This is a genomic window from Bradyrhizobium sp. SBR1B (assembly GCF_014198205.1).
Classification (GTDB): Bacteria; Pseudomonadota; Alphaproteobacteria; order Rhizobiales; family Xanthobacteraceae; genus Bradyrhizobium.
The window spans coordinates 1-115,343 of record NZ_JACIHC010000010.1 but is presented as its reverse complement, the minus strand read 5'-3'; the positions used below and the strand labels follow the sequence as shown (position 1 = coordinate 115,343).

Sequence of the window (115,343 nt, the reverse complement as noted above, 5' to 3'; positions counted from 1 at the left end):
CAATACTAAGGCTGCTAATGGGATTCGTGAGGAGCCAAATTCTGGTTAGGGCAGAGGCGGACCGAGCGCTAAGAGACAAGCAGAGGCCCCCCGCCAGGGGTCGTCTGCAATCAATAGCTCGGTTCTACCTGGGGACGAGTCTGGCCGACCTCCTCGATCATGTGATGTGCACGACGACCGCAGAGCTTCTATCCCCTGAGTTAAACAAGCCATATCCCGGGCCGCATCGAACCATACACACGATCGATTACGTCAAGACGGTCCTAAATTGACATTCGCGATCTGGTCGAAGTACATCACAATTCGCGAACAAAAAGCGTTTGGCCTTCCCACCGATAGTGACTTGCGTAGGCTCGATTGCTTGTCGTGGGGCGCTTACTGCCCTCGTTGCTCCTAGATGCAATGTTGCTGGGGCGACTATTCAGTTTTCGGCTCCTGTGCGCTCTCTCGACCAACCTGAGGCCGCGTGACAGTCCGATCTAAGCGTTCGAGCGTCTCAAGATATTTCCTTCCCTCCTCGGTAATGATCCAGCACCCAGCCTCCCGCTCGATCAGCCTTTGGCCGAAGATATCGAGTTGAGGTGCACGGCTGGCGATGCGTTTCATACGAGCTGGCCACTCCGAGCCGCTGCTATAATAGATCGCCAAATGCTGCTTAACGACTTCGATGCTCGCTCGACCATCCGGCTGGCCGGCGAGTATTTTCAGTATTGACAGCTGAAAACTCACGCGCCCGCCATTGACCCAAATAAACTCTCCATATTAATGATCTTGAGGTAAGCTCCCGAGCCGTGCGCAGCTTTTCAAAAGAAGGCCTTCTCCTTCGTTCGTGCGCCATATCCCTCTGCCTCGCCGAGGGTAAGCAACGTGTCGACGTCCTTGGCGACACCCTCCGCACAGTGTTCTGAAGACAAATTCAGCAACGGTAACAAAGTCGACTAAGAGTGCGCGGAGGTCGAAAGTGCCGCCTTCGCCCGACTTGAGATCAAGCGACGTCGGTAGTAGCCTCGTTGTTGCACATCATGACGAATGACGTCGCTCACGGAACGAACCGCTTGCTTCTTACGCTTCCAATTCCCGCCCAATCCCGCAGGGATCCCAAAGCCCCTCGGGACGACCAAAAGATGTCTTCCGTTCAAATAGATATCGAACATGTCGCTACTCTTCTCACACGAGGGTAGATCGGTCGCAACTCCATTTGGTGACATCGAAGCAACAGTCTATCTTAAAGTCACTGGACGACCGACGATACTCGAGCGCGCACTTTGATGCGCGTGAAGACGTCAAGCGTACGTCGGTGAGGCAAAATGTGAGCATTTCTTGTCGCATCTTGCGGTGTTCAAGTGCGCATCAAGATTGTCGACCTGCCCCTCTCAGAATACATCGGAATGGCTCACCCGATCCGCGGCGGTGCCGAGTAAGCATAATTGGCACTCCAGCAGCTCATTAATGTATCATCCGCCTGACAGGGCTGGCTACCACGTCTTCGCTATTTAGCCCCGTCCCCAAACAACGGAATTGCGATCGTCGCGCCAGAAGCAGACGATTGCGTTAGGTCGGCACTAGCTGAGGTAATCCTCAGGGCCACCTTCACGAACTGTGTCGAGAGTAAAGCAATGGAATCCGCCACCAAAGATCCGCCTATGGCGGTGCCGAACCGGAATGACTTGAAAGCGATTCTGTTCCAGGATCCGAGCTAACTCGGGGCAGGCGTCGTTGACCAAAACGACGTCAGAGGCGACCGAAAGGACATTGACGTCTATGTAGAGGCTAGACAAGAGCAGATCGTCATCGTCATAAATTGGGAAATTATTCTTGGCCGGCTCGGGCGCGACTATCATGTCCCAGTTACGCATTTCTTTTGGCAGATAATCTGCCACCGCGCGAGACCGTACGAGCAGCCGCCCTGGTGCAAGTGCTATGACCATGCTATCGATATGACTGTCGCTGAGCTTGGAAGCGCGGTGGATTCGAAATCGTCCCTCCAAATGACGCTCTAGCCAATCACATGCCATCGCATGATTTTCGTTGGCAATATTGACGACCAGGTCGCGCCCCAAACGCAAACACTGCGCACCGTCCCACATCATCTCCAACCCAACGTCGTAGCAGTGCGTTTTGGGATGAGGGATCGGCTCCGTCGGGCCACCGGTCGTTGAGAGGACGTAGGAACGGTCGAATGACCCATCCGTCATTAATGGGCGAGGCATCGCTGACCATCGTGCGCCTTCTTTAAAATACGACGCGAAGATTGGCTTGAGAAACTGCGTCTCGAAGTATCGTGATCGGAGCATGGGAGGCGTTTCGATCACTTCGTCTCCGGCAACCAGCGCGATATCGCGGACATTGAGCGGGGGCACGACCGCGGCTGACCAAGCAAGGGTGCGAACCTCAGCGGTGGAGGGGTCAAGGGTCATTGGTCGATGCACCGTCACATTAAGCGTGCGCAATGTGTCGACTATTCCTTCGACGTCTTCATTCAATTCATCGAGGTAGCGCTGCTTGATCCGGTGGCGGACTCGTTCGCCATCTTGCGCACTTACTGCGGCCGTCGAGAGACGCGGATAATACCACTCCGAGCGCACCTTGAGATTGTCATGGAAGAAAAGATCGAAAGATAGTTCGCGGTCGTGAGCGGCATAATTGATGGCCGTCCCCACGACGACTTCTTTCAACTTCGACCACTCGTCGTAAGAATTCAATTGCACGGTTGCCTCCTTCCAGCGCGACCTCGCCCTCTGTTTGGCTGGCCGCAGGACGGATCATATCGCTCGGTTGACAGGTCAGATGCTGGCTACCCCGTCGCCACATACGTGCTCTATGCTGCGTGTCCAACCTACCTGATTAGGGAGGTGCGCGACACCGCGATGCCCTATTGGCCGCGCCTTCAAGATTCCTTCCACGTCTTCTAAGCAAGTGCTCATTGTATAAGTGGAGCATCTAGCAGTTAGGCTGCTACCCCGAACCGCAACAGCCTTGACTAAGTTTGATGCGGCGCACCGCCGTCGATGCTCGAATAGGGCTGGCAACCATTGCCAAAGCGTGGTGTCGGCGTATCGCGGCGCGGTACCGCGCAATTGTCTTTGCATCTAGCGCCATAACACAGCTGCTCGGTAACGTGTCGTCGCGCTCTGCGCCAGAGCTGCCGCTGATAGCGACGCTGAGGCCTCCAGCCCGCCGAAGACTGCGGCCGTAGACAACGAGCCTTTTTGGGTTGTTGAAGATGTGCCGATTCCGCACAGCAGTTGACAACTACAGGGCCGCTCCTTTTCGAGCCTGGAAAGCTCGTGCTTTGCGGATGCACAAAGGGATGCCGAGCGGATTAAACTCGTGCAGGTGGGGTTCGGAGCTCCAGTACATCGGCGAAGATTGTCCAATCACGGACACTCTTTTGCTTACAAAAGTCGATCTCCGCCTGCTGAGCGGCAGCCGCCAGCGAGGCGGCATCGACCTGGAATGCTGCCTCGCACGCACGATGCTCGCCGCCGGTATCGTCACAAACCGTCTTAATGAATCGAACGTTAAATGAAGGCATGGCCCTCTCTTTCCGCAGATTTGCTTATCTACTATTCTGCCACGCGCGGAGCGTTCTTGATCTGCCTCAAGCAGCATTAAAGGGTTTGTCCGCCCAAGATAGAAAGGCGCATCACCAGACGCCTGGGGCCGCGAAGAAGAGGCGCGATCACCTCTTGGATTGCAGGCACCGCTTGAATCACGTGGCCAACGACTCGTAGTCTACTCATGCAAGCTCGAGGTCTTGAAACATTGACTGGCTACGGCGCTCACCGGGCACACTTCTGACGTGCGCCCGCTCGCGGCGATATCGCAGACGAAATCAACAAGGCTGTTGGTAATGAAAGGCGAGACATTAACCGGCTATCTGCTTCACGGCTTTCGCAGAGAGAAACCACTGCGCTGACAGCCTATTCCCTTGCGTACCTTAAATGTATACAGCGGAGTGCTGTAAACCAACTCGAGTCCCTAGCAGCACCGGGGTCCGGACATGTCGATTGCCAAGACAGGCGTCTTTCGGCGCGTGGCGGTCGGTCGAGCTCCACCATTCCCGGTACCCGTGCCAGCTTTTGACACGTATCAATGACGCGGCGGCTGCCTCCTCGTAGAGTCTACTCTTCCTAGCAAGGTCAGACGCATGGCAGACAGCACTACTCCGCGCCGCATCAAGGCTTCATGCCCGCCTACCAGCGATCGATCATCAAGACTGCTGAGAGTGCACCGAAGCTGCAGGCCATTGACGGAACACAACGAGCTGCGCCGCTTATCGATGGCGCCTACTTCATCAACCTGCGGGCCAGCTCGATATCAGCTCCGGGCGCGGCTATGCGCGTCGTACCCGTGGTCACTGGCTCCTGCCCTTCCCGCTCTCGTTGAGCATGCTGGCGCTCGCGAGAGCGCGGTCGGCCCATTTAAGAACCCTAGATGCGGATGGGCAAGCAGGGAGATTTCTCACCAACAAGGGATGTACATGACGGAATATTGGTTCATTTACCCCTATGTGGGCCGGATTGCTGAAGCCGCGGTGCAGTTTAACTTTTGCGGAACCGCGATAAATGCAGACAGCGAACTCAGGCTGCGGCGCAGACGATCGCCCTCTGTCGCGGCCTGCGCCGTTGAGCCGCACGTTGTCTCGCCGGTTTCGAGCTGAGCATGTCTGTACGGAAGACAAGGGATGTTGGGAGTGTTCACGAGACCATCGAATTCATCACCACGCCACGACGAACTTCGTCCAGGGTCTAATGCCGATTTGACCTGGGAGCGGCTCGAAATAGCGCCACCGTTGGATCGGGATCTGGAGATTGCAGTAGTCGAAGGTAATTTGATTCACCGTGTCGCCTTTCCTTGCCGCCGGATGTTCGGAGGATGGATCAACGCGAATACCGGAGCGCACGTTGCCGTGCAGCCGACGCATTGGCGTATCTGGCCCGGATAGTCGCTTACACAGCAATTGGCCTACAGTGAGACAGAAGTGCCCTTTGGGGCTCCTGATAGAACGTCAGCTATCTGCGACGCGCGGGGACACCTGGCGGGAGGGGGTCAACGTTGCTCATCTGAGACTGTATCTTCCCCGACCCATCGAGGGCCGGGTACTTATTGTCGCAGGCCTACTTCCACATTGTGGAGAAACGCAAATGAGCACGAACGACACTACTTTGTCGAGAATAGCTCGAGCTCGGGATCAATGGTTTTGGGTATCAGACGCAGCGCGCAGTTCCCGGGCGGCAGCGACCATATTGGCTAGCGCTGGCCGCACTTCCTCCCACTTGCGAGTTTTTAGGCCGCAGTCCGGATTGACCCAGAGCTGCGATTTCTGCAGACGCGCTTGAGCCAACACCATCAGCTCCTTTATTTCGCTGGTCTCGGGAACGCGTGGAGAGTGGATGTCGTACACACCCGGTCCGATTTGATTTGGATATCGGTATTTCTTGAATGCCTCCAGTAGTTCCATTTTCGAGCGCGACGTCTCGATCGAAATCACGTCCGCGTCCATTGCAGCGATTGCCCCGATGATGTCGTTGAACTCCGAGTAGCACATGTGCGTATGAATTTGCGTTTGATCGCTAACGCCGGACGAGCAGATGCGGAAACACTCTCCTGCCCAATCGAGATAGGCGTTCCACTCCGATCGGCGCAATGGCAATCCTTCCCGGAGCGCGGCCTCGTCGATCTGGATTATGGCCGCGCCGGCCTCCTCGAGATCGCGAACTTCGTCGCGCATCGCGAGCGCAAGCTGACGACAGACCTCGCTTCTGGGAAGATCATCGCGAACAAACGACCAGTTTAGGATCGTCACTGGTCCGGTCAACATCGCCTTCATTGGTTTGGTAGTTAGTGACTGAGCGTATCGCCACCATTCCACGGTGATTGGATTCGGCCGCCGTACATCGCCAAACAGGATCGGAGGCCTGACGCAACGCGAGCCATAGGACTGTACCCATCCATTCTTGGTCGATGCGAAGCCGGCGAGTTGCTCGCTAAAGTACTGAACCATGTCATTGCGCTCAAATTCCCCATGCACGAGCACATCAAGTCCGATGTCTTCCTGCCAACGTACGGTGCGGGATATCTCCTCCTTAAGAAATCTGTCGTATTGTTCGTCGCTCATCGTGCCTCGCGCATGCGACGCACGAGCATTTCGGACTTCCGTGGTCTGCGGAAACGATCCGATCGTGGTAGTAGGGAACGCTGGTAGTCCGAAGCGTCCCCTTTGTATCTCGGAACGACGGGAAAATGAGCTCGCGCGTTGGCGCATGGTCTGGTCTATCGCCCTCATCCGAACAGCGACATTGGCATTTTGAGTCTTCGGCGAACTCCGGCGGGCAGTTGCAGCGCGTTCTGAATCGGCAAGAGCTTGCCCGACATCCTGGCTACCCGCGAGTATGCGCGCCAGGATCGCAAGCTCACGCATCTTCTGAACCGAGAAAGAAAGCCAGCTCTTGACGTCAGAAGCGAGCCCGGTCTCTAGTTCAACATCGATCGGGACGTGAAGCAACGAGCAGGATGGGGCGAGCTGTACGCGGTCTTTGCCCAGCTTCTCAATGGCTGGCTCCAGCCTCTGGTGGAGCGAGGACAACTTCGACCTCCATACATTTCGGCCGTCGATGACACCAAGAGACAAGACGAGATCAGCTCGGCTACTAGCAATGATCTGATCCAATAACTCTGGCGCTCGAACCAGATCGACGTGCAGACCTGAGGCTGGCAGGCTCAAGGCTGTATCCAGATTGTCGCCCAGGGCACCAAAATAGCTGGCGACCATGATCTTGATAGCCGGTACCTCCTTTATGATCCGGCTATAAGCATGTAGCAAAGATTTTCGGGCCGTCTCATCCAGATCAAGCGCCAGGCAGGGCTCGTCAAATTGAACCCAACTCGCCCCTCGTTGGGCCAATTGATGAAGAACGTCGATATAGACGGGTATCAGATCATCCAATAAAGACAGCGGCTGGAAGGCGCTATCGGCGCTTTTGCCGAGCTTTAGGAATGTGAACGGCCCGATAAGGACCGGGCGAGTCTGAAAGCCGAGAGCCTTTGCTTCCGTATACTCTTCAATCGGTTTGCGAGAGCACAGTCTGAACGTCTGTCCCTTGTAAAACTCGGGAACCATGTAGTGGTAGTTGGTATCGAACCATTTGGTCATCTCCTGCGCGGGGACGCCCGCGCCCCGCGAGTCTTGGTCGACGCTCCCACCCCGGTCGTCGCATTTCGATCCGCGGGCCATGGCGAAGTACGTCTTAAGGGAAGCGATTTCTCCCTTCGAGGCGTAGATCTCAGGGATCGCGCCCACCATGACACTCGTATCGAGCACTTGATCGTACAACGAGAAGTCATTCGACGGAATGATTGTGACGCCGAGGGACCTCTGGCGAGCCCAGTTTGCTGCGCGCAGCCCCGATGCGTCCTCTTGCAACTGATGTTCGGTGATCTTTCCGGCCCAATACCTTTCGAGAGCGAATTTTAGCTCACGCCGTGGACCGATGCGTGGCGTTCCGAGCGTAGCAACCGGAAGCGAGAGAAGAGACATAGCGTTAACCCCTGTTGGGGACAAGGCCATGGCGGACGCAGGCAGGGAAGTCGCGCGAGCGACAGCTGCTTGACGCACCACCGAGACACCCCGCCCGTGGACCGATCTTGTCGGGGCAGGTCTCCTGGCTTGCTGGTCATCGCTACTGTCCTGCCTTCCCAAAGCCGCGCAGGCTTCAGTGACATCGTTGGACAGTGGCTCGCAGCTCACAGTTGCGGGGGCAGCGCCGGCATTTGCACCGGCTTCCCTCTTAGCTCCGGTTCAAACAGGAACCGGAGAACCTCGACGACACGGATTATTCGCTGGCGAACTTTCCCGTCAACCTCCCAGATCATATGGCAAGCAAATCTGCGACGTCTGACAAGCGATTGATCATAAGCGAATCGCCGTTCTCAATGACTAGCCGCCACGTAGAGACGGTCTCTAATCCGCGACGTCGTTACCAGGGATGTCGAAATGAGCATCGGGAACTGCCTTCGGGTGGCTCTGCGCGCGAGACCATGAAAGGACAAATCCAGCCTTCGTGGCAAGACCCACCGCCGCTTCGAGCAGAATGCATTCGACGCGGCATCGGCTCCAGCGGCTCGCCCAGCACGCTCGCCCGGGGCTGCTTCTGGGCTAAGGATCCGCATCGAATAGAGGCGCTTCGGCGGAAATCGATCTCCATACACCACGAGCAGGCTAGTTGCCTGCCAGCGAACCTTTTTTCGACGGCGACTGACCTCCGCTTCGTGTCGTTGGTCAACATTCAGGTCGAGCGAAGAAGTCTATAGCCAAGCACACGCTTCAACGACGAACGCACGCCAAAACTCGTCAGGTACTCCGGCCGAGCCATTTGCCCCTTCGGGTGTGGGACAGGGGTGAACATGCTGCCCCGGATAACCCGATTGTATGCATCGACACGTTCGCACGTAGGAAAGGAGACAAGAAGATAAAAACGGGAGCGTGTTTCCGGCTATCGCCTGGCACGAAGAATGCAATCCGTCAACATGCCCACACTGCTCCTGCTGGGCACGTCTAGCTCAGCCAATTGAATGCTGTCTCGGACGGAGAAGTTAGCGGCGCGTGACACAGGCCAGCGCGCGCTTGCGCCGAACAGCCTCATCTTCGTCGCTAACTTCTTGCTCTCGTCAGAGCAGGTTCAAGGTCACCTGCTAACGCCGAGTCTGGATGAAATGGGATGGGCCGATCTAATGAAGAGGATGTTTGCAAGACCCCTGCTACGGTTTTGTTTGGGTGCATCTCTGATCTGCCTGACCTGGCCGGCCGCCATGAGCAACAGTATTCGCTCTATCCACAGCCCCGTGATCGAGAGATTCAAGTCAACTTGGCGAGCGCAGGATGGTGAGACGCTAGAACAAATAATCTCCAATGGTCGAAGGTGGCACAGTTCGTCCCTCAAATGCGGGGCGCCCTTGAACTTGGCGAAAACGACTTTGTTTTCGTTTCGTGGACCAGGCACCAGAACAACAAATCAGACGAACAGTACGTTATCACCTGGAAGATCACGCCCGATGGTACGACTGAACTTGCGTCAACTTATGCGAAGCCGATGGAATTAGGCTGGCGGGCGCTGGCGCTCTCGTTGATAGCCAGTGAAGTCGCAGCTGGCGATAGACACGCAAACCTTCGCTTTCTACATGACCCGATCAACTTCAACTTTGTAACTACCCCAAAAGGCCAGCTCGGCGATCTTCTTCGGCAAGGCCGATGTACTATCGGTCAACCTGTTGGAGTGGACTACATCCCGAAGGGCAGTGACAAGCCGAACGAGAAACGTGATCTATGGCGTGTTCTTCTAATAGCGGACTGTAATATCTCTGGGCCACGTTATCTTACTTCACCATCTATCTACCGGAGTCTGGGGCGCTGCGCAGCTTTCGAGATGCGGTTCGCCTGCGCCTGCACGGGACGTGGCTAGAGGCCGATTTCTCCCCAAATCAGCTCTAGAAGTTCTGGCGTTTTCCGAGTCCCACGATGGCGCCTTCGCGCCATGCAAAAAGAGTCGAGAGGACACTCCCCCGCTCTAGATTTCCTCGCACGAATTCGTCTGCACGCCATAGATCCGAATTTGCAGCATAGAAAAACGCCTCTTCAATTCTGTTCCACCTGCCCGGGCACCGTCTCTGGTTGAGAACTCGGCTCTGAGTCGCCCATCCACTTCAAGCGCGTAAGAGCAGACTGGTCGTTCACGAATGGCAGCGCCCATATCATTCCCATTTGTGCGGCGAGGTGCTTGGAAATGCTATGTAACTTGAGTCGGCCAAGCCACACCAGAGCGACAATCCCTAGGTGGCAAAGGGCAAGCGCATGTTGCGATGAAAAGCTCGAAGCTGAATTGCATAGGGACAACGATGAGTCGTCCAAACAGATGCGCACTTTACGTCTCTCAACGCGCTCTACGGCCTCAGCTCAAATTACGGCCTTCCACTCCCGGAGGAATCAGGCCGATGCAGCACCCCTGGTAAGCCGCTAGAGATCGTCACAGGAGTTCGTCTTAGTCATAGGCTATGCAGTCTTTACACGAAAACCCTTAGCGCGAGCCAATATCCCGAAAGGGAGGACCGACGCTACACTATTCGATTGGCATCAACGACCATCTGAGTCAGACAAACGAAGGCTTCGCATTGGTGCGGCCGTCCATTAGCCTAGCGAGCGTTTAGGCCGTACTCCATCGCGACTTAAGTGGGTCAGAGCCAAACCAGGTCTCTTTTGTAACCCCTGCCATTTTATAACTTTCATCGCCGTCGTCGGAACCGACGACTAGGCATTTTCCCAATGCACTTCTTTACCACCTATCGCCCCGTTACTCTTCCACCTCACTCGACCACGCCAAGACGCTCAGCATTCCGAGCGGTAGGTTTGTCGGGCATCGTGAGCTCAACGCCAAGCGACGAAGATCGCCTCCTCCAGTCTCGACAGGGTACGCTGCGCTTTCAGTGAGGAAGCTGCCGATGTCCGCACTTGCCACACGCACCGCGAAAGAATTCGCTTGATCCTTACGCGGCGTCAGGTCGTAGCTTCGAAAACCACGCTAGGCTGCCTAAATGCACATGTCTGAATACGCCGGCGAAATAGCGTTAATCGTGCGATTGAGCAACCGAATGCGTCCGCACCGTATCGCGCCAGAGATGGGCCAGGAGCGAAAGGTTATTGCCGGGATGAAACGCCGAGGAATTATGTTCGCACTTCTCGCTCTCATCACATCTCCGGTCTGGGCCGCGACACTCAGAGGTGCTCCACGCATTCTCGACGGCAATACGATCGAGATCGAGCAAACCAACGTTCGGCTCTCTGGGATCGACGCTCCTGAGACAGATCAGATTTGCCTCGACGCTCAGGGTCGCAAATGGGCCTGCGGCGTAGCTGCTCGCGACGAGCTTATCAAGAATTCGAATGGGCGGACGTGGGATTGTCACACCCAAAAAGTTGACGAGTATAGGCGGGCCCTCGGCAGCTGCTTCATCGAAGGCGAGGATGTGAACGCCTGGATGATACGCTCGGGCTGGGCACTATCGGCTGGTGCATCTCGCCACACCTACGTCGTCCATGAGTTAGTGGCAAGCACAGCCTCTGCGGGGCTGTGGTCCGGGGCTTTCATCACTCCCGGCGACTGGCGCGGCCGCAACACCAGCACGATTATCGTTGGTGCGAAGACGGTTCCGATCAACGCACAGGAAATCCTGCTAGGAGCCCTCGTCCTATCGGAACCACCATCACCCGAGTGCCGAATAAAAGGCATTCTCGCCCGCGGCGAGCGCATTTATCACCTCCCCGGAGACTCCGGTTACGAGCAGATTGGTATGACGAACACACGCAGCGAGCGCTGGCTGTGTAGCGAAGCTGAAGCCGAAGCCACCGGGTGGCGGAAGGCAGCGCGATGAGGCGACACATGCACGCAGGCCAATCTCCGAACATGTACCGTTCATCTAAGTTCGCGCTTTCGCGCCGGTCCCTGTTGCTGGTTGCGGGTTCGACAGTTTTCATGCGGTTAGGCAATACCCCTGCCGATGCGAAGGAAGCAAACTGCCAGCCAAAGCCAGAAAACCTGCTCGCGCCGGATGCTGCCCTGAAGCGGCTGCTGAAGGGAAACGATCGTTATGTCCAGGGCGCACCACGATCCGACGATTTCAGGCGCGAGCGCCCGGTCTTGGTCGAAGGCCAAAATCCGTACGCGGCGGTTCTGACCTGCGCTGACTCTCGGGTGGCGCCCGAACTTATCTTTGACAGCGGACTAGGTGATCTGTTTGTCTGCCGCGTCGCCGGCAACTTCGCAAACGATGATACGCTCGCCAGTATGGAATATGCGGTTTCCGTCCTTAGCACGCCGCTTATACTTGTACTCGGCCACGATCATTGCGGTGCGATAGACGCCACGATCAGGTCGCTCCATCAAGATAAGCCGCCGCCGGGCCACATTTCATCCCTGGTCACTGCACTTGCTCCCGCCGTAAAAGCATCCCTCGGGAAAGCCGGCAACATAGTCGCCGAAGCAACCCGGCAGAATGTGATCGATAACGTCAATAAGCTCAAATCGACGGGCCCGCTTCTGAACGCTGCTGTCGAGCAGAACCGACTAAAGGTCGTGGGGGGCGTTTATCAAATCGACACAGGCAAGGTCGACATTGTGTGCTGATGCTAGCACCTTCACATCCGCGGCAAGTCATCCGCCGTGTGATACAGCACCTTGTTTCCGCGCCGCTTTGTTGGTCGGTCGTTTACAACGACTGCCCAGATACCATCCGCTCTACAATTGTCTCCGCTTAGGGATGCCTTTCGGTATGCGTGGCCTCTTAGTTCTACTGCTCTTCTACCTCCTGATGTTGGCAACGCGTGGCCAGCACCAAGAAGCGCACACCGCGCGTCCGACAGCCTCCATGGTAAAGATTGAACACCAAACCCAATAAAATTGTTTCTGCAGCAGGCCGCAATGAACGGCGTTGCGACTTTGAACTCGAGAGCCCGGGATAACTTCAAGAGTTTCAAAAGTTTCAACCGCCAGATTTATCGCCGGTCATGCTCTATCACCGCGCTCTATGGCGACTGAAGCTCAGACAGAGCTATCAGGGCGGCTGCCCCCGCGCGGGCGGTAAAGACACGTCTACCCGCATCAGCACCGGACCGGCGGCAGCGACGGCCCAGGGTCAACGAAGCTCCTGAATGTGCGCGACCTTCTTGTTCGGTACAGCAGCAAGTCGGGCGCATCTGCTGCTGGCGAGCCGCGAAAGCTCCGAAACCTGACACGCCTCCTTTTCGCTTGGAAGAGTGGGGCACTTCTTTGCGATCGGCTTGAATCAGACTCAACGGTGCGATTGCCGCTTCCAGAGCGCCCTGGACGCTTGTTGGATGCCTGCGCGCCGCCGGCCACTTTTACTACAGCGCTTAGCCGCCGCTACACCAACTCACATTGGCTGTTGGTCGTGTCGAGAGTGCGTAACGGGCCTCAAGTTTTATAATGAACTTTGAATACGGCCCGTCGCCGTCGAGATCCGTCTCCCTGGTCCTGCGGGGCGGCTTGTTGAGCAAATGACATCTTCGCCTGAAAGCGGACAGACAGACACGAGCATTTTGCGGCTGGGCGGAGTGTTCTCACGCGGTTCAGACACGGCAGCAAGACACCATTAATGGCACGTCGATTGCTGGGCAGATGTAATAGAAGCCGTAGGGCTGGGCGCCGTCCCGAGCGCAATAGCGGAGTTCTGGGCTTGGTTCGGCTCGGCTTGTCTCAAATGTGACAACACGTCCATTGGAGAAAATAAATGACACCGCTCGTTGATCGCGGACACCGGAGATCTAGTAGGGCAGAGACGCCCCTAGATCGCAGCCGCCTTCCATTGCTTGGCAACGCGCCTCAATACAAACAACAGCAGTATCTCAGCGAAGCTTCCGGGCCTCCCTCAAGGCGGGGAAGCCAACGAGTGCAATCCTATACTTCCAGATCAACTGCGAGAGCTTCGAGAATGCCGTCTAACCGCTATCAGCCACCTAGCTCCGTCACGCGCTCAATCCACATGAGTGACGCCAGGCGGTGATCGGCTCAACACAAGGAGGACGAATTGTGAACGCTCCACCCGAAGCGATTCCTGCCGAAACCCATGCCACGGCTGCGACCTGGGCTAATCTGTCCCCACTACTTGTTGAGATCCGTGAGCGTCGCAACGAGTTTGGCCGGGCACAGAAGATTCCGAAAGAGATCATCGACGGCTTTAGACGCGTCGGGGTTTATCGCGCCATGGTCGCCAAGCGTTTTGGGGGCGAGGAGCGGACTCCAGCGGATTTTGTCGCTTGATCGAGCAGATTTCCCAAGCCGACGGGTCCGCCGGTTGGGTCGCTAGCTTTGGGGATGGAGCTCGCTATCTCGCTGCTCTTCCGGAAGAGACGCTTCGAAAAGTGTACGCCAATGGACCTGACGTCGCATTGGCCGGCGCGATTTTCCCGCTCCAGTCCGCCAAGCGATGCGCCAGCGGATTTGTCGTGAACGGCGTGTGGCCGTTCGCGAGCGGCTCGCCGGGAGCGGATCTGATAGGAGTTGGCATCACGGCCGAAGACGATCCGACGAGCGACCTCCCGCATGTAGCGGTGATGCCGGCCCAGAAGGTGACGATCCGGCCTAATTGGGACGTCATTGGCCTTCAAGGCACCGGAAGCCACGACATTGTCGTCAGCAACGTCATGGTGCCGGAGGAATGGACTTTGATCCGCGGCGGTCCATCGACACTTGATGGCCCAATTTATCGTTATCCGGCGGCAGCTTTCGCGGCCCAGGCGCATGCGATTGTCGGACTCGGGATTGCGCGCTCCGCGATAGACGAGGTGACTACCATGGCCGGAAGTCGCGCCTCGATCACTGGAGCGCCCGTGATGGCTGAGCGTGGTTATGTCCAGCTTGAAATCGCGAAAGCCGAAGCCATGCTACGGTCCGCTCGCTCCTTTTTTTACGAGGCCACGGAGGAACTGTGGACGCAAGCACTTGCGGGGGAGGTAACTCTGAGCGCCACAATGGTCATGCGGCTAGCTTCAACGAACGCCGCACGCCAGGGCGCCGAGATCTGCAGGCTTGCAAGCGGTCTTGCCGGAACTGAGGCGCTCTATACCGGAGGAACTTTGGCGCGCGCCATGTGCGACAGCTTTGTCGTTGCCCAGCACGCAGCTTTAAACGAGGGATCGCTCCAGAGCGCAGGCCGCGCCCTACTCGGAAATCTGATACAGCCGGGCTACCCATGAAGCGAGTCACGTACGGCGAGGCACGCGACGAGAGCGGTGGGCCAAGCCTATATCATGATAAGGTCGACTGCGAGACTTGGCTCCCTTGAGTTCCGCCCTTGGTTGCTGCTGGCGAATCCGCATAGGGGGCGTTTAAACGCCGCAGGAGATCGCATCGGGGAAGACAGCCGCCGCGGTCGCCAAAGACAGCCAGCCCTCAGCCTTTGTGACGGAGCGGCTCTTGGCAAGCCGCGTCCAAGTTTTGCCGGCCTGGGGGAGTCGCACGCTCAGGCTCGGCGAGATCTGCCTGAAATCGTAGCGACTGTCGGTAAATCGGAACTGACGTGTGTGAGCGCCAACGCCTTGCCGTTGGATCAGCCATTCGGTTTTTGGCCCGGTCGCCCCAGGTCCACTCTCTCTGGGTCGCGTGGAGCTGAAGATCGCCATAGCGCTCCCGATGGACCGGCTGGCTACGTACAGGCTCAAGGCTGCCTGACGCTGCACTCTTCATATCCCACCACGACATCTGCTTGCCTCGACGATCGTGTGGTGCAGCCCCACGTAATTCTGCTAGTCAGGTCCCCAATGAATGCGGCTCTCGCTGGAGAAGGCGCTAGCCACGCATATTTTTGAGCAATACATCGCCTTCCACCGCGCGCGGATAGTGTGACGCCACTTCAAATGATGGCAACAAGTCGAGAATTGCTTGCAGGGTCAACTGTCCTTCGTAGAGCTCGCGGTCACTATATTCGGTGTAGATGAATCGCGTGTTGCTCAAGGTCCGCATGCCGCCGGCGATGACGTCGGCTTCGGCACCTTGAACGTCCATCCAGATAAGGTCGACATCGTCCAAGTTGGCTTCGCTGCACCAGTCATCCAGCCGCCGTGTTTCAACCGAGACCGGATTATCAAACCGGACCCATTCATACTCGGTAAGATGGTTCTTTGGACGGCGGATTGAGCCTGATAGGTCCCAATCTCTTGCATCCCCGTCAGCGTTGCATGGGTGAAAGTCGATCGTCCCGTTTCGATCACTGATAGCGATTTCAAGCAACGTCACCCTATCGAGGGATGGGCCCAGATTCTTCTTGAATCGAGCAATCGCTCGGGGATCCGGTTCAAAGCAATAGAGCTCGGGTTGCGGGCATAGCTCGAGAAACTTTTGCGTATCAGTCCCGTCATTGCATCCGATATCAAGGATGACGGGGTTCGGTTTCTGAAGAAGGGAGACAATGTGCTCATGTACTTCTACGGACGACACAGCTGCTTTTCCATGGTGCGCGGAGATCAGATCAAGTTCAACTTCGAAGCCCATTCACACGCCAAAAGCTTCTGAACAACGTATATTAAGGTATAAACTTTCATTTAGCTGCCGGTTTCCATTGTCTACAATAGGTATTTGAGGTGCCCTCAAGCAACCTAGCGGCGCAGTTCTCGAACGCAGTCGAAGATGCGTCCTCAGTGAGGCAGATCAGCCTTACCTCTTTCAAGTTGCCGACAGCCGGCCTTCGGTTGAAAGTAACCGGTCGGTTTATTCCGGCGTACCGAACGGCCGTCATCGACAGATTCAACCGATCATCTCAATGACCATTGCGGGAAATGCGCTCTGCCGAGTGTTGCTCACCACCTCAAATCAGCAGACGGGATTTGCAAGTAGCTCCTGCCGCCCCTTTTCTCGTAGCCACCTGTGCGGAATGAACTCGTGAAAGCCCGGTGCACTCATTGCGGCACGCAAGCAAACTGTGCCTTTTTCTGTGCCGTCGATGTGCGCAAGCGCCCATCCATTCAACAAGCTTTGGGCGACCGCGACAGGACATCGACAAGTACAATTCGATCGCAATCTGATTGAAAACCAACTTCTTACAGGAACCCGAGTTGCATTCTCTCGAGATCGCTGCATCTGCACGCACTGAGCTGGGGCAGATTCGACGAGCCGCTCTTCGACAAGGCTTCTCGACCCACAATGCGCCGATCACTGCTGCAAGACGGCGGCGCCGCGGCGTCAAGCGCATTCTTGAGACAGATATTAAACGCCGCTGCATTTTAGTCGCCTAACGCTCGCGGCGGGATATTGACGTATCCGCGGGATCGATACAGGTGTTTTGAGGACGCAATGTCACTTTCACAACGGCCGAGCGGACTATGCGCGCCAGCATGTTTGTTTCCGGACAAAGTCGCGCCTACGCCGGGCGAGGCTTCAGCAGAACTGCATTGCTAAACCGCCAAGCTCGTTTGTGGTCTGACTCTTGCTGTAATCGGGTCGGTCACATTGTGTCCATCTTCAAATCGTCCAAACGCTCAGGAGACCTCTATGAATTTCCGACCACTTCACGACCGCATCGTGGTTAAGCGCATCGACGCCGACGAGAAGACGGCTGGTGGTATCATTATTCCGGACACAGCCAAAGAAAAGCCCTCGCAAGGCGAAGTTATTGCAGTCGGCCCGGGCGGACGAAATGAGAACGGAAAGCTAATTCCGATCGATATCGAAGTCGGTGACCGGGTGCTGTTTGGCAAATGGTCCGGCACCGAAGTCAAGATCGACGGCCATGATCTGCTGATCATGAAGGAGAGCGACGTGTTGGGCGTTCTCACCGATGTGTTCTCCAAGAAGAAGGTCGCCTAATACTGGGCTCGCCCTCGGAGGAGAGCCCTCCGAACGCGCTATAGGATGAACTAGTAGGAACTCAGGGAATTCTCTATGACAGCCAAAGAAGTCAAGTTCGGAGTAGATGCGCGGGATCGTATGCTGCGCGGCGTCGACATTCTCGCCAGCGCCGTCCAAGTCACGCTTGGTCCAAAGGGCCGCAATGTCGTGCTCGACAAGTCGTTCGGCGCACCGCGTATTACCAAGGACGGCGTTGCGGTTGCAAAAGACATCGAACTCGACGACAAATTTGAGAACATGGGCGCGCAGATGGTGCGCGAGGTGGCTTCGAAGGCCGCGGACGCTGCCGGCGACGGCACCACGACGGCGACCGTCCTTGCGGCCGCAATCGTGCGTGAAGGTGCCAAATCGGTTGCCGCTGGCATGAACCCGATGGACCTTAAGCGCGGTATCGACCTCGCAGTCGAAGCCGTGGTTGCGGACCTGCAGAAGAACTCCAAGAAGGTAACCTCCAACGACGAGATCGCCCAGGTCGGCACAATTTCTGCCAACGGTGATGCCGAGATCGGCAAGTTTCTCGCCGACGCTGTGAAGAAAGTCGGCAACGAGGGTGTCATCACCGTCGAGGAAGCCAAGTCGCTCGAGACCGAGCTCGACGTCGTCGAGGGCATGCAGTTCGACCGCGGCTACATCTCGCCCTACTTCGTCACCAACGCCGACAAAATGCGCGTTGAGATGGACGACGCCTACATCCTCATCAACGAGAAGAAGCTCTCCTCGCTGAACGAGCTGCTGCCGCTGCTCGAGGCCGTCGTGCAGACCGGCAAGCCGCTGGTTATCGTCGCCGAAGACGTCGAAGGTGAAGCGCTCGCGACCCTGGTCGTGAACCGTCTGCGCGGTGGTCTGAAGGTCGCGGCCGTCAAGGCTCCGGGCTTCGGCGATCGCCGCAAGGCCATGCTGCAGGACATCGCAGTCCTGACCGACGGCCAGGCGATCTCGGAAGATCTCGGCATTAAGCTCGAGAACGTCACGCTCAACATGCTCGGTCGCGCCAAAAAGGTGATGATCGACAAGGAGAACACCACGATCGTCAACGGCGCCGGCAAGAAGGCCGACATCGAGGCGCGCGTGGCCCAGATCAAGGCGCAGATCGAGGAAAGCACCTCGGACTACGACCGTGAGAAGCTCCAGGAGCGTCTGGCCAAGCTCGCTGGGGGCGTCGCGGTGATCCGCGTCGGCGGCGCGACCGAGGTCGAGGTGAAGGAGCGCAAGGACCGCGTTGATGACGCGATGCATGCGACCCGCGCGGCGATTGAGGAAGGCATTGTCCCGGGCGGCGGCGTCGCCCTGCTCCGTGCAGCCGAGCAGCTCAAGGGCCTGCGGACCAAGAACGACGACCAGAAGACAGGCGTAGAAATTGTACGGAAAGCACTGTCCTGGCCGTCACGTCAAATCGCGATCAACGCCGGCGAAGACGGTTCGATCGTGGTGGGCAAGGTGCTCGATAACGAGCAGTACTCTTTTGGCTTCGATGCGCAGGCGGGCGAGTATAGCAATCTCCTCTCCAAAGGTATCATTGACCCCACCAAGGTCGTGCGCATTGCTGTCCAGAACGCATCCTCCGTGGCCGGGCTGCTGATCACAACGGAAGCGATGGTTGCCGAGTTGCCGAAGAGAGCCACGCCTGGTCCAGCGCTTCCTGCGGGCCCAGGCATGGGCGGCATGGATTTTTGATCCACATTCCTAAACTTTCCACGACAACCAAAGCCCTGGCAGACGCCAGGGCTTTTTGCATGGAGCCGCCTCCGGGGCCCTTGCCATCCGGGAAGATAAGGTCATTGGCTTTTCCTTCGCGGCGGCCGGACCCGACGAAATTCTCCTGTACCAATCAGTCGGCGATGGTGGGAGCGGCGGTACGATGATGAAGTGATCAATACCCATTTTGACTCTTTAAGCTGCCTTGCTTGACGCGCAAAAGCTCGGCTCAGCCTGTTGACTTTCGACCCACTTAACCAAGCCTATACTAGCTTTCATTCACAGTATACCAATGTGTAGCGAAGCCAGCCCCTCGGATGAATTGGCAGGAAACGTGATCGGGATGATTATGGCGTTATGCCGATGTACACCCAAGTTCACGCTCAATTTCAGGAGACCGAGGAACGTTCAGCTGAAGGTCGTGCAACCGCACTATACTCCAGTTTGACTTCTGACCTCAGTCAGTTGAATTTCGCAGATGCGGATGATCGCCGCGCATTCCCTCCAACCCTACATAGCATGTTGGCAAGGCATGGACTGTTCGGGCTCACCGCATCAAGAGAGCACGGTGGATTGGCTCTCCCTTTGCACGAGGCCATCGACCTCATCTCCGCCACGGCATCGTTTGATGTCTCAGCGGCATCGACCCTCGTTATCCATAATTTCCTCGCCTTACCCTGCATCGAAGCGGCACCGCACATACCCGAACAAGGCCCTATCATTCTGGGTGCAACACGTGGCGATCTCTGCGCTTTCGCCTTGACCGAACCTGGCGCTGGCTCTGCCCCGAGACATATAAAGGCTTCCGCTTTCATCCAGGAAAATACTGTTCGTATCTCCGGTCGCAAAATCTGGATCGGGCTCGCTGATTGGGCTCGCTGGATTGTTTGCTTTGCGCGCGCGTCAGGACCGAACGATGCCAAAGGTCGGCTTGTCGGTGTACTCGTTGACAGGCAGGCTCCAGGCCTAAAGGTGACGCACGAGCATCGCACGCTCGGTCTACGTGGCATTATTCAGAATACACTGGAGTTCGAGGACGTCGAACTGCCGCGTTCCTACGTGCTCTCTCGCGATCAAGACGGCTGGGGTGCCGCGACATCGAGCATGAACCGTGGTCGTATCGGGGTAGCTGCTATGGGTCTTGGAGCCCTTGAGCGCGCAATTCAGGTCGCGGCCTCTTATGCAAATCAGCGCCGGCTAGGTAAGGCGCGCATGATCGAGAACAGTTACATCGAGCAGCTATTTGGACAGATGGTGCTGCGGCGGGAAGTAGTGAAGGCGATGCTGGCTGCGTCCTGCCGGCCTATTTCAACTCACAGCGGGCCAAACATCCACCTTGCGTCGGCGACGAAGGTTTTGTCCTCAGAGTGGTGCGGCCTTGTGGCCGATCAATGCGTTCAGTTGCTGGGCGGCCGCGGCTACGACGAGGGAACGCCCCTGGCGAAAATTTACCGAGACGCTCGCATCCTCCGCATCTTCGAAGGTCCGACTGAGGCGCTCCTATCCCATCTCGGCCGCTGCCTCCTCTCAAAGGCCACGCGCCACGAGATAGCCGATCTGTTTCAGTCGATTGGAGCGCCATCAATCCATGCTGCTGTAATCGATGAGCTCTCCGGACTCAACGAGGCTGACGGCGCCGTACTGATCTATGCGGGTTGGCTCACCACATTGGGACTGGCAAAGGCTATCATGTCTGCTCATTGCTTCTCGGCCTCAGATTGCGCCACGGCCGCCGCCGACCTAGTCAGTTCTGAAATAGCATCTCTCCGCACTCGGGCGCCGGCACGACAGTCCGTCGAAACCTGCAGCCGGGCCAATCGGAGACTAGCCACCTTTCTTGACGAAGCGGCTTGCTCTATTCGCTCACCCGTTCTGACAGACGATTACCTTAAGTTGGTGCAGTACGTCTGACGTCGCGCATGTCGGACGTCATTCATAATGGTGGTCCTGTGCGTGCGGCGAAACTTCGCTACTGGCTTGGCCGCTCGCTCCAAGATCGATAGCCTGGCGCTTTTGCACCCTGCTGGCCCTTCTCGCGGGCATGCGGGCACATCCGGCTAACAAGACCTCTTGAAAGCGGGTCTGTGGTCCTCGAACCTGTGAGTCGTCCGCTAGGTCAGACAGGGGGAGCCTGCAGGCCGCCTTTCCTGAATGGACCGCGTTGGCCCGTCAGCTTTTCGAAAGCTAGTCGGTATAAATTGATATTGAAGTTAGCGGCACGTGGTAGGGACAGCGCTAGCCCCGAGTATGCGTGGGGATTTCGGCGCCGAGTCACGTTTCCGCTAACTTCAACCAATAGGGTCGGCGCGGCAGAAACAGATCCATCCAGTCCGACCGCCGCCGAGACGCGCCCGCGCTCCTTCCGGCGCGAGAGCGGGATCAGATGCCCAAGGCCAGGCGATGGTCTTAAAATTATGTCATTTGGTTAGCTCTCAGGAAGTGAGCTCGGCGTGTAAGCCGTTCGCATTGAGCGATGAGCCTCTGCGAGCGGGGCATCCGGTAAGATCCGTTGCAAGCTGCCCCCTCACGTCACCCTCTGTGTGACCACATTGGATATATTAAGTCCATTTAAGCTGCTGTAACGCTCGGCTAGGCTTTCAAGCAACCTACCCATCTGCTCTGATCGCACAGTAAATTCCCCATGGTTAGGATCAAAGAGGGTCGTCATTCCATCCGAAGTGGACGTCGCAATTGTATGTGCGCCACGTCCAGAAAAACGCAGGCCGACCAGATAGACTGACGGATCGTTGGTGAGCTTGTTTGCGATTCGGGCGGTGCGCCCCGATGTACCGAACCTATATCGCGTCTGACCGGTGGAGGGCTCCAGACCGGCTTCCCGCAACATAGAGCTTTTCGCTTGCAAATTGAGAGACCCTTCCGCACGCTCGTTTTGTAAAAGTCTCTTGAGCTCTTCATAACGCTGCTGTCGCGTTGCCGCCGATCGATGATTTTCAGTGCCCGGATGCAAGGCCCTCATGCGGGTTGAAGGGCTGCTTGGGAGATTAAGGAGCCATTCCGCTGCCAACCCAACGCAGATTCCGCTGACATTGGCCCCGGGCAATTCAGCAGTCCTGTAATCGAACAGAGGCCGGACAGGGCTGGTTGCAGAGGATGTGCCTGAACTTGAGGACAGAGAATAGGTGCTAGAGGGCGAAGTACCTGAACTGTGAACATTTCCATCTGAGGTATGTGGCTTGCTACAGCAGAGACCCATTCTGTCTGACGATTCCTCAGACACCAGACCCTTCCGCCAAGCCAAACCATTAAGGGTTTGCACGAATTCGCTACTGTTTGCGTGCCAGCTTGGCTCCTCGGCTTGATTAGGCTGTGTAAATTGGCCACTCACTCGATTGTGCATGCCGGTTCGCCTGCTTCTTTCAGGGTAAGTTTTTTAGAGAGGCGCGCACTGAGCTACACCACGCCACAGAATGATATCGCGGCTAGCTGACGGCGAGCTGACCACTGGGTAAGCAGAAGAACGCTGACGTATCCAACAGGGATTGCTTGTTCCAACACCCGTGGCCAGAAGCTCGGATGCGGCCGCGGGCTAGCGACCCAGTCACGAAGCGCAAGATTGTGACATTGCGGACCCTTAGGTTTGCAACCTGGATACAGTTCTTGGTCAAACTTGCGCCCGTTATTCTGCTCGACATCATTCTACTTCAGGCCCCGCCCGTACCCCTGCAACAGGCGCTCGAACACACAACGTGGACGTCGCGGTAGGTGAGCACCGCACCAGTGCTTCCTCTCCCGGCTGGGCTCACCTGCGCTTTTATCATGCTGTCGCTCTCATCCGCGCGAATAGCGATGCCGCGTCTGCAGGACTTAGTCCGACGACTCCTACATAGCTCGGGGACGGCATCGGAATGTCTCGGTAGGTGGGTCTCCACATGTGAAGGCAATATCGGCTGTTATTCACGTACTGCGAATGTGGCGGATGCAGCTGCATGACGCACTCTTCTTCATCCCAGAACAAGTCTTTGACAAAGCACATCTCATCCCAGTTCGGACAACGCCGCGGGGTTGAAACAGCCACGTGCTCCCAGCCAGGACGGGCAAATGCACTTATCTTGAGTTCACACCCGCAAGGCCCCTGCACAAAGAACAGACCGCCAGGGCCGGACCCTGGAGCAGTAGCGAAGCGACCTTCTATAACGCGGCCGGCTTCCAGCTTGCCAATTATCTGCGCTCGCACGCCTGCTCCTTTGCCTCTCGGATCGCCCTGAAGTCTACGTAGATGACGTTGTCTCGCCATAAGTCAAGCTGCTCGGTTCTCGGCGCAGCCTTCCAAAACCAATCTATAGTGTACCATCGCCAAAAGCCGCAGATGTCCATCATCTCACTTTCCTCTACTAATCCCCTAATGCTCGAAACCGGCCCCTTGGACACTGGTTGCCCGTGCATGGGCGGTGCATGATCTACTCGACGGGTCCTCTGGCCATTTGCATCTCTCGCCACTGTTGTAATCCACCATTCAGCCCAAGGTACAGAAGGTCGTACCAATCCAGGTCGCGTTGATCGCTCACCAAGCGACCCTACCCGACACGAAATGAGCGGCTCTGGGCGTCACCTCGTCTTCAGTTAATTAGCCTTCGTCGTGGCATGCCCTCTTTTTTCCCCTCGGTCATCTACATCTAATGATTCATCGATGGTGACTGCAGTCTGCTCGGCGCGATACTGCCGCTTCCCGAGAAATCGGCTGACCAATCATGACCGCCTCGGCAGGGCTGAACAGGCCTAATGCGCCATTTATGTGAAACTGATTCAGTTTTATGCCGAAATCGGGTTGCAGTTAAACGCAGCCTCTTGGCGTGAGCTTTCTCCGAACTAATAGGTCTGTGGGCTCGCCTACTATCTCGGTCGTAAGCTAGCGGTCAGGTACAATGATTAGTTGATTTCATCGATCGCAAGGGGAGTATCAGCCGATTTTTCGCGAGCAAGATGCTGCCCCCAGCGTCTTGTCTACGGTATGTCGTTTGCGAGCCGCTCACCCGTTGCCGCCAATGCCCGTCATGTTGACGACAGGCGTGTCGCGAGCCCTACATCGCGCAGCAGCTCCGTGTGGCAACCCACCTCATAAGCGCGCTGACGACCGTTCGAGCTGGTGGCACGTCGCTTGCTGTTCTCAGATCCGACCTCGCCGTACCGAAGACATCCGGCCAATCAACCGGCCGAATGCTCGCCGCGCAACGAATATCGGTTCCAACACTCTCTTATGAAAAGAGGACTGCAAACCTATGGGTGATAGGAGGCACGCAAAGCTTGGCATTTATGGTTTGGCCGGCGCCCAGCGAGATGAAATGCCACAATGGCGCGCAACAAAGCCCTCGACGATCACGCATTTAGACGCCTATCGTCGCTCCCGGCACGTGCAGAGGAAGTGGAACTGGGGCCTTTTAGCCGCACTGCTCATAAACGCGCTGCTCTGGGCCGGTCTCTGTTGGCTCATCGCAGCCTACTTCTGAGAAACCCTCCCGCATAGCAGCGAGCGGCTACAAGGACACCCCATGTCAAAGCCGAACGGCCGCTAACAAGCCGATGCCGGCGCGGACTCCGCACTGCACCTTGATAGTCATTGTTGCTCCGGTGGCGCGCGGCAATGTTGACGCATGCTTGAATTATCGACACGGAGAGCCATGCAGCGCTAACGTGCTACTTGGCAGCTTAGCGTCCGGGATGGCATTCCCGCTTCAAAGGGTTTGAGTGCACGTGTGAACCAGCGCTCGAACTTTTGAATTTGGAAAATCTGGCTTTCGAGAAGCTGCGGAATCAAGGTGGCCTGAAGGGCCAAATCGGGAGGCTGGTGGCCTCTGCTTTCACCCGCGGGATACGACAGTCGCGCCACCTCACCTCATGGCTCCGTGTACGCCTCGTGCAGCTATTGGCTTGCTTGCTGACGAATATGTGACCCGCGCTCGCACCGAGCATAGGGCAACTGGCTTAGGCCCCTCTGAGCAACGCTCTAAAGCTCTCGCTCGGGCCATGCCTCGTCCTCGCTCCTGCGCATCTGCCACACCTGGGCGCGCCACGCCAACTTTTCGTATTCCAAGGCAATCTTGAGAAGCCTGTCCTTGGCTTTTCCCTCAACGAGCGCAGCCGCCTTCTTTCGCGTTGCTTCCGCGCGGCTTCGCCAATGTTCGGTTTGGTAGAGTTTACTCTTCGTATTCATGCCAAGAGCATGCACTCTGTAGATCAACGAATTGCGACACCGAGGCTCCGTATCATCACGTAGCGGCGACGCGTGTGGGGCCCGGCGACCGAAGTAGTCAGTCCGAGGCTACAGTCAGTAGTAAGAACTGGCTGAGTACGCACCGCAGGCGGCGCTCGCAATCCACAGACCGCACGATAGCTTCAGACCGTCGACACACTATGTGACTTGAATCGAACGTAGCGTCAGATTGTACGGTCCTGGACAAGTCGGGGATCACTCCAATATTCGAGATATGTCTAAGATGCCCGGAGGATCACAAACGGCTCAAGCATCTTCGCTCGCCTGGGCCGCCTTATAGAGTGCCAAACATCATCATACACAGTTCACCCAGGGCTGTTGCTGGCCATATGGTTGCTGGACCGGCCACGGAAGGTGCCGCGTCTGTCACGCCGGACAAATGTCGAGCTCTATGAACTGACAACCGCAAGCCTGAAGCAACGAGCTTCGCCGGTCCCGCTTCGTTAAGCAGATCGACCTCTCCGTTTTGCGGCTAATGGCGCTCAGCGCGAAAACGAAAATGCTCGACCAATTCGAAAGTACGTTATGATCCGAATACAACCACCTTCCTTGGCCTCTCGCCTCAGAGCGTATTGCCGCACCATCGCTGTCGGCGCCGCAATGATAGCTGCAATGCTCGCACCGGTTGGTGCGGGTGATCGACCTCCAACCTCAGAAGAGACGCACGCTTGCATGGATGACGTGTTCCGGCTGTGTAGTCGTCTGATACCCAATCGCACCGCCATCTCGGCCTGCCTGATATCCAACCAAGACGGTCTCAGTCCGAAATGTCGCTACGTGATCTCCGGGCGGGACGTCGGCAGAAAAAGCAACGGAACGAAGTGAAAATGCCATAGCCCCGTCCGAGTCCAAAAGTCCTCCAGCACGGCGCACAGAACGTTGCCCGAGTTCGGCGAACAGCTCACCGATCAGGCGAGTAGGCCACGGGGACGCGTCTATTGCTCCGAGAGGGCCGTACCGCAGGATGTTTAGAGCTGGTCTCTTGATTTCGCAGAGCTCCGAGCTCAGCATCGAATCCAGTCAGGATCGACGGGGTACGTGAGGAACAAGCGCTCAGCTTGCAGCGATGGCAGGCCCGAAAGCCAGACGCCCTGCGGTACCGTTCAAGCATCTCCACCACACGGCCGTGACAAAGCAGTTGTTGGGCATCGGGTAACAGCGGAGCTCTGACTAACTGCGGTGTCCTCTCGACGGCGCCGTCGATGGAGAGAACTTGACCCTCACGTGGCGTCAGGTTGTAGCGTCGCCCGCAATGACCACGTCCATCCTACGGGCCATCGAGATCGGTGCGGTTTCGCGAGTGCGAATATCAGAGCACTCGGCTGCGCCTTCGCTTGGCTGGCGGACGGGGCTGGATTGAACATAGGAACTTATAACATTCCATGGAACCGCTGAAGTCGATCATCGCCAAAGTTGCCACCGGCGCTACTCTGACGCGTGAAGAGGCTGCGTCGGCGTTCGACAGCATGATGTCGGGCGACGCAACTCCCTCGCAAATCGGCGGCTTGTTGGTCGGGATGAGGGTTCGTGGCGAGACTATCGAAGAAGTTACCGGTGCTGCATCCGCAATACGGAATGTAATGCCAAAGGTGGACACGCCATGCGGCGCTATCGATATTGCTGGCACGAGCGACACCGCCATGCGTTCGCTCAACGTATTAACCTGCGCTTCCTTCATCGTCGCTGGGCTCGGTGTTCCCGTTGCTAAGAATGTCAACCGCGCCATTTCTTTGAGATCCAGCACTGCCGACGTGCTCGCACGCCTGGGCGTAAAGGTCGATCTTAGTCCTGACGCTATTGCGCGATGTGTGCGTGAAGCCGACATTGGTTTTATGTTCGCCTCGGCTGACTATCCCGCGATGCAGCGCATCAGCCAGATCCGAGGCGTACTTGGAACCCAGACCATGTTCAATCTGATCGAGGCTCTCTCCAATCCCGCCGGGGTTAAACGGCAGGTCCTTGGAGTGTTTACTCCTGAATGGGTGCAGCCTCTGGCGTACGTTTTGAAGAACCTTGGCGCCGATTCAGTATGGGTTGTTCATGGCTCGAACGGGCTCGATGAAATATCCCTCAGCAACACAAGTTTTGTTGCCGCAGTTGAGGCCGGTACAGTCCGCACTTTCGACGTAACGCCGGAAGCAGCCGGGCTCCCGCGGTACCGTGCCGGCGCACTGGAAAGCTGCGATGCCGAGAGCCACGCCATTTCGTTGCAGAACGTGCTTGATGGCATGCCCGGTCCTTTTCGTGATGCTGCGCTTCTGAACGCTGCGGCGGCATTGGTGGTGGCCGGGCGAGCCTCGAACCTGCGGGAAGGCGTGGCGCTTGGACGAGAATCGATTGATCGCGGCGCTGCAGCCGCTCGCCTGAATCGCTTGAGAGCGGTTTCTAACGCCTAACAGCCGGGCTGATGCTGCATCATTGCGATCAACTGTGCCACTTACGCGCGCAAGATATCGCAGCCGCAAATGGGGTCACTTCCGAACTCGCGGCAGCCTGGCCTTCGTAAGCCCTGGTCAAAATAATCACACCGAGGGCGCGGCCTAATAGCCCAGCCTGGTTCGACTGGAGGGCGCGGAGCCCCGATTGCTGAGGTGAGGTCCCGCGACGGAGCGCCCAAAGCGCAAGGAGACAACCGAGAATGCCCTGGCAGAAGATGGAAGCACTTGGAACCATCGCAACAATAGAACACATCATTCGGAAATTTCGGGAATTGATCGATACAGATAGCTCGATCCCGCCAGAGTTGCGGCGAGCGCTGCACGAGACGCTGGATGGGCATCTTCTGGAAGCAAAACAGCGTGTCCTCCTGAGAGCCAATTAGTTCCGTGATGCCGGCTCTACACGCCCAGAATTTGTTAGACCGGTGTCTCGCTTTACCCACATCCCCCGTGACATGCTTGCGGTCAAGCCGGGTTTTGAGCTGCTTTCTGATTCAGCGAAGGCTGCGATTGCCATCGCGCCGTGCCGCATGTCCCCGGCTCTGTCAGAGTAATCTTCGAACGCAAGCCGGCATACGCCTGTTGAGCAACGGTACACTTTGCCGGAAGTCGGCGACCGCCTTGCTCTGGGCGTCGCCGGCGCATTTGCCGCGTCGCTGAACAAGGGCTTCCACAGCGAAGCCGCAATCGCTCAGGCGGCGCTGAATACTTGCGATCCCCATGGGCTGCCCTTTGCGGCGAGCATGAGCTTGGCCAGGTTCCTCGCCAAAAGGGGGGTTGAATCTGACGTAGCGTTAGTTCGTACCCTCTTGAGAGTAGCATCTATCAGGGTGTGAAGGACTTCGAATGCCTCAGCTGGTCAGATCGGCAGACCCATCGCCGCACTTGCTCGTCAACTCCAATATCAGACCGTTCGAGAGGGCTGGACGAGGAGTTGCAATTTGCATCGTTGGAGTTCGCACTTCGTTTTGGAGCGCTCTTCACTTCGGATGCGAACGATATGGCTGCCAGGGACTGCTCTGCTAAACAGACGAGGAGGTCAATACGTGTCCGGAGGGACCATGTGGCGCTGCATTCCTGAGGATGACCACACCTCTCGCGCAGCGGCGACAGACCACGCCGGGAAGAAGTCCTGGGCGCCTAAGTGATCAAGTCCTGGCAGCGAGGAGTGAGCGGGAAGCGTTGATTGCATATGTTTGGCAACGGCGCGCGCGGCGCTGGATCATGTCACCCAGACCATTCTGAACACCGTGCCAGGTAACAATCAGCGCTTTTGCGAGCGGCCCGCCAGGCGACCCAGCTATCAATTGACATCGGCAGATCGCACATGCGCCGTTCTCTCCCGCTAAACTTTGGTGGCAACGCGGCGCCACGGACTCCCTCTTTCTCAGAGCTTCACAACGCCACGGCAAGGCTATCATGGTTACCCTGGCGGTCCCATCTTGAACACGTCCAGATGCCCGGAGGTCGCGAATGCCGCGGATTTTGATCATGAATGCCGGTACGCCTCAGATGTCGGGGGCCCATCTAACAAAAGCCCAACTCTCGCTCGCTGCCAACTCGGCATATCGCTCAGCGTGGTTTGCTCAGGAGGGTGACTTGCTAGTCTCACCGGTAGAGATCCCGGCAACTCTACTATCCTTCATTGGAGCGACGCTCAATTTCGATGCATCGAGCCTTCACTTGATTGTACCCACGACCCGTCAACCAGCCATTCTCGACGATTGTACGTTGCTGTCCAAGACTATTGTGGAGCGGATTGAAAGGCATACTCCTCAAAACTCGGCCTGGCGGCTATATCCCTGTTACTCTACGGAAGGCGTCGCGCGCCTGGCAGCCAGGCTAGGCATACCTAAGACCGGCGACGACTTCGCTTTGCAGCGCGGGCCTGATCTGTTGAATCGGAAGAGCCACTTCCGTCAACTAGCAACAAGCGCCGCACTTCCGCTCCCTCAAGGATCAGTCGCCACTGACCCACATGGTCTATCAAATGCAATCACCTCCCTCAGGTTCGAGACCGGCATGGTCATTGTCAAGTTGGATAACGGCGCTGGTGGCGTAGGAAATGTGATCTTGACCAGCAATAAGAGCGATCCGTTACCTGGAGCCAGAGATACTCGCTGGACGTCGTGGCCATCGTTTGATCCCAAAGCACTTTGGTCCGAGATGACAACAGCATCGTGTAAGACGCTGGTTGTGGAATCGTACCATTTAGCCCGATCGTTGTTCTATCTCGAGTATGCAATCCAGGATGATGCTTCAATCGTCTTCATCAATAGTGGAAGCATACGCCTACGCAAGAGTACAGATCGATCCGAGAGAGCTCTGATTTGGACTGGGCTTGAGCTTCCAAGCGACCTGAAGAACGAGCAGTGGTTGACCGCCCAGGCGCATGCTTACCGATTTGTGGCAGTAGCGCGAGACCTCGGATATCGCGGAATGATCAACATTGACGCGATCTTTGCAAAAGACGGCCGATTGCTGTTCAATGAAGCAAACGGTCGTTGGGGCGGCGGCTCGGTGTTGCACAACATTGCCACCCGGCTGCTAGGCTTCGATTATTCCGGTCGCAACGTTATCCTGTCTGTGAGAGATGTGCGATCAGCATCCTTCCAAGCGGCGCTTGATCGCTTCGTCAAAGAAGGACTACTATTCGACCGCACCCGTAAAGAAGGCGTGATCCCGCTTGCCGCCGACGAAGACGCCGGCACTGTCGAGTGCGTGGTGATTGCGTCCGACAGATCTGCCGCGCGCGATCACCAGCACAAGCTGTTGACGTCTTAGCAATCAGATCGTCGCCCGCTCAATTCTTTCGCCGCGCGAACATTTCTCGCGCAGCCGCTGGCGCGTCGCTGTTTCACACCGCAACAGAGATTGCTACAATCACGGAGCTCACTTGTCGCATGGGTGCGTGGTGCCTGCCTATGGGTCGATCATAGTATAGCATCCGTGCGGAGGTGTCTCCGACTTGCAGGAGGACATCTGACGACAAGGTGAGCCATTAGATTCCTGAGAGCTCGCCCCCACCACTCGGAGAAGCATATCAGGCGTGCCACTTCATGGCTGAGCGGTGGACCTTTCGATAATCCGGCGGTTCGGGCCACTGCGTTTTGAACAGAAGTACACGAGGGAGCGGCGCTCCCCGCTTGAGACCGGCTTTACTTCATGCCGGACCTTGCAGGTTGTGACGAGCACGGCGCCAAACGGAGGACGAAATACGTGCTGCTCGTACCCCGTTGGATACACCACAAATTCGCCGCCCTCGAAATCTCTCGCAAGTTGCACAATGACCGCGTATTCAAAATCTGGATCACTCTCCGCATCCAAATGGATGCCGACAAAGGACCCTGGCGGCAGGCGGTGTATTTGGCATCGACGAATCACGTAATCTGAGGCTGCTCCGATTATCTTTTTGAGCGCGAAGCTACGGTCTTTCCTTTCAAGTAGCTCCATAATCTGCCCTGAAGCTGTAGCACTCACGTTCCGGGGCGTTTGGCCAGGCGGATCCAAGCGAACGCGCTTGACAAAGACGCTGTGAAAGTCGCCGGCATCTCCCTCGCGTACTTCTTCTTCTTGGAGTTCAGCCTGAAGCCGGTCGATCTTGATCAACTCCTCCTGGGTGAACAATATCTGCGGGGCGATCACGACCGTCCCCTTTACCAACAGCTCTATGCGATACTTTGTCAGAACCTCTTCTGAAAGCAGACGGGATTTATCGGTCATTGCGCGTGCCATCCGAACTCACTCCTTGATCTTCAAAGCATGTTTGGGGGTCCTGGTGCATCGACGCGAATGCTTGCTCCCAATGCTCACCGTCGAACTCAGTAATTCTTATGCGCTCCATCGTCTTTCTATCCAGGCATCGAATATTTATGCTGAACCCGGAGGGGTTCGACCTCGGCCTGTAGAACGGCTTTACACCACAAAGTCGGCAAAACGTGTGCCGAGCAATGTTCTTGTTAAACTGGTAAGTAGTGAGGAATTCCTCACCGCACTCGATGTGGAGCTTATCGGCAGATACGAGCAAGTGGACAAATCCAGACATCTGGCAAATTGAGCAATTGCATCGCACTGCCGAGATTTCTCGCGGCGCACTTACGTGGAACTTGATAGACCCGCAATGGCAACGGCCATGATGCAGGATTTCGGGGTGATCATCACCCCTGCGCGGGGCAGGTACAAGAAGATCGCGGCACCACTGGACGCTGAGCCCGTAGGCTCGTTGGAATTCGTGCAAAAAGCGATCACGACGGTTAGGCTGCACGAGTTCACCAGTCAGCCGGCCAGTCATTTCCCCGTGGTACTTCTCCGCGGGATCTTCTCCGCCGACATGGCCGCTGAAATATTCAAGATCGTCTGGCCGCGCCTTAAAGGTACAGGCCAGGCTGATCCAAAGCGACTGGATCATCTCCGCAGCATGGAGCTCAAACGCCACCATGTGGGCGCAGCGCACCAGGGCATCGTTCGAGGACAATCCGGCATAGAGGGAATGCAAGTACCGCGCGGTCCTGGCGCTATAGTTGGGCAGTATAGCTTTGCCGAGTAGCTGCGAGGCATCCTTTCTCAAGAGGTTCGAGTGAAAGCTTTCTGTCGACAAAATATCCGGTAGCGCGGCTTTGCCGCCCTTCAGAATTCTTCCATGACCGCCGGTCTCATCCCAACAGATGAAATTCGCGACCACGCTGGTCAGTTCAATATCTCTCGCAATATCCCGATTGAGACGAATTGCATCGAATATGAGCTCCCTTTGCGACCCCGCGAGCAGGTAGGGGAACGCCTGTGACATCGCCAGGTATTCGGGTAGCAGGCTGGCTACCTGATCCTCCGACATCGACACGGCGAACGGATGTGGGCCGAAGACAAATCGCACGTGCTCGGTCAAGTACTCGCAGGATAGCTTCGACGTCTGATCCGGTGGCAAACGAGATGCTTGAGTTGTCATTGGGCCTCTTCAGTTAGAATCGAACGGTCTTTGACGAAGCGACTTCGTCCGGACCAACTTTTAACCGGCCTGAGTTCATTGGCTTGAGGGGCCTATGAATGCGGTTACTTTGGAGGCCGGTCCTTTTCGCGGGCTCCTCCGCGATGGCAGACGACGGCATTCTGAATTCTGATCGTGCGCGGCGAAGCCAACGCGTTGAACAATGAACCGGTGGGATCCGCTCGGATTCCAATTCGCCAGTCGTCGGGTCCCACTAACGCTCGCCGGTCATGATGGACACTTCGCTGCGCACTCAGTCTGGCCTGACGTCGCCTGCGCCAGTGCCGCGCCTGGTCTCACGACGTGATTGCTTCGCTAGTGGCAAGAAGCAAGGGCTTTCCACGATCTCGAGCGCGGCCGAACGGCCGTGCTAGCTCGTGTCACGACAATCTGAGAGCAACGCCGGGTCTCGACTGTGCCCGTAGCGTGATCGGTCGAACACAGGTCGACATGCGTCGCTGCATGTCGTGCGCTCCCCTCGAGACATATGCGGCGTGAATACATCCTTTGCATGTTCTTCACCTACCTCACCGAGGGTCTCCAGACCGAGCTTCGCGAGCAAGTGTCGCAAGATCGGCTTCGAGTTTGGGTTGATGCGTGAAGATTGCATCTATCAGCGCCTGCGCCGGTTGCTCAGCAGCCTCAACCACTACAGCCCTTTCACCCCGCGCGGAGGGAGCGAAGACACGCTTGACGACAGTCGGCGAGCCCTTGAGCCCGCATTTGGAGATCTCTTCGATACCGGCGTCTTGCGCCGTCCATTTTACGATTTGGGCACGCGCGGCACGCAAGGCATCCGTCATCGCGCCCCGCCGAATCTGATTTGTGGCCTCAAGCATTGTGATGAGGCAGGGCAATTTCGTATGCAATATCTGCACACCACCCTCGGAGCGTCGTTCGGCTTCAATTACCTGAGCGGCGAGGTCTAAGGATTTGATCTTGGCAACATAAGTCAGCTGCACCACGCCCAGTCGCTTTGCTATGCCTGGCCCCACCTGCGCAGTATCGCCGTCGATGGTCTGCTTTCCCGTGAAAATGAGGTTTGTCGGGCCATATTGCTTGCCGATTTTCCGGATCGCGGTTGCAAGTGCATACGTTGTGGCCAGCGTGTCGGAGCCGGCAAAGCAGCGATCGGTGAGTAGGACGGCGCGATCGGCTCCAAACGTCAGCGCTTTTCGCAACGAGTCTTCTGCCGATGGGGGTCCCATAGTAAGCACGGTTAATTCGCCGCCGAACCGGTCGCGGAGCTCCAGCGCTGCCTCGAGCGCGAAGAGGTCATAAGGGTTGATGATGGTCGGCACGCCCTGACGCATGATTGTATTCGTCACCGGATGGACACGGATCTGTGCCGAGTCCGGAACCTGTTTGATACAGACGACATTGTGCACGGTATTGCTCCCAAAGCGGCATAGCTGCGAGGAGAGTAGCAAGTGTTGTACCATTGCGCCCTGCCTTTGTACTCGGCCGGCGATTAACGGCTCATACCCGAGTGTGCGCCGCTCTATGCTCCTCATGACGAACGAATGCTGACAGAGGTCGGGGCTCCGACAGCGATGTATCGTACGGCTCGTCGGCCGAGCGACGCAAAAAACGGACCGCCCGCTTGATGACCGCCGCTATCACCTTCGGGCCCGGTTCGCAGCTCACGCGGGGTCGTCGCCGCAACCCGGCCACTACCCTCATGGTCGGTGGCAGTAATCGTAGGTCAATGTGATCGTTCAGAACCGCTTTATCTCGATCCCGTATTTCCGCAGGGCGTAGCCAATTTGGCGCGGGGTTAGTCCGAGTAGCCGCGCTGCCTTGGCCTGAACCCAGCCAGATCTTTCCATCGCCGCAATGACCCGCTCGCGATCGGCCATCCTCGCGCCACCAACGAGAGCTGTGCCGGCCGGAGCTAGCGAGGTCAGCTCACTAACGGATTGCGTCGGAAAGGCCGTTTGGTCCAGCGGAATGACGGACCTTGCAGGCATCGGTTGAATGGATGCCGGTTGGTCTGTCTTGTCATCCGATGTACCTTTCCAGAGTGTCGAGGAAAGACACTCCCCTTGGCGGCATGCAAAGTCACTTGCCACAATCGATGATCCGGCACAGAGTGTGGCGGTTCGCTCGATACAGTTCTCGAGTTCACGGACATTTCCGGGAAAGCCGCAATTCATCAGTACATCAATCGCACTTGCCTCAAGGGAGAGCGTACGGCCGTTCTCGCTGTTGAACTTTCTGAGGAACTCCCTGGCAAGCAGCGGAATATCACTGCGTCTTTCGCGCAGCGGCGGCAACAACAAAGGAACTACGCTGACCCGATAGTAGAGGTCCGCGCGAAACTCGCTCCTTGCCACGGCCTCCTCCAGGTTTTTGTTGGTCGCAGCTATAATCCGAACGTCGACCTTAATCGTATGATTGCTGCCAACGCGCTCGAACTCTTGTTCTTGCAGAACGCGCAGTAGTTTCGCCTGGAAAGGCGCCGAAATCTCGCCGATTTCGTCAAGAAACAGTGTCCCTTTGTCGGCCAGCTCGAAGCGCCCCTTGCGCGAACTGACCGCACCGGTAAACGCACCCTTCTCATGCCCAAACAATTCCGATTCCAGGACCGTCTCAGGAAGCGCCGCGCAATTCAGCTTAACGAATGGTCGCTTAGCGCGGGACGAGGATTCGTGAATGGCCTTGGCGACGAGCTCCTTGCCGGTACCAGATTCGCCGCGCAGCAGAACCGTGCTGTTCGATTTGGCTACGACCTCGATCTTCTCAAGCAGCCCGATCAGGGCAGCACTGTCGCCAATGATACCGTGTGTGTGAGGCTTCTTGCGCTCGCGACTTGGCAGCCCGAAGTTAACCCTCTGATTGTCTCGCAGCTCGTTCTCAGCTAGGGGCGCTTGGCGACCGCGCTCGAACAAGCGATGTGAGTCGACGGCTTGTCCCATCAGGTTGGCGACCATAGCGAGCAGCCGGGCATCGTACTCGAGCCGGACACTTGAGCTATCGTTCTGGGCACGATCTATCGTCAACACGCCAACGACCCTGGGACCAATGTGGATCGGAACTCCGATGAACGATACGTTCATGATATCTGAGACGCCGAGAAGCTCCCGGTCGGCGGCGCTGAAGGCCGGCGCGGCAGCTACGTTCTCAACAATGAGAGGCCTATCTGTCGCTACGATCTGGTCTACTGCATTCCGCGGCAAGCAAGGCCGGTAGCATTCGTCGCCCTCACTCCAACCGGTACCTACCTGAATTTCCGGCCCTTCATGGCCAAACAGCCAGACGATACCGTGCCGCATCTGGATGAACGATTGTAGCGAGTTAACGACGTCGGCAAACGTAACGTCAAGTCTACCAGTACCGTTGAGTATCTTCGATATTTCAAAGAGGCCGGTCAACGCGCCCTCGTGCGGCAGCTCCCCTGAAGCCCTATCCTCTGGCTCTGGTTGCGAGGGGGTTCTTTCGCTTGATGAAGGGATATGCAGCATGAGCCGTTCTCCGTTATCTTGATTATCCTCCATGGAGTCATGTTCGGATTGGCGAGCGAAGTTTTTCATGTCTCTCTCGAGCTAGCGCCAAGTGTCGACGAGATGACATAGAAACGTGACATCTTTTCATGGCACGACGGTAACTTTCCGGTGTGCCTTCGCTTCACTTTTTGCAGATAGGCGGGCGCATCGTCAGCGGAAAACAAAGGTGACGATACAGCCACTTCAGCTACATCGTCAAAGCGTCCGCTTCACAGATGCTGCCCGCCATTGATCGGCACCTCGGCCCCTGTGACATAACTCGCCGCATCCGAGCACAGGAAGAAGACGACCTTTGCAACTTCCTCCGGTGTCCCCACTCTACGCAGCGGGATACTTGGCACGAGATGAGCTTCCGTGTCTGGGGACAGCATGTCGGTCTTGATTTCGCCGGGAGCGATCGCATTCACGCGGATACCAAACGGCGCATAATCATGAGCAAGCTCGCGCGTGAGGCTCGCAAGCGCTGCTTTTGAGGTTGCATAAGCGCTGCCGGCGAAGGGGTGCACACGCGAGCCCGCGATTGACGTCACGTTCACGACTGATCCTGACCCGGCTCTTAGCTCGTCAAATAACCCCCGCGCCAGCAGGATTGGAGCCACCAGATTAAGATGAAACACCCTCATCCAGGTCTCGGTTGACGTGGTCAACGACGACATCCGATCACCACTCGGCGTTTTCGGCGAGACACCGGCATTGTTCACAAGCGCGTGCAGGGGCGCACCGGCCAAGCGTTCCTTGATCTCGGAGATCGCGCGCGGCAGAACTCGATGATCGCTAAGATCGATCTGGAGATGATCCTCGGTTCCCGCTTCCCAGGGGCATCGCTCACCATCAAACGGTTGACGCGCGCAAGAAATGATGCGCCATCCCGCATCCGCGAATAGCTTTGCGGTGGCGTGCCCAATTCCGCGCGACGCCCCGGTGAGCAACATCGTCTTCCGTGCTCTACCATCAGCATGCGTTTGATCGGCCAGAACGCGGCGACCCAAATGTGCTTCGGGCGGCAGGTCTCGGATCAGATTGTCATTTGGCAGATCGAGACCCACAGCCGCCTCCTCTACTGTTCCGTCGGCGAACGCGTAGCAGGATTTACGCCACTGCGGTGCACGTAATTCATCTCAGTTTTGCGTCCTAATGTCGCGCGCGCGGAATACTTGGCGGATTTAGGACAGCGGAGGGTGCGCTTTGTGACAGCAATGGTGCATCCGCCATGTAAGCTCGCGGGCGCACTCGCCTGCTTCATGACAAAGCGGCGAGCCGCATTCACTTTCGTGATCGTGTAATCGAGTTAGGTAGGGGCTCGGCGATCCTCTCGTCGACGTGAGGATCGCGTGTGATAGCGGGCCAGATCAGTTTTTGAAGTTCCTCTAAAGCTGACGTGCCGGCCCCGCACGTTAGATTCATCAGCGATCAATTCCCACTTGTCGCGCCCAGCTCTGAGCCACTGTGAAATCCCGGGCCGCGCTGGTTCCCCCGAACTAGCATACGAATATCTCATCCGCGCACGCGCATAGGATGGATCTATGGCGCGCCGGAAGCGACGAAGCCGCGTTCCATCTGTTTTTGCGCTTCGCAGGGCTTCAGGACAGTTATTGTCGACCTTGCCTCTCAGCGAACGGGGTTTGTCCACCAGTTCGTTCCGTCTTCAGCTGGCCCTCCATGGCAACATCACGTTGGGCAGACGATTGTCGCACGGACAAGAATTGGCAGAACTCCTGGATACAAAGAGTGGCAATCAGGTCAAATAAGCGAGTTACGACCTTCATGACGCCACGAGTTCTTGCTAGTTGCCTTCAATTAGGATCAACTCGCTCGGGTCATTTAAATCGAATTCTATAATGCGCGGAGCAAAAAGACGGGCATAGCGCGTGAAGGCGCTGGTTGGGGGGAACCGGATCACTGTGTCGCAGCGTGCCAAGAGATACATTTCAATCAGGGCAGAAACGCCTCCCTCGGCTCCGAAGGCGCCGTTATGCAATGGGCCAGCCTGGGCCGTCTGGAACTGCTTTGGGATCGCAAAAACATCAGGAATTCTCTTCGAAATCCATTGGAGGACGAGCGCGCTGTCCGTGCACAGAAAGGCCCTCACAGGTTTTTCGTGCCGTAAAGCCTTGGCCCTTTGGATAGCATTACAGACCTGCCGCAAGGCGCGCTCCGTGTCCGCCCAGTAAGGAGCATGCCCCATAATATCCTCGCCGTTGCCGTGACGGACATGAACACCGATGACGCTATAAGGCTCGAACTGCTCGCGGTAGATTGCATCAATCCGAGCCCGAATCTCAGGTCGCGGCTTGATACTCCGAAAGATCTCACGCTCCGCGTCTTGATCGCAACGCCACATCAGACAGGCATCACACACAACCGTGGCAGCGTCACTATCTCTATCGCTCCGGAACAGTTGATCGAGCTCGTCGCGCTCCCGAAAGATCTGCTCGTCCGGGCGATAGACGCAATCGATAGGCGGCTTGTTCCACCATGCCGGAAAGAACGGCCCCGGAAAGGAACGTCGATTGAGGTCGTCGTCGCAAATGACCCGCACGCCGTCAATGTTTTCAACCGGTTCGAAGAATACTGGAAAGGCATTGGTGAATGGTTCATCGAGATAGCAAGAGCCTCGCCAATCGATCGCCAGCGTACGTCCGGTCTGCTTTGCAAATCGCCAGGCTGCTGCCAATGACCATAGACAATCACCGAAGCCAGTACGTCGCCGGGACACTACGAACCGTTCACTCATCGAACCCCTACCCATCCGGATTGCCTCTTCCCGCGCTCCTGGTTGGACAACAGACGTCAAGACAGGCATGTCGACCATCTTCTCACTCGAGGTCAGCATATGTGATCGCAGTACCGGCGAGCTGCGTCGGTAGAACTTCATAGCGGCGCTGTCCCTGATGCCCTACGTTCTCTAAATGACTTGCCTGTCTTCTTTACCCGTCGCGGCGCAAATCCGAGTTCGGTCGAATGCCGGGCTCACGCGTACACTCGACGACTTTGGCCGCTACATTCACGAAAAGGCACGGCCATGCCCACAGCACCTGGATTGTTGCAGAAACTGCTCCGCCAGGCGTCATTGAGTTCGGTTTTTCCCCGCCGTTTCCATATCAACGCAGCAGGCGCCGCCGAAACAATAGTGTTGACACGAAGAAGGGCAATACCGCGTAGCAGCAAAGCGCCGTGACATGCAGCAAAACATCACCGACGCCGTGCTCTAGCATCACTGGGCGGATGAGATCGACCGAATGCGAGAGCGGCAAGATTCCGGCAAAGCTACGAAATGACTCGGGCAGTTGGCTCGTCGGAAAGACCGCGCCACACAGAAACACCATAGGCGTGAGGAGGAGCGAGTGATAAAACACGAAGTAGTCGTAAGTCGGCGCGACAGATATGACGACCATTGCCAGGCTACCGAAGACAAGGCCGGTAAGGGCGATCGTTGGTATTGCGAAAAGAATCGACGCCCAGGATGCATAACCAAGCGTAGCAGCGACAATCCCGATTGCTGTCCCCGCCAGTACGGACTTACTGGCCGCCCACACCAACTCGCCTAGAACGATGTCGCCAATTGTGAGCTGAGTGAACAGGATTGCCTCCCACGTGCGCTTGGCATCCATGCGAGCAAAGGCGGCATAAAGGGTTTCAAAAGTCGCGGCTGTCATCGCGCTGATTGCGACCATACCGGCCGCCAAGAACGCGATGTACGAAGTCCCTTCAACTCGTCCCACGATAAGGCCGAGACCAAAGCCAAGGCCGAACAGATTGGTTATAGGGTCGGCAAGATTGCCGAGAAGCGATGCAAACGCTACTTTCTTCCATGCAAGGAAGTTTCGACGCCATACCGCGATCCAGTTGTGCGCGTTAGCCGGCATTACCGACGCATAAGCACTATCCATCGCCTATTTCTCCATCTCGCGCCCGGTCAATCGCAAAAACACGTCTTCCATGTTCGGAGGGCGCTGCAGAACGCGAAGGTCCGCTCGTCCGCGCAGATGCAGGCGGACTTGTTCAGGATAGCGCGCGTAACAAAATAATGTCTCCCCGCTGACTTCGATGTCCTTCGCATAAGGCCTGATCAGTTCTCGGAGTTGATGTACATCACCGCCATAGATCTCCATCACGTTGCAGCCGATATGCTCGTTGATCAAAGCGTCTGGCTTACCTTCGGCTATTTTGCAACCGCTCTCAAGCACGCACAGCCGGTCGCATAGCCGCTCGGCTTCTTCCATGAAGTGGGTCGTCAGGAGGATCGTCTTTCCGCGCGCGAGCAAGACCCGCAGCCGCTCCCAAATCAGGTGACGTGCATGCGGATCCAGACCAGTCGTCGGCTCGTCCATGACGAGTAGATGCGGATCATTAATCAGGGCACGCGCCAGCGTCAGCCGCCGCTTCATACCGCCAGACAACTCGGAGACGCGCACGTCTGCTTTGGCTTCAAGCCGCGCAAATTCGAGCAGAGAGGGCACAACGGCCGCGATCTTGCGAGCGCTCATGCCAAAATAGCGGCCAAACACCAGCAAATTTTCCCGGACTGTGAATTCAGAGTCTAGGTTGTCGAACTGCGGCACTACGCCGACGCGCATACGCGCCGCGCGAGCGCGAGAAGGCACAGGCTCATCGAGGACTGCGATAGTGCCAGCGTCGGGCGCAATCATGCCGAGCAGCATGCGCACGATCGTACTCTTGCCGGCGCCATTTGGCCCAAGCAGGCCGAAGCACTCTCCGCGCGCAACCGACAACGACAGGTCATTGATGACGCGTTTGTCGCCAAATGACTTATTCACACCGGCCAGATCGATCGCCACAGTGGACATGCTCACCTTAAGCTGACAAAAGTCGTTCCGTGGATGATGGTTTCTTGGTGCCCTTTTTGCGCCAGAGCATGCCCTCGCACCAAACATGCTCGACACGCCCCCATTCGCACGCTGCCGCTGCGTCCGGAAAGAAGCCCCGTCCGTGGAGGTTGGCGCTCGTGTTGCAGAGCAGCGGAATGCCTGTGAGTTGCTCAAATTCCACGAGCAGCGCGGCAATTTTGTGAGGAGAGTTGCGCGATATCGTCTGCAGCCGCGCCGAACCGTCAAGATGGACCACGGCAGGGACTTTGTCGCGCCAATTCGCCCGGGTCTGGTGATCAAACAGCATATAAGGATCTGGCGTACCCGGGCTAAAGATCTCTACCGCGCGATCTTCCAGACAAATCGGGGCTACCGGTCGGAAGTGCTCGCGTCGTTTGATGTCGTTGAAATGATCCTTCATTTCCAGGCAAGTCGGGGCCGCAACAATGCTTCTGCCACCCAGCGCCCGTGGCCCAAGCTCAGCACGCCCGGAAAGAAAGATGACGGGCTTGTTGGCAACAAGAATCGATGCAAGTTCGCGCAGGCTGCAGGGCGCCGCGTCCCAGCCCGGTGGAATCTCGCTCTCCTGCAGAGCCGGGCCACTGTACACCGACCATTCCAACGGCCCGAAGCCATCCTGCGCAGCCATAGCGCCGCACGCAGCGCCGATTGCCGAGCCGCTGTCATTCGGAAATGGCGGCACCCAGACGTCATCGAATAGCCCCGTCGCGCGAAGTGCGCTGTTCCATTTGATATTGAGACCGCACCCCCCGGCGACACACAGATTCCGCGCTCCCGGGAGCGAGGAATATCTCAGCAGAAGCAGCGACATTTCCTTAACAAGAAGGCGCTCCAGGAACACATGAAACGACGCAAGGATATCCTCCGCTCTCTTAGACGTCAGACGCGATGCGCATGCCTCGAAGAACTCGTGCATCACGGCAAGAGACGATTCCGCATTACTGATGTCTTCACGATAGCGGCGAGCCTGCTCCGTGTCCCCGGCCAAGCATGTTTCGTAAAGCTCCTGAAATACGTCGACGATGCTCTCGTCGACGGAGCCAAGTGCAATGTAAGCCATCAGCTTGCCAGCAATGCCCAGGTCCCAATTGGAGCGGTTCGGCTGCCGATATGGCCCGAAGTGAAGGCCCGCGGCGGCATAGGCGTGGCCAATCACCGGAAATAATGCTCCGATGAGCCGAGCCCCGCCTCGTTCCACATAGTAGAGACGCGGAAAGATACAGCCATCCCAAACCAGACATAACGCGGGCTTTCCCGCGACTGCAAAGGGGCTGGTGCTATATGCTGACGCGACATGGCCCGTGACATGCGGGAAGCTCTTATATGGAAACTCCTCGCCAGCGAGCATGAGTTCAAAGCCGTCGACAGAATCAAGGAGCCCCCCAGCGTGGCGCTCGACATATGGCGCCCCTTTCAGCGTGACTGGCGCCACTCCGCTCAGGACCTGGAACTGCGATTCGTTCTCGCCGTCCCAGCCGTCAATGACGAACTGATCAATATCGCGCGGATCCAAGCCGTGCTCGGCCAACGCGACCACGACGGCATCGAGATTATCGACGGACTGATATCGTGGACTGCTGCCCCGCTTTTCTTGCTCCGTGCAAAAAAGAAGCCGACCATCCTCGATGACAGCAATTGCTCCGTCATGTGTCAATTTGATCCCGCAGATGCGCATACGCTCTCCTGACCTACCGACCAACGTCTGCTTGTTTCGACGAACCGTCCAACTTCCGAAACCGCACGATCAAGCAGTCTTCGTTAGCCGACCCGCTGCGGCAGTGCCGACGCTCGCCCTCTGACAGGCTCTCATTGAAGAGAGCAATCACCGTTTCAGCGCCAGCGGCATGCCCCCAGCGTTGACATAATTCATCACGCGCGGATCCAAAAATCAGAGTGCCACCTGGCGCAAGCATTCTCACCATGTTGCGGATCGCGGCCTGCATCTCGAACGCGTCTTTGAGATAGTAAAGTACCTCGGCCACCACGATTAGATCGAACCGCTCAGCGGTCGAGAACCGCTGAACGTCGCAGGTCACCCAAGTAATATGTGACCACTGACCGGTCCGCAGCCGCGCTCGCTCGATTGCCTGCGGCATGACGTCCAACACGGTAAGTCGCTCGCATAGCGGCGCGAGCATCTCCGTGAATGCGCCGGCAGCACATCCTACTTCGAGAGCAGACGACGCACCTCCGTCAAGACGCGCCATCCGGAGCATTTCCGCGTATCGAGCTTGCTCGAACGCGTTACTGTCGAGGCTCCATGGGTCGTCGGCAGCTAACTCTCGCTCTAATAGCTGATGGTTCGCGTTCAGATTCATGAGCTAACCACTTATTTCAAGACCGTCGAATGATCGTGGCCAGGGGCACTCTTCATCGTGACCAGGCTCGATGGACGATGGGCCACTCCGGCCTTTTGAAGGGGAGCACGGCTCACCCTCGCACTGGCCGCACCTCGTCCGGTATTCAGGTGCGAGAGGACACGCTGTGCCTCGTCTGCCTCCGGCACATCGGTCACTTTTCGCGACAGCCAATCGCTATTGCTCAAAGTACAGAGCGCATAGGCCTTCAAGGGCAATAAGAGAAAGATGTTGATCGGTGTGTGGAACGCGAAACCGACAAACCGCAATTCGCGAGCACGCACTGCTGCCACGCTGCACCTGACCATGGTCATTGCGGCAATCGTCAATCCCGTCCACCAAGGTATGGAGCCGCCGATCAGGAGCTGTGCGAGCGCAGCAAGCGACGAGATGGCGAGGAGAATTGGACCGAGATTTTGCCCGATAACGTCCAGCGTCAAATAGCCATCGAGCTCTGGCAGCAGACGCAACGCAAGAAACGTATCCCGAAAGGTACTGCGCGCCCAGCGGAGCTGCTGTCGCAGATAAGGCCGAAGACTGTGCGGCACGACCGTGGCTGCTATCGCGTCCGGGACGTATTCGGTTCGAAACCCAGCCTTCAGCATGAGTATTGTTAGATGCCGGTCCTCGCCGAAGTCGCTCGGCTTCCCACGGAAGAATTGCGCTTCGTACTGATCAAGAAGCAAGTTGAGGGCGGAACGCCTATACATGGCACATGGCCCGCAGCAGCACATGACGGCACCGAAGCGCGCCTGCGCCGCTCGCTCTTCGTTACATGCGAGCCAATATTCCATATCGATTAGCCTGGTCAGCCAGGTCTGGTCGCGATTGCTTGCTATCAGCTGACCCATCGCCGCACCGACGGCCTGGTCATGCATCTTCAATACAAGCTTTGTGACGACGTCAGCGGCAAGTATCGTATCGGAGTCGACATTGAGAACAAGATCACCGGATGAGCTGCGTATTGCCGCAATCTGCGCTTTGCGCTTTCCAACATTTCTTGCGAGCAAGATGATATTGAATCTCGGATCACTAGCAAATAGCTGGTGGACGGGTGCGACAACGTCGCAGTTTGCAGACCCGTCATCGACCACATAAACCTGAAGCTTACCGGCGTAATCCTGCCTTGCAATCGACTCCAGACATTCGACGAGAGTATTTGGATCCTCGTTGAAGCACGGCACGATGACATCGACGGTGGGAAGGAGCATATCGGCTGATCCCCGGATGTCCCGGGGAGCGGGGCTCATCGCCGGCTGAGAATAAAGCGCTTGAAGGCTCTTATAGATAGTCGAGAGTAGCGCATAGGATGAAACGGCGGCAGCACTGATTGTCGCAAAAAGATCCATTGGGTGTCGTTTTTTCAGTGGAGTTGGGGGAGTGGGCGGATTGCAAACCCGCGCCGTTGTAGTGCCGGAATTAGAACCGCCAGTGCCATCGTGGTTTGATCGCGTAGCGTAGTATCCGTGCCCAGACCCTCTTCAGCGGGAGGATATCCGTCATGTAAGAGCACAATTGCGCCTGGGCGCACGCTCGCCAGAACTGAATTTACAATTGTATCGACCCCGGGGCGGGACCAGTCTCTCGGGTCAACCGACCAGTGCAAAGCCGTCAGGCCAGCGCTTGCTGTCGTTGCGAGCACCTCTTGCGTCCATTTTCCATAAGGCGCCCGCATATGCCTGGGCAAGGCCTGCGGGCAGACCAGACGGATTGCCTCGTTCGCGCTCAACACTTCGTCGTTTAGTTCCGCAAGCCCGCATCTGGAGAGGTCAGGATGCGTCATCGTATGGTTCGCAACCTCATGCCCTTCCCCAACCGCTCGTCGGATCAGTTCAGGATGCTCGATCGCATACGTGCCAATGACGAAGAATGTCGCCTGGACCCGATGTTGCGCCAGAACGTCGAGAACTGCAGGCGTACAAATTGGATTTGGCCCGTCGTCAAAGGTCAAATGGACTGCACGACTTCCGCTCACGTCAGCGTAATCGCAGCGCACGACGGACAGGGAGGAACGCTCTGTCACAACTCAGGCCCGTTCCGATCAATGACCGTCCCGGCCGGCCACTCGCCTATCGGGCGTCCAACTGGAAACACCACCACGATCACGTCTTCAATGCGGGTCGGCGACAAATTGGGATAGACGCCCGGCTGTGTGGAACGGACCTGGATGCCATTCATCAGAGTGGCGAGCCCATGCCGTTGGACAAGTCTCGTCATATGTTTCTCAAGTGCCGAGCGGACCGTGCCAAAGCCAAATGGGACGCCCAGCTCGTGCAGTATCGGATACATCACGCGCATTGCGTGGCTTATTCCAAGTCCCTCGAGATCAGGACGAACTGCATACAGTCCCAGTTCGGCCACCAGAAGATCAACCCCACCAACTTTGATGAAGCGCCGCAGCAGGCCGACGTGGGCTGCCAACCCGCGCTCGTCGTAACCAATGACACGAACTTCGGGTCTTGCGCCTGCCCAACTTCGGCTGCCCTGAAAAGGCTCCGCATTGAACGCACCGGTCGGGCCGTAACTCTTGCGAAAGAACTCGGCGAGCTCGGCGTGATCGCTAAGTCCAAGTTCGCTTTCCCAACGACGACGCCAGCGCACCTGAGCGCGCGCAGAAGCACCTTCCACAGTCGGAGACACGGCAATATTCATCGCGAGCTCCCTTACGCCAGTGAAATGGAAAGCGGAGATGGTCGCAGGATCTCGTTACTGGCCGAAGCGCCATAAGTGCTGCAATGCGCCGCTGTGCTCGGTCGCAGTTCAGCGCCGATCGTTGGTAGGCGCACAACCTTTCCTGGTCGGAACGGAGCTGCCCAACGGCCCCTGCTCACGATCCGACCAACGTGCTGTGAGCGCGTTACGCCTTCAGATGCCTTCTCGTCGATTGAACTCAACAGAACTTGTCTGCAACAGCTAGCTCTTGCGGCTCCTATCGTAGCAAATGGATAAGCAGCGCCGGCCCGCTTATGAACGGCTGGAGCCAAACCAGGAAGGCGCGGGGCGGTCCCACCGGTGGCGCAACTGAGCGGCGTCAGATCAAACTGCTTATTAAACATCTGCAAGACGCCCCGAATACGCTGGACAACCAGGCCACATGGATTGGGCCCGACTTTCTTGGCATTCGCACCCTGCGCCTGCCGCTGTTTGGCGACACTAGAATGAAGCTCCGCGCGCTCTCAATTGTACGCGAGTAAACCTTCAATATGGGAACGGATGAGATCCGCATACCAAGGTTTATCGGAAGTTGCTTGGCGGACGAATGAGCTGCTCTAGCGGCGAGGGGAAGTAACAGTGAATACCCATAGGCACACTCAAAACGGATGGAGTGGCCCGCTTTGAGTCTCTCTCTGAGCGCACGTGAACGAGCAATCATCTCTTCGTGCCTAATGATCTTTCCAAACTTCAGTTTGCTATCCAATCTCCCGTAGTTTGGTAAAATCGATTGTTTCGATAGAACGCATCCACAGAATGGATAGACTTACGACATGCGGTTCAAGGGACTTGATCTAAATCTTCTCGTTGCGCTCGACGCACTGATGACAGAGCGCAACCTCACAGCGGCGGCTCGGAACATTAACCTGAGCCAACCCGCTATGAGCGCTGCTATTGCAAGGCTGCGGACCTATTTCCGCGATGACCTATTTACTATGAAGGGTCGAGAACTCGTCCCAACACCTGGGGCGGAAGCGCTTGCAGGCCCGGTTCGCGAGGCCCTGCTGCACATCCAACTCTCGATCATCTCACGAGACGCGTTCGACCCAACTCAGACCACTCGACGCTTCAGGGTCATCCTCTCAGATTTCATGACCATCGTGTTTTTTCGCAGAATCGTCGACCGCATGGCGCAAGAAGCCCCTGCCGTGCGATTCGAACTGTTGCCATTTTCCGATGAACCAGATGAGTTGCTGCGGCGGGGCGAGGTCGACTTTCTCATTCTGCCGGAACTGTTCATGTCGAGCGCGCATCCGAAGGCGACGCTGTTCGACGAGACGCTAGTATGCGTCGGATGTCGCACGAACAAGCAGCTAACCCGGCAGCTTACGTTCGAGAAATACATCTCGATGGGGCACGTTACAGCCAAATTTGGGCGGGCACTGAGACCGAACCTTGAAGAATGGTTTTTGCTCGAGCACGGTCTGAGAAGACGAATTGAGGTTGTTGTGCAGGGCTTTAGTCTCATTCCGCCTATAGTGTTAGACACGCGCCGTATCGGCACAATGCCCTTACGACTGGCCAGACACTTCGAAAAGCGGATGCCACTACGGATCATTGAGCCGCCTCTGCCCCTACCCACATTCACAGAGGCGCTGCAGTGGCCCTCTTTCCATAACACAGATCCCGCAAGCATCTGGATGCGGCGGATATTTCTCGAAGAGGCGTCCAACATGGCATCTGAGGAGCAGAAGCCTCCAATTCGCAGGCATTGCTAGCTTAAGGTCAGCGGCGATCTGAACGACCCAAACACGCCATCGTTCTTTAACGCGCGCTATGCCTTTCTTCGCCTCAAGTTCTTTTATCCGCCGCGGACCCGGCAGTGCGGCGATTGGCCGCGAAGGCGTCCCCAGATGCGCGCGCGGTGAACTCGCAGATGTGGCCTGGATGTGCTTACGCTGCTTTCAGGTTTCTTCCGGCACTATCGCGGCAGACAATGCCTCCAGGACAAATGTTTTTCCCGTTGAATAAAATAGCTTGAATCGCACATGGCGTCAGGTTGTACGCTAATAATCCTGACTAGTGCTGCACGACGCAGTCGTCGACGTGACGTTTGGCGAGCTCACCGCGCTTACAGAGGCCGGGTTGATCTGCAGTCAGTGAACCCAGCTGCGTGGTCCGCCGGAACGGCGAGGCTGGCCAGCTTAGAGGCTCCTGACCATCGCCCCGCCGCTGCTGATCGGCTTACTACTGCTGCTCTCTGTCCTAGCGGTCACTCCGCGAGCCTTCTTTCGCGATGCCAGGATGGACCGACGTTCATTCGGGCGAGCTAAGACGACCACTCCTGACGCAGCTTGCTTGCGCACGTTTTTGCACGGCAAGGACGTTCGTGCCGGATAGGAAGAGATGCGTTTCAAAGGTCTAGATCTAAATCTTCTCGTCGCGCTGGATGCTCTAATAAGCGAGCGCAACCTCACCTCAGCGGCGCGCAAGATTCATCTCAGTCAACCAGCCATGAGCGCAGCCGTTGCGCGGCTGCGCTCGTATTTTGGTGATGACCTGTTTGGAATGAGGGGGCGCGAGCTTGTCTTGACCTCCCGTACGGAAGCGCTTGCGGTTCCTGTGCGTGAGGCCCTGATGCACATTGAACTTTCAATTCTGGCCCGAGACGCGTTCGATCCAGCTCGACTGAACCGCCGGTTTAGGATCGTGCTTTCCGATTTTATGACAATTGTATTCTTCCGGAGTATCGTTAAGCGCATCACGCGAGAAGCCCCCCTGGTCAACTTCGAACTGTTGGCGCCGACGAATCAGCACGAGGGGCTCCTGCGCCGCGGCGAAGTCGATTTTGCCATTCTGCCAGAATTCTTCATGTCCCACGCGCACCCCAGAGTGGCCCTATTCGAAGAGAGGCTCGTCTGCGTCGGCTGCGGCACGAATAAGGGCTTACAAAGCCGGCTTACATCCGATCAATACATGTCGATGGGCCACGTCGCAGTTAGGCAGGAAGGACTGGCCCAGACGTCAATTGAGCAATCACTCTCAATCGAGCTTGGCCGCTTTCGGCGCATCGACATACTCGTGCAGAGCTTCAGCATGATGCCGCCCCTCCTGCTTGGGACTAACCGCATAGGCACGATGCCACTAGGGCTGGCTAGGCATTTCCAAAAGACGATGCCCCTTCAGATCGTCGAGCTTCCGCATCGATTCCCTACCTTCACTGAGGCGGTGCAATGGCCCTCCCTTCACAACAGCGCGCCGGAAAGCGTCTGGATGAGGGAAATCTTCTTGCAGGAAGCCTCCCACATGGCAAACGCACAAGCCCCCCAATGATTAGCTCGTGGCGAGCTGCGGATGCGGCGGGATGATCGTGCGGTCAATCTCGCTGTCGTTGGAAGGACGTTACGTGTCCGTGAAGCTTCCATTCCGATTCATGTCCTAACACAAACGCCCCGCATGGTTGCCCCCACTGCCACAAATTGAGATGCAAGCGGGTCACAGCCCTTATGACGTTCTTTAGCCATCCCCACGCTGGGTTGGGCTCTCCGAACGGCACAGTGTTCAAAGACGGCGGCGGAGCTACGCATTTACGCTAAGGCGCTACGTTACACATCCGACCGCGCGAGGCACCTACCTCAAGAAGTAGGGCATGAACGGAGCTCACCTCGTCAACTCTAAGGTTAGCAGTTGATCCTCTTGAACGTACCCGATCCGCTTCCTCGGAGTCCCACCAACTTCCAATTCGGGTCTGGTGGCCCTCGCGTACGCGTGTGGCCCTGTCGCATCACCCAGCATAACATCGAAGCGTTCAACGCCGCGTGCCGCAGGTATGACTTCTTTTGGCCCTACCGCAGTCAAACGTCTTGACGACGTGCGCTACGCTTGACGCTTTCAAACAAGGAGCTGAACGTTGATGCTTTGCGGCGGGGTCTTTGACCCGGAAGAGCTTTCGACCCTCGGACGAGTTTATGACGACGCCGTCGGCGCGCTTCCCCCATCGATGCAGAGTCAGGAAAATCGCACAGCTATCGCCAAACTCATCTTGGAGCGTACGGCGGCTGGCGAGATTCAATTGTCTCGCCTGGTGAACTTGTTCACTACCCTTTCGTCCGAGGGTTGATCGGCCGCTCTCTTAAGGATAGTCACCACTCGCGGGCTGGAATGGGAGATGATTTGGCTGGCCTTAGAATGCCGCTTGAATCACACGTGACGTCAGGTTGTAGGCTTTTAAATTGAACAACATGAGCAGAGCTACACCAAGACGGCGTCGATGGCGCATTGGCGAACTTGCAGATGCGACCGGAGTAACGGTTCGCACGCTGCACCACTATGAGCACACGGGGCTCCTGGCAGTCACGGAGCGCACTGACGGTGGTCACCGCATGTATGACCGCGAAACCGTGCAACGGGTTCATCAGATTCGCGCGCTGCGTGAGCTTGGCTTCTCATTGGTCGAGATCCGTAAAGCTATGGAGGGCACGACCTCGCTCACGGACCTTCTGCGCAAGCACCTAGAGCGCATAGAGATCCAAGTTGCGCGAGCCACTCTGTTGCGCGACCGCTTGCGTAACATGACCATCGATGGCGGGGCGCAGGTAAGTGTGGATGAGCTACCTGCCACCCTGAATGCGATGTCGCGGGTCGAAACGCGTGGAGAGACGCCGCAATGCAACTGCAAACTTGCAGCAGAGCGCGAGGACCGTTGGCGAAGAATCCGTGATGATCTCCGCGCATGCATGGATGGAGGCGAAGACCCTTGCGGCGAGCGCGCAAAAGCTGTCGCGGTTGCTGCGCGCCTGCTGATTAGCGAGATCGCCGGCGCAGATTCACGCGTTTCAATGATCCTGAAAGTGCTCGCGCGATTAAGCGCCCCCCGCAGCCTGGCTGGCTGGGATCCCTGCCTGATGCAATATCTCGATCTCGCCCTTGGCGGGTTGGAGGATCAGCCGTACTGATACCCATTGCCGCTTCCAGCCATCAGCTAAGGCCAGCTGAAACGCGCCCTGTTTGATCCAGCTGAGAGCGTTAGAGCATCGAGCCGACAACTTGCGATTCGGCCATCGATCCGCATCCTGCGCATCTATGACCCTTCCCAAACCGGCTTGATCCGCCCGTAACGTCAAATTGTAGACGCTAGCGCCAATGGAAGCTCGTCGAACCCACGTTTAGCTCGGCGAGCGGCTACACCAACGGACGTCTGATCACAACTACATGCGATTTACTTCAGGTGACCATTGAAATGGCAAATATGCGGGCGGCCTCTGTTGCGGGTGCAGCTCTTCTCTTCTGCGCTCTTGCCTCTCCCTCTACGTGCGGTTCTGAAATATGGATCGCCGTTGCTGGCCCTATGACCGGAAGCAGCGCTACGTTTGACATGCAAATGCGCGATGGTGCAGCCGCGGCAGTCGAGGTCATAAACGCTTCCGGCCTGCTTCCCGATCACGCCAAGGTTGTCCTGAGCGTCGCTGATGAGGCCTGCACCCGAGGCAAGCTGTCGCAGTCGCGAATAAGCTCGCGACAGAGCGGGTTCTGTTGGTGATTGGCCATTTTTGCTCCGCTTCGTCGATCCCGGCCTCCGGCATCTACGCCGAAGCAGGCATCGTTCAGGTGTCACCAGGCTCGACAAGCCCTCGGCTGACAGAGCGTGGGCTCAACACTCTCTTTCGGATCTGCGGCCGCGATGACCACAGGGGCTCGTTGCGGCAGAGTACATTCATGCGAACCACCCCAACGAGAGCATCGCGGTGCTCGACGACAAGAGCACTGCTGGCCAGGGTATTGCCGGCGTGGTTGAAGCCCAGCTTCATCGATTCGGGCAACAAGTCACTCGGCAAAGCTATGTCGCCGTTGAAAAGGACTTCAGAGCGTTGGTCTCACGAATGAGGAAGGATCAGGTGCGGGTCGCTTATATCGGCGGCTATCATACCGAAATCGGATTGTTTGTACGCCAGGCGTCGGAAGCAAAAGCCAACTTCATAGTAATGGCCAACGATCCGCTGATGACCTCAGAATTCTGGGCCATTACCGGCAGAGCCGGGAATGATACATTGTTCACTTTCAGGGCTGACCCCGCCGCGAATGCCTCGGCGGCCGGCGCAGCAACCGCATTCAAAGCTTCCGACCTGTCCGCCGAAGGCTACACACTATACGCTTACGCAGCTGTGCAAGCCTGGGCAGAGGCGGTGAACCGGAGTGCCTCCTTTGATGCTACGCAGGTCGCGACCGCACTTCGTTTACGGCCAATCGATACGGTGATTGGCCCGGTCCGGTTCGACAAAAAAGGCCGACAACTTAGCATCTGGATTTTTGGTTTACCGCTGGCACAACGACCGCGTTAAACCTGTGAAGGAGTACTGATTCGTATGCAACGCCGCGTCCGCGAACGCAACGTATCACGAATGAAGAGACGCCCTCACACCGTTTTCGCAGCGATACTCGCCAGCTGTTTTATACTTGCTGCTTTCGGCGCTTTCTTCGCGTTCGTTGCTGCCCTTGCAGAGCTACCCAGCCCTGACCTGACGGAGGTGCTCCGTCCGATGATCGACAAATAGCAACTCCGCTTTCTGGTCTAAGGTGCTGATAGCGGGAGCTAGCGGATCGTCCAGCGCCCGAGATTCCACGTCGCTCTCTTTGGTCTGCGACGCCCTCGGGAATGAGGCGGAAGTGAATGCTGTTCGCGCTGCACCTTCGCGCCTCTCAATCGTGGCCGGTCATCAGCTGGTCAGCTCCCTGCCCGATATCCTTTATGCTCGCCGAAGCTAGGCCGCAGAAGCCACCAATCATCCGAATTCCGACCGAGCCAGCGAGACTGCTCCGGTTGCGCTATCAACGAACTGGATGCATTCCATCAACACTTTCGATTTTACTAATTCCGGCCATACACCGCATAAGTCTGGCCGGGTTACGAAAGGCAGTTCACAAATGCGCGTCTTTATGGATCCTTTTCAGCTCGGACGCCTTGCAGATCACATCTGTCATGGCTACGTCGAACATTGTTTGGCAGCGAGTCACCCGGGGGACGAATGCAGTGCGAAGGCTAAATGGCGGTCTGCCGCGCAACCGGTCACATCTCATCGCCTCTCCCTTTGGCATGATACTTGATGTCTCCAAGAAGTCAGCTCTCACGTAAACTGTGCGGCAATGGTAAATGCTCTGCAGCATAGAGCCCGGGAAGATGAATCGCCCTCTGCACCGGTGCGAACCGGACTTTTCGCTCCGACCAGGGCGGTAGCATCAAGAATGCGGCGCTGTAATCGCGCCCCGCGACAAAAACGGTACAATCCGCTGCGTGGCCCTGAACGGAGTCACTGCTCTCGTCCGGTGCTTTGGTCGGCTCGACCAGCCATTAAAATCCTCAACCGTCGACAACACTGTTGCTTTTTCCCTGAGCGCTTGTTCTGCTTTTGCAGATATTTCGCCGCACTTGTTTGCCAGTTTCTGAGGGACCAGCGCGCCTCACGCGCAGTAGTCATTCGCCCAGCGAAGCGCCCAGTATTGGCGAACGCGAACCGATACCTTTGCTCAGCCTATGTTGCTTTCACTACTTTGGAGAAATACCGTGGAACTTGATCCTTCCAATTCACGCATCCAACACCTCGAGGATCGCATCGACCTTCAACTCGACATCGTGGCAGCACTCATGCGCGAAGAAGGCAACGATCTGGGAGCGATCCGACTGCTCAATGCGCTCATAAGCCAAATGATTACGGCGGAGCTAGAGATCGTCCAGCTTGGCGATACGAGAACCGGCAGCGGACGAATGCGACTGTCGCAAGACCGAGGCGTTTACTATCCCGAGGATCTTCTGGTTTTGGGGCGCCTTTATGATCAGACTGTGGCCGCTTTGCCGGAAGCGCTGCGAACTTCAGCCAATCGAACGACCATTGCCAAGCTCATTTTTTCACGTGCGGCAGCGGACTGAGACTTCATTTGCGTTTGCTCATCGCTGGTCTTCCGTCTTAAGCCCGGAACGAACGGCCACACCTTGGCAGGTACAAAGAGCACGTTGCGCTAACATGCATTTGGCGCTGCGTCCTGCTCACCGCGCAAGGTCATTGACCTGGAATAAGCGCCTACCACCGGCCACTAAGCCATACGCCGGGTGAATAGCACCACGATTGCCTAGTCGAGATATGTCAGAAAGCCGACTGGTCGCATCCGCAACACGCTACATGATCCCGACGCGGATATCTCAAGCGGCGTTGCGTTTTAACCTCTTCTTGGCTTGAGAGCGAGAAAGGGCCAGGGCTGTCCTCCTCACAATCCGCATTAGCCGCCACTGTTTGTTGCCGATCCTCCTAGGCGTGCAAGAGCAGCACATCTTGTAACTTGTGGCCGATGCAGAACAACAGGACCACTTCGGCCAAAAAATCAGCGACAACCCGGATTCGTTCCACTCTTTTTCCGAATTATCAATTGCGCCTAGCAATGCCCCGCTCGGTCATCGGAATTTCAACAAGCATGTATATGCTGTCCCGAAGCACCGAGAGCAGCTCGATAGAAGGTCTGCAGGGCTGATGTCCTGCTTGCTGAGGCCGCATCAACTCGGTTTGCTTAGTTTCCGCAGGTCGAGGAGTTTTTGAGATGGATCAGTTCGTTTCCCAGAACGTACAGGTGTCAGACTCCGTCGTGAGCGCCGCATTTGACAAGGCTTGGAGCTTTGTCGAAACGGATCCGTTGCTGGCACATAATCTCAAGGCCGTCCTTCATAGCCGGTTGCGCACTTACCTCGAGTTTTCGATAAAAAACGGCGAACGGAATACTCTAAACCTGGCAAACGAGGCGATACGCAATTTGCGGGCGGAACTAGCGCCGTCGACCCGGCAATGAGGCACTCGCGCTGTACCGCCGAGAGCGCTGGCGTGGTCAAGGCGTTTAGGGTTGCTAGACGGCAGAACAACCGGGGCAGCTCGGCATCGAGTATCTGCCGACCCGAGACCCCTTGAGCGGAACACCCAGGCCGAGTCGGCGGCGGGACCCGGCGCCCGCTAATATTCACTCGAGTCAGGACACCGATCACCATTCTTCCCCTGACCCCGAGCTCGGCACGGCCTTGCCCAAGTAGAAGCAGGAGCATGATCTAGCCGCCCAGCCGGCCCGATCAATCGACGCGAGCGATCAGCCGGCAACGCGCCGCAACTGATTAGAAGCGATAGCACGACCGGGGTGCCGCAATCACCTTGAGCGTCAGAGGCGCAATCGAGCCAGCATTTTAGGTGCGGCCTGTTGCGTCCCTTGGCGACAGATGGGGCCAGACATCTGTGCTCTACGTCGCTGACCATCGTGACCGACCATTTTCAGCGAAGGGTTCGGAAGCGACCAATGCTGAGCCGCAGCAGTCAAGGCAGGAGCCAAGCGGCCGAGAATCGCGCGCCGCACAATCTGACGTCGCGTACGATTGGGCGCATTTCTTTCCACGCCATGTTGTGCGGCGGTTACAGCAATTCGCGTTCATGTTGTTAAACGCACGGCGCCGGGGGCACCGAAAGGAAACGACACTCGAATGAAAACGATTCTAATCCTGACTGCCAGCATCGGCGCACTCGGTGCGGCCGCCCCCTCATTCGGCGCGGACTTGGCCGAGCAGCCAGTCAAGGCCAGGGCGGCACCGCTGCCCGTCGCAGCCCCGATCATCGATTGGTCCGGCTACTATCTCGGCGTCAATGGTGGCTGGGGAACGAGCCGCAATTGCTGGGATTTCAATCGCCTCACTTCCGAGGGCTGCCATGATTCGGCTGGCGGTACCGTTGGCGGTCAGATCGGCTATCGTTGGCACATCTTCAACATGGTCTACGGCATCGAAGGCCAGGGCAATTGGGCGAACTTCAACGGTTCCAATGTCAGCACCGCCTTCCCGGCAGACACCATTGGCACCAAGACAGATGCATTCGGCTTACTTACCGGCCACATTGGGTACGCGTTCAACTCCGTGCTCCTTTACGGCAAGGGCGGTGCCGCGTTGACCAGCAACACCTATCGCGTCAACTCAGTGGCAACTGGGACGGAGATTGGGACCAACAATGATGTGCGTTGGGGAGGCGTGCTGGGCGCCGGAGCCGAAATCAGCCTCACGCCGAACTGGTCAGCTGGCGTCGAGTATAACCACTTGTTTATGCAGCGCAGCAATATCAGCTTCCCAGGGGCCCTTGGCGCTGATCGCGTGCATCAGGACGTCGACCTTATCACGGCCCGGCTCAACTACAAGTTTGGCTCGCCGTTTGCGAAATAGCGATCCCCACGCGCCTTCATGACTCCGAGCCCCGACCCGCGGTCGGGGTTCTTTCCTTAAGTGAACTCGTTTGCGCAAAGGATCACCCATTAGATATGCTGGGAGCCGCCACGCCAAATCGTTCGGCAATAGATCGGTCAATTCACACCTCCTCGCTTTACGGAGTTGCAGAACCCGGCCAGCGTGAGGCGGAGGTCTCGTCCAAGGAGCGTCGTATCTGCGAGTTCGCCATCATGCTCAACTTGCCCAAACCACCTGCCACAGAACGGACGGTCGGCGCTCGACCGAGTTCAAAGAACATCGAGGCGAATAGCCATGGCGACTGCTTGAATCCGGCTGGTCGCGCCGAGCTTTCGCATCGTGTTCTTAACATGAAAATTGACCGTGTTTTCGCTGATTCCTAGGATCATCCCAATTTCCCAAGACGATTTTCCCTCTGCGACCCACCGCATGCAACTGAGCTCTCGCTTTGATAGGGTAACTTTAGTTTCGCAATTGGTACTGCAAGGACGAGCGATCTCGCTGTAAGCAGTGTGAAACAGACAAGCCAGCGTATTCAGATGGCCGATGCGCTCCTGGGGATCAGCATCATCGAATGCGGATGCAAAAGACATCACAGATATCCGACCCAACGGGCCAAACAGCGGCACGCTCATGCCATGCTTCAGGCCGGCCTCCCTCGCCTCTTCCAGTACGCGCTTCTCGTCCGGTTGAAGTTGATAATGTTCGGCGAGTTGATCCCATAAGAACGGCCGCGAAAGCTTCGGCGTCCGCCGGACCACTGGATCAATAATATGATATTTGCGCTTAAAGTATCGCTCGCACCAGTCTGGCGGCCACTTCACAGCTACGGTCGGAGGTGGATACTCCTCAAGCCGAATTGGCTGGACGAAATTGAGAGCGCCGTAGGCGACTTCGCCGAACCCTTCCTTTGCGGCATAGCCCACAAGTAGCTCGAACAGCGCTTTGAGTGAATGGGTCTGGTTCGCGCATTCGGTGAAGCTGAAGAGGTCTGCAATAGATGCTTCATCAGCATGGCCGAGCTCCTCGTCATCTAGTTCCAGCGCGCTTTGTTCAGGCGAAGCCACATTCCAGTCCATGAGCTACACTCTACGATTTGATATTCGCTAAGTGCGATTGATCGCCTGTGTCAGACGCCATTCGCCGACGCGTTGGTCTGCCGCCGATTGCGCTAGCATGATCGCATGGTCGAGGAGCCCAGCTGGCGCGATCATCTCTGCTCCAGCGCGATTAACGACCCGATAGCCCTCGGTCCCCGATAACGAGCTGACGAAAATCTGAGATAATCGTCCCTCGCCTTTATTGATGTAGTTTGCCATCGATGAGAGCCCAAAGATGCGCCATCAGTGATAGAAGGTTCGAGCGCCAAGGCACACCTGGCGATAAGGACCACACAGTGCTCACGGCTAAATGTTTTGCTCTGTTTGGCTTATCGCGATAAATGCAGGGCGTCCGAAATACTCTTCGGGTTGCCTCACCTGCGAGCACGAGAAACTCCAGTGCTCTGAACTGCACGATGCAGCTAGGACAGAGCGTGCGCTTGGCGGTGCGGGTCTCGATCTGCCCCTCGTCGAAATCAAATCCTGCTTTCAGGCGACGGCAACAAGATCGTCATTTCTTCTAGCCGTATTGCGAATCGCTATCGCTCACCGTCCGCTCATCCTTCGCCTTGGAGCGGCGTCGGGGACGCACTCGACGAGCAACACGGAACAGCCGAGGCAGATGACATAGTTTTCGCTCCATTGCCTGGCGTTTCAGCGGGTTTGCCCGGCAGGAACGGCGCAAAAGCGCCGAGCGTTCGAAAACAGGCCATGTTGCAGCCGCAACGATAGCTACCCGTGCTCGCGAAATCTGTTTGCTGCGGACGACACTTTGCATGCGCTTCTCCAGCAGGGAGACGATCCGGGCCATACCAGCAAATGCCATACCAACCATTGGTCGCGTCAAAATCGCGCGTTGCAGAACCGGCTCCGGACGCGGATGGTTGGTTGCAGGGTAAGTACCTCGAAGCATTCACGACATTGGGGGGAAGTCGACAGCCCCATCCGAGCCAGAATAGGATGAGAGCTTTAGCAACAGGTCCACCTCACCTCGGCAGCTCAGTTCGGCCGTCCGCCTTAAGCGCTGGCTTTTCAGGGCCTCAAACCCAATCATATCTCTGCCTGGTCAAGTACCAACGTCGGTAATTGATGCGGCCATCACCCCATGTCACTCCTTAAGGCCCGTGAACCAATGGCAGTTTGGCTTGCCTTTCAGAGAAGCGCTTAGACCGGCTCGAGCAGAAGACAACTAAGCCCACTTCTGAGGAACGGATCATGACGAGCTTGGTGAAAAAACGCGAAGATCGCCGCCAACATCGGTGAAGCATGGCTTCTCTTCTCATCGCGGCCATTTCGCTGCTCTATACGAGCGTTGGCCAGGCTGGGGGCACAGCGTTCCTCTCGCTAATGGCATTTTTTGATATGTCATCGACAGAGATGCGCGCGACGGCACTCGGTCTCAATATTGTTGTCGCGGCTTATTCTACGTGGATCTTCAACCGCAATAAAGTCGTTGAATGGTTAATCCTGCGCCCGCTTCTCCTTTCGTCCATGCCAGCCTCGCTTGCCGCTGGCTTGATTGTCCTCGCGGAGCACACCTACAAAATACTGACCGGGCTCGTTCTTCTTCTTGCAAGCGCAGTGATGATCATGCAGCGCGAACGAGCTGCCGACCGCGCTTGCGAAACTCCGCTGCGGGCAAGCGTCAGCGTTGGCGCGGTCCTCGGCCTCGTTTCCGGCCTGACTGGTGTGGGGGGCGGAGTGTTCCTTGCCCCGACGCTCATTGCTCTGAATTGGGCATCACCAAAGCAGGCCGTGGCACTATCACCCCCCTTTATATTGGCCAATTCCACAGTTGGCTTCGTCGGAGCTCTTTTCACGGGACAATTTCCCTCTCCCAATCTGGCTCTCTACACTATCTCAGCCCTGGCGGGGGCAGTAGCTGGAACGATAATCAGCCTGAAATGGCTGAACCCCAGAGGCATCAGGTTTGTTCTCGTGGCGGTTTTGCTCGCTGCCGGTATTCGATTGGTTTTCGCTTGAAAGTCTCAGCTCCTCCTTTGGTGGAATTGGCAGAAGATCGAGCGCGCTCAGATCGGCGGACAAACATGATGGAGGCCGCCGCCTAGGCCTGGTCCCAGCTTGTTGCCTAACGCTAAAGCTTACTTACGCGATCACGAAAAGCTGTTCTTAAAACGGTCTAACTCAAGGGCTGCCTTTCATCTCTGCGATTTTCGGCTGTCGCCTTTCGAGTATTGAACGCTACGCCTGCCGTGTGCAGAGCGGAATGGCGCTCCGTCTTGGAATAGCAGGCCACCTGCCACATCGCTGATCCCTTGGAATCAAGACAAAACTAAGCTTTGTTCAGCCTCGTCCCTTGAGTCCGTGGCAGCGAGCGATAGCTACAAAGGAATGTCAAAGCGAAAACAATTCAGCTGATAAAGAGGAATAGAAATATCGCGAATAGGGGCGCGTCTGAAGTATCTGGCAAGGATTTCGGTATTCATTAGAAAACTGTCCAAAATCGTTTGTAGGCCTGCGGGTTGCATCGGGCATGCAAGAATGCCACCGCTGAACCAAGGCGCCCCGACGCACTTCGCCGATTGGGCTGAAAGTGCGCTGGGGTCGCCCCAACATCATCAGTACATCCGTGATGATGCTTGTGGCAATGAGACAACCAGCGTGGCGGAATTGAGGCTCATGTGTTCGATACTAGAGATCACTTGTCTTGGTCGGCTGCGCCAAAGGACTCGAATCGCACCTTGCGTCACGTTGTGCTCCTGCTTCTCGCGCTCTCAAGGAGCAGGCCACCTCACGTCGGCTTCAAAGGACGGTAAGCGTCGAACTCTCTAAGCAACCAAATCGGCATGAAAAAAGCCGGTTTGAAGACCCGTCCGTAGGCTCAGCTGTTCCTGATAAGACCTCCAAGTGCGTGTTTTCGACGCAAAATCTCGGCCTCAGGGAATTCGGAAACACTGATCCCTCAACAAGCGGCTCTCACTCCTTCGCGCCTCCTCCCAAACGCGTTGGCGTAACATCGCAAGCGACGGCATCTCAGAAGTCCTAGGCAGTTTTGACCTAACACAAAGACATGAGGGAGAGCATCTGTCAGCTTTATGCCTGCCCGAACATTGGAAGATTGGCACTTGCAGACCTCTCTTTTTAACAACTATTGCGATGCCCGCCTGCCTTGGTACACTATCTATCCAACCGTCCAGGAATTTTCCGCGATGGTCGGTGCCAAGCCTTGTTCAACATGGCTGTCTCGGTTGCCGCCCGAGGAGCGTGTATCTCTCTACATCCACGTTCCGTTCTGTCGCTCTATCTGTTGGTATTGCGGCTTCCCTACGGGTCTCACTCGCAGCGAGCGGCCGGTTCGCAACTATTTGACAGCATTGCGAGATGAGATAGGCTTGGTCGCAACCCAAGTGGCGGGCGCTTTGCCGGTGAGCGACGTGCATTTCGGCGGTGGGACGCCGACCACCATTGCGCCTAGCGATTTTCTCGCGTGAAAGCGGCGGCTATAGGCGGGCGTGCAAGCCTCATTCACAAAGCTGTTGTCGTCCATTGAGAACAAGCTCGAGCGCGACGTTGCCCACGTGATCTGGGTGGATGCAGACCGAGTAAGAATGTCCTCGATGATCTCAGCTCCGCTCTGACCACCTGCCACAACAAGCACATGCTCGGCTGCATGCGGTCGCTGCCGCTCTAGATAATCGGCTGCGTGGTATACAGTTTCACATGGCAAAGATCTGGCACAGTCGGGGATCTTTGGCTCTACGCCAACGCCCACCACAACAGCACGCGCCAAGTATGTGGTCGTCTTCGTGCTGATACGGTAGCCGTCGCTCGAAACCTGCAGGCGACTGTTCGGCAGCACAAGCCCTGGATGCCAGACAAGTGTGTTTCGTTTCTCCAGGAAAAGTGCACGGAGCGGAGTAGGTTCAATAAGCGCTGCAAGACTGAGGTTCAACGGACCGATCCCGACTCCGATGACGTCCAGCTTTTCCCCAAACGTCTCTTGAAGCTCACGCGAGTTCTTGCACTTCTGGCTCTCGCCAACTCCGTCCGGGTCCTGATGCTTTGTTTCATTACCGGGGCGTGTTTGCTGATTTGGGACGGAGCAGCGGCATGGCCCGTGGCTGTAGGAGGCGCGGTGAATTGCGCATCCGCGATAGCCGCCTCTTGCAATCCGTCTGTTGGAATCCGCGACGGTCTCATCCGTATAAAGTCCGCTTGCGACGATCTTCACGTTCCCCGGTGGTCTCTCTGCATCATTAGCAACGGCCGTGCCACCCACAGAATCCCAGCTGCGCCCTGTTAGAGGAGACGGAGTTGCTTACGCAAAGCGGTCAGTGCGGAGTTGCTCCGGCAGCCGCTGTCAGACTTACGACATTGAGGTGGCAACCGGACATTCAGGTGTAGAATACGAAGTGCGCGAATATATCGCTGGGCAGCAACACACAGCGAATGATCATCTGCACCGACAATGCTCAATGACGACGATCTTTCTACACGTTGTCAGCGCCTCGCGGGGTCTCTGGTCGTTCGTCTGTCGTCCCTCCAGGAGAGCTGCGGCGTGCAACACGTCTAGAGAGATCTTCAGCTCTGCAATGTTTGCAGTCTGTCAGGCAGAGACGGTGAAGCGTTCCGCTTTGGCCATTGCGGTGGCTTTTTCGAGAAAATAGCCTCCTTGCCTTCGACAAACAGCTCTGAGCGAGCGCGCTTTGCGTCCATCTGTGCGCTTGGTTCCCTGTAAACTGCGGCTGCTGCGCGCATCGTTCCCATTCTGGTCCGGGCAGCGCCCCCGAGTGACTGACGCGTTTTTGCGGCAGGCCCGCGCTCCCATCCTCCACCAAGCTCATCAGACAAATTCGGTTGCCCCTGGTCCAGCTGCGACTCACTTAGGCTCTCGCTATGCGCGTGTTGTCCTACCGACATGAGATATTTTGGTGCGTGAACGCAGCTTAGACTCATTTAAGGTCCAACGGCAGGACCTAATTGAAAGCGGAGCTCCGCGGATCCCGCGCACCCCCTCAATCACCGTGAGGCCTCAGGCCCCGGGTAAGCGCTCAGCCGTCTGAGCGCTTACGGCCCCGGCTGCACCAGCGCGCTCTCGGCATGGTCAGCGCCTCATCAAAATCCCGGGCATGCGCCGACACCCGCACAAGCTTAGGTTATTTTGCAACCGAGCAGCTTTGCGAAGCACGATTCTCCTCGCAGCGGGGGACCTTGGTCAACCTGCAGCGGTCTCAACCTAAGGCCCAGCTTTGTTCGGTCCTAAGACCACCGGCGCGCCTCCGACGGAAACGGGCCCCTCTGGTTTGGACTGGCCAAAGCGTTTCCTGGCGATGCCTGAAAAAGCCCGGCCCGGTGGCGGAGGAGGCGTGGGAGCCACAGAAAGTTGAGGCGTTACACTCTGCAACGACTCGGTTCGCGGGGCCAGCATGGTGATCCCATGCTGGATACCCTTCAGGTCTTCACGCAGTGCATTGATGCGCCGGCCGAGTTCCAAGATTTCATCGTCCGCTTTTTGCTGCCACCACTTGATTTCCAAAAGGAGCGCTCTGTCTTCTGATAACGGGTTCGTCCTTGAGGCGTCGCCATGGATTTCCGCCGTCTCGACAAACTGCTCAAGGTTCGCCCAAAGCCAGGCGCCAGAAGCGCAGGAGCCGGCGAGGAGAAGCGGCAGCACAAATAACGACGTGAAAGACCAGCTTGACCGCCTGTGCAAGAGCGGCCGCAAGTCCGAATCGGCCACCCGATCAATCAACTCCATTGTTCCTCGCTCATAATGCTAGTCCAGCAGGTTTCTTTCGGACCGACAGCTCGCGATGCCGACGCGCTCTATGAGCTGCCAGCGTCTACTTAAAAATCTTGGCGATCTCCCGATTGGCTATCATCTGCGGCTCCCCCTCTATGTCACTCCCTTAAGTGAACCCCAGTTTGCACTCTTTCTCGAACATAGGTGCTTCCGACGAGCAATGTCGTGGCCTTAGTTGGCGATGGTGAAGAATTTTCATTGTACAGAAGACCTTGCGGAATTTTTCTCAACATCGCACCAATGCAAATCGTCCGCGGATTACTGCAGTGTGTTAGCTAAGGCAGCCTCGCTTTGCGCTTTGAGGACATCAGAAACTTCATCAGGTACACACCACATAGCCACAACGGCTGAGCGGCCGAGCCACAATGGCCGATTGGACGAGCTATCATTGCAATCGTTCAACTACCAAGTCCGGCAGGTTGTTCGAGGCGACGGATACGTGGCAAGCGTGACCAACCAACGCCGTTTGCCTTTGAGGGATCGGATGCAACACAGATTTTGCAATAACGACGGCACGGACAGAGCCGGCAACCTGCTCGCTGGTGGACGCAAAAGCTACTCTTGCCCAATCTGCCGGTGTCCTGGCCGGCAGGTCAGTCCTTGTGCTGAGATTTCCGGATACGCAAATTTAGAGGCTCGGTGGCGAACTTGGGATTGTCTTGTGTTCTACGGGACGGCGTTGCCAGGCAAGCGCTTCATGAAGCCTGCTTCAACGCCAGAATCACCAAACTAACGGCGGGCAAGTTGCAAGTTGGACATCTACAGCGCCTTTTCGCCAATTGGCAGCGAGGCACGGCGCCGCCGTCCTTCATTCGGACGAGCCAACGCTAGCGGCCGACTGTCGGCATAACGGCATCATGCATAAACAGGGATAATCGCTCCGCAGGCTAGCAGCTTTGCAACGTGAGCGCTCCTGGTCAGAACAATCGAGATCTAGCTCATCCACCTCGCCCTCAGACGCGAAACACACTGAGAGATTAGTCTTGGTCATGCGAGCGCCGCGCAACCAATTCATGGCCTGCAGATATGGAACAGAACTGCGCCGCACGATTCCTTCCTTGAGACTTTGCCGCGGAGATACTCCGTGGCGGCGGAATATTCTTACACTTTAATGCCAAGGAGAAAGCAATCTTGGCTCTTTGTGGCGGTTTCGCTAGCGGCTTATCAGGTCGATAATTCGGTACTGGGACAAACCACGCGCGCGCTTGATCCTAATACGCCCGCTGTGGATCAGGCCACCGGACGAACAGCTTTTGATCGGGCTGAAAAGCTCCGGATCGACCTTGCGGTCAACCCTCCTGCCCCGGCACCAGCACTAAGCCGTGGAGTGCCTTTCGAAAAGCGCGGTGGTGCAGACAGAGCTGCTCAGACGAGAACGCAAAAACCGGTCGATCCCTCCGCGAGGTACGACAATCTGCGTGAAAAAGGGGTATGGTTCAACATACCTGGCCCTGCCGATACGATCGCTCAGGACAAAGGCGGCGGAAGATCGGCGCTTGCAGATATCGGCATCGGTTACGCCGCCTGGACGCACAACAGCTTTGCAAACAACCTGCTGCCGAATGCCGCCAGAAGCCCTATCGCAAACCAGCTGTACATGGGCCAAAATCCGACCTTCGCGTCGGCAAACTTTCTGATCGTCACCTACGATCTCAGCCGATTTGGCATCTCCGACGGACAGATTGTCCTAGGAATCGAGCAGCAATACTCGACTTGGGATCGCCCGGGACCAAATCGAGTGGGTCTCAACACGCTCGCTTACTACCAGACCTTCTTCGACCGGGCTGTCGAGCTGAAACTTGGCTATCTCAGAAACCAAAATGAGTTCACCGGAACACTGCTCGGAGGAATTACAGGATCGAACATGTCTGCCTTATTCCAGGCGGGGATGAGCACCAATGCTACGCCGACGCCGACGGTCAACTTGAAGTACAATTTTGACGATCGCTTGTACAACAAGGCCTCCGTTCAGCGCTCAATCAGTCCAGATGGTGCCTATGCTCACATAACGGAGAATCCCATCGGCTTGAACTGGAGCACGGCCAATGCGGGGATACTTCTCGTTAATGAAGCCGGCTACAAGAGCAAAGCAGCTGCAGGGTTACCCGACACCTGGCTGCGGGCGGGCGTTGGTTTGAATAGTAGCCGCTACACGAGTTTCGCGGATCCCAAGCAACCACGGGAGAGCAGCAATAATTTTCATTATCTCGCCGCGGACAGGCAGTTCTGGCAGAGCGACGCAGGTGGTACCCCGTCTCGCGGCATTTATGGTGGTCTCTCCATTATGGGAGCTCCGGCGGACGTGAACAAAATCGGCCGATACTATGAGCTTCGTCTTTACGCGAAGGGAGCATTTGACAGTCGGCCCAGTGATCTGATTTCACTCGTTGCTAGCAAGACGATCTGGAGCAAGTTTGCGGTGAATGCCGCCCTGGCTAAAGGCCAGCTTGCGCATCGCGACACCACCGCAATCACCGGAACATATACCGCTCATCTTGCTCCGGGAATATATGCAGCTGTTGGACTATCATACATTCATAACCCCACAAGCATCACGCACACGCCCCAAAATGAGCACGCGCTGAATCTGTTGATATCTACGTTGATACTCTTCTGATCATCGCGATCGCTTGTGCTCCCACCTTCTCGTGACGCATGGGACTTGAGCCTTCTGATTTTTTTGACCGCATCTGCGCCAGACGAGCCAATTAGGTCCGATATGAGGGGCCGTCAGGGCTAAGGAATTGTGGAAAAGCCTGGCGTTAGTTCTCAAGGAAGATCGGGCAGATTGTTCAGGCGAGGCTGGTCCTTAGCGCCCTCATTCCCGGCTGGCAGCTCAACCCCCTATTCTTCGCTGCTCTCGACTGAGCTGGGCCATGCTCGTGACGAGGACCTCCTCCCTTGCAGTCGGGGCTTCTAGAATAGCTCCCTCAGACAGATCTCCGGCGAGTGCTGGATGAGCTTGATGATCAACCCTCTCCTTGCCAATCTCGGTTGCCCCTGTGGAGCTTCAGCGGCAGGAAAAGGACTTGCATGACACGCTTCACGGACCAGACGACCACCTAAACCTCTACTCTCCATTAATCCAGAAGGCTTTACTTTCGATCGAGAGCAGTATTCTCCGGAGGAGTTTCGGCGACTGCTTCACGATGAAGAAGCAGAGGAGGTTAGGAACGGCCGATGATCAACCCGCCCCGTTGCGCTTTGGTGCAAGGGCACATTCGACGCGGAGCAGGCTTATCAGGAGCAACGTTGAGCAACGCGAGTTAGTTCAGCCTTTCGACGGGGTTCACAGCGCACTTTCTTGGGAGGGCAGATTGTCGCCTGAAGCTTCCGAGCCAAACTCGGGAGATTGCAGCTCTAGAAAGTGATGGGGGCAGCGGCGCTGTCCAAGCTAGGCGTGTATTCACGCGACGCTTCTGCGATCTGCATCGATCGGTGCAGAAGCGCAGCGTGATAGAACGTCTCGCGCGAGCTGCTCGCCTAGCATTTGGAATTGCAGCTCTTTCTTCATCGAGATTCGGGATAAGTGCGAACGCGCTGGCGTCCTTCGCTTTCCACCAACTCGCCTCTGTAAGGCACTCCACGGATCTCGAAATAGGTCGGCCGCCCGGGCTGCGGCATGATGCGCTGGCCTTCCAAGACGCGCACGAGGTAAGGGGGCAGGAACCGTTCCCTGTGCTCCCAGCCGCCCCGGATAAGATAGCCCAGATCGACTGCACCTTCCCCAGCTTGCGTTGCGCTTACGATCGGCGGACGATGAACTGGCTGGGATGGGCCGGCCACGTTCGTCCCGCCGGTGCGCGGTTGATGAATCAGGCGAACATCTCCGCGACCGCCTGGTCCAAACGTAGCCGAATAGAGCTCGCCGTTGATCGCAAACCTACTTGGCCCCGGCCGGCTTGGTAGCAGATCGATATTGCCCAATACATCGATCAACACGTCTGAAGCCGCCTGCTAGCCGTGGCGCCAGTCGGTGCCAACAATTGCGCCGATATCCCGTAGCTCGCGAGCCGCCTTCGGCTGCTTGCGAACGACGGTGCGGCTGCAAGCCCAGCTGCTGGTGCAGAGTGCGCATCGTCACGCAAGTCGTACTGCGTTGACGGGTCGAGATCGACGAAGGCATCGAGGCCGGCATAAATGTTCGACGATCGGGGCCGAATCGACGACGGCGATGCCGGCTCTTGCATCTGTTGCCCAAGCCAGCGCCATGCGCCCTCGCTTGGGGTAGCTGGAGTTGCAGGAAGTTCGAGTGGCGGATCATTCTGGGCTGCCCGGTGCGGCGCTGGAGCCGGTGACGCCGGACCGTGGATCTGCTCCCCGAGCCAGTCCCAGGCTCCACTGCTTGGTATCGCTGGCGTTGCAGGAAGCTGCTGATTGAGGCGGCGTGTGGCCCCGAGTATGTCCCTGGCATCCATGAGGCAGGCCCGTGCATTTGCTCTCCGAGCCATTCCCAGGCTCCCGCGCTCGGCGTGGCCGGCGTCGCGGGAAGTTCCTGCGGCGAGTGAACCGGCCGAACACCTTCCGCCGGCGGATGACCCGGATGCTGAGGAGGCAGCAATCCGAGCGCCCTATTCGCCTGAAGGATTTGCTGGTAACGGCTAAGCCTTAGCAGATCAGGGTTGATCTTGCTGTCCCGCGTTGTGCGCTTGTACTCTCCACATCTTGGGCGAAGCCAGGGGTGGATAGCCCGCCGGCGATCGGCTGCCTGTCATTGGTCTGCAGCCACTCACTCAGCCTGAACATGCGACGATTTGCCTGTCGTCGACTGTGCGTCGATCCTGTGTGCCGCTTTTTCCGCCGCCGCCCACATGCTATGAGGGTTGCGTCCTCGGCATGAGGAGCCAGCCGACGGAAATCGGCCGTCAGGCTGTTTCGGGCGCTTACTTCACGAACCTTCTTCAAAGCGGCTTTGATGCGTCTTGCGCGGTCTTTTGCGTAGGTGTCAACGTCCTCATCGAGCTCAGCTTTTAGCTGATGATTTTCCAATTCCGGATTTTCCAGCTGCGCATTTTCTGATTCCCGGTGAATTCGATCCGCCTGCCGGCCGTGCTTAGGCGCGCGCTCAAATGGCGCAAATCGGCAGCCGCATGCTTGATGGTCCCATCGCTAAGGTTGCCCCGACGCCTTGTTTCTGAAATTTTCGATGAGCTCCTCATCCGCGGCAGGGACCCCGCGCGTCCGGCCTGGCTGCCTGGCGTAGTCAATTCGTAGATCCGTCGAAAAGACGTCAGATTGCCCCACCTCGCGCGAGGACTTTTCACTGCCGCTCCCGCTAAGAGCCTTGCCGATCCCCGACTTGAAGCGTGACCACAATCCGCGGCCTTTTCCGCTCTTAGTCGAGGCGGCAGGCTCCGCATCCGGCAGGGTATAGCGTGCGCTGCTGAACAGATCATCGCGCAAACTGGACGGTGGCACTTGCGCCGAAAGCGGGAAGCTGAGAGCGGGGAATGTCTACGCTCTGGCGCATCCCGCCTCTCGAACTCTCCCGAAAGCGGAGTGCGGCGGCACCCGCATCGACCCACCTAGCTCATCCCGCCGGACTTGTCGTCCGCGTGCGGCAACAGCCTGATCAGGCGAAGTGATCTGGCTTCATCAGAAGGATCGAGGCTCAACCCCTCCAACCGCGTTTCAAATTCGCCCTGCTCGTTAGCCTCACGCCTGCCCAGCTCGCCCCTGCAGGGCAGCGTACTCTCGCATCCAGGCTCCTGAATCGAAGAATGGGTCAACCGGATCCATCCTGCTCTCCTCATGTTTGTATTGGCAATGCAGCAATCCGTACGGCCGGTAGCAGATCGTCTGGCAAGACAACATTCTCCATTGTCGCAGCTGCAACCTTTCGAAAAGTTGACGAGATCAGGACATTCTGCGCGATCGGCAAACTCTCATCCGGCTGTCCGCTTGGCGACAGGACGGCGCCGCTTGCCGTTTTGCGAATCTCTTCGTCGGCTCCAGTCGACGAGATATCAATAGATCGCACTGTCGACGGTGAGAGGACTTTAAGAACCAAGCGGGGATCACTCAACTGCGACAAGGATTATCGCGCAGCCACAACCGCCCGGGCTGAGGCATGATGCGTTCACCTTGCAAAACGTGCACGAGGTAAGGCCGCATGGAATCGCTCCCTATGCTTCCAGCCGCCCAGGAGAAGATAGCCAAGGTCGACTTAACCTTCACCGCTTCGCCTTGCGCCTAGAAGCGCGCTTCTGCGCGTTGCGAATTTCCGTGCTCCTAAGGCCCGAGAGCAGCCTCACGCAATCGAGTTGGCCAAGGACTTCCTGGGCTTCCTCTGCATCGAACGTCGCGACCTTGCGATTTGGTAGGCTCAAAGACTGATCGGCCACGCGGGCCTGACTGGCGGCAAGCGCCCGGGAGCCCAGGGACGCGATGCGTCGCTCGACAATGTGCATCCCTTAATACCATGGTTGAAGTTAGCGGGCACGTAACTCGGCGCACGACGTTGAGCGCTGTTCCTACCACGCGCCGCTAACTCCACCGCCAGCCTCAAAACAGCGGAAGAAGCTGACGGTGTGCACATTCATCGAGAACGCCGTGGCGCAATGACCTGAATTGGCTAGTCCTTTCTCTCCGACCGATCTCTAACGAGATGGGAGACACCATCAAACGCGTGCGCACGTTGCATAAACAAGACTGACAGACGCAACGCAACGAGAGAGCCAATTTTGTCGGCGGCGTAAACTTGGACAGAACGCGGTGGAGGCTATCCGTTGAGAAGACTATCCAAGACCTCGAAATCCGCGAGTGGAGTACTACGTCGAAGAATCGGGATTCACCGACGAGGTCATCGTCGCTACCCGCGGCGACGCAAGTACATGAAGACAAACAGGGGGCCTTCCTTTTCTCCCTGATTGCTCGTAATGGTTGCGTCCGGCGCAGGATGTGAACAGCGCGACAAGCGTCTCGATGGAATTCGCGAGCCGTTCGGTCGCGTCGGCAGTGCGCTCGGCGGCCTTGGCCGTGCGAAGTTGCTGAATCATCACTGGCCTAGCGGCGCCGCAATCATATCGGCCACGTCGGCAGTGGTGGCAGTATTGTTGTTCGGCTCGGCCGATGGTGCGCGTCGCAATCCCTCGGCCAGCCCGGCGAAGACCGGGTCGGTGGGGTGTTCATTGGCAGGCCCTTGGACGGGGTGATGATTGGCGAGTCAGCGCGGCGCCGCTAAACCATCGCATCGCCCCGGACGCCACGCGCTCTCACCGAAAGAGGGCCGCGCGTCCCCGCAGATCGTGCGCCCTATTCCATTGGTGACGCCACGTGGAGAACCGCGCACAGGGCAGGATCCGGTCGCTAGCCTTTGTACTGAAGGACTTTTAGTTTTATCGTTTTGCGCACGCCAAATCCGACCGCGCGCTAAGCTGTCCCGTGGGGAACACGGGCTTTGGCTGGCTAGAGCTTATGGGGTTGGGGGCAGGCCCATCTGTAGTGATACCACATCTGGTCGCCCACGCTCCGGTCGCTGAACCCGAGCGGCCCGTGCGAGGCGCGCACGAGCTCGCGTGTAAGCCATTCCAGACGAAGCACCGCTTCCAGCACACTATTCCCCTCGCAAATGGCTGCCGCCACGGCTTCGATTTGATCTTCAATCATCTGGCGGAGCATTGGGATACGACGTTCGTCCATCGTCTGCTCACCGGCCGAGAGAAACGGGCGGATACTCTAACGCATTAGGTTCCAACTACCACCTACCAGAACTGACAGGGCGGCTGATTGCCCCTTCGACCGAACTGACATGGCACCTCGGACGCAGAAGCGTTTGCCGCTGCAAAGGCCGGCTGTGTTGCAGGAAAGTGCGACCATAAATGAGCGCGGGATTTCCTCTGGATCGGGTCTGGCGTCGACCAGGCGCGCTTCACGCAGCACTTCTATCGCGCGGCGGTCAATGCAGCAACGCGATAGCTGGACGCTAGTGCGTGCGCCCGACGGCCGCAGGTAGCTCGCTCTCGAGAGCTGGGGCAGGCAAACTTCTGCGATGGAGCTCGCCTCGAAGCGCGATACCAATCTGCTCGCCTCCAACTCCGGTGGCAAGACCACCCTCGAAGCCACCACCGCGGGTAAGAACAGCCGAGCGTCGCGGCAACCACAGCAAAATCGATGCGATCACCTCGCAATTTGAGGGCATGTAAAGTCAGCTCGAAAAAGGGGGGCGACTTCTCTCAGGGCATCTACGTCGCGACGCACGGCTCCCTACCAAGTTCGAGAGGTGAACTGAGAGCGTGATCGAACTATCCAGCTTAGCTGTTGTCTTGGTCCGGGAGAGGTCGTCCTCAGGTGAGACAATATTTTGCGTTGTTCGCAGGAGGAGCTCTAGATGAAGTCTATTAAGACACTTTCGACCGCGGGTCTTAGTGTGTTCGTGACGCTTGCCTTGGCAAGCGGAGGAATGGCTGCTGATTTCGCCCCTCCACCGATTCTCAAATACCCGGATCGAGTTTTCCAATGGACTGGAGCTTATATCGGCGGCAGTGTCGGATCCGGTTGGGGAACAAACCAAACAGACCTCGCCGTCGGAAATACGTTTGTTGGCGCTCCTGTCAATCAGACGGTAAATCAGCTAGCCGGCGGCAACGTGGATTTCAATGTACCGCTGCCGCAGGTGCAGCTCAACGGCTTCATTGGTGGCATTCAAGCCGGTTACAACTTTCAGTCCGGAATCATACTGTACGGATTTGAAGGCGATTTCTTGTGGAGCGGCATCAAGGGACGCTCCGATTGCTTCGTTGTCGTGAACTGCACTTACGAAAATAAATGGATCGCCGACATTACCGGCCGTGTCGGCGTTATCGTGGGCGATCGTGGCTTACTGTATCTCAAGGGCGGCGCAGCCTGGGCCCATTCCAGCATCGGCATCAATCAATCGATCGCTATTGCATCTAGTTCGGGGGCGGGCTTTTCAGCGACCGGTGCCATCAATGGCGGGACGACGCAAACGATTTTCGGTGGCACACTAGGTGCAGGCGTCGAATATGCCTTCATACCTGGCTGGTCGGCCAAGCTGGAATACGACTACTTCGATTTCGGGAAACGAGACGTTGCTCTGCCTGTGTCGATAACAGATCGAGTGCAGACAGGTGGCGACGGGCCGACCGGTGCCCTTGACGCTGTAGTGAGACCAGCACTGTCCGTCAAACAGCAGTTTCATACGATCCGGCTGGGCGTAAATTACCATTTCTGAAACTTGTCCCCTTGGTGCTCTGAAGGCAGTCAGAGGTCCTGTCACTGCTTCAATGCGGAACAGCGACGGGGATGATTTTCCATTTGCTGCGGCGCGGTTCTGGGGGGGGCGATGGAATAGCCGTCCATGACCGCACACCATTCTTATGGTGTTGGGACGCGTCGAGCGGCCGTTAACAGCGCGGTTGTGCTGAGAGCCGCTCAGTCGGAAAAGACACGACACCGACAACGAGTCGGTGTCATCGAGCTGCCAGGGCCGGCGCAACACCGACGGGCGGCCGACACGATGCTGTTTCGGCGGGCGTTCCATGACGTTGCGCGGCTGGTGGATCTGGCAGCGCTGGATCGCAGTCGCCCAACGAAAGGTGCGGCGGATCGCCTTCGACAACGCCTTCGCGCCGGGAGGCGGGTTGAAGTAAGCTTGACCCAGCGCGTTGCGGTCGCGCCAGGCGCCCAGGCCGTCCATGCTAATGGCGACACAGCACGCCGGTGAACGCGGGGCTCGAGAACTGCGAGCCCCGGTCGGCATTGAAGCTTCCGGCTTGCCGCGGCGGGCGAGAGCGTCTCCAGTGTCTCGGCGCAGAATGCAGCTTCCATTGTGATCGAGAATCGCCATGAGAGCACCCCGCTGGTCGACCAGTCGAGGACAACAGCCAGGTAGACGAAGCCGGGCGCATCGGGATGTAGGTAAATGTCCATCGACCAGAACTGATTCGGTCGGTGATCTCCATCCCGCGCAGCAGATACGGATAGATCTTGTGGCCGGGCCCGGACTTGATGGCATTCGGCGGGCGATCGAGCGCGCCTCTATCCGCCGCATCTTGCCGGCGACCGATCTTGCCCCGTCGGCAGCCAACAAGTCTCGCAAGATTCGAGAAACCGACGAAAGGAAACTCCAAGCCGATCGAGCCGTCGCACAATCGCGAGGTCGGCGGACGGCTCAGGACGCGGCAGAGAATAGACATGGCTGACGTCCAAAACTTCTGCCTGTTTCGTCATCGGCCAGGACCACGTCAGGTTCTCGAAAGTCAGCCCGAGTAGAAGACCTGCTCAGGTGAGCTTGAACGTGAGGCTAACGTGGACCCGCAAGACTTTAACGCATCTGATGTACCGGCTTCGCCGCAAGTGCAGAACGCGGTTTCCGAAGCGCCGCAGACGGACGAGCCCGTGCAATTTGAGCAGCACTTAGCCGAGGCAAGCCAAGCCGCTCCCCTCGCCCGCAGCAGGGGGCCCGCCTATCCCAATCTGTCGACAGAAGACCAGAACCTTATTGAGCGCGTGATTACTCAATACGCGGCTCAGAAAAAGCTAACACCTGGAACGCTTCGACAATATACAAAGGTGCTTCATCGACTGGTGAATGATCTCCGCATGCGCGGCCAAACGGCCGATCTGGCGGACCATGGGTCCCTGCTCGAATACGCGAACACTCATTTTCCGAACGACTTAAATATTAAGGCGGGGCTGAGCGTTCTTGGTGCGTATCATGGCATTGACTCCAACTACCCCTATCTGTCTCCGGAAGACCGGCGCCTTATCGATAGATTGATCACTCAATATGCGGCTCAAAAAAACATACAACCTGCAACGGCTACGTACAATTCTACGGCACTTCGTCGACTGGCGAATGATGTCCGCGCTCGCGGCCGAACAATCGATCTAGCGGATCACAAGTCCCTGCTCGATCACGTAAATACTTACTTCCCGAAAGACGAATATATGAAGAGAGGGCTAAGCATCCTTTGTGGGTATCATGGCCTTGACCCCGCTTATCCGAATCTGTCCACAGAGGACCGAAATTTTATCGATAGCGTGATTACTCGATATGCGACGCGGAAAACCCGAAAGCCTGAAACGGTTAAACGTCATAGTCGGGTGCTTCGTCAACTGGCCAATGATCTCCGCGGTCGGGGCCACGCGACCGATTTAGCCGACCACGAGCGCCTGCTCGAATACGTTAGCACGTATTTTCCGAATGACGGGCGTATGACGTCAGTGGTCGGACTCGTTCGCGAGTATTATGCCCCTGATGATAACGCCGCTCCTTCGAGAGCAGCGAAGAGACTGAGGACGCTGAACGATTTGGAAGAGGTTGTGGCATACCGACAGCCAAGTGCAAACGTCGCTGTAGAAGGAAGTAGCGCAGCACCGCAGGATCTCTCAACAGGCGTCATAATCCGGGGGCAGTCGGACCGGCGGCCTTTTTATTCAGAGGATGCGGCCGCCATCTTGTCGCTTGAGCAGGCCCTTATTCGGGGCGGCATGACCTCCAAATCGGCAAGGCAGCTTGGAAACGGCCTTGTTGGTTTTAGCCGTTGGTTGTTCGAAGAGAATAGGCCGAGCATTGTTGCTCGGCTGGACCGCAATTCGCTGAGCGACGATGATGCCATCATCAGGTACCCGGCAGTGAGTAATGCCACTCTCCTCAAAGCCTTGAAATATTTCCACACCTTTCGGACGACGGGAGTGGTCCTGCCCACGCAACCTGGTCGCGCGAGCGCTAGTCTTAAGGCTTCCCACCAGAACGTGGCCCTAGACCCCGAAAGCACTGTGCAGATGGTACCGCCGCGCATCAACGAGGCCGCTGCGCAGCACAGCGCGCGGCACGAAGCGAGTACTCGGCTAGAAGAGCTTCGGGAGGACCAGAGCAGTCAACATGCCCGGTCCCCTTTCATTCAGGAGCAAATCGCATTCCTTCCAGAGCACTTCCATGAGGGGGAGCTGCGGCGAGTACTGGATCGTTCGGGTAATCAAGCAATGCCGTCGGCTGTCTCCGACCTTTCAGAGGAGCTTCAGCGACGGCAAAATGAGTTGCATGACGGCCCTTACGGGCAAGGAGACAATCGCTCTGCTCTGTCATTTCCCAGTCCGGAAGATCTTACTTTTGATCTCGGCCAGTTCCCTTCAAGCGAGCTTCGGCGACTGCTTGACGACGAACCAGCAGAGGAGTTTCAGGAATGTCGAGATGATCAAGCCGCCCCTTCGCCTTTCATCCAGGCGCAAGCCGCATCCTATCCCCAAGCAAGGGACTTCGGAGAGTCCGCCCATCCCTTCAACTGGCGCTCCAACCACCAGGCCATCTTGGACGGCACAATCGGGAGCAATCTCTCGCCGCCCCGGGAGAGGGACCGGATTGAGGCAACGGTTCATCCCAATCCGTTCGATTTGCCAGGCGACCTCATCCCGACGCCTTACTTTGGGTCGTTGCTTGCTGGGCCAGTACTGGACCATTACGATGGCAGTCGACAGCCTAGTCCGCCGCATGGGCTTTCCCCGGTGTCTTCCTTTTCGGATGATGAAGCTCTGGTATGGCTGAGGGAAGAGCTCTCGCGGCGGCAGATGCAAGTATCCGCCTCACCTGCAATCGGTAGGACTCCGTCAGATATCTACAGTGGACTTGAACCGTTGGTTGACCTGACTCCGTTCACCCTGCCCGAATTGCGACGACGCTAATTCTATGCCGACGTTTCCGAGCACATCCGCCGATGATCCGATCGTAGCGTTGAATGCGGCAGTCTCGCTTCGCGGGCTGGTGCTGGGGGACGAGCAGTGGCTGGGCGATGAGCATATCCTGTGGGATTACCAGCTTCAGGAGCGGGATTTGCAACGCGACCCTCAGAATTTCCCCGCCCTGGATATCGCCAGTCGGACGCGGTTGGTGGATCCCACTTTGGTGCATGATTTGCTACGCTCTTCCGACGATGCGGTGGTTGAACAGGCATTTCAACGCCTTGTCTATGATGACCATGGTAATGATACAGTCGACTTCCTGTTGATGCCGTGAGCGATGCCGATCCTTCGGATCCTTATAGCCAAGGGAATCATTGGTCGCTGCTGTTCGTTGATCGTCACGACCGGAGCTCGCCTATAGCTTATCACTACGATTCCCGCAGAGGATTCAACGAGACGGCTGCCGTCCCATCTGGCAGGTAGACTGGGTCTTCTAGACAACGTAGTGCAAGCCGGCATCGTCCAACAGCAGAACGGCTACGATTGCGGCGTCTTTGTCGTGGACGGCACGCGAGCTCTCGTTAGTGGGTTGGTGGCAGGGCAGCGAGGGATGCAGAATCTTAACAACCTCCGCGTCAGTAGGCCGGCACTGCAAGCTCGACTGGAGCACGACAGGAACTAGATCGCTGCTGAGCAAAGCCTTCCACCCCGGCCAGGATCAGCCCAAGATCGGAGAAGCTCGGCTCGGCGAACGGCGACGAACCGGGCCTTTACCTTGAGGAGATCGAGACCGGCATTGCTGGCAAACGCGCCACCTCATCGGCGCAAGGGCTTTGCAACCCCATCTGGAACGGATTGACACGGTCATTGAGACGGAAGAGCTGGCCGTGCATGCCGGTAAACAGAAGGTGCTGATCGGCGAGAACGTGTCGGAGAGCCTGGGATGTGAAACCGGCGAAGTTCGGTGTGCTCGTCCCGCGCCCCATGTACCGGCGGAAGCGCTTCTGCCAAATATGGCGACGGTCTCCCGCTCTACCGGCAGAGGGCTATCTACACTCGCGATCATGTCGAGCTCGACGGCGAACTGGTGGCGCAATGGATGGGCAAGCTCTACATCTCCACCGAGCTTAAGAAGGCTGAACAGGCCTTTGCCGGCGCCCTGCCAACCCTCGCTCGGGGCTCCAGATCAACGAAGACAGCCTATTGTGGACCTATCCCAGAGAGGACCCAAGCGTAGCCGCAGCGGTCCCCCGATGAAGGCTTACCGCGTCGGCGAATGCGCGATCCGGCATCTCGATGGTTATCACGGCATCCTGCGGGTTGGGGTCCGACCAAGGCAGCCCCTAGGAGCCCCCGCCGCGCGATCCAAGCGCATCGCTGACGAGCGCCCGCTGCGGCGAAGGAGCGCAAATCTCTTTGATGGGCCTAAGCATCGCCAGGCCGCCTAGCGATGAGTCTGCTTTCGAGCGAGCAGAGCTTCAATGACCGCCGTCATCTGACCTCCGTTGCAGCTCGCGACCGACACCTGGGATGATGCCGATCCAGTGTTTCGCGGTAAGGAGGAGTGCGATTCTCACAAACCGGTTCGGTGAGTCTCACTCGGGCTTGCGGCAGCTGCAAAGCGGAGCTGCCTCGCCGCAGAACACCTCGGGATAGTGAACAAGGACGCTATCTGTCTAGGGACGGTGGCGGCGTCGCCTTTGTCCGCGTCGGCAATATCGGATATTCGATCTTGGGTAGACGGCCGCTCAGTGAATTAAGAAACGCAACAATATCATTCTTCTCCGCCTCGCTGAGCTTGATACCGAGCTGGACCTCACTCATAATGGCTACGGCTTCATCGAGCGTCCAAACCTGCCCTGAATGAAAGTAGGGAGCTCGCAAGGCAACGTTCCGCAAAGGGGCGACGCGGAACACGTATCGGTCGCGGGGAGCCTTCGTAACCGCGAAACGCCCCTGGTCGGCTGCGGGAAGCAATTTTATGTCTGGTCTTTCAATCACGCCGAACCGGACAAATTCCTGCCCACCAATATTGATTCCGTTGTGACAGGAGGCGCAGCCCTTGTCCATGAACAGCCGCAATCCCGCCTTTTGGTGGTCATCCAGCGCGTTGCCATCGCCGTTCAAATATTGGTCGAACGGAGCTGCTGGTGTCGTGAGTGTAGCTTCGAAAGCCTCGAGGGCTTTCGCGAAATTCTCGAAGGTGACCGGCGCTGCATCACGCGGGAATGCTTGCTTGAACTTGCCAACATATTCTTTCATCGAATTCAGCGTGCTCGTCACGTGATCCGCGGTCGCATTCATTTCGGCGCTCGCCTGAACGGGTCCCTTGGCTTGCGCCTTAAGATCCGGCGCACGTCCGTCCCAGAATTGCGCGACATTGAACACTGAATTGTAGACGGTTGGCGCCCGCCGCGCTCCCCGTTGCCAGCCGTGACCGACCGACGTTGGACCCGCGTCTACGCCGCCGGTGCCAAGATTGTGGCACGTATTGCAGCTAATGACCCCACTCGCTGACAGACGAGGGTCGAAGAAGAGCATCTTCCCGAGCTCCGCTTTATCGGCTGTCACGGGATTGTCCTTGAGGGCGGGGATAGCAGACGGGATCGGTCTGAAGATCTGCTTGGCTGTCATTATCAAATCGTCGTTCGCGATAGCATTGCACGAGACGAGCATCAGAACGGTAGTAATTGATATCTTGCGCATAAAGTGAGACTCTCTGATCTTGTCCGCCGCTCCGAACAACAGTCCTTCAGAAAGGGGAGCCGACTGCGTGCATAGCTGCTGCCACGCAGGAAGCCGAGCCAGCGCTCGCGAGTGAATTGGTCCAGGTCTTCTGTGTTCGATGTTGAGCTTCACGACAGTTGTCGTTGGCCCGGCAAGAATACCTCGCTTCTAGCGAAGAATGGTTTTGCAGCTCTTCGAGGATCAAAAACGCGTCTCTGCGACAATTGCAGGGTTGGAGTGGCAGATCGGCTAAGTCGCCACATTTGGTGCCAAGAAAGCTCGGACAATATTAGGCATACTCGATTGCGTGAGACTTGGGCCAGCGGAGGCGCAGAACATGGCTGCACGCATGCCTGCTTTCTGGAGGGGAAGGGGGGTGAGCGCCCACGGGTTGGACCTGATCATGAGTCGGCGGTCGGCCCGGTCTGAACGTTGCCTGCTTTCTGCAGGTCTTTCGATCGAACACCGGGGCGAATACCGTGCTCAACCTACTTCGCGATTGGGGATTTCCTAACTTGCGGAAGACCGTTGGCTCTGCTTGAGACGATCCAATATCTTCGAACCTTCGCCAAACAACTTCGACCAGGATTGCTCCACAAACTCCAGCTGGCACTTCAGTAGGTCCGAAGGGTTTTTGGAGTCCGCAAGAGTCTTCACAAACGCCGCCTGATCGTGCAAAGACGAAGCAGTCAACTTTAGCGCCTCGCGGAGCCCCGCGGCCAACAGACTTCCTGTTGCCTCGATTGATTTTTGCCAATCCGGAATCGCAAATAAAATGCGCGATCCAGCTGAGGTTTTTCCTGTAACCTGATCCGTGGTATCACCAACTCCAGGAAGCGGCGCCTCGGCCTGTTCGGGTCCTCCACGTGATCGTCGTTCCCGCTTTGCGTCTTCTATGATATCTGGCATTCCAGATCTCCCTTGAAAGAGATTGCTACCTCGAAAGGATTGCTGCCGGCTAAGTAGTTCGCTGGAGCTTGCGATGACCAATAGGGTACCACAACCTTTAACACGTCATACTGCCTGCTCTGGTAGTGCCTGGTTGCAAACAGAAAGCGTGAAATCCGTAATCGCCGTTGCCCTCACAGAATAACGGCTTGAGGCCGGTTGTTCGGGCAACCGCACGTGAACTGCCATCGTCCAGTGCTTGAGCCCCTCGCCAAGGATACGCGCCCCAGCCGACGGGCTCGTAGAAGTTGGGCTGAATTTACGACCACCAGGGCGCAAGCTGAACGTCGCCACGCTCGGCCAGTTTCGCCGCAGCCAGCGCGGACTCCCCCGACGGCATCGATTGTGCCAAATGGATGTTCAAGCCAGCAAGAAAGGCGTTTGTGCACTGCGTTAGCTGCTCAAAAAGATGATGAACAGAGATGGGGAGGACGAGGCTTGAGGTATCCCCCTCAGAGAAGTCCGAGATCATCCATTTGGTCGAGCAATCGCACGTTCCGGCCGGTGCACACTGGACAAGCTGGGGATCCCGCGCGCCACATTCTATCGCTGGTATGATCGTTACACGAGGGAGGCGTTGAGGCGCTGGCCGATCACGAGATGGGAGTAGTACTATCTCTCGACCGTGCTTGACGGCTTCTCGCGCTACCTGGAGGCCTGGTCCCACATGGCGGTTTTGACGTCACAGCCGCCCTCGACCAGGCACTCACCGATCCGGCCCTTGACTACATCGCCCTCGCGCACTGTCGAAGGCTTCTCAGCGACAATGCTTCGAGTTGCATGACGGATGATCCGGCCGAGTGGCTCGACCAGAAGGGCATGCGGCACGCGGGGGGCCCACCGCACCATCCTCAGCCCCAGGGAAAGATGAGCGCTGGCATGAGACGCCAAAGAACGGCATCCTGCTTGACAACTACTCCCACCCGGTGATCTCGAGACTCAAGCAGGAGCCTTCGTCGAACCCTATAATCACGTCGCTATGATGAACAATCTCATGTCAGCAGATGTCTACTTCGGCAGAGCTGAGGCGCCGATCGCAGAACGAAACCACATCAAGTGCGACACCATCGCAAACCGCCACGATCTCCTACACGTGCAGAACGCGAATTCGTTCGCCTCCGGCAGCTCGCCTTCCGCTTGATGAAAACACACGCCTACTTCATCATCGCTTCGACCTCCGCGCGGAAGGCCTGGCGCGAGGCGTCGCGTGAATAGAACATGTGGCCTCCCGAATAGGCCACGAGTTTGACGCGATCCACCGCCGAGGCAAAGGGCGGCAATTGATCGAGCGCCATCTTGGAGCCGAAATATGGCGTGACAAGATCGAACAGCCCGTGTCCGACCAGCACGTTCATCTTCGGGTCCGTCGCAAGGATTTGGCGCAGCTCTGAAAGCGACTCGGGCGGGCTACCGTTGCCAAAATTCCAAGCCGGCCCGACGCCGCGGTTGAGCAGTTCATAGGAGCCCTGCGGCCGCCAGTTAAGCTTGCGCGTTAAGACATCAACGGCGGTCTCGCCAGCGGCGCCGCCACCGCATCCCCCGAAGGATCGCCGAAGCTGTGGCGATCGGAGTCCGGATAGGGATCGAGGGCGCGCGCTGAGGCGTCATAGCCGCCGGTCACCTTGCCGCTCTTGCGATCTAACTCGCGGCGGAATTCGCCGACACCAAACCGTCCGGCCAGCCGTCGGCTTACGGTCTGCTCGATGCCGGTCAAGGCGGCGACTTTGTCGGCGAGGCGAATGGTGGACTCCCTGTCTGCCTGGCCTTTGACGAGGTCAGCCAAGAATTCACCGCGCGCGTAAGCTTCGACATCTGTGAGATCGGCGCGTATGACCGCTAGCCTGCCCTCGTCCTTGGCCTCGCGGGCCACCGCGACATAGCTTGGCAGCGTCGCGACATATTGCAGAATGCTCGTGCCCGCAACGCGGTAGTCGAACAGCGGCGAGACCAGGATCAGGCCCTTCACGCCGATGCCCTGCTGAATCTGTAGATTGCGCACTATCTTGGGCCCGCGAATGCCGCCATAGCTTTCCCCGGCGATATATTTCGGCGAGGAAAGCCGCTCGTGCTTTTCGAGCCAGCGGCGTATCACCAGCGCGATCGAACTGGCGTCGCCATCCACCGAATAGAACTGCTTGCGCACATCCTCGCTAGTCGCCACGAAGCGGCTATAGCCGGTGCTGACGGGATCGATGAATACGAGGTCGGTAAAATCGAGCCAGGTCTCGGCGTTGGGCATGACCTCTGGCGAGGCGGACGGCGTCACGGTCTCGGCATCGATCGGCAGCCGCCAGGGCCCGGCACTGCCGAACTGCAGCCAAGCGGAGGATGAGCCGGGGCCGCCATTGAAGAGGAAGGTCACCGGACGCGTGGTGCGGTCTATGCCGTCGAGCTGATAAGATGTGTAGGCAATATCGGCCTGCGGCTCGCCTTTGTCGTCTAACAAGCAGATCGAACCCGCAGTCGCGGTGAAACGAAGCGTTCGGCCCGGCAGTTCCAGCGTCTGTTTCGTGATGGAATCCCGCGGCAGGCGATGCTGATCGGCAATCGCTGGCGAACTCGGCGTGCTGCCGCTGCGCGCTCCTGGCTCCCCCTTCGGGCCGGCCGGCGTCGTGGAGCCGAGGCGTGGCGGCGAATCGCCCGCCCGGGCGCCGTCCATTGCGGCGCACGCAAAGAGGGCTAGCGCAAGAGAGGTGCGGCGCAGCGCGATCGAATCGAATAGCATTGAGTTTCTCCTGGTCCGGCCGCACCGTGCTCGTCCCTCAAGAAGCAACTGGTGAGGCCCAAGCCGAGCTGCCCATTGCCAGTGTTGACGTTGCGGCACATCCGGTTTCGCACGACTATGTTGCACAATGGCTGTTGCCCAAAGCGGCTGCGGTCACATAGCTGAAAACGGGCAACGACAAACCTACTAGGGCTAGTAGTCTCTATTATTGGACAAATGCCTCTGCTGATTCCCTGTGACCTTGCCCTAAGTTTCTTCCAATCCTGAATTTCAATCCTGCTATTGCGCTTGCGACGGGAGTGGCGCGGAGGCACGGCACAGGGCACCGCCAGATGCCGGCGCGGATTGCGAACTCGGACGGGGTTTCCATCCGAGTTGCCAGAGTGGTCTTGTGTCCTTGCAATCGGCCGTCCATCGTCCGCGAGCAATGCGGAGCCTGGTCAGAACCGTGAACAGCGTCTCGTTCAGGAGTTCGTCGCTCAAGCGTCCGTAGCGAACTGATCGCTCGGTGTGCGGCATCCAGAGCGATCGATCACTCATCAAAGATCCCAAGTAGTCACTTCGAGATCACAGCCCAATTGTTGACATCGAAGTGCTGCCCCCCTGGGGACGAGGTTATCTCAACGCCATATTGGAGGCTGCCGATGATTATGTCGCCAAAATATCCCTTCGACCTTATCCATTGCAGGATACTCTTGATGTCCACGGTATCGCTGTTGGTCTTGGAAGTGCGCAGAAACGAAATGACCTTGTGATTGTTCCAGCCTTCAAAAACGTTCCAAGTGGCTCCCCCCACCATCACGCCTGTGTAGACTGGGATCGCGGCGCTTCCTGAAGAATTATACCTGTAAGAAATGGGCTTAACGTCGCCGCTGCCATCTGGATTCCCGGTGTAGTTGGTCCAGAGCATTATTTCATAGGTGTTTGAGCTGTCCCAGATATCGTACGCGAAGTTCCATCGGCCGCTCGCGGGAGCGCTCTGATGATAACTTGAGTTCAGCTGGTTGATCGCGCTCAGCGGTTTTCCAACATTGAAAGCTCCGTGCGGATAGCTCTTGATGCCGCCAGTATCAGGTTGGTTCGACCACACGCTCCATTGGTTGACGGAATGCACAGAGATCGTCTGAGGCCCCGCACCTTGACCATAAACGTCGTTATTCCAGGAATAGCCATCAAGGGAAAACGTACCGTAACGATCGCTCGAACTCCAGATCGGCGCTTTTGCGGATGCTGGGAATAGCGCAATCAATATCGCAAAAGGCAGCGCAAGTACTTTAGGCTTGGACAACACCAACATTCTAATCTCCACCAGAGGACGCCAGCGAACCAGCAGTAGCAAGAGTGAGGCCAGTCCTAGAACTGAACCGCGCCAAGTTTGCCGCGGGCTCCACTCCTGAGAAGATCGAGTGACAAGCAAGGCTCGGACAACAAGTGTTTCCCCGAGGTTCGGTGCGTCATCAAGGCCGGCGCGCGCCATGGAGGAAATTCGAGGCGGTCGAGTCGGCTCCTGGAGTCGCTGGACTGATTCACAACCGGCGGCTACTGGAGCTCATGGCATCATCCCGCCGATTCAAAGCCGAGCAACGCTACTACGCCATGCTGGAACAACCAGCCGTCGCATAACTTCGAACGGTGAATCTTCGTTCTGCGCCTCGATGTCGTATTCGCGACAGAAGGGGCGCAAATTCCACATTTCAACCTAGGTGCATCGGTTTCTCAATGTGCCGAACCTAGAGCTCGCAACGGACGGTAACCAGTTCGTCCATCGCGTCGACGTGAACGCTCTTCGACGTGCTAAATCACGTTGATTGGTCGGACCTTAGCATCGCTCTTAACTTCCGCCGCAGAGGTAATATCCCTGCGGCGGTTCGAGACTTCATAGTTCGAGGCCTCCACGCGTGGCCAGCACGCGCTGCATGACCTCGCGCTTAATTTCGCTAGCGAGCTCGTTTCGGACTTGGGCTCCGAGCACCCGCTCGGCATCTGAATCGCCTAAAAGCCCGTACTCGGCTAGCCTCTGATTCAAGCGGGTTTCAAACTCATCGCCCATGGCGTCGACGAGCCGTTCTTGCATTGCTTCATATTCATCAGGAGCAATTCGCCTCAGCACCGTCTCCCAGGGTTGCCAGCGGGTCGCCATGTAGTCGGTAAACTGGTTCGCTTCTTGCTCGCGAACCAAGTCCAGTGCGTGCGCCGCATCATCGGATGTCACGTGAGAAACCGTCAGAAAGCGCATATCAGGGGCGACGTGGGTCAGCTCCAGCGGCTCGCGCAGAAGATGTTGATAAGCCAAGTAGACTTCGACGTCGTCTACGTTTGGATCGAGGATGAGAAGCGAGTTCACTCGCTCGCGCGCAAGACCGTCCAGCGCGTCTAGGCGGAATGCAACGCGCCCGTGCTGGACCAGTTGATCGAGCCTATCATCATACGCCCCCTCCTCCACGTCGGCATTGAAGCGCGCGGTCCGCATACCGTTCCAGTGCAGAGTGACACGATCCTCGCAACTGGCGTTAGCCTCGGAAGCCTGTGTGAAGAACTGTTCGCGCAATGTCGGATTGGACGCTGCCTGCCGCAGGTCATCAGCGACCGCATGCCGAAACTCAGCGCTTCCATAATTGACTGTCTCGCGTAGCCGATCTAGGAACCGGGCGTAGTCCTGGGCGCCAGGCTCATCCGCAAAGCGCTGCCATCCGGCAAGCGTGGCCGGGTCGTCTGGGAGCCAGGCTGCGGCAGCTTCGTGCAGGGATCGCTGCGCAAGCTGCGGTGGCGCTTCAGCCGCAGCCAACTGAGCGAGGACGTGGTCCGGCAGCGGATTATCGGCGAGCTCGAGGCTTTCCATATGCGGGTAGTAGAGGCTGTTGTGCGGTACAAGAGCATCTAAAAGAGCCTCAGGCAGGCTAGTCAGCCGGTTACTGCTGATGTTGAGTGATTGCAACGTGCTCGGAAGCGCGTCGGGAAGGTTGTCCAATTGGTTGCCACTGATATTGAGTTCAATGAGCCACGAGGGAAGCGACTCGGGGAGGCCGGTCAACTGATTGCCACTGACCGCAAGCGAGATAAGCCCTCTCGGGAGAGCGTCCGGCAGGCTTGTTAGCCGGTTGTCGTTTGCGTTCAGGATCTCGAGCTCGGCTGGGAGATGTGCCGGCAGACTCGTCAAGCTGTTGTCAGCGACTTCCAGCTCAGAGAGGGTCGGCGGCAGGTCGTCCGGCAAACTGGTCAGGCGATTATGGCTAATGAGAAGATGGCGGAGACCGGGTGGGAATATAGCGGGCAGGCTGCTTAGCTCGTTGTGCCTGGCGCGCAGTTCGAGCAGCCTTGGCGGCAAGGCGGCGGGCAGAGCAGTCAGCGAGAGCGCGGACAAATCCAGCGAGTGCGAGCCTGTGTTATCCGAGCTCCTAATTCGTCGGCGCCCTTGCAATCTATTCTCAGCCTCGCCCTGCCCGTCTTCGGCAACCCAATTGTCCAGGATCTGCGCACGCGCGGAGCCCGCGGTCCGGTATCCTGTCAAGGTTTCAACAAAGTTCGCCACAGCACGATTGAAGCCGCCGAGATAACTTTCACGCTCGCTTTCTTCAAAAGCGTCCGGGGCGGAAGCTGCGCTCCCCTGTGTCCGTTCTGTATCCACCATTTCTCTCCATCGTCAGGAACCTAAGGAATACGTACTTCCGCCGCGCAATGCTGCGAAGCAGTAGCTTGCGTGCTCGTGCAATAATTACTCCAGCGACGCGCACATGCACATGGGCCGCACCGACCAGCTGCTGGTCGAAGCGCTACAGCTTCACTGGATTTGAGGCGGCGAACGGATCATGCGTCTGCAACGTTTCCGGAAAATGCGGAGGACCCCATGGTGAAAGCGTTCTGCCCCTACCGCGCCCACCTGTCGATCAGCTGACGAGCTTCCCTGCAATAGCCAAATGTTGATTTGACGGCACGGAAGACGAGCCTGGCATCGATTGCCCTCGCACGTGACATTTTGGAGCTTCGAGATCCTGCCGCTCTTCGTTTTTTCACGCACTCGGCAAGAGCGCTCTCGTCTATCATTAAGGTAGCGCACTGCTGGCGCGCCGGCTCGACGCCTAACTCATCGCTTTGTCGCTTAGGTTAAGCGTGTGAGCGGGAGATTACTGCCTGCGACCACGGTCATTCACTTTCTATTTTGTACGGATGCACCGACTTTGATGCCATCGTGGCCACGGAGAGTGTCTGTCAGCTTTTCGAAAGATAAGTATCGTAGGTGGTGGGTCAAAGAGCCTGTTATCACGGGCGGGACTGGCTCGGTTTCGCAAGGCAATTGAAATGGATCCATTTGAGACAGGACAGATTGGGCGCGGCGGCATTCCTCCTGCTTCTTCTGGAGAAGAGGAACAGCAAACTGGCGGACCGACAGAGTGGGATGCAGTCATAACCGGCTTTGCAGCAACTTCCGGGCATTTAACCGATGTGGCCGTCGAACAAGACGAGGCGCTTGAGAATTGGGCTGCTGAAGAGGACGTGGGTCTTCTCGAGGACCGGGAAGAAGCCGCAATCCGGATCAATGCTGTGGCCGAGGAAGCCATACTGGATCTTGAGTCGCTCTCCCTTACCAGTCTTCCCAGACTTCCGAGTGAAATCGTCGTCATCGAGGTACCCTTCAATCGGCTTGCCAATCTGCCTAACGAACTTCCTGCCTCGCTCCGACGTCTTAATGTCAGTGGCAATCAGCTGAGCCACCTGCCCGTGCTGCCAATTGGGCTGAGAGGCCTTGACGTGAACTATAACCGGCTGGAGAGCCTACCTGCCGTTCTGCCTGCGGGACTTCAGTTTCTCAGTGCTAACTATAATCGGTTGCCGAACTTACCCGAAGACCTCCCTTCTTCGCTCCGATTTCTCCACGTCGGACATAATCAGCTAACGAACCTGCCGCAGGTCCTTCCTGCTTCGCTTGAGTTTCTGGACGTGAGCCAAAATCAACTGACGGATCTACCGCAGGTCTTCCCTACTTCACTTGAATTTCTTGACGTAAGCCAAAATCATTTGACGGGTATGCCCGAGGACCTACTGACGCGCCTTAGCACCGATGCCACCATAGTTCTGACTGATAATCCGCTCGCCGCGCAGGTGCTGACGAATTTGGATACAGTCCTAAATGCGGAAGGTTATGCCGGTCCAACCGTCCACCTTTCCCGCGACGACGAAAGTCTGCTGTCTGAAACAGACGATGAAAAGGATGACCCGCTCACCGAAATGGTTGCAAAATGGCTTGAGAGCAATCCTCAGGAGGGCGATCGGGAGGTGCTTTCCGCATGGCACGACTTTGTAGAAGAGCCGGGCGCTCAGGAATATGGGCTCTTTCTCGGCAAGCTGTTCGATTCCGTCAATTTTAACAATGAGGCATTCCGGCAATCAGTGGCCTATGATCTGCGAGAGGCGGCAAAACACCCGCAATTGCGAGCGCAATACTTTCAATTGGCGTTAGATGCCAACCAGAGCTGCGAGGATCGCAGAACTTTAACCTGGAACGGCATGCAGACCGCACGCCTCATGGCAGAAGTTGAGAACGGCCGCTATGACGACAAGGCACGGCTTGGCGATCTCATCGATTTGGGCCGCGTCATGTTTCGCATGGACACGCTCGAGGCGATTGCACGCGGGAAGGCTCACTCTCTTGGCTCGGCTCACGAGGCTGAAGACATCGACGCTATTGAGGTCTTCCTTGCCTACCAGAACAAGCTGCGCGAGCGCCTGGGCCTGCAACACGTCGCGCCAGAGATGCGGTTCTTTGAGGTCTCCGGCGTGACCGACTCCGACGTTGACAGCGCAGAGATATCCGTGCGGAACAGGGAGGCGGCGGAATTTGCTGACTACTTGGCGATGGACTGGCAGCCTTGGGATGATGTGGTTCGTCGCATCGCACCTGAAGACCACGCCACGACGCAGGAGCGGCTCATTGGTGCAATGGGGACAGAGTTCGAGAGCCGACTGGAACAACAGCTCGCCGATCAAGGCCTGATCGGAGCTGAAGCTGACCTGATAGAAGATGCCAAGCGAACGCTGGGTCCCGCAGTTCGCAATGAGATTGCCCGTGAGATCAAGGGCGCTCTTAGGGACAAGATGCTCAATGAGATCGGCCTCACTCTGTGACGAGGCCTGTGGGAGCAGACTGGCTGCTAGCTCTGTAGATTCCTGCCCGACCACTCTTGGACGCGTCAACAGGGACCGCTGTCTCAGCCCACCAGCTGCTTGCGACCGGGAGCCAGGCCAGCCGCTTCGATCGCCGCAGATAGTGTCAGGGTTGGCACCGACCTTCATGATCGAAGCTCTTCCCGGGTCGACAAGACTTTGGGCGCGGATGCAAAGGCGAGGCTAGATCGGAAGGGACGGCCAACCAGATGCCCATCTCGCGGAATCTAATGACGGTTCCTCCATGGCTCGGCGTGACCTGAACAGGATGAGCCGGTATATTGAGAGCTTCGTTTTTAAGCGAAGGGAGCATTGGACAAGTTGGGATGGTGATCTGATTGCACTGGTCGCTGCAACGCGAGCTCGGGAACATTTGCGGTGGACCGGCTAGAGGTCAGCTTGGTCATTGTGATAGCACAACAAACACTGAGCATATGAGCCTATGTTGCTCCGCGAATACATTTAGGAGTGGGACTGGACACACGCCCCAGTGTGAACACGCGCTAATCTGGTGTGGTCTATGTCAATTTTCTTCTGGGATCCAACCGCGATTCTGCTTCCCCCTCTCGTTGTGACGGATGGACTTGGGCCTGGCGATCCTTTTCAAAAAATTAGCCGCATCGGCGCTAGACAGGCGCCTCCGATCGGATCCGAGACGCGCCAATTGTAAGTAGATAATCTGGATATCGTTGGTCTCCAGGGAGGATAGATAGCCATTGTTGAGGAGATGCCGCCCCCGCGAGCGCGTCATGGTTGGCCAGCACGAACAACTCACCCACAGAGCTATGGTCCGGTCAGGTTCTCGAAAGCTTGCCTTAGTACATGGATTGTTCGGATAATCCTGGAGGTGAGGTTCGCGTGGACCCGCAAGATTTTGACCCAATTGATAAGTTAAATCGGCCGGAAATGCAGCACGCCGCCTCGGCAGAGACCCAGACAAGCGGAGCCGGGCAAGACGACTTCGAGCAGCACTTGGCCCAGGCGAAGCAGGCCGCTCCCGCTCCCATTCTCTATCCCCATCTGTCTGCAGAAGACCGCGATCTAATCGACAGGGCGATCGCTCAATATGTGGATCGAAATTCACCACAACAGAACACGGTCAGAGTCATTGCTCAGGCAGTTAGTCGTCTGGTGAATGATCTCCGCGCTCGTGGCCAAGCGACTGATTTGGCGGACCACAAGAGGCTGGGTGAGCACGCAGATACGTACTTTCGGAACGACCGGCAGATGAAGACCGGGATAAACATCCTGCGTGCATATCACGATTCCAGCTATTCGGTATCTCGTGGTAAGCGTGCCAGGCAGGCGCCTGACGGAGGCCATCAGCCCCGCAACAAGCCGTCGAGTGCACTTGCCACGAGGAACCCCAGCGAGGCAGCCCTGATCGCCCAAGAGCGCGATGCAGGACAATCGAGTGCAGCAAAGAGGCCTAGGACGCTGAGCGATCTTCAAACGGTCGTGGTATACCGGCAGTCGAGCGGCATCGCCGATTCAGGAGGAAGTGGCGGGGTGAGCCGGGTCACCTCAACCGGTGTCGTAATCCGTGGGATGGCGGACCAACGGCCTCTTTATCCGGATGATGCGCATAATATCGTAGGTCTTGAGGAAGCCCTCATCCATGGCGGCATGGCGACCCAATCGGCGCGGCAGCATGCAAACACCCTTATAGGTTTTAGCCGTTGGCTATTCGAGAAAAACAAGCCGGGCATTGTCGATCGAATGGATAGTCGGTCGCTGAGCGATGGGGGCGACATACACCAGTACACTCAAGATCGTCATAAGAAGGTTCTGCTTTCCGCGTTGGAGCACCTGCGTGCTTTTCGGACGTCAGGCGCAGCTATCGTGCACCGAGGGCGCGCTTTTGCCAGGCGCAGCCCTCCCCGCCAAAACGTTGCTGGCATCGGCGTCGAAGGCGCCGCACCGGTTGAGCCGAGCCGCACGGGGAGTGATCCCGCGCAGCTTATGGCCAGGCACGAAAGCCATAATCCGCGAGAACTTCAGGAAGATCAGCAAGATCGAGGTGCTCCACCGGCTTTCCTGCAAAGTCTGGTTACGTCCGATTTAGAAGAGCCGCCTTCAGACCAGATTCGGCAAGTTGAGGATGATCTGGGCGATCAGCTTATCCCCTCGCCCATTCATGCCTCCTTGGAGGAGCTTGAGCGACTTCATAGCGAACTGCATCGAGTAGAAGACAATCCTCCTACTCTGTCGCTGCCGATTGATATTGCAGAGCCTCCTTTCAGTTCAGAGCGGTTCTCTCCGGGAGCTTCTCGCCCGCTTCTTAATGGGGCAAACGCAGAACAACTTCAGGGGGCGCGAGAGGATCACCCATTAGCTTTGACCCAGGAGCAAATGGCATTGGATTCGGAGCACTTGCCCGCGGCAGATCTTCGGCGAGTACTGGATCATCTTTATGATCTATCCAGCCCCCCGCCAATTTCCGTCTCTGAAGAGCAGCTTCGCAAAGGGGCAGAGGACCTGCATCACTTACTACTTCACGGAGCGGCAGAGGCTCCGGGAGTACGAGAGGATCAACCATCAGCTTTCATCGAGGAGCCAATCGCATTCGATTCGGAGCACTTGCCGCCGGCAGATCTTCGGCGAGTACTGGATCACCTTTATGATCAGTCTAGCTCTCCGCGAGTTAGCGTGTCCGAAGAGCAGCTTCGCAGAGGGGAAGACGAACTGCATCACTTGATGCTTCACGGATCGGTAGAGGTTCAGGGAGCACGAGAGGATCAACTATCAGCTTTCATCCAGGAACCCGTTGCATTCGACTACCTGCACCTGCCCCAGGCGGATGTTCGGCGAGTACTGGATCACCTTTATGATCAAACCAGCCCCTCGCTAGTGTCTGAAGAGGCGCTGCGCAAACGGGAAGAGGACCTTCAGACCTTGGTCCGCGGCCCGGCAGATGATTTCCTCGGCTCGTCGGTTTCAAATAATCCAGAAGAATTTCCGTCCGATCCAAAGGAGTTCTTAGAGCTTCGACGACTGCTTGATGACTAATAAGCAGAGGTGCTTTGTAAGCGGGGAGCGAAGGCAGTCAGGCGACGCGGTTCTATGGGACAAGCACGTCAATTCGCAGCCAGGTCGAGCGGTGCATCTCCCGTTGTCGCCCAACCGCCAAGAGCTTCAAGGCTCGAAAATGGTCACCCAAAGGCGACATCGCCGCTGGCTATGACGCTTCAGCACGCGATGCTTTCACGCGATTGGTGATGATCTCTGGCGTTGCAAGGGTCCGGCTCGCTCCGCAAACGAATTCGACGACATAACCGATCAGGGCTGCATCCGCGACGCGGACCAGCGCATTGCAAGCACCTGCTACGATCCCGACTGCTGTGCGAGCGCCAGCATCCTCAGTCCAAAAACGATTTTCGAGACTTTGCTGGTTAGGCTGGTGAGCAGCTGCCTCCGTCAGCGGCGGGCGGACGCTGCGAATTGCGTTGCGCCGTGAATGAGCAGCTCCCAATAGCCATTCAAATCGAGACGATGCCTTTCTGTTTCGCTAAGCAAGACGGAGGATTTTCGAAGCTTCTAAGCAAATGCAGAAGACACGCTCGCCTTTCGTAGTTGCGCAGATTACAGCCGACCAGTGACTTCGCTGAGAGTACTCTTCGTACCGTCCAAGACCTCCATGCGCAGAATCCGACAGTAGATTGCAAGTAGCCGATGCGACTTCCAAAAGGATGATAGTCTAAATCCAACTTCGCGATCCCTGGCATGTCGATTGCTAGGAGGGGCACGAACCGGACGCAATGGCCGAGTCAGGGCAAACTTGTCGTCCATACCAAGCCTCTAGCATAGAAGCGGCTCTCTTAACTGCCGCTCCGCTAACGGAGCCAGGTCATGTTGATCGACACATCCGAACTCTTCGCCTCCATTCGCGTCAATAAGCAAAATGCGCAGGAGCGCCAGGCCGCGACGCTATGTGAATGGCCTGATTGCAAGAAAAAAGCTACCCATCCCGCGCCCAAAGGCCGCGACGATGTGGGCGCCTATTGGCATTTCTGCATCGACCATGTTCGGCAATACAATCGGTCCTACAATTTCTTCTCAGGGATGGATGCGGAAGCGGTCGCGCGCTATCAGAAGGACGCGCTGATCGGCCATCGTCCGACCTGGAAGATCGGCGAGAACGTCAGCGCTTGCAGAATGACCGGCAGCACTGGTAATCTTGAGGACGACTGGCATTCGCTTTGCACGCTGGTCGGGCTGAACGGACGCGCCGGCGCTCGCCCCAGCGCGAAGGTCAAGCCTGAGGCCCGCAAGGTCTTTAATGCCGAGGGCAAAGCGTTGCAGGTGATGGGCTTGAAGGCCAATGCGACGCTCAGCGAAATCAAGACGAAGTACAAGGTGTTGGTCAAGCAGCACCATCCCGATGCCAATGGCGGCGACCGCTCCACCGAAGATCGCCTGGTCGAGATTATCAAGGCCTACCGGTACCTGAAGACCGTGGTGCGCGATAGCTAGCCCGAACATCGCAGAGGGACTCAACGGCGCAGCGGAAATGGAGGACGGAGCCACTTAGGGCTTTGCTCTGGCTAGGCTGGCTGTTTGACTTCCTGGCTAACCCTTTCGACCGAGCATGGCGAACAATCGGGATGATGAGCGGTTCGTTCCGTTCCGCGCACCCATCCCGAAGAAGGGCCGAAAAAGCGATGCGGCAAAATCCCGCGCAGCTGGCTGCAGCGGCCCAGTGGTAAGTTCGTGGACATGCTAAAGGGTTCTGTCAAGTCCTGATGGCTGAGACGCTACCGACGGCTCCGTCTACGAAGTTTCCACAGGAGTTGCGCACAATCAGTCCTTCCGTTGTTCGCGTGGCAACAGCAAAAGTACAAACCTTTCCGGGGGATCGGTGGCTGTATGGAAATGGTTTCGACGGTGATGCCCCTATTTCGCGAGGTGGCGTCGGATCAATGATCGGTCACGTGAGCCCGGTGAATTGCCTGGTTGACGGCGGATCCTGACATAGGCAGGGGCTGCAGCGGCCCGCCCAATCCGCCTTAAGGACTTTGCCAATCGCCACGAAGCAAGTCAGGCATCGTGAGTTTGACGCCTTTACAGCTTGCATCGCGTTCATCAAGCACTCGCCGATCGCTCGTTCGAGGGCGCTCTTCCCTCTTCGTGAGCAACCTTCTGGTCAGGCTTCAACTACCAACAAATATGCTAGCCAGCGCGATGTCGGTGAGGCATGATAGCTCGCGCCTCCCTCACACTCCCCGTCATTCATCCGACGATCGTCGTCGTCTTGGGACTATTGCTTTGTCTTCAAACGATATGATTCCCTTGGCAACCAATCTGTGACGCCCTCGAAGAACAGCCCCAGCGACCATCTAGAGGCTTCGTCATGTGTCAGTTGATGAGAGTAAGGCTCGCGGCCCGGGGGGTTAGCCCCGCTCCCGAACGATCTATATTCGGCAAAATAGCTCGAGCTCAAGGAGTTGGTCTTGCCGGAGTCCCATTCGCGCCAGCCCTCCGCAACGACTTGCGCATCTATCTTTGTCGACAGGAAGACCACTGTGGCGTAGGCCGCCAAGGGCGGCCAAGCGAGATGTCGCCCGCGGCAGGGTCCGCACTTAGGGTGCAGTGATCAAAAACATAGCCGCTGTCCTCATCGGGCTCTGCCTTGCTCTGTGCAGTAAAGACAACCGATTGATTGGCGATGCCGTGCAACTCACATTGGCGGAACCAGGCCTTGGCATTGCCAAATACGAAATCTACATGTCCTTCGATGTAGCAGTTCGAGAAGTATTGACGTGACATTCTGCCGTTCGGACCCTTGCCGGCAAACAGAGTGTCCTGGGCGCCGAGCAGGCGCACGCGCGTCACGACGTCCTTGTCTCCCGTAAGGGACAGTGCAACCGCCTGCGAGGGTGGATTCGCCGGATTGAGGGCGTAGTCGTTTTGTATGCTCAGATTATCGAGCCGGAGGTCATCACCAGTGGCACTTAATGTCGCCGAGCGAACGGTTCCTCCTACTTTGACGGCGCCGTCGCCATAGACAATGACGGTATCCTCCGGATTGCTGCCCGTCCCTAAGAGATGAACGCCTGATCTGGAGATTTTGACCTTCTCACGATAGATGCCCGGAGCGATCCGGACATCTCCACCTTCCACCGGCAATGCGTCGATGGCTTCCTGCACAGAGTGATAGTCCGCATTTTCCACATGCGACACCAACAGCGGCTGAGCATAAGCTGACGGGATGCAAAGACATCCCGTCAGAAGCGTAGCGCGGCGGACGAAGTTCCTCATGTGATCTTACACTTCGTTGAGACGGCAGCGAAGTAGATAGAGGTATCTCAGCGCAAACGCTGAGCGGCCAGACAACCACTTATACGCCACGTCAAGCCCTCCAAGTCACCTTCGCATTCCCAGGCCTGCAAGCTGTCGGACAACCGCAACGAAGTCCGGACAATGAGCGTCACTTTCGTCAACACCGGTCGTTGTCGACGACATGCGACACTTACCTCTTGAATTTTGCAGCGAACCTCGTGCCTAGCGTTTGCCATCCCGGAATGCCCCGGAACAAACCTCCGACCCACGCTGCAGCGGTTCTGCAGCTCGCCCTGGCAGCGGCGGCGATACGTCGGCGTGATTTGCGGTGACTTTCGCGTGCTCAACTTGCCAAGTCGCGGAACTGGCAAATCGGACATCTTCGAGTGTCACGTCAAGCGCATGCCCCTCGTCTAGGCCGCGCATCAGCAATACTCCGGTATCACCATGCACATGACGAAGAAGGATTTGCCGATAGACCGGAATCCTCGTGCCTCGAGCTTGCGGATCATATTTTGCGTCGAAAGAGACTGGCCACCGGTTGCCACGCAGGCACACGTACTCATAAGTCACGCCCTCGACCAGACCGCCCCGACTAACATCGCTCTTGATGCGCAGGCCCGATGTCGTACCATCCAACGTCAGGTTACGCACCAATATGTCCCTGACTCCGGAATTCACCTCCCTGCCGATCGACATGCCATGCCCCGAGCCGAAATAATTATCGATAATCGAGATACGGCTGCTTGAACCATTGTCGCCGGCCTTAATTGCGACGTTGTCGTCTCCCGTGCGGATCAAGCTGTGGGTGATGGTCACATCCTGACTCGCGCCAACGTCGATGCCATCGGTGTTGCGGGCATCCGCCGGCGTATCGATCGTGAGGCCCCAAAATGTGGCACCTTCGCCCCGGTTCATCGCGATATGAAAATTGGGAGCGTTGCGCAGTGTGACACCAGACAACGTGATGTCCTGTGCATGATCGATCTGGATCAAGCGCGGGGCGTTCTGGTTACCGCCCTGGGCTTGGGCGCGGCGGGCGAGCTGCCACCATGTTTCCGCGCTGCCGGCAATCAATGTGCCGCCCTGACCATCGATGACGCCTTCTCCATAGATGCCGCCACCACGCGTCTTGGAAAAGCTGATGAATGGTCGGCAACCGTCGCCCTTTTCCGCAATGCGACCACATTGGCCGAGACCCTTGTCGTAAGCAGCAGGCTCGGGGATCGCAATCAGCCTGGCGCCGCGTCCAACCCATAGGGTCACACCCGATTTCATCTCGAGTGGGCCCGAGCGGAATTCGCCACGCGCTAAATACACGGCGGCGCCGGAAGGGCATTGGTCGATGGCATCTTGCAACATGGCCGTGTCTTGCTTCCCAGACGGCACGGGGCGGTCGCACACCGTATGAGGTGCAACAGGTTCGCTGATAATCCGGCGGTCTTGCGCTTTCGCGACGGGGAAGACGAGCGTGGAGGTGAGTATGGACAGTAAGGCCCAGTTACGAAAACGCTTTGTCATCGACCTCCTCGTGCTTTGTCACGAGCATCTGCGCCCGTTGCGATCTGATATGGAGCGCTGGGCTCGATCGAGCCGCCGCGCGTGTCAGTGGCCTGCGCAAGATGACATTTGTAAGACGCAGAAAATGTCCGGACCTGCGGTCGCGCAATAGGATCATGCATGTGCGCTGGACAGATAAAGCGTTGCGCGATGGTTGGAGCACTCGAAGAGCTCGTGAGTTAGGCCTGCGCACGCCGATTAAAGCGCAACCGTCAGGAATTCGGGCGCTCCGATGCATCTACGTTCGTTCGAGACCGCAAAATTGAAATCATTATCAGTAGTGCGCCTCAGCCGACACCCGGCTTTCTGAACTACGCCGGACGTCACGCGCTCCTCATGCAACAGACCGCGTAGTTCGATCTGTAAAAACGGCAAATACTCAAAATAGGGCGCATCTAAGTGCTGCTCCAAGTCTTCTTCTTTCGGCAGGTTCAGTTGACCGCCCGAAACCGCGTTCTGTATGGGAGGCGGAGGTGCTACATTGGATATGTCAACATTGTGCGAGTCCCTACCAGCCTCCGGGATCAGTGAGTTAGTCCGTATTCGGGGAAGCTTTCGAGAAGCTGACGAAGCTGCGGCAAGCGCCGGATCGCACTCGCTTATTAATCCTCTTTCTGCCGTCTCGCCAATTAGGTAAATATCGTTTTCTGCCCCTCTTTCGGATCGCCAGACACGGTCTGGCCAGCACTGGTCATCATCAGGGCATGGGCGGTTTCCGAGGCCAGCACCACCTGCGAACCCGGGCGCCGTCCCGAGACCATAGCAAACATCGTGAACCTGACTGCGCCGCCTCTAGACACGGCTACCGGCAACTCAAAGGCCTTCGAGAAGGACAAATCGTTGAATTGGTCGGTTCAAGTTGAAGAGCTTTGACATTTGATCAACATCTGCGCGAACAGCCCATCTTGCCAAAGATGGGGCGATACGCCCCGTATGTGGAGCCACTCTGCGCGCAACCCCTGGGGATCGTACTGCGCCAGCCGCCCTCAGCGATCGCATGACCGACTGAAAACGGTTTGGTGGCATACTGGTCAACAGGATCATCGACGCTTCGCGATTTGGGCGTTCGTGAGGTACCTGTTGATCTGTTTGCCGCAAAGTTTCGCCGGCATTCATCGATCGACGATCAGACGGCTCGACTCTCAAGCCTTCGCTCCAGATCCTCCAATCCTGTCATACATTCGGCGACAACTGATTTGGCGCGAAGCAGCTTTGACCTTGAGCGCGCCCGGTTGGCTGAGAATTTTCTCAAATTCCGATCGCATTCACGCAGCTTAGGAACAGGGCGCGCCAAGGTGGGACCACACGATTTGTCGCAATCATTCTGGGGGTGGAGCGTATTGTGCTTAGGCTCGGCTACAGCGCACACATGGGGTCGCCGGCTTAACAATCTCTGTGATGAGCATCTTACAGGCGCTCTCGCCTGCTAGGCGGATGAACGGATGCTCGATTCCTGGCGTGTCATCATTATGGAGGAACACGAAAAAACCCCGCTGCGATGGTCGTGATGATCAAAGGCCGACCGTTTCGCTTCCAGCCAATCCAGTTTGACGTCAAGCTCACCAAACCGTGCATCACCTCATCAGCAAGTTTTCCTGGGCCAATTGTTGCCCTTGTTTCGCCTAGGAGCGGCGTCTGCGCGCCTATCTAACCTCGCGATTGGTCAGCTTGCAGAAAGCTGGACCTGCTAGCCTCGCACCGTGGAGTTCTCTCGGTCGACCCGCGAATGCATCAAGCGGAAACATCGTCAAACGGAGTTACGAGATGGTTCGGATCAATGACACTCTCGACACCACGACTTCAGGCCCTTTGGACCAAGACAGAAGTGCATCCCAAGCCGGTTTCGACATGCACTTGGATGACATGCCGTTGGAGCGGAGGCAACACGAAGCAGGAGGACCTTCCGCTGCTGTGGTCTCAAGCGACGAGGAGGACCGCCTCGAGACGGTAAAGCGGACGCCCGATATGAAGCTGGTCGTCATCTCCAACCGAGTTGCCCCCTTCGACCCAAATAAGCCCCAGACCGGAGGGCTTGCGGCGGCGCTTGAGCCGGTCGTGGAACGTTCCGGTGGACTCTGGATAGGTTCCTCGGATAACCGCGGCGATGGGACTGATCGGCCCTTGCCGCTGGTGAAGGCCGGTGCAGGTGACGTGGCGAGGCTAGACCTGCCGGAAGCTGACCATCCCGGCTATTATCGAGGTTTTTCGAATTCGACACTGTGGCCAGCACTGCACTCCCTGGTCCAGCGGATGTCAGGCTCCGAAGGCGATTATGAAAGCTATCGCAACGTGAGCGCGTTTATCGCGCGAGCGGTCTTCGATGTCCGCGATCGGGACGCGTTCTGGGTGCATGACTATCATTTACTTCCCCTCGCAGCCGACCTGCATCGGCTCGGCATTGACCGACCAATCGGCTTTTTCCTGCATACGCCATGGCCGGCGCCCGACGTGATCGAGCGCGTACCCCACTCCCGTGAACTTATGAAGATGATGCTGGAGTACGATCTGCTCGGCTTTCAGACAGACCGGGATCTGAACAATTTCCGCGACTGCCAGCGCGTATGTTTCGGTCTGGAGAGCAAGGATGGCATCGTGACAACAGAGCGCGGCCAGACGCGCCTTCAAAAATTCCCGATCGGAATTGATCCAAAACAGTTCGCAGAGTATCTTTCAGCAGACCTTTCGACCGCAGAGGAAGAAAAACTCTCATCATTATTGCAGAAATTTGAGGGCAAAAAATTTGCCATCGGCGTGGACCGGCTCGACTACACGAAGGGTATCGACAAGCGGGTCGAAGCGTTCAACCACCTTTTAGCCGCAAATCCTGGCAGCATCTCCTTGCTGCAGATCGCGCCATCCTCCCGCGCGGACGTTGAAGAATATCAAAAGTACAAGGAGGACGTGGAGGATGCGATCAGCCGCGTCAATGCTGAGCACGGCACGAACGGGCGGACGCCGATCCACTACACAAATGACTCGTTCAGCCAGGCCGCACTCGCCCGTCTTTACCGCGCCGCACATGTAGGTCTGGTTACGCCATTGCGAGATGGCATGAATCTCGTGGCGAAAGAATATGTCGCGGCGCAAGACCCAAATGATCCCGGTGTTCTCATTTTATCGAAGTTTGCGGGAGCGGCTGAGGATTTCAGCGAAGATGAGGCGCTGCTGATTGACCCAAACAACCCCGAACAGATTGCAGACGCCATTTCGAAAGCGACTGACATGCCTCTAGAGGATCGCGTCAAGCGCTGGCGGTCGATGATGGATAAGATTGAATCCTATACCATCCACGACTGGTCGGCGGACTACCTCCGGGAGCTCGATAGAAGCCGCATCACCGTCCCGGCTGATCAGTTCCACCATCTCGGTCTCGGCTGGATCAACGAGGCCCAAATGCCGCTCTATCAAGATTATGCAGCGGCGCTGACCGCACATGACGAGATCGAGCCTGAGGATGTCGCCTTGAAGGAGGCAGCGTACGCAAACGTGAAGTCGGCTTTTGAGGCTTTAGCGGTCCCGCTGACGCATATACAGGATAGACTCTGGGTTCTGCCGACAGCTTCAGGCGATGGTGCTCGCGAGCAAGGGCGCCCACGAGACTAACCGCGCAAACCGCGTGTGAGGGCGACGGCGCGCTTGTTTGGGAAGGAGAAGAGCAATCCGCAGACGTTGCCGTTGAGGCTGTTCATGCGGGCCGACCACGCCCGCATGATGAACTGCAACGCATCCTCTCTGTGTATACGTCCGTTACGGATTCTCAATGAGGGATGGTAGGTGAAGCCATATATGATTTGGTGCACCGGCGGAGCCAATATCCGGGCGCCGAGCCAGCACTATTGATCGCTTCAGCGCAGCCTCGGTGCGCAGGCGGTCGCGAGCACGGTGGTGACCGAAGGGCACAACGCGTCCCATCCTCTTCGTTAAGGAGGACAGCGCAGCTTGACGGGCGCTCCTCACCGCACACCAAGCGCAATTTTACAATCCGGCAATCGTATCCGCCTCGACCTCAAGGCCGACCTTGCAGAGTTCGAAATGTCTACCAAGGAAGGTACAGCGCGACGAACAGCAGCAAGGCTAAAAGCCCTACCGTCCAGACAACGTGCCCAATCGACGTCGACGCTTTTAAGGCCCTTTCGATCTCCTCGGCCGCTCGTCGGCAGTCTTCTGCAATGTTCATCGGCCCACTCCGCTCGATATCCAAGTGGGCACCTCCGCTTCAGACCGGCAAATCTGCTCGGCCGGCAGCAACTCTCTAAGTCTTCGCTTTCTTCGTTTTTGCACGCCCATCCGAGCAGCCCAGTCTCAGGGCGATACGGCAAGATTTTGGCGTAGCCAGCTCAAACGTGACTGCTGCCAGATCCGACAGTTGCGGCGTTACGTCAGGCTTTTCGTCCGAAGTGCGGCAGGTTTGTCCCACAAGGCCGATCGTATCGCCTCACACACCGGTTGTGGTGAAGACTTCAAGCTCCTGCACCGGCTCCTTCTTGGGCCGACGGCTTCGTACTTCCAGGATCGAAAAGAAGGGCCGGGCGACTGAACGAATTCAGCGTAGAGATCAAGATTGCCAGGAATGGTTGCACAAACGTGACCGCCGGCACACCTAGCAAACGCCTCACCTGCGATACCCACGCTCAGCTAAATGGCCTACACATCAAGCCAGCCTGCCATGTATCGTCGCGTCTTAAAAGCGCGCCAGATCTTTTGCATGCTGCTGTGGTGGCAGGGTGTTCACAGACTTTCATCGTGCTTGGTCCTAGCGCTCAACCTAAACTAGCTAGGTTGCGTCAGGCCGCAACGTGAGCGACGCAGCCCTGGACCCCTGCTTTTGACGACGGCTAGATGGCGTCGTTAAAGAATTTGGACGGTATCAAAGAAGGATTTGACGGATCGCAGTCGTTGTTTATCGGGCGTCGTTACTATGTACGTTTTGAAATGGATGCTGAGCTCGTCGACCGATTTATAAACGAGTTCTTCTGTTAGAAACACACTGTCTTCGAGAAGGATTCCTATCCCAATTCCGTGCAGAACAGCTTCCTTTAGAACCGGGTAGGTGGTCATTTTGATTATGTTCGGCATGCTTATGCCGTTCTCTCGGCATGCTTTCTGGATTTCGCGCAACGTGAGTGAACCGTCCTCGGTTAAAATGACTCTTTCCCGAGCAAGTTCAGCCAGACCGAGTGTCTCTCTCTTCGCAAGCGGATGCTCCCGGTGGATAAGCGCCATAAGCCGCGTCTTGCTCAGCTCCACGTGAAATAGACTGGCGATGTCATCAGGCTCAGTGATGATGGCAATATCCACGTCATGTTGCTCAAGCCGTTGCTTCGCAAGCTCCCAAGTCACTAGCGAGAAGGATATTCTCACCGCTGGAAACCGTCTGTTGAACTCCGAGATGATGGGCATCGCTGGACGAGGCGCATTTGCGATCACCGTGAGATGCCCAGCTGAAAGGTCGCTGTAGGCACCAATCGTCTCCGCAACGAGTTGCTCTAGAACCCGCACGCGATCAGTCAGCGCAAATAGCTCTTGAGCCGGCTTCGTCGGCTCAAGCCCATTGCGATGGCGGATGAAGAGTGTCGTCCCCATACGTTGCTCAAGCTTTGCAAGATGCTGGGTAACGGCCGACTGGGTAACGCCGAGTACAGCCGCGGCGTCCGAAACGCTTCTTCGCCGGAACACTTCTGTGAACGCTGCTATCTGGTGAGAACTGATCTTCATGGCCCCCATAGCCCTCTCGCGCGAGCATTCTTCGCCTCAGCAAGCCTAACCTCTAGACTCGCCTGACCGCATGGCGCCCGCCGATTCCAAAGTCGGACTCTTTTGAATTGGCTATGATCGCATCTCGCGGCGCTAATGCCATCCGCTCACCTGGATCTCCAAAACTCTGGGTCCACATCGGCACCAGGTTCTCAGGCACGACAGCCTTCTGCTTATCGAATTGTCGCCAATACGTAGGTGCTCCTCGATCATCCGAGTCGTAAGAGATGAGCGGCGCTCTCTTGAAGTACCTACACCTTGCAGCGCTATTGACCTTACATGCCGCTTAAAAAATCGACGTCTCTCAAACCACTTTCGCTTAGCACGACCAAGCGCTTGCCGACTGGCTCACAGATCGCCATACAATGGCTGTCGCTGTGATGAAGATCACACGGCATCTGAATTGTCAAACATCTGCCGTCTCCGAGAAGGGTTGACGCTGCCCCTGGCGGTCCGCGCCAGGCCCATTAAACCAATGTTCGTTGCGCACACCTTAAACCGGGCTCAACCTTGGGTTTGTCAGCCAGGCGTCACCTTTGTACAAAGTGGACGACCAGCTCGACCACTGAGCGCGACGAAGGTACCGCGCGTCCGGCGGCAGTTTCGCGCGAGGCTTAGGGCATCACATCTGAGAAGGCCCAACAGATTGGTACGTTGAGGCGGTCCACGCAACGCTGGTCATCGCTTGCGGGCCCGGGTTTCGATGGGTGTGATGGCGCCATCTCGGCAGTTTGTACAAGGCCACAAGCGAGATGATCAGCTTCACACTACACCTCTATTTGCTAAAGAGCATTGTTTTGCGCGATTTCGTCAGCGATGCTGCAACCAAACTCCTGAGCTCGCCTTCAACGGGCCAGAGCAGCGGCAGCAAAATCGTTGAACGTGAGATTTATCATCTCCTGTAGAACCAGTGACGCTGCTATTAGCTGCGCTAATATCAAGACATTTCCGCGTCAACAGCACTTGCTATGCCCCGCTCAATGAAAGCGGGCGGGCACTCCTCGCGCCAGGCCAACAGCGCAACGCTCACCCGCACGGCATCCATACAGGAGCCCTCCCCTTCTACCAAAGGGGCCCGGGACGACGTTTTTCACTGCAAGCAATAGGATACACGATGAAAATAAGCATTGACCGGATCCTCTCGACGCATGTCGGTAGTCTGCCGCGGCCGCCCGCGTTGGAGGAGAAGCTGCTGGCGAAAGAGAAGGGCAACTTGGACCCCGCCGCCCGGTTGTCGTTAGCTGGCGATGTCAGTGCGGCGGTGACCGACGTCGTCCAGAAGCAGGCCAGCATCGGCTTGACCATTGTCGATGATGGCGAGATGAGCAAATACGCCTATGCGACCTACGCGCGCGAGCGCATGACGGGCCTGACCGGAGTTGATCAGCCACTTGTGCTCTCTGAATTGGCAGAGTTTTCCAATTTCGCGAAGAGGGTCAATCTAGACATCAAGACGCCAGCCTGCATTGGGCCGATTGAGTATCAGGGAAAAGCGGCTGTTGCGACTGACATCGCCAACCTCAAGAAGGCGCTCGATATGGTTTCTGTCGAAGAGGCGTTCATGAACGCATCTTCTCCCGGAATCATGGCGCATTACATGCCGAACAGTTTCTATCCGTCTCAGGAAGCCTACCTCTATGCGCTGGCCGATGCGATGAAGCAGGAGTACGATGCCATCGGCGACTCAGGGCTTCTTCTGCAGATCGATTGTCCGGATCTCGCGCTCGGCCGCCATTTTCGAGCCAATCCGATGGATGTTGCGGAATTCCGCAAGGAAATCGCGCTGCACGTCGAAGTGCTCAATCATGCTCTGCGCGACATCCCCGCTGATCGCATGCGCATGCATTTGTGTTGGGGAAATTACGAGTCGCCCCATCATCATGACATCGATCTTCACGAAATCTTCGACATCGTCATCAAGGCGCGACCAATGGCGCTGCTGCTTGAGGCGGCAAATCCACGTCATTCGCATGAATGGAGCCTGTTCAAGGAAACCCGATTGCCCGAAGACAAGGTCATCGTGCCCGGCGTCATCGATACCTGCACGAACTATATCGAGCACCCCGAAGTCGTGGCGCAGCGCATCGAACAATATGCCAATCTGGTCGGGCGCGAGCGCGTGATCGCCGGCACGGATTGCGGCTTCGCCAGCTTCGCAACATTCCACACTGTCGATCCGGACATTTCCTGGCGCAAGCTTGAATCGCTAACACAAGGTGCCGAGATTGCGTCCCGCCGGCTCTGGAACACGAGCTCCGTACGATCTGCTCAAGCCATCGCATCCTAAAAAGCGTGACACGCTCGCAGATATCACAGATGAAAATCATCCAAATCACCGACCTCCACCTCGTTCCGACAGGTGAGCGTCTCTTCGAGAATGATCCAGGTCAACGCCTAGATGCCTGCCTTGCCGACATCGCAAAGCACCATTCGGACGCTGAGCTTTGTGTCATTACAGGTGACCTTGCCCATCACGGCGAGAGGAGCGCCTATCTTTGCCTGCGCAAAGCACTCGAGGTCTTGCCGATGCCGGTTCGGCTTCTGATGGGCAATCACGACGACCGCGACAACTTTCGCAGTGTATTTTCTGATACTTTGCTGGACGATGGCGGCTTCGTCCAGTCGGTACTGGATACAGCCGTCGGGCGCTTTCTTTTTCTCGATACCAAGCGCTCCGACAGCCATACCGGTCTTTATTGTGCGAGGCGCCAGGCCTGGCTTCGAGCGCGCCTGGAAGAAGCGAAGGGCACACCGATCTATCTGTTCATGCATCACCCGCCGCTCTCGGTTCATTTTCGACCTGCGGATGAACTGATGCTCGGCGATGGCGAGGCCTTCGGAAACATTCTTCTGGGGCATTCTATCCGCCACCTGTTCTTTGGACATGTGCATCGGCCGATCGCCGGAAGTTGGCGGCGGATTCCCTTCTCGACCCTGCGCGGGCTCAATCATCAAGTCTGGCTCGATTTTGGGCGTAGGCGAGGAATTCCCTGCAGCATGGAACCGCCGGCCTATGCAATCGCATTCTTGAATGCGGATGCTGTGGTGATCCATACCCACGACTTTCTCGATAAAAGCGCAAAGTATCTGTACGATCCTGATCTTCCCGTCGAGCGTCAAGTCGTTCCCATGGCACGAGCGAGCGAGCTCTAATTCCTCAAGGCAGCGAGGTCGCGTTCCTCGCCGATACGCTTCAAGCCCGCCCCTCCGTCGTCCGGTCCCGGCGGCGGTCCTCGTTGCGCCGTTGAATTCCTATATTCGAATCTCGAAGGAGCTTTCTCGTGAATCTATCCCGCCGTACGTTTCTCCGCTCTACAGCAGTCATTTCTGCAGCATCCCTCGCCGGCTCATTTGCCAGTCGCGCCTTTGCCGCCTCTGACACAGTCGCTATCGCCTCGCTGCATGATTTGTCCGGCCCATTCGACATCTATGGCGCGCCATCGAACTTGTGCATGAAGGTCGCTGTGGATCAGATCAATGCTGCCGGTGGTCTTCTTGGAAAAAAGATCGACCTCAAGATCTACGACGCCCAGTCCGATATCAACAAATACCCGCAATACGTGCAAAAGGCTCTACTGAACGACAGGTGTGTGATGCTTCAGGGTGCCATGACCGGCGCCGCCCGAGAAGCAACGCGGCCAATTATGCGCCGTTACAAGGTGCCGTTCTTTTACGGCTCACTTTACGAAGGTGGCCTCTGCGAGAAAAATTCGTTCTGCGTCAACACGGGTGGTAACCAGCAGGTCGTCCCACTGCTGGAATGGTCGTTCCAGAACCTCGGCAAGAAGCTCTATTACATCGCCTCGGACTACAATGCGCCCCGCAATTTCGGCATCTGGAACCATGTGGTGGCGAAGCGCGAAGGCGGCAAGGTATTGGCCGACGACTACTATCCGTTAGACGTCACCGACTTCACGGCGGCCATCGCAAAGATCCAGGCGGCGAAGCCTGATATGGTCCATTCCTGCCTGGTCGGCGGCCCCGCCATGGCCTTTTATCGGCAGTGGGCGGCAGCTGGAATGCTCAAGAAGATTCCGATCATCTCGATCGTCTTCGGCGCAGGCAATGAGCACGAAGTTCTTGCACCAGAAGAAAGCGATGGTGTGATCGTCGCTTACAATTACTTCCAGGGACTCGACACGCCAAAGAACAAGGAGTTCCTGGCTAGCCTCGACAGCTCGGTTGGCAAGTCTCGCCCCTACATCAATGGCGATGCTTTCGGCGGCTATAGTGGTGTGATGCTTTGGGCAGAAGCGGTCAAGCGCGCTGGCAGTTTTGAGCGCGACGCTGTGACCTCAGCATTTGAAAGCGGCATTCGGTGGGAGGGACCGGCGGGCATCATGACCACCGACGGGCCCACCCACAACACCACGCAGGACGTTCACATCATCACCGTTAAGAACCGCGCCTGGAGCCTGATACAGAAGAAGGAGCAGATTCACCCCGATACTTACGGCGGAAAATGCAATGTCTTCACTAACCCGAACCAGACGGATTTTCTGATGCCTTGATTGAGGCCGGCGGCGCTTACGGCGACCGTCCCCCCAAAAGGGATGGTCCAACTTCCCGGCCGGACGGCTGCACCGCGCCAAATGAAACACGCGCTTGCCTAGGCGGCAACTCGTCTCCTCCTCTCTCCAAAACTCTAGGGAGCATTTACATGAAGCTATCTCGTCGTACGTTTCTCGGCGCTTCTGCGGCAATCTCGGGGGCATCCATCGCTGGCGCACTTTCTGGCCGTGCTTGGGCTGCATCTGACATCGTTGCGATCGCATCGCTACACGACTTGTCGGGCCCTCTCGATATCTATGGTCTGCCGTCGAATTTGTGCATGAAAGTCGCTGTCGAGGAGATCAATGCCGCCGGGGGCCTGCTCGGCAAAAAGGTCGAGCTCAAGGTTTATGACGGCCAGTCCGACATCAACAAATACCCGCAATACGCTCAGAAGGCGGTGCTGAACGATCGGGTTGTCATGGTGCAAGGTGCGCTCAGCGGCGCTGCCCGGGAGGCCACACGCCCCGTTCTGCGCAAGCACAAGGTTCCGTTCATCTATGGTTCCTTTTACGAAGGCGGGCTCTGTGAGAAGAATACTTTTTGCGTCAATACCGGCGGCAACCAGCAGGTCGTTCCGCTGCTCGAGTGGTCTTTCAAGAATCTCGGCAAGAAGCTCTATTATATCGCGTCAGACTACAACGCCCCCCGCAATTTCGGCATTTGGAATCACGTGATGGCCAAGCGTGAAGGCGGCCAGGTCTTGGCCGACGATTACTACCCGTTGGATGTCACTGATTTCACCGCGGCCATCGCAAAAATCCAGGCGGCCAAACCTGACATCCTGCATTCCTGCCTCGTTGGCGGTCCGGCCATGTCATTCTATCGGCAATGGGCCGCGGCCGGCATGCTGAACAAGATTCCGATTGTCTCGATCGTATTCGCCGCTGGCAACGAGCATGAGGTACTTGCTCCGGAGGAAGCTGATGGGGTGATCGTCGCCTACAACTATTTCCAGGAACTCGACACCCCCAAGAACAAGGAGTTTCTGGCCAAGGTCGAAGCCGTGGCCGGCAAGAAGCATCCCTACATCAACGGTGAAGTGTTCGGCGGCTACAGCGGGGTCATGCTTTGGGCCGAAGCCGTCAAACGTGCCGGCAGCTTCGAACGGGAGGCGGTTCTGGCGGCCCTCGAAAGCGGCATCCGCTGGGAAGGTCCGGCCGGGGTCATGACCACCGATGGTCCCACTCACAATACGACGCAGGACGTTCACATCATCAAGGTCAAGAACCGCGTCTGGAGCCTGGTCGAGAAGAAGGAGCAGATCGCGCCGGATACCTATGGCGGCAAATGCAACGTCTTCACCAATCCTGGTCAGACCGAGTTCCTGATGCCCCAGATCTAGTGGACCAGAGCTGCGGCGCATTCTGCGTCGCCGCAGCTCCATTTGCTCGTCTCTTGTTTTCGCAAGCCGAGATAGATCATGGACCAGTTCATCATATTGTGTTTTGCGGTGGTCAATTCGATTGCGCTTCTTGCCCTGATCAGCCTGGGGCTTGCCGTCATCTTCGGCATGATGCGCGTCATCAACTTCGCCCATGGCGAATTCATCATGCTTGGCGGTTACGCCACCGTGATTGCCAACCATGCTGGGGTCAATCTTTGGCTTTCGATGTTGGTTGTCTCGCCCATTGTCGTCGGCCTGATCGGCGCTGTGGTCGAGCGTCTCATCATCCGGCGGCTCTACGGTCATTTGGTGACGACCATGCTGGCAACTTGGGGACTTAGCCTGTTCCTGATTGGCGCGGTGACAGCCATCTTCGGCAACACGACGCTGGGCGTGAGCGCACCGCTTGGCAATATCCCAGTGGGGGCCTATTCCATCGCCGCTTACCAGCTCTATCTCATCGCGATCACAGCTGTGCTCGTCGTGGGCTCCCTGTTGGCGCTGCACTGGACGAAATATGGGCTGATCGCGCGGGCCGCGATGCAGAACCATGAGATGGCCGCGACCCTCGGGGTTGATTGCGATCGCGTTTATGCGGCTACCTTCGTCATTGGCGCGGCAACCAGTGGTCTCGCCGGCGCGCTGCTTGCGCCGCTATCGGGCGTGCTTCCGCATATGGGGGCCGCCTATGTCGCCCGCGCCTTCGTGACCGTGATCAGCGGTGGCGGCGCTCTCATCACGGGCTTCCTGTCAGCTGCAGCGATCCTTGGGCCAGTGGAATCGCTGCTATCCTATTTCGCAACGCCTGTGGTGGGCCAAGCCTCACTGTTACTTTTGGCCGTGATCATCCTGCGCCTGTTTCCAACGGGCGTCTCCAGCTTGTGGACCGGGGGGCGATAACATCATGCTGCGCCACATCAAACAGGCCGTGTTTCCGCTCGCGCTCGTGCTCGTTGCTGTGACCGGGCCGTTCGTTCTGGAGCCGTTCGACCTCGTCAATTTGTCCGCCTTGTCCGCCATGGCGATTGCAGCGCTGGGACTGGCCTTTATTTGGGGGACGCTCGGAATCCTCAACCTCGGGCATTCGGTGTTCTTTGGTATCGGTGCGTATGCCTATGCCATCGCAGTCCTCAATTTCGGCGATAGCACGCTTGCCGTGTTGATCGGGACCATACTGCCGGTCGTATTCTCGCTGGTCCTTGGCTTCTGCCTGTTTTTCAGCCGGCTGGGTGATGTCTATCTTGCCGTCATAACGCTCTGCGTGAGCTTGATCTTCTATTCTTTCATGACGTCGACGGCCGATCCCTGGTTTCACATCGGGCCGGTGCCATTAGGGGGCTTTAACGGCATTACCGCAATCCCATCGCTCAATATGCCCGGCGATCCGCAGGCCTCCTTATCTCCGGAGGCGACCTTTTCGATCTGCCTTCTGGCGCTGGCGGGGGCCTATGTTCTGCTCTGGCTTGTGCGTTCGAGCGATGCTGGCCGGATCATGACGGCGGTCCGCGAAAGCGAGTTGCGGAGCGAACTTCTGGGCTACGACATCCGCTTCTACAAGCTCCTCGGTTTTGCCTTAAGTGCTGCCATTGCCGGGTTCGGCGGGACGCTTTACACAGCGGTGATGGGGTTCGTCAGCCCAAACGTGTTTGATCTTCCGCAAGCCTCGCAATTCGTTCTGTGGGTTATTGCGGGCGGGCTTGGCACCTTTGTCGGGCCGGTGGTCGCAAGCTTTGCCTTTCAGCTTCTAAGTAGCCAGTTGGGCGCCAATCAGGTCTTCAACACGGAGCTGATTTTCGGGGCGACGATCGTCTTCTTCGTCCTGCTGGCGCCGCAAGGCCTTCAGCCGACGATTGTCCATATAGCAAATTTAAAGCTCATATACCGATTTGGCATCCTATGGCGGAAGGAGAAACCGGCATGAGCGGCTTTCCCATTCTCGCAACCCGCGGGCTCATCAAACGGTTCGGCGGCGTTGCCGCAGTCGACGGCGTAGACCTCATCGTCGATGTGGGCGAAATCCGCTGCCTGATCGGCCCGAATGGCGCCGGCAAGAGTACATTGTTCAAATGCCTCACGCACCAACACCAGCCCACCAGCGGGCATGTTCTGTTTGAGGGCCGGGATCTTCAGGGCCTACCTACACACCGCATTGCCCGCCGGGGGATTGCCATCAAAAACCAGATTCCCAGCATCTACGCCAATCTTGACGTCCGCGAGAATATACGGCTCGCTGCGCTGCGAAGAAAACTAACCAAACGCGAGTTGGATAGCGCGGTTGACTTGGTCCTAGCCGAAATAGGCTTTGACGACCTCCTCGCCAGGCGACCGGCAGCAACCCTTTCCCACGCGCATCGCCAATGGTGCGAGCTCGGCATGCTGCTCGCCAGCGATCCGCGTCTTGCTCTCCTGGATGAGCCAACTGCGGGCATGACCCGCGAGGAGATGCTAAAGACGGTCGACATCATCAAGCGGCTCAACGCTCGTGCCACAGTGATCGTGGTCGAGCACGATCTTGAGTTCATTGCCCGTCTTGCCCAGAAGGTCACCGTCCTGCACAGGGGAAAGGTGCTGGTGGAAGACAGCATGGAAAGGATTGAGGCCAACGCAACCGTTCGGGACATCTATCTCGGTCGCAAGAAGGACGCAGCCCATGCTGAAAATTGAGCGGCTCTGCGCCGGCTACGACAAGACGCGGGTGTTGCGCCGTCTAAGTTTCGATCTCGCGGCTCAGGAAATCTTGGGTCTCGTCGGCCTGAACGGGATGGGTAAAACGACCTTGCTCAAGACGATCATGGGCCTCCTTCCAGCTGAGGACGGGAAAATCCAACTGAACGGTGTCGCGATCGAAGGCCTGCCCCCCTACCAGCGCAGCCGGATGGGATTCGGCTACACCCCACAGGGAGGAGCGGGATTCCCCGGCCTGACGGTGAAGGAAAATCTCTTGCTCGCAGGCATGATGCCAGGTGCAGGCCATGCCAAGTCGCTCAGCGAAATCATGTCGCTTTTTCCGCGACTTGAGCGACTTCTTAACCGTCCCAGTGCTGCCTTGAGCGGCGGGGAACGACAGCTGCTTGCGCTCGCGCGCACCATGGTCAGGTCGCCGCGCCTTCTTCTCCTTGATGAATTAACTGAAGGCGTCCAGCCGTCGGTGACCGACGAGATCGCAGAATGCCTCTTGCAGATCCACCGACTTGAAAGGACGGCCATGATCATCGCCGACCAGGACCTCAGTTTCCTCGCATCTCTGGTCGGCCGAGCGCTCCTGGTTCAGAAAGGAGAGGTCGTCGCGCAACGGACCCCTGCTGAACTTCTGACCGACACCGTATTTGACGCGTAAGCCGCGATATAGGCTTCGCAGCCGCAAGGCAGGGGGGGCGGGCCGGTGCGGGGCATCGCGGCGATAGAGTGGCAAGGCCAAAAGAAGGATCGTGGCGACGCCGCATGCTCCGGGCGAGCTCGTCTCCCACCCGGCATGGCGGCATGGGACCGCTGCCCACAGCGCCTACTCGTGTCGAGCGAGGGCGGCATGTAAGCCGTATGCTCAGAGGTCCCGGAGGAGCGGAGCGATGGAACTGCGTCGCGCATGGATACAAAGTATTGACGGCGCTCGATAGCGACCAGGATCGAGATTGGCACAGCGGTGCTTCGCGCAGCCCGCCCATTACGAGTGCCCACCGCTCTCCGGGCCGGGTAGGCAGCCACATCAACGCGGTTTCCGCGCGCGTCAAGCTCATAGTCAGGACACCCTTCTCATCTTGCCGGCAATGGCCGTCGCAACAATGAGGATCAAGGCCATGCCAATCATGCCAGCGTTAAAGGATCCCGTCGCATCCTTAAGCGAGCCGACCATGTAAGGCCCAACGAAAGCACCAAAAGCACCAACGGAGTTGATGAAAGCGATACCCCCGGCAGCAGCCGCGCCAGTCAGAAACGTCTGCGGCATCGTGTACAGGATTGTTCGCGCAGAGATCGTGCCTACAAGAGCAAGCGTTAAGCATATGAGTGTCATGAAGAGAGACGAGAGCACCGCCGAAAAGACGAGACCAATCGCGCCCAGCAACAACGCTGCCATCAGATTGTAGATCTTGTATCCTTTGCGATCGACAAGCCCTGCCCAGAACAACATGCCTACGCTGACAAAGAGATATGGCACGGCCGAGAGCCACCCCACCTGCATGTCGCTCAAATTGTGAGTCTTTAGAATCAAAGGAAGCCAGATTCCAATTCCGAATGTGCCAATCGTGAAAGCGAACACGATGGCCGTCAACATCAAGACACGGACATCTTTTATTGCGGACCAAACGTCCTTTCTGACGTTCGTGTGCTCTTCCGTGGCGATTTCTTTGAGCAGCGCTTCCCGTTCTCCAGGTGTCAGCCACGACGCATCAGCTGGCTTGTCGGCAAGCAGAACGAAGCAGAGGAGCCCGAGCAGGCAGGCCGGGAGGCCCTCAAGCAAGAACATCCATTGCCAGCCTGCCAATCCCCCTACTCCATCCAGCTCGAGCAAGCAGGCAGAGAGAGGGTTGCCGATCAGGGAGGATAATGGTGTTGCAGCCATGAACCAAGCGATTGCCCGCGTTCGTGATCGCACCGGAAACCAGATCGAAAGGTACCAAATCACGCCGGGGAAGAAGCCTGATTCAAAAGCTCCCAGAAGCAAACGGACCAGGTAGAAACTGTACGGCCCGACCACAAACGCCGTCAAGGCGGCCGCAAGTCCCCAGGTGATCATGATGCGGGCGAACCAGCGGCGCGCTCCAAAGCGATACATGATCGTGTTGCTGGGCACTTCCAGCACGCAATAACTGACAAAAAGAATTCCTGCGCCCCAGCCGAATTGGCTGGCACTCAAGCCGATGGCTTTGTTCATTTGCAGCGCAGCGATGCCGACGCTGCTGCGATCAATGTTATTGAAAAGATAGCCGAGTATTAAAAGGGGCAAAAGTCGCCGCGTGTTTTTGGCAACAGCGCTGGCGACCAAGGCGGACCTCGCCTCGGCGTCCGCCATTTCGTTTTCCTTCCGCAACTGACGGCCTCGATCCACCCCAAGCGGCATGGCTGATCAAACCGAGGGTGGAAAATATGTGAACCACGAGTTTCGCTGGTCCACGGCGCGATAGGCCGCGTCATCCAAGGCCAACGCCATCGTGCCGGTCTCCTGCGGCAGAACCGGAGGGCTGGTCAGAATGTTTGCGTTTCGCAAGTCCAAGAGCGGCGCGAGCCTCGGTTGTTTTCGCCGGCTCGTAACCAAGCTCTCGGATGAGGCGCACTGTTTTCTCAACGAGCCCTACATTGGTGGCAAGTACGCCATGTTCGAGGTACAAATTGTCTTCTAGGCCAACTCGAACGTGTCCGCCGGCGAGTACTGCGTGGGTCGTTGCGGGTAACTGGGCGCGACCAACCCCACTGACGCAAAACATTGCCTTCTTCGGCAGACTGCTGATGAGCATATCGAGGATCTGAGGCGTATAGGGCAATCCACCCTGGATTGCGCGATCGGCACCAAGGACGAAGTTGATCCAATACGGGGGCTTATCGATCCCTTCATTGATCAAACGCATGGGATCTTGCAGAAGGTGAGCGAGGGAAAAGCACTCCCATTCCGGCTTGATGCCCGCCTCCTGAAAGCATTTTGCCATGATGTCGCACCGGGCCGGCGAGGTGCTCATCAAAATCTCACGACCGTTGAAACTGGCGAGAACCGTGTGAGCGTCAAATGTCGCCATTTCAGCGCCAGCTTTAAAACCTTTAAGACGCTCTGCGAATATGACCTCGTCGAAACCAGGCTCGATCGCACGTACCATGTCTCCATCAACACCCCCACCCGTGCTATTGTTGATGATGATGTCGCACTTTGCCGATATTCGCGAGTTGATGTCTTGGTAGATCTCTGGATTGCAGGTCGCACCCTCGTCGGGTCTGCGCGCATGCAGCGCCACGATTGACGCCCCTGCGCCGTGGCACCGGTACACGTCCTCAGCGATCTCGGCGGGCTGCGTCGGCAGGTGCGGGTTTTGCGACTTTTTTACCACTCCTCCTGTTGGAGCGATCGTGACAATGACCTTTTTCGCGGATGTCATCCTGTGTATCCTCTTGTCGTCCGCCGAATAACCATGGCTAGCTGTCCGATTTGACGTCCGCCACTCCGGCCCGGCGTCAATCCGCCCACAGCACGACTTGCGTCAGCGCGCCTGCTGCCTTCCCTATTAGTTCACTAGCCGCGATCTGCCTCTCTGGTGAGACTGCGCGTCCCGGGGCGCGCCACAACGTACGTGTGGGCTCGATGTGACGGCCAAGCTGGATTACCCGTGGCATTCGTCTAAGAGAGCGTTAGATTTCGGCATATGCGATCCCCGTGAAATTGCCTTGGGACCAGAGCAAGTTGCGCTTATTCTTTCCATCGAGATCAGCAGAATAGATTGATCCGGCGAGATCAGTGACGAACATCTGATTGCCTGGAACATTGATGGCGATGCCGATCCCCTCCATGAGGTGCGTGATCAGAATCTCTGGATTAGCGTCTCTATCTGGTCTTGCCCGATTGACCGTGTTGCCGCGGGGAGGGTCGCCGCGGTCGGTCCAATAAAGGGCTCGGTTCGACATATCGAACTCCAAGTGAATCGGTTCGGGCAAACCGCCGTAGAGCAACTCGACATCCGAGCGGTTCGCCGGGTCTTCGCCGTCAGGAATCACGGTATTGGCCCGAAAGATGCGCCCTACCCCGGCATTTTCAGGACCTTTCTGCGTCCAATAGATCTGCCGACGCTCGTTATCGATCGCGATGCCAATGCACCACCTGGTAGCGTCCCATCGATCGACGTCGCCCCGACCGGCTTCGATGAGCGTCTCGATCTCTGACCCATCGAGATTGCAGCGCATCACGCGCATTCCTTCGCGGTCGCACCAATAGAGCTTGTCGTTCTTTTGATCGAGTTGAACCTGCTTTGGCGTGAAGGTCGCACCGCGCGGCACGATCAATTTCCGAGCTCGTCCATCAACGTCGACCCGTTCAATCGACCCATCGTTGACATCGATAGCGGACCCCATATTGGTCCAATAGATATGTCCGGCTTGGACATCGATAGCGAGACCGTCCGGAAGTTGACAATCAGTGACGACAACCTTTCGGTTGGAGCCGTCCGGATTCATGGCCTGAATGCGGTTGGTGCTGACCTCGAGAAAAAACAGTCGGCCGGTTGCCGGCTTCGTGGCAATCGAGGGTTTCGAATGGGCGGTTTTGGCACCCAGCATGCTTTTCGCCTTGTGAGGGGATGTGTAACGTAGACTAGGGTCTGTTTGGATTCATCTTGAGTTTATCACGGCGGCGGTCAGGTTGATCATTGCTTCGAAGCTCAGATCGGTTTTGTCGGCGCGCATTG

Annotated in this window: 68 protein-coding genes, 10 pseudogenes and 1 riboswitch; of the genes and pseudogenes, 38 read left to right on the top strand and 40 right to left on the bottom strand. The window is 57.2% G+C overall.

Annotation, left to right across the window (positions count from 1 at the left end; translation table 11 throughout):
* Window positions 1-417 precede the first annotated feature (417 nt).
* The 5 genes from GGD61_RS24165 to metE form a co-directional block, all read right to left on the bottom strand.
* Complete coding sequence (locus GGD61_RS24165) at window positions 418-729, bottom strand: hypothetical protein (RefSeq protein WP_312012722.1); 312 nt, start codon at window positions 727-729, stop codon at window positions 418-420.
* Window positions 730-1,562: 833 nt separating this feature from the next.
* Window positions 1,563-2,708, bottom strand: a complete 1,146-nt coding sequence (locus tag GGD61_RS24160) for a glycine amidinotransferase (protein ID WP_183231276.1) — start codon at window positions 2,706-2,708, stop codon at window positions 1,563-1,565.
* Window positions 2,709-3,322: 614 nt separating this feature from the next.
* Window positions 3,323-3,535: a hypothetical protein gene (locus GGD61_RS24155; protein ID WP_183231275.1), complete on the bottom strand. Its 213-nt coding sequence runs from the start codon at window positions 3,533-3,535 to the stop codon at window positions 3,323-3,325.
* A 1,185-nt stretch (window positions 3,536-4,720) separates the two neighbouring features.
* Complete coding sequence (locus GGD61_RS24150) at window positions 4,721-4,927, bottom strand: hypothetical protein (protein WP_183231274.1); 207 nt, start codon at window positions 4,925-4,927, stop codon at window positions 4,721-4,723.
* A gap of 267 nt (window positions 4,928-5,194) precedes the next feature.
* Window positions 5,195-7,540, bottom strand: coding sequence for a 5-methyltetrahydropteroyltriglutamate--homocysteine S-methyltransferase (metE, locus tag GGD61_RS24145; RefSeq protein ID WP_183231273.1), 2,346 nt, complete (start codon window positions 7,538-7,540; stop codon window positions 5,195-5,197).
* Window positions 7,541-7,636: 96 nt separating this feature from the next.
* Window positions 7,637-7,840: riboswitch (cobalamin riboswitch) on the bottom strand.
* Between the two features lie 2,747 nt (window positions 7,841-10,587).
* Here metE and GGD61_RS24140 point away from each other — a divergent pair.
* The 4 genes from GGD61_RS24140 to GGD61_RS24130 all read left to right on the top strand — a co-directional run bounded on the left by GGD61_RS24140 (window position 10,588) and on the right by GGD61_RS24130 (window position 14,764).
* Entirely contained in the window at window positions 10,588-11,424 is an 837-nt protein-coding gene (locus tag GGD61_RS24140) for a thermonuclease family protein (protein ID WP_246785997.1), read from the top strand.
* An 8-nt stretch (window positions 11,425-11,432) separates the two neighbouring features.
* Window positions 11,433-12,176: a carbonic anhydrase gene (locus tag GGD61_RS24135; RefSeq protein ID WP_246785996.1), complete on the top strand. Its 744-nt coding sequence runs from the start codon at window positions 11,433-11,435 to the stop codon at window positions 12,174-12,176.
* A gap of 1,422 nt (window positions 12,177-13,598) precedes the next feature.
* Window positions 13,599-13,829: a hypothetical protein gene (locus GGD61_RS40620; protein WP_246785995.1), complete on the top strand. Its 231-nt coding sequence runs from the start codon at window positions 13,599-13,601 to the stop codon at window positions 13,827-13,829.
* A complete protein-coding gene (locus GGD61_RS24130; RefSeq protein ID WP_246785994.1) occupies window positions 13,826-14,764 on the top strand; it encodes an acyl-CoA dehydrogenase family protein in 939 nt (312 codons plus the stop codon). Before GGD61_RS40620 ends, GGD61_RS24130 begins: the two co-directional genes overlap by 4 nt.
* A gap of 592 nt (window positions 14,765-15,356) precedes the next feature.
* On the opposite strand, the gene GGD61_RS24125 is transcribed toward GGD61_RS24130, so the two are convergent.
* On the bottom strand, window positions 15,357-16,004 hold the full coding sequence (locus GGD61_RS24125; protein WP_183231370.1) for an FkbM family methyltransferase: 648 nt from the start codon (window positions 16,002-16,004) through the stop codon (window positions 15,357-15,359).
* Window positions 16,005-17,054: 1,050 nt separating this feature from the next.
* Here GGD61_RS24125 and GGD61_RS24120 point away from each other — a divergent pair.
* The 3 genes from GGD61_RS24120 (at window position 17,055) to GGD61_RS24110 (ending at window position 21,017) form a co-directional block, all read left to right on the top strand.
* Window positions 17,055-17,369, top strand: coding sequence for a co-chaperone GroES (locus tag GGD61_RS24120; RefSeq protein ID WP_183231271.1), 315 nt, complete (start codon window positions 17,055-17,057; stop codon window positions 17,367-17,369).
* Between the two features lie 75 nt (window positions 17,370-17,444).
* A complete protein-coding gene (gene groL, locus GGD61_RS24115; protein WP_183231270.1) occupies window positions 17,445-19,085 on the top strand; it encodes a chaperonin GroEL in 1,641 nt (546 codons plus the stop codon).
* A 384-nt stretch (window positions 19,086-19,469) separates the two neighbouring features.
* Complete coding sequence (locus GGD61_RS24110) at window positions 19,470-21,017, top strand: acyl-CoA dehydrogenase family protein (RefSeq protein WP_183231269.1); 1,548 nt, start codon at window positions 19,470-19,472, stop codon at window positions 21,015-21,017.
* A 613-nt stretch (window positions 21,018-21,630) separates the two neighbouring features.
* On the opposite strand, the gene GGD61_RS24105 is transcribed toward GGD61_RS24110, so the two are convergent.
* Window positions 21,631-22,320: a YopT-type cysteine protease domain-containing protein gene (locus GGD61_RS24105; RefSeq protein ID WP_246786017.1), complete on the bottom strand. Its 690-nt coding sequence runs from the start codon at window positions 22,318-22,320 to the stop codon at window positions 21,631-21,633.
* A 4,397-nt stretch (window positions 22,321-26,717) separates the two neighbouring features.
* Between GGD61_RS24105 and trpD the strand changes: the two genes are divergently transcribed.
* From trpD to GGD61_RS24090, 3 genes are all read left to right on the top strand, one after another.
* Window positions 26,718-27,731, top strand: a complete 1,014-nt coding sequence (trpD, locus tag GGD61_RS24100) for an anthranilate phosphoribosyltransferase (RefSeq protein ID WP_183231267.1) — start codon at window positions 26,718-26,720, stop codon at window positions 27,729-27,731.
* Between the two features lie 242 nt (window positions 27,732-27,973).
* Window positions 27,974-28,156 (top strand): hypothetical protein, encoded by a 183-nt coding sequence (locus GGD61_RS24095; protein WP_183231266.1) that lies wholly within the window; start codon window positions 27,974-27,976, stop codon window positions 28,154-28,156.
* A gap of 1,090 nt (window positions 28,157-29,246) precedes the next feature.
* Window positions 29,247-30,557, top strand: coding sequence for a peptide ligase PGM1-related protein (locus GGD61_RS24090; protein ID WP_183231265.1), 1,311 nt, complete (start codon window positions 29,247-29,249; stop codon window positions 30,555-30,557).
* A 273-nt stretch (window positions 30,558-30,830) separates the two neighbouring features.
* On the opposite strand, the gene GGD61_RS24085 is transcribed toward GGD61_RS24090, so the two are convergent.
* The 13 genes from GGD61_RS24085 to GGD61_RS24025 form a co-directional block, all read right to left on the bottom strand.
* Window positions 30,831-31,496: a 2OG-Fe(II) oxygenase gene (locus GGD61_RS24085; protein WP_246785993.1), complete on the bottom strand. Its 666-nt coding sequence runs from the start codon at window positions 31,494-31,496 to the stop codon at window positions 30,831-30,833.
* Window positions 31,486-32,715, bottom strand: coding sequence for a GFA family protein (locus tag GGD61_RS24080; RefSeq protein ID WP_246785992.1), 1,230 nt, complete (start codon window positions 32,713-32,715; stop codon window positions 31,486-31,488). The genes GGD61_RS24085 and GGD61_RS24080 overlap by 11 nt, the downstream gene beginning before the upstream one ends.
* Before the next feature lie 566 nt (window positions 32,716-33,281).
* Window positions 33,282-34,142 carry an electron transfer flavoprotein subunit beta/FixA family protein gene (locus tag GGD61_RS24075; protein WP_183231263.1) on the bottom strand — a complete coding sequence of 287 codons (861 nt, stop codon included), beginning with the start codon at window positions 34,140-34,142 and terminating at the stop codon, window positions 33,282-33,284.
* A 330-nt stretch (window positions 34,143-34,472) separates the two neighbouring features.
* The gene (nifA, locus tag GGD61_RS24070; RefSeq protein WP_409362470.1) at window positions 34,473-36,218 is read right to left on the bottom strand and encodes a nif-specific transcriptional activator NifA; all 1,746 of its coding nucleotides are present in this window, start codon (window positions 36,216-36,218) and stop codon (window positions 34,473-34,475) included.
* 251 nt (window positions 36,219-36,469) lie between these two features.
* A complete protein-coding gene (locus GGD61_RS24065) occupies window positions 36,470-37,306 on the bottom strand; it encodes an SDR family NAD(P)-dependent oxidoreductase (protein WP_183231261.1) in 837 nt (278 codons plus the stop codon).
* Between the two features lie 737 nt (window positions 37,307-38,043).
* Window positions 38,044-39,135 (bottom strand): nodulation protein NodZ, encoded by a 1,092-nt coding sequence (locus tag GGD61_RS24060; RefSeq protein ID WP_283814547.1) that lies wholly within the window; start codon window positions 39,133-39,135, stop codon window positions 38,044-38,046.
* 226 nt (window positions 39,136-39,361) lie between these two features.
* The gene (locus tag GGD61_RS24055; protein ID WP_183231259.1) at window positions 39,362-40,150 is read right to left on the bottom strand and encodes an ABC transporter permease; all 789 of its coding nucleotides are present in this window, start codon (window positions 40,148-40,150) and stop codon (window positions 39,362-39,364) included.
* A 3-nt stretch (window positions 40,151-40,153) separates the two neighbouring features.
* Window positions 40,154-41,074, bottom strand: a complete 921-nt coding sequence (gene nodI / locus GGD61_RS24050) for a nodulation factor ABC transporter ATP-binding protein NodI (RefSeq protein ID WP_183231258.1) — start codon at window positions 41,072-41,074, stop codon at window positions 40,154-40,156.
* 1 nt (window position 41,075) lies between these two features.
* The gene (nodU, locus tag GGD61_RS24045; protein WP_183231257.1) at window positions 41,076-42,785 is read right to left on the bottom strand and encodes a nodulation protein NodU; all 1,710 of its coding nucleotides are present in this window, start codon (window positions 42,783-42,785) and stop codon (window positions 41,076-41,078) included.
* A gap of 13 nt (window positions 42,786-42,798) precedes the next feature.
* The gene (gene nodS / locus GGD61_RS24040) at window positions 42,799-43,428 is read right to left on the bottom strand and encodes a nodulation methyltransferase NodS (protein ID WP_183231256.1); all 630 of its coding nucleotides are present in this window, start codon (window positions 43,426-43,428) and stop codon (window positions 42,799-42,801) included.
* Window positions 43,429-43,439: 11 nt separating this feature from the next.
* A complete protein-coding gene (gene nodC, locus GGD61_RS24035; RefSeq protein ID WP_183231255.1) occupies window positions 43,440-44,816 on the bottom strand; it encodes a chitooligosaccharide synthase NodC in 1,377 nt (458 codons plus the stop codon).
* Between the two features lie 14 nt (window positions 44,817-44,830).
* The gene (gene nodB, locus GGD61_RS24030) at window positions 44,831-45,490 is read right to left on the bottom strand and encodes a chitooligosaccharide deacetylase NodB (RefSeq protein WP_183231254.1); all 660 of its coding nucleotides are present in this window, start codon (window positions 45,488-45,490) and stop codon (window positions 44,831-44,833) included.
* Window positions 45,487-46,119 carry a NodA family N-acyltransferase gene (locus GGD61_RS24025; protein WP_183231253.1) on the bottom strand — a complete coding sequence of 211 codons (633 nt, stop codon included), beginning with the start codon at window positions 46,117-46,119 and terminating at the stop codon, window positions 45,487-45,489. Before GGD61_RS24025 ends, nodB begins: the two co-directional genes overlap by 4 nt.
* A gap of 833 nt (window positions 46,120-46,952) precedes the next feature.
* Here GGD61_RS24025 and nodD1 point away from each other — a divergent pair.
* The 8 genes and pseudogenes from nodD1 (at window position 46,953) to GGD61_RS23990 (ending at window position 56,347) form a co-directional block, all read left to right on the top strand.
* On the top strand, window positions 46,953-47,897 hold the full coding sequence (gene nodD1, locus GGD61_RS24020) for a transcriptional regulator NodD1 (protein WP_183231252.1): 945 nt from the start codon (window positions 46,953-46,955) through the stop codon (window positions 47,895-47,897).
* A 628-nt stretch (window positions 47,898-48,525) separates the two neighbouring features.
* Entirely contained in the window at window positions 48,526-49,452 is a 927-nt protein-coding gene (locus tag GGD61_RS24015) for a LysR family transcriptional regulator (RefSeq protein ID WP_183231251.1), read from the top strand.
* Between the two features lie 908 nt (window positions 49,453-50,360).
* Window positions 50,361-51,074 (top strand): MerR family transcriptional regulator, encoded by a 714-nt coding sequence (locus tag GGD61_RS24010; protein ID WP_183231369.1) that lies wholly within the window; start codon window positions 50,361-50,363, stop codon window positions 51,072-51,074.
* Between the two features lie 580 nt (window positions 51,075-51,654).
* Window positions 51,655-51,735 (top strand): annotated as a pseudogene (locus tag GGD61_RS40615) (hypothetical protein); the annotation flags it as partial.
* Window positions 51,736-51,863: 128 nt separating this feature from the next.
* On the top strand, window positions 51,864-52,457 hold the full coding sequence (locus GGD61_RS40610) for an ABC transporter substrate-binding protein (RefSeq protein ID WP_312012720.1): 594 nt from the start codon (window positions 51,864-51,866) through the stop codon (window positions 52,455-52,457).
* 1,220 nt (window positions 52,458-53,677) lie between these two features.
* On the top strand, window positions 53,678-54,040 hold the full coding sequence (locus GGD61_RS24000) for a NolY (protein WP_183231250.1): 363 nt from the start codon (window positions 53,678-53,680) through the stop codon (window positions 54,038-54,040).
* 662 nt (window positions 54,041-54,702) lie between these two features.
* Window positions 54,703-54,948, top strand: coding sequence for a hypothetical protein (locus GGD61_RS23995; RefSeq protein ID WP_183231249.1), 246 nt, complete (start codon window positions 54,703-54,705; stop codon window positions 54,946-54,948).
* A 673-nt stretch (window positions 54,949-55,621) separates the two neighbouring features.
* Complete coding sequence (locus GGD61_RS23990; protein WP_183231248.1) at window positions 55,622-56,347, top strand: outer membrane protein; 726 nt, start codon at window positions 55,622-55,624, stop codon at window positions 56,345-56,347.
* Window positions 56,348-56,637: 290 nt separating this feature from the next.
* On the opposite strand, the gene GGD61_RS23985 is transcribed toward GGD61_RS23990, so the two are convergent.
* Both GGD61_RS23985 and GGD61_RS23980 read right to left on the bottom strand, forming a co-directional pair.
* Entirely contained in the window at window positions 56,638-57,447 is an 810-nt protein-coding gene (locus GGD61_RS23985) for a LuxR family transcriptional regulator (protein ID WP_183231247.1), read from the bottom strand.
* 27 nt (window positions 57,448-57,474) lie between these two features.
* The gene (locus GGD61_RS23980; RefSeq protein WP_183231246.1) at window positions 57,475-57,687 is read right to left on the bottom strand and encodes a hypothetical protein; all 213 of its coding nucleotides are present in this window, start codon (window positions 57,685-57,687) and stop codon (window positions 57,475-57,477) included.
* A 1,047-nt stretch (window positions 57,688-58,734) separates the two neighbouring features.
* Here GGD61_RS23980 and GGD61_RS23975 point away from each other — a divergent pair.
* Window positions 58,735-59,451 carry a sulfite exporter TauE/SafE family protein gene (locus GGD61_RS23975; RefSeq protein WP_183231245.1) on the top strand — a complete coding sequence of 239 codons (717 nt, stop codon included), beginning with the start codon at window positions 58,735-58,737 and terminating at the stop codon, window positions 59,449-59,451.
* A 1,103-nt stretch (window positions 59,452-60,554) separates the two neighbouring features.
* Window positions 60,555-60,917: pseudogene (locus GGD61_RS40605) on the top strand (coproporphyrinogen III oxidase); the annotation flags it as partial.
* Between the two features lie 50 nt (window positions 60,918-60,967).
* Here the strand turns inward: GGD61_RS40605 and GGD61_RS41450 are convergent.
* Both GGD61_RS41450 and GGD61_RS23965 read right to left on the bottom strand, forming a co-directional pair.
* Window positions 60,968-61,660: pseudogene (locus tag GGD61_RS41450) on the bottom strand (SidA/IucD/PvdA family monooxygenase); the annotation flags it as partial.
* Window positions 61,661-62,665: 1,005 nt separating this feature from the next.
* A complete protein-coding gene (locus GGD61_RS23965) occupies window positions 62,666-63,187 on the bottom strand; it encodes a hypothetical protein (protein ID WP_183231244.1) in 522 nt (173 codons plus the stop codon).
* A gap of 1,129 nt (window positions 63,188-64,316) precedes the next feature.
* Here GGD61_RS23965 and GGD61_RS23960 point away from each other — a divergent pair.
* On the top strand, window positions 64,317-65,849 hold the full coding sequence (locus GGD61_RS23960) for a carbohydrate porin (protein WP_312012716.1): 1,533 nt from the start codon (window positions 64,317-64,319) through the stop codon (window positions 65,847-65,849).
* Between the two features lie 4,790 nt (window positions 65,850-70,639).
* On the opposite strand, the gene GGD61_RS23955 is transcribed toward GGD61_RS23960, so the two are convergent.
* On the bottom strand, window positions 70,640-70,873 hold the full coding sequence (locus tag GGD61_RS23955; protein WP_183231243.1) for a hypothetical protein: 234 nt from the start codon (window positions 70,871-70,873) through the stop codon (window positions 70,640-70,642).
* Window positions 70,874-71,561: 688 nt separating this feature from the next.
* On the opposite strand from GGD61_RS23955, the gene GGD61_RS23950 reads away from it, so the two are divergent.
* Window positions 71,562-72,425: an outer membrane protein gene (locus GGD61_RS23950; protein WP_183231242.1), complete on the top strand. Its 864-nt coding sequence runs from the start codon at window positions 71,562-71,564 to the stop codon at window positions 72,423-72,425.
* A 231-nt stretch (window positions 72,426-72,656) separates the two neighbouring features.
* On the opposite strand, the pseudogene GGD61_RS40600 reads toward GGD61_RS23950, so the two are convergent.
* Window positions 72,657-72,824, bottom strand: a pseudogene (locus GGD61_RS40600) (transposase); the annotation flags it as partial.
* Between the two features lie 39 nt (window positions 72,825-72,863).
* A pseudogene (locus tag GGD61_RS41670) lies at window positions 72,864-73,426 on the bottom strand (DDE-type integrase/transposase/recombinase); the annotation flags it as partial.
* Between the two features lie 75 nt (window positions 73,427-73,501).
* Here GGD61_RS41670 and GGD61_RS23945 point away from each other — a divergent pair.
* The 3 genes and pseudogenes from GGD61_RS23945 to GGD61_RS40590 all read left to right on the top strand — a co-directional run.
* The gene (locus GGD61_RS23945) at window positions 73,502-75,877 is read left to right on the top strand and encodes a hypothetical protein (protein ID WP_183231241.1); all 2,376 of its coding nucleotides are present in this window, start codon (window positions 73,502-73,504) and stop codon (window positions 75,875-75,877) included.
* 4 nt (window positions 75,878-75,881) lie between these two features.
* The gene (locus tag GGD61_RS23940; protein ID WP_183231240.1) at window positions 75,882-76,208 is read left to right on the top strand and encodes a hypothetical protein; all 327 of its coding nucleotides are present in this window, start codon (window positions 75,882-75,884) and stop codon (window positions 76,206-76,208) included.
* A gap of 377 nt (window positions 76,209-76,585) precedes the next feature.
* Window positions 76,586-77,057: pseudogene (locus GGD61_RS40590) on the top strand (transposase); the annotation flags it as partial.
* Window positions 77,058-77,542: 485 nt separating this feature from the next.
* Here GGD61_RS40590 and GGD61_RS23930 read toward each other — a convergent pair.
* Window positions 77,543-78,580 (bottom strand): cytochrome-c peroxidase, encoded by a 1,038-nt coding sequence (locus GGD61_RS23930; protein WP_183231367.1) that lies wholly within the window; start codon window positions 78,578-78,580, stop codon window positions 77,543-77,545.
* Window positions 78,581-79,111: 531 nt separating this feature from the next.
* Window positions 79,112-79,510 (bottom strand): phasin family protein, encoded by a 399-nt coding sequence (locus GGD61_RS23925; protein ID WP_183231238.1) that lies wholly within the window; start codon window positions 79,508-79,510, stop codon window positions 79,112-79,114.
* Between the two features lie 462 nt (window positions 79,511-79,972).
* Here GGD61_RS23925 and GGD61_RS40585 point away from each other — a divergent pair.
* Window positions 79,973-80,690 (top strand): annotated as a pseudogene (locus GGD61_RS40585) (helix-turn-helix domain-containing protein); the annotation flags it as partial.
* A gap of 13 nt (window positions 80,691-80,703) precedes the next feature.
* On the opposite strand, the pseudogene GGD61_RS23920 reads toward GGD61_RS40585, so the two are convergent.
* From GGD61_RS23920 to nopM, 4 genes and pseudogenes are all read right to left on the bottom strand, one after another.
* Window positions 80,704-82,274: pseudogene (locus GGD61_RS23920) on the bottom strand (S10 family peptidase).
* 346 nt (window positions 82,275-82,620) lie between these two features.
* Window positions 82,621-82,763 (bottom strand): annotated as a pseudogene (locus tag GGD61_RS41665) (IS3 family transposase); the annotation flags it as partial.
* A 67-nt stretch (window positions 82,764-82,830) separates the two neighbouring features.
* Entirely contained in the window at window positions 82,831-83,571 is a 741-nt protein-coding gene (locus tag GGD61_RS23915) for a glycosyl hydrolase (RefSeq protein WP_183231237.1), read from the bottom strand.
* A gap of 579 nt (window positions 83,572-84,150) precedes the next feature.
* Window positions 84,151-85,902 carry a T3SS effector NEL-type E3 ubiquitin ligase NopM gene (gene nopM / locus GGD61_RS23910; RefSeq protein WP_183231236.1) on the bottom strand — a complete coding sequence of 584 codons (1,752 nt, stop codon included), beginning with the start codon at window positions 85,900-85,902 and terminating at the stop codon, window positions 84,151-84,153.
* 668 nt (window positions 85,903-86,570) lie between these two features.
* Here nopM and GGD61_RS23905 point away from each other — a divergent pair.
* From GGD61_RS23905 to GGD61_RS23895, 3 genes are all read left to right on the top strand, one after another.
* A complete protein-coding gene (locus tag GGD61_RS23905; RefSeq protein WP_183231235.1) occupies window positions 86,571-88,394 on the top strand; it encodes an NEL-type E3 ubiquitin ligase domain-containing protein in 1,824 nt (607 codons plus the stop codon).
* A gap of 897 nt (window positions 88,395-89,291) precedes the next feature.
* Window positions 89,292-91,442: a hypothetical protein gene (locus GGD61_RS23900; protein ID WP_183231234.1), complete on the top strand. Its 2,151-nt coding sequence runs from the start codon at window positions 89,292-89,294 to the stop codon at window positions 91,440-91,442.
* A gap of 840 nt (window positions 91,443-92,282) precedes the next feature.
* Window positions 92,283-92,906 carry a J domain-containing protein gene (locus GGD61_RS23895; protein WP_183231233.1) on the top strand — a complete coding sequence of 208 codons (624 nt, stop codon included), beginning with the start codon at window positions 92,283-92,285 and terminating at the stop codon, window positions 92,904-92,906.
* A 784-nt stretch (window positions 92,907-93,690) separates the two neighbouring features.
* Here the strand turns inward: GGD61_RS23895 and GGD61_RS23890 are convergent.
* A pseudogene (locus tag GGD61_RS23890) lies at window positions 93,691-94,691 on the bottom strand (pectinesterase family protein).
* 243 nt (window positions 94,692-94,934) lie between these two features.
* Window positions 94,935-96,233: a glycoside hydrolase family 28 protein gene (locus tag GGD61_RS23885; protein ID WP_183231232.1), complete on the bottom strand. Its 1,299-nt coding sequence runs from the start codon at window positions 96,231-96,233 to the stop codon at window positions 94,935-94,937.
* Window positions 96,234-98,036: 1,803 nt separating this feature from the next.
* Here GGD61_RS23885 and GGD61_RS23880 point away from each other — a divergent pair.
* The gene (locus tag GGD61_RS23880; protein WP_183231231.1) at window positions 98,037-99,875 is read left to right on the top strand and encodes a trehalose-6-phosphate synthase; all 1,839 of its coding nucleotides are present in this window, start codon (window positions 98,037-98,039) and stop codon (window positions 99,873-99,875) included.
* Window positions 99,876-100,308: 433 nt separating this feature from the next.
* Here the strand turns inward: GGD61_RS23880 and GGD61_RS23875 are convergent, their stop codons facing one another.
* Both GGD61_RS23875 and GGD61_RS23870 read right to left on the bottom strand, forming a co-directional pair.
* A complete protein-coding gene (locus GGD61_RS23875) occupies window positions 100,309-100,449 on the bottom strand; it encodes a hypothetical protein (RefSeq protein ID WP_183231230.1) in 141 nt (46 codons plus the stop codon).
* Between the two features lie 671 nt (window positions 100,450-101,120).
* Window positions 101,121-101,987, bottom strand: a complete 867-nt coding sequence (locus GGD61_RS23870; RefSeq protein ID WP_183231229.1) for a LysR family transcriptional regulator — start codon at window positions 101,985-101,987, stop codon at window positions 101,121-101,123.
* A 1,153-nt stretch (window positions 101,988-103,140) separates the two neighbouring features.
* Here GGD61_RS23870 and GGD61_RS23865 point away from each other — a divergent pair.
* The 8 genes from GGD61_RS23865 (at window position 103,141) to GGD61_RS23830 (ending at window position 111,301) form a co-directional block, all read left to right on the top strand.
* The gene (locus GGD61_RS23865; protein ID WP_183231228.1) at window positions 103,141-104,313 is read left to right on the top strand and encodes a cobalamin-independent methionine synthase II family protein; all 1,173 of its coding nucleotides are present in this window, start codon (window positions 103,141-103,143) and stop codon (window positions 104,311-104,313) included.
* A gap of 29 nt (window positions 104,314-104,342) precedes the next feature.
* Complete coding sequence (locus GGD61_RS23860) at window positions 104,343-105,179, top strand: phosphodiesterase (RefSeq protein WP_183231227.1); 837 nt, start codon at window positions 104,343-104,345, stop codon at window positions 105,177-105,179.
* A gap of 128 nt (window positions 105,180-105,307) precedes the next feature.
* Window positions 105,308-106,537: an ABC transporter substrate-binding protein gene (locus GGD61_RS23855; protein WP_183231226.1), complete on the top strand. Its 1,230-nt coding sequence runs from the start codon at window positions 105,308-105,310 to the stop codon at window positions 106,535-106,537.
* A 149-nt stretch (window positions 106,538-106,686) separates the two neighbouring features.
* Complete coding sequence (locus tag GGD61_RS23850; RefSeq protein ID WP_183231225.1) at window positions 106,687-107,922, top strand: ABC transporter substrate-binding protein; 1,236 nt, start codon at window positions 106,687-106,689, stop codon at window positions 107,920-107,922.
* A gap of 78 nt (window positions 107,923-108,000) precedes the next feature.
* The gene (locus tag GGD61_RS23845; protein ID WP_183231224.1) at window positions 108,001-108,864 is read left to right on the top strand and encodes a branched-chain amino acid ABC transporter permease; all 864 of its coding nucleotides are present in this window, start codon (window positions 108,001-108,003) and stop codon (window positions 108,862-108,864) included.
* A 4-nt stretch (window positions 108,865-108,868) separates the two neighbouring features.
* Window positions 108,869-109,885 carry a branched-chain amino acid ABC transporter permease gene (locus GGD61_RS23840; protein ID WP_183231223.1) on the top strand — a complete coding sequence of 339 codons (1,017 nt, stop codon included), beginning with the start codon at window positions 108,869-108,871 and terminating at the stop codon, window positions 109,883-109,885.
* Window positions 109,882-110,628: an ATP-binding cassette domain-containing protein gene (locus tag GGD61_RS23835; protein ID WP_183231222.1), complete on the top strand. Its 747-nt coding sequence runs from the start codon at window positions 109,882-109,884 to the stop codon at window positions 110,626-110,628. Before GGD61_RS23840 ends, GGD61_RS23835 begins: the two co-directional genes overlap by 4 nt.
* Window positions 110,615-111,301, top strand: coding sequence for an ABC transporter ATP-binding protein (locus GGD61_RS23830; protein ID WP_183231221.1), 687 nt, complete (start codon window positions 110,615-110,617; stop codon window positions 111,299-111,301). Before GGD61_RS23835 ends, GGD61_RS23830 begins: the two co-directional genes overlap by 14 nt.
* 399 nt (window positions 111,302-111,700) lie before the next feature.
* Here GGD61_RS23830 and GGD61_RS23825 read toward each other — a convergent pair whose 3' ends face one another.
* From GGD61_RS23825 to GGD61_RS23815, 3 genes are all read right to left on the bottom strand, one after another.
* A complete protein-coding gene (locus GGD61_RS23825; RefSeq protein ID WP_183231220.1) occupies window positions 111,701-112,972 on the bottom strand; it encodes an MFS transporter in 1,272 nt (423 codons plus the stop codon).
* Between the two features lie 118 nt (window positions 112,973-113,090).
* On the bottom strand, window positions 113,091-114,044 hold the full coding sequence (locus GGD61_RS23820; RefSeq protein WP_183231219.1) for a 3-keto-5-aminohexanoate cleavage protein: 954 nt from the start codon (window positions 114,042-114,044) through the stop codon (window positions 113,091-113,093).
* Window positions 114,045-114,294: 250 nt separating this feature from the next.
* Window positions 114,295-115,215 (bottom strand): 3-hydroxyacyl-CoA dehydrogenase, encoded by a 921-nt coding sequence (locus GGD61_RS23815; protein WP_183231218.1) that lies wholly within the window; start codon window positions 115,213-115,215, stop codon window positions 114,295-114,297.
* Window positions 115,216-115,343: the final 128 nt, after the last annotated feature.

What these genes read in the sequence shown, in the direction of transcription:
- GGD61_RS23860 (WP_183231227.1), top strand. Translation starts at nt 104,343, where the DNA reads ATGAAAATCATCCAAATCACCGACCTCCACCTCGTTCCGACAGGTGAG.
- GGD61_RS24080 (WP_246785992.1), bottom strand. Translation starts at nt 32,715, where the DNA reads ATGACAACTCAAGCATCTCGTTTGCCACCGGATCAGACGTCGAAGCTA.
- GGD61_RS24155 (WP_183231275.1), bottom strand. Translation starts at nt 3,535, where the DNA reads ATGCCTTCATTTAACGTTCGATTCATTAAGACGGTTTGTGACGATACC.
- nifA (WP_409362470.1), bottom strand. Translation starts at nt 36,218, where the DNA reads ATGCTGCATATCCCTTCATCAAGCGAAAGAACCCCCTCGCAACCAGAG.
- GGD61_RS23980 (WP_183231246.1), bottom strand. Translation starts at nt 57,687, where the DNA reads ATGGCAAACTACATCAATAAAGGCGAGGGACGATTATCTCAGATTTTC.
- GGD61_RS23985 (WP_183231247.1), bottom strand. Translation starts at nt 57,447, where the DNA reads ATGGACTGGAATGTGGCTTCGCCTGAACAAAGCGCGCTGGAACTAGAT.
- GGD61_RS23995 (WP_183231249.1), top strand. Translation starts at nt 54,703, where the DNA reads ATGGATCAGTTCGTTTCCCAGAACGTACAGGTGTCAGACTCCGTCGTG.
- GGD61_RS24140 (WP_246785997.1), top strand. Translation starts at nt 10,588, where the DNA reads ATGCACATGTCTGAATACGCCGGCGAAATAGCGTTAATCGTGCGATTG.
- GGD61_RS23895 (WP_183231233.1), top strand. Translation starts at nt 92,283, where the DNA reads ATGTTGATCGACACATCCGAACTCTTCGCCTCCATTCGCGTCAATAAG.
- GGD61_RS24055 (WP_183231259.1), bottom strand. Translation starts at nt 40,150, where the DNA reads ATGGATAGTGCTTATGCGTCGGTAATGCCGGCTAACGCGCACAACTGG.
- GGD61_RS23965 (WP_183231244.1), bottom strand. Translation starts at nt 63,187, where the DNA reads ATGGAGTTGATTGATCGGGTGGCCGATTCGGACTTGCGGCCGCTCTTG.
- GGD61_RS24015 (WP_183231251.1), top strand. Translation starts at nt 48,526, where the DNA reads ATGCGTTTCAAAGGTCTAGATCTAAATCTTCTCGTCGCGCTGGATGCT.
- GGD61_RS23835 (WP_183231222.1), top strand. Translation starts at nt 109,882, where the DNA reads ATGAGCGGCTTTCCCATTCTCGCAACCCGCGGGCTCATCAAACGGTTC.
- GGD61_RS24085 (WP_246785993.1), bottom strand. Translation starts at nt 31,496, where the DNA reads ATGACCGATAAATCCCGTCTGCTTTCAGAAGAGGTTCTGACAAAGTAT.
- GGD61_RS23975 (WP_183231245.1), top strand. Translation starts at nt 58,735, where the DNA reads ATGGCTTCTCTTCTCATCGCGGCCATTTCGCTGCTCTATACGAGCGTT.
- GGD61_RS23930 (WP_183231367.1), bottom strand. Translation starts at nt 78,580, where the DNA reads ATGCGCAAGATATCAATTACTACCGTTCTGATGCTCGTCTCGTGCAAT.
- GGD61_RS23940 (WP_183231240.1), top strand. Translation starts at nt 75,882, where the DNA reads ATGCCGACGTTTCCGAGCACATCCGCCGATGATCCGATCGTAGCGTTG.
- nodC (WP_183231255.1), bottom strand. Translation starts at nt 44,816, where the DNA reads ATGGATCTTTTTGCGACAATCAGTGCTGCCGCCGTTTCATCCTATGCG.
- GGD61_RS23865 (WP_183231228.1), top strand. Translation starts at nt 103,141, where the DNA reads ATGAAAATAAGCATTGACCGGATCCTCTCGACGCATGTCGGTAGTCTG.
- GGD61_RS23885 (WP_183231232.1), bottom strand. Translation starts at nt 96,233, where the DNA reads ATGACAAAGCGTTTTCGTAACTGGGCCTTACTGTCCATACTCACCTCC.
- GGD61_RS23905 (WP_183231235.1), top strand. Translation starts at nt 86,571, where the DNA reads ATGGATCCATTTGAGACAGGACAGATTGGGCGCGGCGGCATTCCTCCT.
- GGD61_RS24150 (WP_183231274.1), bottom strand. Translation starts at nt 4,927, where the DNA reads ATGCGTCGGCTGCACGGCAACGTGCGCTCCGGTATTCGCGTTGATCCA.
- GGD61_RS23880 (WP_183231231.1), top strand. Translation starts at nt 98,037, where the DNA reads ATGGTTCGGATCAATGACACTCTCGACACCACGACTTCAGGCCCTTTG.
- GGD61_RS23820 (WP_183231219.1), bottom strand. Translation starts at nt 114,044, where the DNA reads ATGACATCCGCGAAAAAGGTCATTGTCACGATCGCTCCAACAGGAGGA.
- metE (WP_183231273.1), bottom strand. Translation starts at nt 7,540, where the DNA reads ATGTCTCTTCTCTCGCTTCCGGTTGCTACGCTCGGAACGCCACGCATC.
- GGD61_RS24110 (WP_183231269.1), top strand. Translation starts at nt 19,470, where the DNA reads ATGTACACCCAAGTTCACGCTCAATTTCAGGAGACCGAGGAACGTTCA.
- GGD61_RS24120 (WP_183231271.1), top strand. Translation starts at nt 17,055, where the DNA reads ATGAATTTCCGACCACTTCACGACCGCATCGTGGTTAAGCGCATCGAC.
- GGD61_RS23825 (WP_183231220.1), bottom strand. Translation starts at nt 112,972, where the DNA reads ATGGCGGACGCCGAGGCGAGGTCCGCCTTGGTCGCCAGCGCTGTTGCC.
- nodU (WP_183231257.1), bottom strand. Translation starts at nt 42,785, where the DNA reads ATGCGCATCTGCGGGATCAAATTGACACATGACGGAGCAATTGCTGTC.
- GGD61_RS23830 (WP_183231221.1), top strand. Translation starts at nt 110,615, where the DNA reads ATGCTGAAAATTGAGCGGCTCTGCGCCGGCTACGACAAGACGCGGGTG.
- GGD61_RS23990 (WP_183231248.1), top strand. Translation starts at nt 55,622, where the DNA reads ATGAAAACGATTCTAATCCTGACTGCCAGCATCGGCGCACTCGGTGCG.
- GGD61_RS23870 (WP_183231229.1), bottom strand. Translation starts at nt 101,987, where the DNA reads ATGAAGATCAGTTCTCACCAGATAGCAGCGTTCACAGAAGTGTTCCGG.
- GGD61_RS23845 (WP_183231224.1), top strand. Translation starts at nt 108,001, where the DNA reads ATGGACCAGTTCATCATATTGTGTTTTGCGGTGGTCAATTCGATTGCG.
- GGD61_RS24135 (WP_246785996.1), top strand. Translation starts at nt 11,433, where the DNA reads ATGCACGCAGGCCAATCTCCGAACATGTACCGTTCATCTAAGTTCGCG.
- GGD61_RS23840 (WP_183231223.1), top strand. Translation starts at nt 108,869, where the DNA reads ATGCTGCGCCACATCAAACAGGCCGTGTTTCCGCTCGCGCTCGTGCTC.
- nodS (WP_183231256.1), bottom strand. Translation starts at nt 43,428, where the DNA reads ATGAATCTGAACGCGAACCATCAGCTATTAGAGCGAGAGTTAGCTGCC.
- GGD61_RS23925 (WP_183231238.1), bottom strand. Translation starts at nt 79,510, where the DNA reads ATGCCAGATATCATAGAAGACGCAAAGCGGGAACGACGATCACGTGGA.
- groL (WP_183231270.1), top strand. Translation starts at nt 17,445, where the DNA reads ATGACAGCCAAAGAAGTCAAGTTCGGAGTAGATGCGCGGGATCGTATG.
- GGD61_RS24095 (WP_183231266.1), top strand. Translation starts at nt 27,974, where the DNA reads ATGCCCTGGCAGAAGATGGAAGCACTTGGAACCATCGCAACAATAGAA.
- GGD61_RS24010 (WP_183231369.1), top strand. Translation starts at nt 50,361, where the DNA reads ATGAGCAGAGCTACACCAAGACGGCGTCGATGGCGCATTGGCGAACTT.
- GGD61_RS24105 (WP_246786017.1), bottom strand. Translation starts at nt 22,320, where the DNA reads ATGGGTCTCTGCTGTAGCAAGCCACATACCTCAGATGGAAATGTTCAC.
- GGD61_RS24025 (WP_183231253.1), bottom strand. Translation starts at nt 46,119, where the DNA reads ATGAATATTGCCGTGTCTCCGACTGTGGAAGGTGCTTCTGCGCGCGCT.
- GGD61_RS24060 (WP_283814547.1), bottom strand. Translation starts at nt 39,135, where the DNA reads ATGAAGTTCTACCGACGCAGCTCGCCGGTACTGCGATCACATATGCTG.
- GGD61_RS24090 (WP_183231265.1), top strand. Translation starts at nt 29,247, where the DNA reads ATGCCGCGGATTTTGATCATGAATGCCGGTACGCCTCAGATGTCGGGG.
- GGD61_RS23950 (WP_183231242.1), top strand. Translation starts at nt 71,562, where the DNA reads ATGAAGTCTATTAAGACACTTTCGACCGCGGGTCTTAGTGTGTTCGTG.
- nodD1 (WP_183231252.1), top strand. Translation starts at nt 46,953, where the DNA reads ATGCGGTTCAAGGGACTTGATCTAAATCTTCTCGTTGCGCTCGACGCA.
- nopM (WP_183231236.1), bottom strand. Translation starts at nt 85,902, where the DNA reads ATGGTGGATACAGAACGGACACAGGGGAGCGCAGCTTCCGCCCCGGAC.
- GGD61_RS23815 (WP_183231218.1), bottom strand. Translation starts at nt 115,215, where the DNA reads ATGCTGGGTGCCAAAACCGCCCATTCGAAACCCTCGATTGCCACGAAG.
- GGD61_RS23850 (WP_183231225.1), top strand. Translation starts at nt 106,687, where the DNA reads ATGAAGCTATCTCGTCGTACGTTTCTCGGCGCTTCTGCGGCAATCTCG.
- GGD61_RS23955 (WP_183231243.1), bottom strand. Translation starts at nt 70,873, where the DNA reads ATGGACGAACGTCGTATCCCAATGCTCCGCCAGATGATTGAAGATCAA.
- trpD (WP_183231267.1), top strand. Translation starts at nt 26,718, where the DNA reads ATGGAACCGCTGAAGTCGATCATCGCCAAAGTTGCCACCGGCGCTACT.
- GGD61_RS23915 (WP_183231237.1), bottom strand. Translation starts at nt 83,571, where the DNA reads ATGTTGGTGTTGTCCAAGCCTAAAGTACTTGCGCTGCCTTTTGCGATA.
- GGD61_RS23875 (WP_183231230.1), bottom strand. Translation starts at nt 100,449, where the DNA reads ATGAACATTGCAGAAGACTGCCGACGAGCGGCCGAGGAGATCGAAAGG.